The sequence below is a fragment of the Pseudomonas sp. GW458-11-26-14-LB4 genome (genome assembly GCF_059423925.1).
Genome location: NZ_JBWKYU010000002.1, coordinates 52,975 through 163,231 on the forward strand (window position 1 = coordinate 52,975; position 110,257 = coordinate 163,231).

108 protein-coding genes, 2 tRNA genes and 1 riboswitch (2 of these 111 running past the window's edge) are annotated in these 110,257 nt (G+C 60.7%); of the genes, 55 read left to right on the plus strand and 55 right to left on the minus strand.

Going from position 1 to position 110,257, the window contains the following annotated elements:
- From AC07XZ_RS02975 to AC07XZ_RS02985, 3 genes are all read right to left on the minus strand, one after another.
- On the minus strand, positions 1–374 hold the beginning of the coding sequence (locus AC07XZ_RS02975) for a hypothetical protein (RefSeq protein WP_102685943.1). The gene continues 640 nt to the left of window position 1, outside the view; the window shows 374 of its 1,014 coding nt (coding positions 1–374); it begins with the start codon at positions 372–374; its stop codon lies off the left edge, out of view.
- A gap of 85 nt (positions 375–459) precedes the next feature.
- Positions 460–1,740 carry a Y-family DNA polymerase gene (locus AC07XZ_RS02980; RefSeq protein WP_102685944.1) on the minus strand — a complete coding sequence of 427 codons (1,281 nt, stop codon included), beginning with the start codon at positions 1,738–1,740 and terminating at the stop codon, positions 460–462.
- Positions 1,727–2,158 carry a LexA family protein gene (locus AC07XZ_RS02985; protein ID WP_102685945.1) on the minus strand — a complete coding sequence of 144 codons (432 nt, stop codon included), beginning with the start codon at positions 2,156–2,158 and terminating at the stop codon, positions 1,727–1,729. The genes AC07XZ_RS02980 and AC07XZ_RS02985 overlap by 14 nt, the downstream gene beginning before the upstream one ends.
- Positions 2,159–2,257: 99 nt before the next feature.
- On the opposite strand from AC07XZ_RS02985, the gene AC07XZ_RS02990 reads away from it, so the two are divergent.
- Positions 2,258–2,953 (plus strand): SOS response-associated peptidase family protein, encoded by a 696-nt coding sequence (locus AC07XZ_RS02990; protein ID WP_102685946.1) that lies wholly within the window; start codon positions 2,258–2,260, stop codon positions 2,951–2,953.
- Between the two features lie 852 nt (positions 2,954–3,805).
- Here AC07XZ_RS02990 and AC07XZ_RS02995 read toward each other — a convergent pair.
- From AC07XZ_RS02995 to AC07XZ_RS03055, 13 genes are all read right to left on the minus strand, one after another.
- Complete coding sequence (locus AC07XZ_RS02995) at positions 3,806–4,345, minus strand: hypothetical protein (RefSeq protein ID WP_146024009.1); 540 nt, start codon at positions 4,343–4,345, stop codon at positions 3,806–3,808.
- 31 nt (positions 4,346–4,376) lie between these two features.
- Positions 4,377–4,450 (minus strand) — tRNA-Gly (locus AC07XZ_RS03000).
- A 170-nt stretch (positions 4,451–4,620) separates the two neighbouring features.
- Positions 4,621–5,505 carry an alpha/beta fold hydrolase gene (locus AC07XZ_RS03005; RefSeq protein WP_102685948.1) on the minus strand — a complete coding sequence of 295 codons (885 nt, stop codon included), beginning with the start codon at positions 5,503–5,505 and terminating at the stop codon, positions 4,621–4,623.
- Between the two features lie 316 nt (positions 5,506–5,821).
- A complete protein-coding gene (locus AC07XZ_RS03010) occupies positions 5,822–6,514 on the minus strand; it encodes a pseudouridine synthase (protein WP_102685949.1) in 693 nt (230 codons plus the stop codon).
- A 33-nt stretch (positions 6,515–6,547) separates the two neighbouring features.
- Positions 6,548–6,778 carry a cysteine-rich CWC family protein gene (locus AC07XZ_RS03015; RefSeq protein ID WP_102685950.1) on the minus strand — a complete coding sequence of 77 codons (231 nt, stop codon included), beginning with the start codon at positions 6,776–6,778 and terminating at the stop codon, positions 6,548–6,550.
- A complete protein-coding gene (locus tag AC07XZ_RS03020; protein WP_102685951.1) occupies positions 6,771–8,258 on the minus strand; it encodes a sensor domain-containing diguanylate cyclase in 1,488 nt (495 codons plus the stop codon). Before AC07XZ_RS03020 ends, AC07XZ_RS03015 begins: the two co-directional genes overlap by 8 nt.
- 168 nt (positions 8,259–8,426) lie before the next feature.
- Positions 8,427–10,199 carry an allophanate hydrolase gene (gene atzF / locus AC07XZ_RS03025; RefSeq protein ID WP_102685952.1) on the minus strand — a complete coding sequence of 591 codons (1,773 nt, stop codon included), beginning with the start codon at positions 10,197–10,199 and terminating at the stop codon, positions 8,427–8,429.
- Positions 10,200–10,223: 24 nt separating this feature from the next.
- Entirely contained in the window at positions 10,224–13,856 is a 3,633-nt protein-coding gene (gene uca / locus AC07XZ_RS03030; protein WP_102685953.1) for an urea carboxylase, read from the minus strand.
- Between the two features lie 175 nt (positions 13,857–14,031).
- Positions 14,032–14,673, minus strand: a complete 642-nt coding sequence (locus tag AC07XZ_RS03035; RefSeq protein ID WP_085729988.1) for an urea amidolyase associated protein UAAP2 — start codon at positions 14,671–14,673, stop codon at positions 14,032–14,034.
- A gap of 11 nt (positions 14,674–14,684) precedes the next feature.
- Positions 14,685–15,410 carry an urea amidolyase associated protein UAAP1 gene (locus AC07XZ_RS03040; RefSeq protein ID WP_102685954.1) on the minus strand — a complete coding sequence of 242 codons (726 nt, stop codon included), beginning with the start codon at positions 15,408–15,410 and terminating at the stop codon, positions 14,685–14,687.
- Between the two features lie 13 nt (positions 15,411–15,423).
- A complete protein-coding gene (locus tag AC07XZ_RS03045; protein ID WP_102685955.1) occupies positions 15,424–16,212 on the minus strand; it encodes an ABC transporter ATP-binding protein in 789 nt (262 codons plus the stop codon).
- Positions 16,209–17,024 (minus strand): ABC transporter permease, encoded by an 816-nt coding sequence (locus AC07XZ_RS03050; protein WP_102685956.1) that lies wholly within the window; start codon positions 17,022–17,024, stop codon positions 16,209–16,211. Before AC07XZ_RS03050 ends, AC07XZ_RS03045 begins: the two co-directional genes overlap by 4 nt.
- Before the next feature lie 18 nt (positions 17,025–17,042).
- A complete protein-coding gene (locus AC07XZ_RS03055) occupies positions 17,043–18,110 on the minus strand; it encodes a putative urea ABC transporter substrate-binding protein (protein ID WP_102685957.1) in 1,068 nt (355 codons plus the stop codon).
- Positions 18,111–18,173: 63 nt separating this feature from the next.
- Positions 18,174–18,274: riboswitch (guanidine-I (ykkC/yxkD leader) on the minus strand.
- A gap of 282 nt (positions 18,275–18,556) precedes the next feature.
- Here AC07XZ_RS03055 and AC07XZ_RS03060 point away from each other — a divergent pair.
- The gene (locus AC07XZ_RS03060; RefSeq protein ID WP_064383076.1) at positions 18,557–18,820 is read left to right on the plus strand and encodes a hypothetical protein; all 264 of its coding nucleotides are present in this window, start codon (positions 18,557–18,559) and stop codon (positions 18,818–18,820) included.
- A gap of 178 nt (positions 18,821–18,998) precedes the next feature.
- Entirely contained in the window at positions 18,999–19,400 is a 402-nt protein-coding gene (locus AC07XZ_RS03065) for a hypothetical protein (protein WP_074691080.1), read from the plus strand.
- A gap of 51 nt (positions 19,401–19,451) precedes the next feature.
- On the opposite strand, the gene dspII is transcribed toward AC07XZ_RS03065, so the two are convergent.
- Positions 19,452–20,564, minus strand: coding sequence for an enoyl-CoA hydratase/isomerase DspII (dspII, locus tag AC07XZ_RS03070; RefSeq protein WP_102685958.1), 1,113 nt, complete (start codon positions 20,562–20,564; stop codon positions 19,452–19,454).
- Between the two features lie 132 nt (positions 20,565–20,696).
- On the opposite strand from dspII, the gene ung reads away from it, so the two are divergent.
- Together ung and AC07XZ_RS03080 are read left to right on the plus strand one after the other, a co-directional pair.
- On the plus strand, positions 20,697–21,392 hold the full coding sequence (gene ung / locus AC07XZ_RS03075) for a uracil-DNA glycosylase (protein WP_102686088.1): 696 nt from the start codon (positions 20,697–20,699) through the stop codon (positions 21,390–21,392).
- Between the two features lie 159 nt (positions 21,393–21,551).
- Positions 21,552–21,989: a hypothetical protein gene (locus tag AC07XZ_RS03080; protein WP_102685959.1), complete on the plus strand. Its 438-nt coding sequence runs from the start codon at positions 21,552–21,554 to the stop codon at positions 21,987–21,989.
- Positions 21,990–22,055: 66 nt separating this feature from the next.
- On the opposite strand, the gene AC07XZ_RS03085 is transcribed toward AC07XZ_RS03080, so the two are convergent.
- Genes AC07XZ_RS03085 through AC07XZ_RS03100 form a run of 4 tightly spaced genes read right to left on the minus strand, consistent with a single transcriptional unit; the run spans position 22,056 to position 26,097 of the window.
- On the minus strand, positions 22,056–23,096 hold the full coding sequence (locus AC07XZ_RS03085) for an AbrB family transcriptional regulator (RefSeq protein WP_102685960.1): 1,041 nt from the start codon (positions 23,094–23,096) through the stop codon (positions 22,056–22,058).
- A complete protein-coding gene (locus AC07XZ_RS03090; RefSeq protein WP_039772694.1) occupies positions 23,089–24,603 on the minus strand; it encodes a tripartite tricarboxylate transporter permease in 1,515 nt (504 codons plus the stop codon). Before AC07XZ_RS03090 ends, AC07XZ_RS03085 begins: the two co-directional genes overlap by 8 nt.
- Position 24,604: 1 nt before the next feature.
- Positions 24,605–25,063, minus strand: coding sequence for a tripartite tricarboxylate transporter TctB family protein (locus AC07XZ_RS03095; protein ID WP_102685961.1), 459 nt, complete (start codon positions 25,061–25,063; stop codon positions 24,605–24,607).
- A 56-nt stretch (positions 25,064–25,119) separates the two neighbouring features.
- On the minus strand, positions 25,120–26,097 hold the full coding sequence (locus AC07XZ_RS03100; RefSeq protein WP_102685962.1) for a Bug family tripartite tricarboxylate transporter substrate binding protein: 978 nt from the start codon (positions 26,095–26,097) through the stop codon (positions 25,120–25,122).
- Positions 26,098–26,547: 450 nt separating this feature from the next.
- Here AC07XZ_RS03100 and AC07XZ_RS03105 point away from each other — a divergent pair, with 450 nt between their 5' ends.
- On the plus strand, positions 26,548–27,219 hold the full coding sequence (locus AC07XZ_RS03105) for a response regulator (RefSeq protein WP_007957980.1): 672 nt from the start codon (positions 26,548–26,550) through the stop codon (positions 27,217–27,219).
- On the plus strand, positions 27,212–28,597 hold the full coding sequence (locus AC07XZ_RS03110; RefSeq protein WP_011332897.1) for a sensor histidine kinase: 1,386 nt from the start codon (positions 27,212–27,214) through the stop codon (positions 28,595–28,597). Before AC07XZ_RS03105 ends, AC07XZ_RS03110 begins: the two co-directional genes overlap by 8 nt.
- On the opposite strand, the gene AC07XZ_RS03115 is transcribed toward AC07XZ_RS03110, so the two are convergent.
- Together AC07XZ_RS03115 and ygfZ are read right to left on the minus strand one after the other, a co-directional pair.
- The gene (locus tag AC07XZ_RS03115) at positions 28,598–29,419 is read right to left on the minus strand and encodes an HDOD domain-containing protein (protein WP_039772686.1); all 822 of its coding nucleotides are present in this window, start codon (positions 29,417–29,419) and stop codon (positions 28,598–28,600) included. It abuts the gene before it with no gap.
- 35 nt (positions 29,420–29,454) lie between these two features.
- Positions 29,455–30,396 (minus strand): CAF17-like 4Fe-4S cluster assembly/insertion protein YgfZ, encoded by a 942-nt coding sequence (gene ygfZ / locus AC07XZ_RS03120; protein WP_102685964.1) that lies wholly within the window; start codon positions 30,394–30,396, stop codon positions 29,455–29,457.
- 149 nt (positions 30,397–30,545) lie between these two features.
- On the opposite strand from ygfZ, the gene AC07XZ_RS03125 reads away from it, so the two are divergent.
- Both AC07XZ_RS03125 and AC07XZ_RS03130 read left to right on the plus strand, forming a co-directional pair.
- Positions 30,546–30,800 (plus strand): FAD assembly factor SdhE, encoded by a 255-nt coding sequence (locus tag AC07XZ_RS03125; RefSeq protein WP_007957989.1) that lies wholly within the window; start codon positions 30,546–30,548, stop codon positions 30,798–30,800.
- Complete coding sequence (locus AC07XZ_RS03130; RefSeq protein WP_102685965.1) at positions 30,784–31,236, plus strand: protein YgfX; 453 nt, start codon at positions 30,784–30,786, stop codon at positions 31,234–31,236. Before AC07XZ_RS03125 ends, AC07XZ_RS03130 begins: the two co-directional genes overlap by 17 nt.
- On the opposite strand, the gene nadB is transcribed toward AC07XZ_RS03130, so the two are convergent.
- Entirely contained in the window at positions 31,205–32,821 is a 1,617-nt protein-coding gene (nadB, locus tag AC07XZ_RS03135) for an L-aspartate oxidase (protein WP_102685966.1), read from the minus strand. The genes AC07XZ_RS03130 and nadB overlap by 32 nt on opposite strands.
- A gap of 558 nt (positions 32,822–33,379) precedes the next feature.
- Between nadB and rpoE the strand changes: the two genes are divergently transcribed.
- The 4 genes from rpoE to AC07XZ_RS03155 all read left to right on the plus strand — a co-directional run bounded on the left by rpoE (position 33,380) and on the right by AC07XZ_RS03155 (position 37,206).
- Positions 33,380–33,961 (plus strand): RNA polymerase sigma factor RpoE/AlgU, encoded by a 582-nt coding sequence (gene rpoE / locus AC07XZ_RS03140; protein ID WP_003172477.1) that lies wholly within the window; start codon positions 33,380–33,382, stop codon positions 33,959–33,961.
- A gap of 31 nt (positions 33,962–33,992) precedes the next feature.
- Positions 33,993–34,580, plus strand: coding sequence for a sigma-E factor negative regulatory protein (locus tag AC07XZ_RS03145; protein ID WP_085747223.1), 588 nt, complete (start codon positions 33,993–33,995; stop codon positions 34,578–34,580).
- An 8-nt stretch (positions 34,581–34,588) separates the two neighbouring features.
- Entirely contained in the window at positions 34,589–35,551 is a 963-nt protein-coding gene (locus tag AC07XZ_RS03150) for a MucB/RseB C-terminal domain-containing protein (RefSeq protein WP_007958001.1), read from the plus strand.
- A 206-nt stretch (positions 35,552–35,757) separates the two neighbouring features.
- On the plus strand, positions 35,758–37,206 hold the full coding sequence (locus AC07XZ_RS03155; protein ID WP_102685967.1) for a DegQ family serine endoprotease: 1,449 nt from the start codon (positions 35,758–35,760) through the stop codon (positions 37,204–37,206).
- A 77-nt stretch (positions 37,207–37,283) separates the two neighbouring features.
- Here AC07XZ_RS03155 and AC07XZ_RS03160 read toward each other — a convergent pair whose 3' ends face one another.
- A complete protein-coding gene (locus AC07XZ_RS03160) occupies positions 37,284–38,717 on the minus strand; it encodes a M48 family metalloprotease (RefSeq protein ID WP_011332906.1) in 1,434 nt (477 codons plus the stop codon).
- 97 nt (positions 38,718–38,814) lie between these two features.
- Between AC07XZ_RS03160 and AC07XZ_RS03165 the strand changes: the two genes are divergently transcribed.
- Both AC07XZ_RS03165 and AC07XZ_RS03170 read left to right on the plus strand, forming a co-directional pair.
- Positions 38,815–39,054, plus strand: a complete 240-nt coding sequence (locus AC07XZ_RS03165; RefSeq protein WP_007958011.1) for a sulfurtransferase TusA family protein — start codon at positions 38,815–38,817, stop codon at positions 39,052–39,054.
- 32 nt (positions 39,055–39,086) lie between these two features.
- Complete coding sequence (locus AC07XZ_RS03170) at positions 39,087–40,157, plus strand: AI-2E family transporter (RefSeq protein ID WP_007958012.1); 1,071 nt, start codon at positions 39,087–39,089, stop codon at positions 40,155–40,157.
- Positions 40,158–40,191: 34 nt separating this feature from the next.
- Here AC07XZ_RS03170 and AC07XZ_RS03175 read toward each other — a convergent pair whose 3' ends face one another.
- Positions 40,192–40,665, minus strand: coding sequence for a peroxiredoxin (locus tag AC07XZ_RS03175; RefSeq protein ID WP_102685968.1), 474 nt, complete (start codon positions 40,663–40,665; stop codon positions 40,192–40,194).
- A gap of 10 nt (positions 40,666–40,675) precedes the next feature.
- The gene (locus tag AC07XZ_RS03180; protein ID WP_007958014.1) at positions 40,676–41,236 is read right to left on the minus strand and encodes a glycine cleavage system transcriptional repressor; all 561 of its coding nucleotides are present in this window, start codon (positions 41,234–41,236) and stop codon (positions 40,676–40,678) included.
- Positions 41,237–41,549: 313 nt separating this feature from the next.
- Here AC07XZ_RS03180 and dapA point away from each other — a divergent pair, with 313 nt between their 5' ends.
- From dapA to AC07XZ_RS03205, 5 genes are all read left to right on the plus strand, one after another.
- Positions 41,550–42,428 (plus strand): 4-hydroxy-tetrahydrodipicolinate synthase, encoded by an 879-nt coding sequence (gene dapA / locus AC07XZ_RS03185; protein WP_085747220.1) that lies wholly within the window; start codon positions 41,550–41,552, stop codon positions 42,426–42,428.
- Between the two features lie 17 nt (positions 42,429–42,445).
- On the plus strand, positions 42,446–43,561 hold the full coding sequence (gene bamC / locus AC07XZ_RS03190) for an NlpB/DapX family lipoprotein (RefSeq protein WP_102685969.1): 1,116 nt from the start codon (positions 42,446–42,448) through the stop codon (positions 43,559–43,561).
- Positions 43,562–43,565: 4 nt separating this feature from the next.
- Positions 43,566–44,324 carry an MBL fold metallo-hydrolase gene (locus AC07XZ_RS03195; RefSeq protein ID WP_007958017.1) on the plus strand — a complete coding sequence of 253 codons (759 nt, stop codon included), beginning with the start codon at positions 43,566–43,568 and terminating at the stop codon, positions 44,322–44,324.
- Positions 44,325–44,352: 28 nt separating this feature from the next.
- On the plus strand, positions 44,353–45,066 hold the full coding sequence (gene purC, locus AC07XZ_RS03200; RefSeq protein ID WP_102685970.1) for a phosphoribosylaminoimidazolesuccinocarboxamide synthase: 714 nt from the start codon (positions 44,353–44,355) through the stop codon (positions 45,064–45,066).
- A gap of 83 nt (positions 45,067–45,149) precedes the next feature.
- Positions 45,150–45,239, plus strand: a tRNA-Ser gene (locus AC07XZ_RS03205).
- A gap of 76 nt (positions 45,240–45,315) precedes the next feature.
- Here the strand turns inward: AC07XZ_RS03205 and AC07XZ_RS03210 are convergent.
- Complete coding sequence (locus tag AC07XZ_RS03210; RefSeq protein ID WP_102685971.1) at positions 45,316–46,212, minus strand: DUF2950 domain-containing protein; 897 nt, start codon at positions 46,210–46,212, stop codon at positions 45,316–45,318.
- The gene (locus AC07XZ_RS03215; RefSeq protein WP_102685972.1) at positions 46,209–47,609 is read right to left on the minus strand and encodes a DUF3300 domain-containing protein; all 1,401 of its coding nucleotides are present in this window, start codon (positions 47,607–47,609) and stop codon (positions 46,209–46,211) included. The genes AC07XZ_RS03210 and AC07XZ_RS03215 overlap by 4 nt, the downstream gene beginning before the upstream one ends.
- Positions 47,610–47,866: 257 nt before the next feature.
- Here AC07XZ_RS03215 and ppk2 point away from each other — a divergent pair, with 257 nt between their 5' ends.
- The gene (gene ppk2, locus AC07XZ_RS03220) at positions 47,867–48,691 is read left to right on the plus strand and encodes a polyphosphate kinase 2 (protein WP_085747215.1); all 825 of its coding nucleotides are present in this window, start codon (positions 47,867–47,869) and stop codon (positions 48,689–48,691) included.
- A 59-nt stretch (positions 48,692–48,750) separates the two neighbouring features.
- On the opposite strand, the gene AC07XZ_RS03225 is transcribed toward ppk2, so the two are convergent.
- A complete protein-coding gene (locus AC07XZ_RS03225) occupies positions 48,751–48,942 on the minus strand; it encodes a YegP family protein (protein ID WP_011332915.1) in 192 nt (63 codons plus the stop codon).
- Positions 48,943–49,219: 277 nt separating this feature from the next.
- On the opposite strand from AC07XZ_RS03225, the gene AC07XZ_RS03230 reads away from it, so the two are divergent.
- The 6 genes from AC07XZ_RS03230 (at position 49,220) to AC07XZ_RS03255 (ending at position 54,800) form a co-directional block, all read left to right on the plus strand.
- On the plus strand, positions 49,220–50,188 hold the full coding sequence (locus AC07XZ_RS03230; RefSeq protein ID WP_085747214.1) for a glycosyltransferase family 2 protein: 969 nt from the start codon (positions 49,220–49,222) through the stop codon (positions 50,186–50,188).
- A 3-nt stretch (positions 50,189–50,191) separates the two neighbouring features.
- On the plus strand, positions 50,192–50,902 hold the full coding sequence (locus AC07XZ_RS03235) for a class I SAM-dependent methyltransferase (protein WP_102685973.1): 711 nt from the start codon (positions 50,192–50,194) through the stop codon (positions 50,900–50,902).
- Entirely contained in the window at positions 50,899–51,285 is a 387-nt protein-coding gene (locus AC07XZ_RS03240; RefSeq protein WP_085747212.1) for a GtrA family protein, read from the plus strand. Before AC07XZ_RS03235 ends, AC07XZ_RS03240 begins: the two co-directional genes overlap by 4 nt.
- Positions 51,282–53,378: a DUF6311 domain-containing protein gene (locus tag AC07XZ_RS03245; RefSeq protein ID WP_102685974.1), complete on the plus strand. Its 2,097-nt coding sequence runs from the start codon at positions 51,282–51,284 to the stop codon at positions 53,376–53,378. The genes AC07XZ_RS03240 and AC07XZ_RS03245 overlap by 4 nt, the downstream gene beginning before the upstream one ends.
- Before the next feature lie 72 nt (positions 53,379–53,450).
- Entirely contained in the window at positions 53,451–54,377 is a 927-nt protein-coding gene (locus AC07XZ_RS03250) for a LysR substrate-binding domain-containing protein (RefSeq protein WP_045121852.1), read from the plus strand.
- 57 nt (positions 54,378–54,434) lie between these two features.
- Positions 54,435–54,800, plus strand: a complete 366-nt coding sequence (locus AC07XZ_RS03255) for a 5-carboxymethyl-2-hydroxymuconate Delta-isomerase (RefSeq protein ID WP_085683117.1) — start codon at positions 54,435–54,437, stop codon at positions 54,798–54,800.
- A 3-nt stretch (positions 54,801–54,803) separates the two neighbouring features.
- Here the strand turns inward: AC07XZ_RS03255 and AC07XZ_RS03260 are convergent, their stop codons facing one another.
- Both AC07XZ_RS03260 and AC07XZ_RS03265 read right to left on the minus strand, forming a co-directional pair.
- Entirely contained in the window at positions 54,804–55,739 is a 936-nt protein-coding gene (locus tag AC07XZ_RS03260; RefSeq protein ID WP_085747210.1) for a LysR family transcriptional regulator, read from the minus strand.
- A gap of 209 nt (positions 55,740–55,948) precedes the next feature.
- Positions 55,949–57,133, minus strand: a complete 1,185-nt coding sequence (locus AC07XZ_RS03265; protein ID WP_102685975.1) for a cyanate transporter — start codon at positions 57,131–57,133, stop codon at positions 55,949–55,951.
- A 297-nt stretch (positions 57,134–57,430) separates the two neighbouring features.
- Between AC07XZ_RS03265 and AC07XZ_RS03270 the strand changes: the two genes are divergently transcribed.
- From AC07XZ_RS03270 to AC07XZ_RS03285, 4 genes are all read left to right on the plus strand, one after another.
- On the plus strand, positions 57,431–59,080 hold the full coding sequence (locus AC07XZ_RS03270) for a phosphoethanolamine transferase (RefSeq protein ID WP_102685976.1): 1,650 nt from the start codon (positions 57,431–57,433) through the stop codon (positions 59,078–59,080).
- A 130-nt stretch (positions 59,081–59,210) separates the two neighbouring features.
- The gene (rnd, locus tag AC07XZ_RS03275) at positions 59,211–60,344 is read left to right on the plus strand and encodes a ribonuclease D (RefSeq protein ID WP_007958043.1); all 1,134 of its coding nucleotides are present in this window, start codon (positions 59,211–59,213) and stop codon (positions 60,342–60,344) included.
- On the plus strand, positions 60,341–60,634 hold the full coding sequence (locus tag AC07XZ_RS03280; protein ID WP_039772642.1) for a YcgL domain-containing protein: 294 nt from the start codon (positions 60,341–60,343) through the stop codon (positions 60,632–60,634). The genes rnd and AC07XZ_RS03280 overlap by 4 nt, the downstream gene beginning before the upstream one ends.
- Before the next feature lie 106 nt (positions 60,635–60,740).
- Complete coding sequence (locus tag AC07XZ_RS03285; protein ID WP_102685977.1) at positions 60,741–61,673, plus strand: D-2-hydroxyacid dehydrogenase; 933 nt, start codon at positions 60,741–60,743, stop codon at positions 61,671–61,673.
- Positions 61,674–61,789: 116 nt separating this feature from the next.
- On the opposite strand, the gene AC07XZ_RS03290 is transcribed toward AC07XZ_RS03285, so the two are convergent.
- Complete coding sequence (locus tag AC07XZ_RS03290) at positions 61,790–62,383, minus strand: nitroreductase family protein (RefSeq protein WP_007958056.1); 594 nt, start codon at positions 62,381–62,383, stop codon at positions 61,790–61,792.
- Positions 62,384–62,662: 279 nt separating this feature from the next.
- Between AC07XZ_RS03290 and AC07XZ_RS03295 the strand changes: the two genes are divergently transcribed.
- A complete protein-coding gene (locus AC07XZ_RS03295) occupies positions 62,663–63,112 on the plus strand; it encodes a YcgN family cysteine cluster protein (RefSeq protein WP_064594159.1) in 450 nt (149 codons plus the stop codon).
- Between the two features lie 20 nt (positions 63,113–63,132).
- Positions 63,133–64,362 carry a hypothetical protein gene (locus AC07XZ_RS03300; protein WP_102685978.1) on the plus strand — a complete coding sequence of 410 codons (1,230 nt, stop codon included), beginning with the start codon at positions 63,133–63,135 and terminating at the stop codon, positions 64,360–64,362.
- Between the two features lie 127 nt (positions 64,363–64,489).
- On the opposite strand, the gene AC07XZ_RS03305 is transcribed toward AC07XZ_RS03300, so the two are convergent.
- The 4 genes from AC07XZ_RS03305 to AC07XZ_RS03320 all read right to left on the minus strand — a co-directional run bounded on the left by AC07XZ_RS03305 (position 64,490) and on the right by AC07XZ_RS03320 (position 66,648).
- Positions 64,490–64,867, minus strand: a complete 378-nt coding sequence (locus AC07XZ_RS03305) for a YgaP family membrane protein (protein ID WP_007958064.1) — start codon at positions 64,865–64,867, stop codon at positions 64,490–64,492.
- Positions 64,868–64,948: 81 nt separating this feature from the next.
- A complete protein-coding gene (locus tag AC07XZ_RS03310; RefSeq protein WP_007958066.1) occupies positions 64,949–65,419 on the minus strand; it encodes an RNA methyltransferase in 471 nt (156 codons plus the stop codon).
- A 121-nt stretch (positions 65,420–65,540) separates the two neighbouring features.
- Positions 65,541–65,912, minus strand: coding sequence for a YajD family HNH nuclease (locus AC07XZ_RS03315; RefSeq protein WP_007944009.1), 372 nt, complete (start codon positions 65,910–65,912; stop codon positions 65,541–65,543).
- Between the two features lie 49 nt (positions 65,913–65,961).
- On the minus strand, positions 65,962–66,648 hold the full coding sequence (locus AC07XZ_RS03320) for a spermine/spermidine synthase domain-containing protein (RefSeq protein ID WP_102685979.1): 687 nt from the start codon (positions 66,646–66,648) through the stop codon (positions 65,962–65,964).
- 79 nt (positions 66,649–66,727) lie between these two features.
- Here AC07XZ_RS03320 and AC07XZ_RS03325 point away from each other — a divergent pair, with 79 nt between their 5' ends.
- Positions 66,728–67,012, plus strand: coding sequence for a hypothetical protein (locus AC07XZ_RS03325; protein ID WP_039772629.1), 285 nt, complete (start codon positions 66,728–66,730; stop codon positions 67,010–67,012).
- On the opposite strand, the gene AC07XZ_RS03330 is transcribed toward AC07XZ_RS03325, so the two are convergent.
- Positions 67,009–67,482, minus strand: coding sequence for a cyclic nucleotide-binding domain-containing protein (locus AC07XZ_RS03330; RefSeq protein ID WP_007956482.1), 474 nt, complete (start codon positions 67,480–67,482; stop codon positions 67,009–67,011). The two genes, AC07XZ_RS03325 and AC07XZ_RS03330, sit on opposite strands and share 4 nt — an antisense overlap.
- A 108-nt stretch (positions 67,483–67,590) precedes the next feature.
- Entirely contained in the window at positions 67,591–69,645 is a 2,055-nt protein-coding gene (locus tag AC07XZ_RS03335; RefSeq protein WP_102685980.1) for a S9 family peptidase, read from the minus strand.
- A 99-nt stretch (positions 69,646–69,744) separates the two neighbouring features.
- Here AC07XZ_RS03335 and AC07XZ_RS03340 point away from each other — a divergent pair, with 99 nt between their 5' ends.
- From AC07XZ_RS03340 to AC07XZ_RS03350, 3 genes are read left to right on the plus strand one after another with little or no spacing between them, the layout of a single operon-like run.
- On the plus strand, positions 69,745–70,245 hold the full coding sequence (locus AC07XZ_RS03340) for an MFS transporter (RefSeq protein WP_102685981.1): 501 nt from the start codon (positions 69,745–69,747) through the stop codon (positions 70,243–70,245).
- Positions 70,246–70,261: 16 nt separating this feature from the next.
- Entirely contained in the window at positions 70,262–71,038 is a 777-nt protein-coding gene (locus AC07XZ_RS03345) for a class II glutamine amidotransferase (RefSeq protein WP_007956486.1), read from the plus strand.
- A 13-nt stretch (positions 71,039–71,051) separates the two neighbouring features.
- Positions 71,052–71,594 (plus strand): DUF2937 family protein, encoded by a 543-nt coding sequence (locus AC07XZ_RS03350; RefSeq protein ID WP_007956487.1) that lies wholly within the window; start codon positions 71,052–71,054, stop codon positions 71,592–71,594.
- A 34-nt stretch (positions 71,595–71,628) separates the two neighbouring features.
- Here AC07XZ_RS03350 and AC07XZ_RS03355 read toward each other — a convergent pair whose 3' ends face one another.
- A complete protein-coding gene (locus AC07XZ_RS03355) occupies positions 71,629–72,540 on the minus strand; it encodes a LysR family transcriptional regulator (protein WP_102685982.1) in 912 nt (303 codons plus the stop codon).
- Positions 72,541–72,686: 146 nt separating this feature from the next.
- Here AC07XZ_RS03355 and AC07XZ_RS03360 point away from each other — a divergent pair, with 146 nt between their 5' ends.
- From AC07XZ_RS03360 to AC07XZ_RS03375, 4 genes are read left to right on the plus strand one after another with little or no spacing between them, the layout of a single operon-like run.
- The gene (locus AC07XZ_RS03360; RefSeq protein WP_102685983.1) at positions 72,687–73,973 is read left to right on the plus strand and encodes an MFS transporter; all 1,287 of its coding nucleotides are present in this window, start codon (positions 72,687–72,689) and stop codon (positions 73,971–73,973) included.
- A gap of 60 nt (positions 73,974–74,033) precedes the next feature.
- Positions 74,034–74,786: a 5-oxoprolinase subunit PxpA gene (locus tag AC07XZ_RS03365; protein WP_085747199.1), complete on the plus strand. Its 753-nt coding sequence runs from the start codon at positions 74,034–74,036 to the stop codon at positions 74,784–74,786.
- Complete coding sequence (locus AC07XZ_RS03370) at positions 74,783–75,487, plus strand: 5-oxoprolinase subunit B family protein (RefSeq protein ID WP_102685984.1); 705 nt, start codon at positions 74,783–74,785, stop codon at positions 75,485–75,487. The genes AC07XZ_RS03365 and AC07XZ_RS03370 overlap by 4 nt, the downstream gene beginning before the upstream one ends.
- Positions 75,484–76,401 (plus strand): 5-oxoprolinase subunit C family protein, encoded by a 918-nt coding sequence (locus AC07XZ_RS03375; protein ID WP_102685985.1) that lies wholly within the window; start codon positions 75,484–75,486, stop codon positions 76,399–76,401. Before AC07XZ_RS03370 ends, AC07XZ_RS03375 begins: the two co-directional genes overlap by 4 nt.
- A gap of 78 nt (positions 76,402–76,479) precedes the next feature.
- Here AC07XZ_RS03375 and AC07XZ_RS03380 read toward each other — a convergent pair whose 3' ends face one another.
- From AC07XZ_RS03380 to AC07XZ_RS03390, 3 genes are all read right to left on the minus strand, one after another.
- Positions 76,480–77,658: a vWA domain-containing protein gene (locus tag AC07XZ_RS03380; RefSeq protein WP_102685986.1), complete on the minus strand. Its 1,179-nt coding sequence runs from the start codon at positions 77,656–77,658 to the stop codon at positions 76,480–76,482.
- Positions 77,659–77,670: 12 nt separating this feature from the next.
- Positions 77,671–78,516, minus strand: coding sequence for an AAA family ATPase (locus AC07XZ_RS03385; RefSeq protein WP_007911294.1), 846 nt, complete (start codon positions 78,514–78,516; stop codon positions 77,671–77,673).
- Positions 78,517–78,692: 176 nt separating this feature from the next.
- Positions 78,693–79,769 carry a DUF748 domain-containing protein gene (locus tag AC07XZ_RS03390; protein ID WP_102685987.1) on the minus strand — a complete coding sequence of 359 codons (1,077 nt, stop codon included), beginning with the start codon at positions 79,767–79,769 and terminating at the stop codon, positions 78,693–78,695.
- A gap of 128 nt (positions 79,770–79,897) precedes the next feature.
- Between AC07XZ_RS03390 and cysK the strand changes: the two genes are divergently transcribed.
- Together cysK and AC07XZ_RS03400 are read left to right on the plus strand one after the other, a co-directional pair.
- Entirely contained in the window at positions 79,898–80,872 is a 975-nt protein-coding gene (gene cysK / locus AC07XZ_RS03395; RefSeq protein WP_085747195.1) for a cysteine synthase A, read from the plus strand.
- Between the two features lie 186 nt (positions 80,873–81,058).
- Positions 81,059–81,997 (plus strand): aspartyl/asparaginyl beta-hydroxylase domain-containing protein, encoded by a 939-nt coding sequence (locus AC07XZ_RS03400; RefSeq protein WP_085747194.1) that lies wholly within the window; start codon positions 81,059–81,061, stop codon positions 81,995–81,997.
- 56 nt (positions 81,998–82,053) lie between these two features.
- Here AC07XZ_RS03400 and AC07XZ_RS03405 read toward each other — a convergent pair whose 3' ends face one another.
- Both AC07XZ_RS03405 and AC07XZ_RS03410 read right to left on the minus strand, forming a co-directional pair.
- Positions 82,054–82,254, minus strand: coding sequence for a hypothetical protein (locus AC07XZ_RS03405; RefSeq protein WP_102685988.1), 201 nt, complete (start codon positions 82,252–82,254; stop codon positions 82,054–82,056).
- On the minus strand, positions 82,251–82,796 hold the full coding sequence (locus AC07XZ_RS03410; protein ID WP_039772608.1) for a hypothetical protein: 546 nt from the start codon (positions 82,794–82,796) through the stop codon (positions 82,251–82,253). Before AC07XZ_RS03410 ends, AC07XZ_RS03405 begins: the two co-directional genes overlap by 4 nt.
- Positions 82,797–83,246: 450 nt before the next feature.
- On the opposite strand from AC07XZ_RS03410, the gene AC07XZ_RS03415 reads away from it, so the two are divergent.
- Complete coding sequence (locus AC07XZ_RS03415; protein WP_102685989.1) at positions 83,247–84,110, plus strand: DMT family transporter; 864 nt, start codon at positions 83,247–83,249, stop codon at positions 84,108–84,110.
- 57 nt (positions 84,111–84,167) lie between these two features.
- Here the strand turns inward: AC07XZ_RS03415 and AC07XZ_RS03420 are convergent, their stop codons facing one another.
- Both AC07XZ_RS03420 and AC07XZ_RS03425 read right to left on the minus strand, forming a co-directional pair.
- Positions 84,168–85,076: a DMT family transporter gene (locus AC07XZ_RS03420; protein WP_102685990.1), complete on the minus strand. Its 909-nt coding sequence runs from the start codon at positions 85,074–85,076 to the stop codon at positions 84,168–84,170.
- 84 nt (positions 85,077–85,160) lie between these two features.
- On the minus strand, positions 85,161–86,786 hold the full coding sequence (locus AC07XZ_RS03425) for a methyl-accepting chemotaxis protein (RefSeq protein ID WP_102685991.1): 1,626 nt from the start codon (positions 86,784–86,786) through the stop codon (positions 85,161–85,163).
- A gap of 407 nt (positions 86,787–87,193) precedes the next feature.
- Between AC07XZ_RS03425 and aceK the strand changes: the two genes are divergently transcribed.
- The 5 genes from aceK to AC07XZ_RS03450 all read left to right on the plus strand — a co-directional run bounded on the left by aceK (position 87,194) and on the right by AC07XZ_RS03450 (position 95,594).
- Entirely contained in the window at positions 87,194–88,915 is a 1,722-nt protein-coding gene (gene aceK, locus AC07XZ_RS03430) for a bifunctional isocitrate dehydrogenase kinase/phosphatase (protein WP_007956529.1), read from the plus strand.
- Positions 88,916–89,247: 332 nt separating this feature from the next.
- Positions 89,248–93,159, plus strand: a complete 3,912-nt coding sequence (gene hrpA, locus AC07XZ_RS03435; RefSeq protein WP_102685992.1) for an ATP-dependent RNA helicase HrpA — start codon at positions 89,248–89,250, stop codon at positions 93,157–93,159.
- Positions 93,160–93,495: 336 nt separating this feature from the next.
- Positions 93,496–94,617 (plus strand): beta-ketoacyl-ACP synthase III, encoded by a 1,122-nt coding sequence (locus AC07XZ_RS03440; RefSeq protein ID WP_102685993.1) that lies wholly within the window; start codon positions 93,496–93,498, stop codon positions 94,615–94,617.
- 135 nt (positions 94,618–94,752) lie between these two features.
- Positions 94,753–95,364, plus strand: a complete 612-nt coding sequence (locus tag AC07XZ_RS03445; protein ID WP_085747189.1) for an RNA polymerase sigma factor — start codon at positions 94,753–94,755, stop codon at positions 95,362–95,364.
- Complete coding sequence (locus tag AC07XZ_RS03450; protein WP_085747188.1) at positions 95,358–95,594, plus strand: anti-sigma factor family protein; 237 nt, start codon at positions 95,358–95,360, stop codon at positions 95,592–95,594. Before AC07XZ_RS03445 ends, AC07XZ_RS03450 begins: the two co-directional genes overlap by 7 nt.
- 128 nt (positions 95,595–95,722) lie before the next feature.
- On the opposite strand, the gene AC07XZ_RS03455 is transcribed toward AC07XZ_RS03450, so the two are convergent.
- Positions 95,723–97,045 carry a putative porin gene (locus tag AC07XZ_RS03455; protein WP_039772596.1) on the minus strand — a complete coding sequence of 441 codons (1,323 nt, stop codon included), beginning with the start codon at positions 97,043–97,045 and terminating at the stop codon, positions 95,723–95,725.
- 283 nt (positions 97,046–97,328) lie between these two features.
- On the opposite strand from AC07XZ_RS03455, the gene AC07XZ_RS03460 reads away from it, so the two are divergent.
- Positions 97,329–98,453, plus strand: coding sequence for a GNAT family N-acetyltransferase (locus tag AC07XZ_RS03460; RefSeq protein WP_085747187.1), 1,125 nt, complete (start codon positions 97,329–97,331; stop codon positions 98,451–98,453).
- 15 nt (positions 98,454–98,468) lie between these two features.
- On the opposite strand, the gene aqpZ is transcribed toward AC07XZ_RS03460, so the two are convergent.
- The 5 genes from aqpZ to AC07XZ_RS03485 form a co-directional block, all read right to left on the minus strand.
- Entirely contained in the window at positions 98,469–99,164 is a 696-nt protein-coding gene (gene aqpZ, locus AC07XZ_RS03465; protein WP_102685994.1) for an aquaporin Z, read from the minus strand.
- 188 nt (positions 99,165–99,352) lie between these two features.
- Positions 99,353–101,185, minus strand: a complete 1,833-nt coding sequence (locus AC07XZ_RS03470) for an ABC transporter ATP-binding protein (RefSeq protein WP_102685995.1) — start codon at positions 101,183–101,185, stop codon at positions 99,353–99,355.
- Between the two features lie 89 nt (positions 101,186–101,274).
- Positions 101,275–101,838 carry a peptidylprolyl isomerase gene (locus AC07XZ_RS03475; RefSeq protein WP_102685996.1) on the minus strand — a complete coding sequence of 188 codons (564 nt, stop codon included), beginning with the start codon at positions 101,836–101,838 and terminating at the stop codon, positions 101,275–101,277.
- A 3-nt stretch (positions 101,839–101,841) separates the two neighbouring features.
- On the minus strand, positions 101,842–102,645 hold the full coding sequence (locus AC07XZ_RS03480; protein ID WP_085747184.1) for an alpha/beta fold hydrolase: 804 nt from the start codon (positions 102,643–102,645) through the stop codon (positions 101,842–101,844).
- Positions 102,646–102,659: 14 nt separating this feature from the next.
- Complete coding sequence (locus AC07XZ_RS03485) at positions 102,660–103,583, minus strand: PA3225 family LysR-type transcriptional regulator (RefSeq protein ID WP_011332960.1); 924 nt, start codon at positions 103,581–103,583, stop codon at positions 102,660–102,662.
- 49 nt (positions 103,584–103,632) lie between these two features.
- On the opposite strand from AC07XZ_RS03485, the gene AC07XZ_RS03490 reads away from it, so the two are divergent.
- From AC07XZ_RS03490 to AC07XZ_RS03500, 3 genes are all read left to right on the plus strand, one after another.
- Entirely contained in the window at positions 103,633–103,947 is a 315-nt protein-coding gene (locus AC07XZ_RS03490) for a hypothetical protein (RefSeq protein WP_011332961.1), read from the plus strand.
- Between the two features lie 160 nt (positions 103,948–104,107).
- Positions 104,108–104,707 carry an FMN-dependent NADH-azoreductase gene (locus AC07XZ_RS03495; protein ID WP_011332962.1) on the plus strand — a complete coding sequence of 200 codons (600 nt, stop codon included), beginning with the start codon at positions 104,108–104,110 and terminating at the stop codon, positions 104,705–104,707.
- Between the two features lie 212 nt (positions 104,708–104,919).
- Complete coding sequence (locus AC07XZ_RS03500; RefSeq protein WP_102685997.1) at positions 104,920–105,801, plus strand: carboxylate/amino acid/amine transporter; 882 nt, start codon at positions 104,920–104,922, stop codon at positions 105,799–105,801.
- On the opposite strand, the gene AC07XZ_RS03505 is transcribed toward AC07XZ_RS03500, so the two are convergent.
- The gene (locus AC07XZ_RS03505) at positions 105,746–106,651 is read right to left on the minus strand and encodes a LysR family transcriptional regulator (protein WP_011332964.1); all 906 of its coding nucleotides are present in this window, start codon (positions 106,649–106,651) and stop codon (positions 105,746–105,748) included. The genes AC07XZ_RS03500 and AC07XZ_RS03505 overlap by 56 nt on opposite strands.
- Positions 106,652–106,820: 169 nt before the next feature.
- On the opposite strand from AC07XZ_RS03505, the gene AC07XZ_RS03510 reads away from it, so the two are divergent.
- Positions 106,821–107,462, plus strand: coding sequence for a hydrolase (locus AC07XZ_RS03510; RefSeq protein WP_007956548.1), 642 nt, complete (start codon positions 106,821–106,823; stop codon positions 107,460–107,462).
- A gap of 65 nt (positions 107,463–107,527) precedes the next feature.
- Here the strand turns inward: AC07XZ_RS03510 and AC07XZ_RS03515 are convergent, their stop codons facing one another.
- Positions 107,528–108,826 carry a mechanosensitive ion channel family protein gene (locus AC07XZ_RS03515; protein WP_085747182.1) on the minus strand — a complete coding sequence of 433 codons (1,299 nt, stop codon included), beginning with the start codon at positions 108,824–108,826 and terminating at the stop codon, positions 107,528–107,530.
- A gap of 191 nt (positions 108,827–109,017) precedes the next feature.
- On the opposite strand from AC07XZ_RS03515, the gene AC07XZ_RS03520 reads away from it, so the two are divergent.
- On the plus strand, positions 109,018–110,257 hold the 5' portion of the coding sequence (locus AC07XZ_RS03520; protein ID WP_102685998.1) for a DEAD/DEAH box helicase. The gene runs 101 nt beyond the window's last position; 1,240 of the gene's 1,341 nt are visible here — the first part of the coding sequence; it begins with the start codon at positions 109,018–109,020; its stop codon lies off the right edge, out of view.

Genomic DNA, 110,257 nt, shown 5'->3' on the forward strand with positions numbered 1-110,257 from the left:
TTTTGCTGCGTTATCAAAATCTGTTTGGCGGTTTGTTCTGTGGAATGGAAACTCGCCACGATTACAGAAAGGGGGATGGATGCAGAGAGTAACCCTAGCGGCAATGCGCTGATGTTGATAAATTTGATAAGTCCTTCACTAGACAAATCTATTGTATGGCCCTGCCAGGCGATGATGCCAAACGAGCAGAAGTAACATACTGGTACCGCAATGCTTAGCCAGAATGCGGGCTGCCGCCACAGACCTTCCTCGGATCTTAAACTGAATACTTTATGACCGGTATGGCCTATCCTTTTCCGGGTTAATAGTGACGCTATGCCAACGGGGATTATCGTTGGTAATAAGATGGCGCATATTAAACCCAAATATTCCATGTGGCGTAATCTCCATTATAAGCAAAGCGAATCTGATTCAAGTTTTCGTTACGTCGCTTGAACATAACAAGATTTACGAAAACTATTAATTGCATTTCACGATCCACAGATGATCAAGCCTAGTCGTGAAACTCTGACTCATCATCTCACGCCGCATGCCCCAATTGGGCGCTGCCGGAACACTTCCAGTGCGAAGTGTCCCTCGGCCCCACCGCTGATTGATCTCATCCAAAACCTCCATGACCTTTTTCGCCGCCGCTGGCTGGGACTGGGCGAAAAGGTCATCGGTAAACTCACCAGGTTGCCGCAAATCCATCAGCAGCACCTCTGCCTTGCTGTATTTGAAGCCCGGTCGAAACAGGCGGTTGACTGCCTCCACCGCCGCTTTGGTCAACAGCCGCACGTCGTTGGTGGGGTATGGCAGTTCAACCAGCGCGCCACTGGCGTATTTGGCTTCCTCGGGGTTGAACATGCCGGTGCGGATGCTGACGCGGATTTTCTTGCACAATGAATGCTGGGCGCGCAGCTTTTCTGCCGCCCTTTCCACATACGTGGCCACTGCTTCCTTGATCGGCTCGATGGTGGTCAGGCGTTTGCCGAACATACGGCTACTGCAGATCTCTTGCTTGGCGGGCTCGGCCTCGGTGAGTTCCAGGCACGAGGTGCCGGAGAGTTCACGCGCGGTTTTCTCGATCACGACGCTGAATTTCTGGCGGAGCGTCCAAGGATCAGCCTTTGCCAGGTCCATCGCCGTTTTGATGTTCATGGTTTCAAGGTGAGCTTTCATCCGGCGCCCGACGCCCCAGACTTCACCTACGTCGGTGTTACGCAACACCCAATCCTTTTTCGCGGGATCGCAGATATCCACGACGCCTCCCGTGTGGGCTTGCAGCCGCTTGGCGGTATGGTTGGCGAGTTTCGCCAGGGTTTTCGTCGGGGCGATGCCGACGCCGACCGGGATGCCAGTTCCCTTGTAGACGGTGGCGCGGATCGTTCTGCCGAACGCGGTCAGGTCACCAGGGATGCCGGTCAAATCAGCGAACGCCTCGTCGATGCTGTACACCTCCACGGCGGGCACCAGCGATTCGATGATCGTCATGACGCGTTCGCTCATGTCGCCATACAGCGCGTAGTTGCTGCTGAACACCTGGACACCGTGCTGGCGTAGCGTGTCCTTTATCTGGAAATAGGGAGCGCCCATCTTCACGAAGGGTTTGGCGTCGTAGCTGCGCGCGATGACGCAGCCATCGTTGTTGCTTAGGACGACGATTGGGGTTTTGGCAAGGTCTGGGCGAAAGACCCGCTCGCAGCTTGCGTAGAAGCTGTTGCAGTCGATGAGGGCGAAAACCTGATCACGAGCGGGCATGGTCGCGCACGCTGTAGGTGACAACGCCCCATACGACGAGTTCATCACCCTCCATGACAAAACGCGGAGGATATTTCCTATTGGCCGACATCAAAACGACGGCGCCATCGCGCATGTGCAAACGCTTGCAGATGGGCTCTGCGTTAAGCCCGACGATGACAATGTCTCCGTGCTCGGCCGTCAGGCTGCGGTCGACCACCACCAGGTCGCCGCAGAAGATGCCGGCGCCCTGCATGCTGTCGCCCTCGATCTTGGCAAGGTAGACGTGTGGTGCGCGGATCTCGAAAAGCTCGTCCAGGGAGATGTGTTTTTCAACGTGATCAGCCGCCGGTGACGGGAAGCCGGCCGGAACGCGGGACGAGAACAACGGGAGCTTTGCGCCCCCTTCTGACAGTGGGCCGAGAATGGTGACACTCATGATGCGAACCTGAAGGAGATTAACTGTATATTTAAACAGTAAACTAGCAGGCTCGTGCGCGGTCAATGCTGTATGTAGGAAATTTCGACGGGTGACATCATGTGCGGCCGCTATTCGGTTTACGAGTCAATGGATCATTACCTTCGGGAGCTCGCGCCCGAGCAGCTGGTGATCAACGGATATGACCTGTGGCCAATCGAGCGCTACAACGTGGCGCCTACCACTCGTGTACAAATCATTCGTCCCGTGGAAGAAGGGTTAAGCATCGACAAGGTGCGCTGGGGATGGTCGCCGTTCTGGGCAAAAGGGAAACGCCCAGACCCCATCAATGCCCGGGTGGAAACCGTCACCACCGGGAAATTCTTCAAGCAACTCTGGCCTAACGGGCGAGCCATCGCGCCGGCAAACGGCTGGTTTGAGTGGGTGAAAGATCCGCTCGATCCAAAGAAGAAGCAGCCCTACTACATCCGTTTGAGGTCCAAGGTGCCGATGTTTTTCGGGGCGCTTGCGCAAGTGACGCCAGGGCTCGAACCCCATGAGCAGGATGGGTACGTGATCATTACGGCGGCCAGTGACCAAGGAATGGTGGACATCCATGATCGGCGCCCGCTGGTGTTGAGTCCTGATGCGGCACGGGAGTGGTTGGAGCCGGATCTGAGCCCGCAGCGTGCAAAGGAAATTGCCCGTGAGATGTGTAGGCCTACGCAGGATTTTGAATGGTTCGAAGTTGACCGGGCTGTTGGCAACGTCCGCAACCAAGGACCGCAGCTCGTCAATCCACTTTCACGGGAATGACGCTGCCTCGCAAAAGTCGACACTGCATAAAAAATCAGGAGAAAAAGCACTTATCCCCCTCCCGCCGACGGGCTTTGTGTCCTGTTTTTGTGCAAATCCGGATGTAGTGCAAACGAACCTGCAGCCCAGGCGGGCCGTGGGGCTTTGCAGGGGATCGGCCATTTCTTTTTGTGCAAGGTTTTGAAGGGAAATGCAGCGCGGTTGCACGGCGGTACTCGGGGCAGTCAAGGGCGGGCTAGCGATGAAACCCCCGGTTTCATTGGACGAAAACTTTGAAAACGTGGGTTTCGATGGATTTTCAAAAACGCGCACGATCTTTTTTGGGCGGAGATTTGGCGGGGGACGAGGGCAGGCTAGTTCCCTGCAGGCCACGACTGACGGGGGCAGTGGAGTGTTTGATAGTTTTCACAGAACTGAACACGATCGACGATCAGTTTTTCCTTCATGCAACCGACCCAGGCTCCATGAAAAAGCTTCGTTTATTGAGATTGATTCTTAAGGGGAGGGTGGTCGTTTCAAAAAGAGCGATATCAGCTATATGGGGGTGGCAATGGGTCTGGAGGCCCCGGTTTTACTGCCCTTCGGTATTACAAGGGAAGGTAATACGAAGCGATATGAGATGTAATATTTCTGCCAAACCCCCGGATTCATTGGGTTTTAAAGAATAGAAATATAGCTTTATAGAAGGGTAATACTATCGCCTTCCTATCGCTCAAATATCGCCTTTCCCCAAAAGCTCTGGAAGCCTTTATCTATGAGGGCTGTGGCTGTTTTTCGGAGGGGATATTACTAATATTACTGTTTTTTGGCCCCCTACAAATTTTAGGATTGGCACCTATAAAGGGGTTGGAATCATGATTCCTTAGCCATCGACAATGAAATCTGCAATGCCGCTGAGAGGCTTCCGCATAAAAAGCTCAGGCAGCTACCGAGCTTTTCGTACCTGGAGGCGTCTGGGTCGTTACCTACTCTGTTCTGAACGATCGAGAGGATTGCTTGGTGGCACTCGTCGTACTTCGCGGCATTCGGTTCCAGTTCGTGGGCCATCAAATTCCGCATCTTGTTCAAGTGCTTAACCAGGGGCCACATGTAGAGGCCTGCGGTAGGGAGAACAAAAAGTGCTTGGGCAAGATGGACGGTTTGACTGAAGGAGAGCCGTGCATTGAGTAGATGTTGAGGGGAGACCACTGAACTGATACAGAAGTCCCTTAGCATCTCTTCTACAAGCAGGTGAGCCTTGAGAATCATCGTTTGCTCGTCGACCGATTCATCGAAGTGTTTCGAGAACAGATCACCGTGTTTGCTTGAAAACGGGAGGGTATTTAGCGGGGTGCTTTTATCTAACGACACGAGATACGGCCCCCAATACGGCCCCCAGTTGATTGCAGTCATGTACATGCACCGCTGGAGGCCTTGAAAACAGTGGAGCGGGTGAAGGGAATCGAACCCTCGTTATCAGCTTGGGAAGCTGGAGTAATGCCATTATACGACACCCGCTCAGAGCGGCTGACTTTGTACCAGACTCGGCCACGGATTTGAAGTTTTCTTTGCACGCGAACTACGGAAAGTCTTGAAACAGAGCCGAAATCGGTCAATCGCGGGCAAGCGCTGCGGGCTGGAGGACGGCTTAATCTCAGCCCCGCAGGCTTGCTCGCGACGACACTGTTTCAAATGGCCAATGCATGGTGATCCTGGACAAACTGGTAACGCGTTCGGCTGGCCTGTTGCGCCGGTTTCAGGAAACCGAGCAGGGCGTTCTGGCTGTCCCGGCAGGCCGATTTGTGTTCCATGTCGAGGAAGTGCCCGGTGGCCTGCAGGGTGGTGAAGGTGCTCTGCGCCACGTGGCTGCCGAACAGGCGCGCATCCTCAGCGGCGGTGTACTCGTCCCATTCGCCGTTCATGAACAGCACCGGCACGTTGATTTTCTTCGCCGCGTTCAGATAGCACTGACGGTCGCTGTGCAGCACGTCGTTGATGTGGAAATGCATCTGCCCGTATTCGTGCTCGGCCAGGCTGCTGACGTGGCGATAGTTGAAGCGCTTGAACAGCGACGGCAGGTGTTTGCCGATGGTGTCGTTGACGAGGTGGCCGACCCGATCGCCGTCGCGTTTGCCGAGGCATTCGACGCCGCGTTCGAGGTAATCGAGCATGTGCGCGTTGATTACTGGCGAGAACGAGCTGATCACGGCTTTTTCGATGCGCCGAGGCTGATGCGCGAGGGCGACCATGGTCGCAGCGCCACCCCAGGAGAACGACAGCACGTGTTCGGCCGCGAAGTGATCGATCAGCTCCAGCAGGATCAGACCTTCGACTTCTTTCGTCAGATGTTTCTCGTGGCGGTTGTGGACTTTCGACTTGCCCGCGTAGGGCTGGTCGTAGCAGACCACGTTGAATTGCGGGTGCAGATTTTTCACGGTTTGTGCAAACGACGCAGTCGTGGCCATCGAGCCGTTGACCAGGATGATGGTCTTTTCTGCGGCGTCTGCGCGATAGAACTCCGTGTAAACCCGATACTGACCCTGTATATCCAGCACAGCGATTTCTGGCCTCATGTCATAAGACTCCTGGCAAGCAAGCGGGTATGCGCGCAAATGAGATTGCACGAGCTTTGTGACAGGTAGGCATATGCCTGGAATTTTGTGGCCCATGTCGATCCGGTACGGCAGGTCGACGGGTGTTGTTATTGGCGGGCAGTCTGCCGGCTGAGGCGCAGCCCTGATGGGCTGTCTACCGACAAAAAGTTTCTTGGATGTTATGTGTGACTTATCGGTCACAATTTGGCCGACGACCTGATTCAAGCAGGGGGATCCGGATCGCGCAAGTGCCGTTGGTAAATTGTTCGACAACTTCTGCTGAGCGGTCGGCTGCTTAGAACAAATGAATCTCTTCGGTGCGCAAGGCGCGGTACTCGCCCGGTTTTAGCGCGTGATCCAGCGGCAGCGGGCCCATGGATTCGCGGTGCAGGCGCAACACTTTGTTGTTGAAGTGACCGAACATGCGCTTCACCTGATGGTAACGACCTTCGACGATGCTCAGCCGCGCCGTTCGTGGGCCGAGCACTTGCAGCTGCGCCGGTTGGGTGGTCAGGCCTTCGAAGGCGAAGTAGATCCCTTCAGCGAACTTGATCGCATATTCCGGGCCGATTTCCTGTTCGGTCTCGACGTAATAGACCTTCGGCAGTTTGGTCTGCGGCTGGGTCAGGCGCCGCGACCAGCTGCCGTCGTTGGTGATCAGCATCAATCCGGTGGTGTTGAAGTCGAGGCGTCCGGCGATGTGCAGGTCGTCCTTGTCCGGCTCGTGGATCAGGTCGAGCACGGTCGGATGTTCGGGGTCGCGGGTGGCGCTGACGCAGCCCTGCGGTTTGTGCAGCATGAAGTAGCGCGCCGCTTTGCCGCTTTGCAGCACTTCGTCGTCGACTTCGACGCGGCTGAATTCCAGGACTTCACTGTGAGGGTCGCTGACGACTTTTCCGTCAATGCGCACGCGCTTTTCCACCAGCAGCAGGCGAACCTGCTTGCGGTTGTAGCGGGGCAGGTTACTGAGGAAACGGTCGACGCGCATGATCAGGAATCGGCAGGAAGCGGGGCGCGCATCTTACGGGATCGACGGCTTGGCCGCTTGCAGTTGCGCCTCGACCTGGGCGCAGCGCGGGCACAGGCAGGATTGGTCGCGCAGTTCCGCCGGCAGGGCTTCGAGCACTGCCGGATCGATGGAAACGCCGTAGCACCAGCAGGCGCGGTCGGCGGTGCGCGGGTCGGCCAGGCTGCAGTCGTTGCGGGCGCCGCAGGCCGGGCAGAGGTCAGGTGTGTTCTTGGCGTCAGGCATAGGTCGAGTGAGGCATTTCCACGCAGGTGCGGTTACGGCCGGTCTGTTTAGCCCGGTACATCGCATGATCGGCCCGGGACAGCAGACTGTGCAAGGTGTCATCCGGTTGCAGGGTGGTGGCGCCGATGCTGACCGTCAGATTCAGGGTGTGACCGTTGTAGGCATATTCATGCTGTTCGACGTGCTGGCGGATCTTCTCGGCAATCTTCTGACCGGTCTCGCCGTCGGTGTCCTTCAGCAGCACGATAAATTCCTCACCGCCCCAACGGCAGACGATGTCGGAATGTCGCAGGCAGCTTTGTAGGTCCCGGGCGAACCCGATCAACACCTGATCGCCGGCCATGTGCCCGTAGGTGTCGTTCAAGACTTTGAAGTGATCCAGATCCAGCAGCAGCGCGGTCAGCGGTTTCGGCTCACGGTGCGCTTCGTGCAGCGCTTGCACGGCGAGCAGGTCGAAGCCGCGGCGGTTGGGCAGTTCGGTGAGGCTGTCGAGGGTGGCCTGGGCGTGGATCTTTTCCTGATAGCGGCGGATCAAGCGGTTGACCAGGGCCAGCACGATCAACGTCACCAGCAGGCAGATCAGCAGATTGAGATAGAGCGACTGGCGGATTTCACTCAGCGCGCCGTCTTCGCGTTTGTCGACGAACAAGTACCAGTTCAGCTCTGGAATAAACCGCACGTTGAGGAAATGTCCTTGGCCGTGGGTGGAATATTCATAGCTGCCGCTGTGGGGTTTGGGCAATTGGCTGACCAGGCTTTTCATGCTGTCGAGGTCGTTCAGGCTTTTCCCGACTGGCGCCCCCTCCGGCCCGCCCTCGGCGCCGGTCAAGACCAGTCGGCCGAAGGTGTCGACGAAGTAAACGCTGCGTTGATAGCGCTGCTGGTACTTGTCGATCAGCTTGATCACCGCGTCCACCGTCAGCCCTACGCCGGCGGCGCCGATGAAGCGATCGTTGTAGTCGTAGACCTTGTAGTTGATGAAGAAGGTCATGTTGTCTTTGTTGGCCAGGTCCGGGTCGACGTTGATCTCGTACGGGTCCTTCATATCGCGTACGCGGAAGTACCAGGCGTCGCGCGGTTCGTCGATTTTCACCTGCTTGAGCACGCCCTTGGCGTGGTAGTAGGTGTGGGTGCTGTTGGAGACGAAGAACGCGGTGTAGGCGCCGTAGTGGGTCATGACCTCGTCGAGGTAACGGGTCATCTGGTCGCTGTCTTTCTCGCCGTTCACCACCCAGTCGCGCATGAAGGTGTCGCGGGACATCATCGAGGAAATCAGGATCGGTCTGACGAGGTCTTTCTGGATTTCCGAGTACACCGTGTCGGACGTCAGCGGCAGTTCGGTGTTGACGATGTTGTCGCGGATCGATGCCCGCGAGGCGTAGTAGCTGAGCAGGGAGGTGGCGAGGAAACCTGCGCCGAGGAGGGCGACGAGGGTCAGTACCAGCGAACGTTGGGAGTGAAACGCAGATCTGAGCGGCATTGGCAATTCCGTTGACAGTGACCCGATGGGCAGCATTCTAGTGGCACGGCGGGGAAAAGACTGCGGGATTTGTGCCTGAAATGCGGGGGGATCAGCCGGGCAGGGGTGTCTGGAGAATGGCTCGCTCATCCAGCCCCCTCCCGGAACGAGAGGGGGGCGGTGTTCGGATCAGTTTCCGGTTTGCAGATACGCTCGCCAACCACCCAAGTGGCTGATATCGATTGCACCTTCCAGACCGTAAGGTTCGCAGATGAATCCGCTTTCCCATCGGCCATCCGCCAGTTGCACCTTGCCCAGGCCCAGCGGCGCCGGGATGCCGGTCAGGAACGAGCCCAGCTCACGGCTCGGCAATTCCCAGACTTCCACCTCGATGGCCACGCCACCTTCGGCCACGCGCAGCATCCCCGGACGCAACGGTGGGCCGCCGGCCAGGGCATAGAGTTTGTAGTCCTTCGAGCTGTAGGTGGCCTCGATCAGGCGTGCGTCGCGCTGGCGCAGTTGCCAGTTCAGGGCCAGCCCGTCCAGATGCGCGCCGCAGACCACCAGTCGTGCACGGTCATGGCGCGCCGGATTGTTCGGCGTCGGCAGCGCGCGATCCTGCTGGCGCTGCAAGGCATCGGCAACACCCAGCAAGTACTGATCGGTGAACACCCGGCCAAACAGCGTCACGCCCCACGGCAGCCCGTTGGCCATGAAACCGCTGGGCACGGCGACGGCGGCGTAATCGAGCAGGTTCATGAAGTTGGTGTAGTAGCCCAGTTCGGAATTGCGCAGCACCGGTTCGGCGTCCAGTTCCTCCAGCGTCACCGGACGACCGATGGTGGGCGTGAGCACGCAGTCGAGTTCTTCCAGTGCTTTATCGCAAACGGCTTTCAGCGCTTGCAGGCGATATTGCGCGCGGAACGTCTGCACGCCGCTGACGGCCGGTGCTTTGGCCAGCACCGCGCGGATCACCGGCAGCACCGATGCGGGATTTTCTTCCATCAATTCGCCGGCCACGCTGTAGCGCTCGGCCACCCAAGGCCCTTCATAAAGTAACCGCGCCGCTTCGAGGAACGGCGACAAGTCCAGCTCGACCGCTTCACCGCCCAGAGCTTTCAGACAGTCGATGGCGTCGCCGAACAGCTGCGGGCCTTCTTCACAGCCGAAAAATTCCAGGTCTTGCGCACGCGGTACACCGAAGCGAAACGGCCGTGGCGCACCGAACGCGGAGCCGTCGTTCCATGACGGATTGCTGCGGCTGTATTCGTCCCGTGGATCGAGGCGCGCGGTCAGCGCCAGTAGCTGACTGGCTTCCCGCGCCGTTGCGGTGAACGTGGTGACGCAATCGAGCGTGCGACAGGCCGGCAGCACGCCGGCGGTGGAGATCAGGCCTTTGCTGGCCTTCAATCCAACCAGATTGCTCAACGCCGCCGGCACCCGGCCGGAGCCGGCGGTGTCGGTGCCCAACGCGAAACTGGCCACGCCTAGCGCCACGGCCAGCGATGAGCCGGCGCTTGAACCGCCCGACGGATACTCCGGCAACACGCTGTTCGGGCACACGCCATAGGGCGAACGGCTGCCGTTGAGGCCGGTGGCGAACTGGTCGAGATTGGTCTTGCCCAGCGGAATCGCGCCCAGCGCCAGCAGCTGCTCGACGATGGTCGCCGAACGTTCCGGTACGTAGGCGAACGCCGGGCATGCAGCGGTGGTCGGGACACCGGCCAGATCAATGTTGTCCTTGATCGCGAACGGCACGCCATACAACGGCAGGCTGTCGAGATCGCGACCGTCGAGGGCGGCCAGATAAGGCTCCATTTCCTCGGCGCTGAGCAGGTGGATGAACAGGTGATAATCCGGGTTCAGCGCAGCGGCTTTTTCCCGCAACGCCAACAGCAATTGCCGGGGTGTGGTGTCGCCAGAGCGGTAGGCCTGGCGCAGGGCATCGAGTTGCAGATTCATGGGTTGATCCTTTGGCAAATGGTTTCAGTCGAGTTCCAGCACCACGACCCGTTGTCCGGCACGCACCGCCGATCCCGGCTGCACGCGAATGTCCTGCACCACCCCGGCCATGGGCGCGAGTACGGGGATTTCCATCTTCATCGACTCCAGAATCACCAGCACATCACCGGCTGCCACGCGGCTGCCGACCTCGACCTGCACCTGCCAGAGGTTGCCGGCAATGTGGCTGTCGATACTCTGCTGGCCGCTGGTCAGCGGTGTGTCTTCGCTGCTGTCCGGCACGGCTTCTTCGCTGTCGAAGTGCGCCTGGCCACTGGCGATCCAGCGTTCGCGCTCAGCCTGGAACGCACCCTGTTGCTGCGTCCGGAAAGCGTCGATGCTCTCGGCTTCGCGTTGCAGAAAGGCCTGGTAGTCGCCGAGGTTGAGCTGGCTCTGTTCGATGTTCAGGTCGAAACGCCCGAGTGGAAAATCCCGGCGGATGCGCAGCAATTCGTCAGCGCTGACCGGGTAGAAGCGGATCTGGTCGAAGAAGCGCAGCAGCCACGGTTTGCCTTCGAACGCCGCGACCTCGCGATAGCGGTTCCACATCTGCAAAGTGCGCCCGACAAACTGATAACCGCCGGGGCCTTCCATGCCGTACACGCACATGTAGGCGCCGCCGATGCCCACCGAGTTCTCGGCGGTCCAGGTGCGCGCCGGGTTGTACTTGGTGGTCACCAGCCGATGGCGCGGGTCGAGCGGGGTGGCGACCGGCGCACCGAGGTAGACGTCACCCAGGCCCATCACCAGATAGCTGGCATCGAACACCGTGCGCTGCACCTCGTCGAGATTCGGCAGGTCGTTGATGCGGCGGATGAACTCCAGATTGCTCGGGCACCACGGCGCGTCCTTGCGCACGGTGGTCATGTATTTCTCGATCGCCAACTGGCAGGCCGGATCGTCCCACGACAGGGGCAAGTGGACGATTCGCGACGGCACTTGCAAGTCCTGGGCGGCGCACACCGCATCCCATTCACCGGCGACGATGCCGAGCAGATCGGCCAGCGGCAATTGTTCGGGCTGGTAGTGGATCTGCAGCGAACGAATGCCCGGTGTCAGGTCGATTACGCCGTGCAGGTTTTTGCCTTCCAGCGCCTGCATCAGGGCATGGGCGCGAAAGCGCAGGACCAGATCCAGTTCCGGCGCACCGATTTCCAGCAGCAGATGGGTATCGCCGGACACACGCCCGACCAGCCGCTTGTCGTCCTGACCCAATTCCAGAACCACAGGCGAAATCAGGGCCTGTGGGAGCTGGCTTGCCAGCGATGAAGTTGACGCGGTGTCTGCTCGGGCCCCATCGCTGGCAAGCCAGCTCCCACAGGTGTCCCAATTGAGGGCGAGATCGCGTGCGGTCTTGAGATCGACGGGCACGAACTGCACTTTGTCCCCGGCCTTGAGTTGACCCAGTTGCCAGAGATCCGCCTCGATCACCGTCACCGGGCAGACAAACCCGCCAAGACTCGGGCCATCCGGGCCGAGGATCACCGGCATGTCGCCGGTGAAGTCCACGGCGCCAATGGCGTAGGGGTTGTCGTGAATGTTCGACGGATGCAGCCCGGCCTCGCCGCCGTCGGCGCGCACCCACTCTGGTTTCGGCCCGATCAGGCGCACGCCGGTGCGGCTGGAGTTGAAATGCACTTCCCATTGCGTGGCGAAAAAGGTGCCGATGTAGTTTTCAGTGAAATATTCAGGCGCGCCATGAGGGCCGTAGATGACGCGGATCCGGCGCACGGCAGGTAATTCGCTGACGTGATGGGGCGCCAATGTCTGCCCGGCGCTGCGGTCGCTCAGGGCCGCCAGATGCAGCACGTCACCGGCGCGCAAAGCCCGTCCGCCATGACCACCAAACTGACCGAGCGTGAAGGTGCTTTTGCTGCCCAGATAATCCGGCACTTGCACGCCGCCGCGCAGGCACAGGTAGCTGCGGGCCCCGGCGCCCGGCAGATTGCCCAGGTGCAATTGACTGCCCGCCGGGATCAGCAGGGCGGTGTTCATCGCCTGCGGCTGGCCGTCGAGCGTCAGGGCAATCGGTGCGCCGGTCACGGCCACCACCGCATCGCAATTGAAGCGCAGCAACGGCCCGCTCATGGTGATTTCCAGCGCCGCCACGCCTTCATCGTTGCCCAGTAAACGATTGCCCAGACGCAACGCGCGACTGTCCATCGGCCCCGAAGGTGGCACGCCGACCGCCCAGTAGCCGAGGCGACCGGGGTAGTCCTGGACGCTGGTCTGGGTGCCGGCGCTCAGCACTTCAAACGTGTTGGCCCGGTACACCAGGCCTTCCAGGCAACGGGTCCAGGGCTGGCCGCTGGCAAACGGCGTATCGAGCAGAATCTGCCGCAGGTAATCGCGGTTGGTTTCCACGCCGTACAGCAGGCTGTCGCCGAGGGCCTGATGCAGATCGGCACGCGCCTGTTCGCGGGTCGGCGCCCAACTGATGAGTTTGGCGATCATCGGATCGAAGTAGGGCGGGATCTCGCAACCGGCCTCGACCCAGGTGTCGATGCGCAGATGCCGGCCATCGGCGACTGGGAAATCGACCGCTGTCAGCAAGCCTGGGCTGGGCTGGAAATCGCGCCCCGGATCCTCGGCATACAGCCGCGCCTGAATCGCATGCCCCTGCGGTCGCAGACCTGCGAACAACTCGCCCAGCGGCGGCAAGTCACCGGCCGCCAACTCGATCATCCAGCGCACCAGATCGACGCCCCACACCTGTTCAGTAACGCCGTGTTCGACCTGCAATCGGGTGTTCACTTCCAGAAAATAGAAGCGCTGGGCATCGCTGTCGAAAACGAATTCGACGGTGCCGGCGCTGCGGTAATTCACCGCTTTGGCCAGTTTGATCGCCGCGGCGCACAGCTCATCCGCCATGCCTTCGGGCAGGTTCGGTGCCGGGGTTTCCTCAAGGACTTTCTGATTGCGCCGCTGCACCGAGCAGTCGCGCACGCCGAGGGCGATCACCGCGCCGTGGCCGTCGCCGAACACCTGGACTTCCAGATGCCGCGCACGCTGGATGTACTTTTCGATGAACACCCCGGCGTCGCTGAAGTTGTTTTGGCCGAGGCGCTTCACTGCCTCGAACGACTCGCTCAGTTCGCTGGCGTTACGGCACACGCGCATGCCGATGCCACCGCCACCGGCGGTGCTTTTGAGCATCACCGGATAACCGACCTGCGCGCCGGCAATCAGCGCGGCGTCGAGGCTGTCGAGCAGTTCGGTGCCTTCGAGCATCGGCACGCCGTGCTGTTTGGCCAGGGCCCGTGCGGTGTGCTTGAGGCCGAACACCCGCAGTTGCTCCGGTGTCGGGCCGATGAAGGCAATGCCATGGTTTGCGCAGGCTTCGGCGAACGCGGCGTTTTCCGAGAGGAAGCCGTAGCCGGGGTGGATCGCGGTGGCGCCAGTGGCTTTGGCGATGGCGAGAATCTTGTCCACGGCCAGATAGGTGCCGGCCGCTGCGCCTTCGCCGAGGCTGTGGGCTTCCTCGGCTTGCAGGATGTGCAGGCTGGCGGCATCGGCTTCAGAGTACACCGCAACGCCTTCGACGTGCAGTTCACGCAAGGTGCGCAGAATGCGGCAAGCAATCGCGCCACGGTTGGCAATCAGGATTTTTTCGAACATGGAGAAACCCCCGGAGCCCGCACAGGGTGCGGGCTCGACTGGGAGGCGGGCCGTCCCGCCGTTTTTGTTCAGGCGCCAGGGTCGTCCCCGACGGCGAAATCACTTCACTTTTTCAGGCACTGGCCTGAGCGCGCCTGGCACAGGGCAAACAACCAGCGGCGCAGACGGACGAATGTCAGTTCCATACCAGTAGCTCCGCAGGCGTCGGGTTGTAGGCGTTGCACGGGTTGTTCAGTTGCGGGCAGTTGGAGATCAGCACGATCACGTCCATCTCCGCGCGCAGGTCGACGTATTTGCCGGGGGCGGAAATCCCGTCTTCGAAGGTCAGGCCGCCCTCGGCAGTCACCGGCACGTTCATGAAGAAATTGATGTTCGGCCCGATGTCACCTTTGCCCAGGCGCCCGTCGTGGGCGCAGGCGCGCAGGTAATTGTCGCGGCAGCTGTGCATGTAGCGTTTTTCCAGGGCGTAGCGCACGGTGTTGCTCTCTTGCGCGCAGGCGCCGCCGAGGGTGTCGTGGCGGCCGCAGGTGTCGGCGATGATCGTCAGCATCGGTTTGCCAAGGTTGGAATACAACACGCTGCCGGTGCTCAGGTAGACGTTGTTTTGTCGGCGCAATGTGCGTTGTACGTCGTAGCGCTCACGGGGATTGGCGGCGCTGTAAAACAAGGTGTCGACCGCCTGATTGCCTTCCAGATCGAGGATGCGCAGGGTCTGGCCGGCCTTGACCTCCATCAGCCAGGGTTCGCCGGCGGGAATGGTGGCGCGGTACACCGCAGCGTCGGGTTGTTTTTGCGAAGTGGCGATAGCAACTGACATGGCGACGATCCTCAGGCGAACAAACGGTCGGTGTTGATAAAGCCGCGCTCGTTTTCCGGGCGCGAGGTACGGCAGTGCTCGGCGACGCTCGGGTCGGCGTTCATCCAGCTCAGCTTCAGCGGTTTGGGGGCGTATTGCGGCGACGGATCCAGCGGATGTTGCAGAGCGGTGAGCACAACCAGCGTGTCCATCGGTGCATACAGTTCGATGTAGTCACCGGCCTGCGAATGGCCCTCGACGAAGTGCAAACGCCCGCTGTCATCGACGTTGACCCGGCTGAACAGGTTGAGGGTCATCAGCAGGTCGGAAAGGCCCAGCCCCCACTTGCCGAGCTCCACCAGCAGGTTGTCGGTGCCGTTGCGAAAGAAGCCGTTGCGCAGTTCCTGATAGCGGCCCTGACCGTATTTTTCCGCGACTTCCTCGGCGCACAGTACACCGCCGAGGCTGTCGCTCCAGCCGCAGGTATCCGCCGTGATTGCCGCCAGCACGCGGCCCATGTCCGAGTACAGGCAATGGCCGGTGGTGAGCTTGGCGGTGTGTTGGCACTTGAGGCTGTCGGGCAGGTTCAGGCGTTCGGTTTTCTCGTTGGCGTTGAGCAGGGTCAGGCTGACGTTGGCCCCGCCGCGCAGGTCGGTCAGGCGCAGCAGTTGCCCGCGCTTCAAGACGAAGGAACGGTGGCCGCCGCCGGGCAGGGTTTCTTCGGCGAAGGGTGGAAACAGTTGGGTCGAATCAGTCATGGGAGCAGTCCTCTCAGGCAATACGAAGCGTGCCGGCCAACGCGGCGGGCAGGGCGTCGACGGCGGCGCGTTGGGCGCGGCGGTCGCTGTTCAAAGGGATGTCGTAGGTGATGCGTGCGCCATAGGCACCGGGGGCGTGCGGGTCGAGGCGGACCTTGTCGAACACCAGCAGGCGGGTGCCGAGGCTGAAACCTTCGGACAGATCATGGGTGACCATGAACACGGTCAGTTGCGTTTCGCGCCACAGCGCCAGCAGCAGCGCGTGCATGTCCTTGCGAATGCCCGGATCGAGCGCGCCGAACGGTTCGTCGAGCAGCAGCACGCGCGGTTTCATGATCAATGCCTGGGCGATCGCCAGCCGCTGTTGCATGCCGCCGGACAGTTGCGCCGGGTACTTGTCCAGCGCATGGCCGAGGCCGACTTTTTGCAGCAGCGCCGAGGCTTGTTCGCGGGCGTCTTTTTTCGCGCTTCCGAACAAGCGCCCGAGCAGCGGAGCGCGCGGCAATTCCAGGCCGATCGCAACGTTGTCCAGCACGCTCAGATGCGGGAATACCGAGTAACGCTGGAACACCACGCCACGGCTGGCATCCGGCTCTCGGGCCAGCGGCTGGCCGTCGAGCAGAATCTCGCCGCGACTGGCGGTTTCCTGCCCCAGCAGCAGGCGCAGGAAGGTCGACTTGCCGCAGCCCGAAGCACCGACCAGCGTGCAGAACTCGCCCTCGTTGACGTTGAGGTTCAGGCCTTCGAGCACCACTTGGTCGGCGTATTGCTGCCAGACGTTTTTCACCGTGATGAAGCTCATTTGGCGGCCCCCTCATACCAGGGAAATGCCCGACGGGTCAGGTATTTGAGGCCCCAATCCATCAGCCAGGCGAGCAGGGTGATCCAGACCACGTACGGCAGGATCACGTCCATCGCCAGGTAACGGCGCACGAGGAAAATCCGGTAGCCCAGACCGTCGGTGGAGGCGATGGCTTCGGCGGCGATCAGGAACAGCCACGCCGAACCGAGCATCAGCCGCAGCGAGATCAGCAGACGCGGCAACAGTTGCGGCAGCACCACACGCAGCATCAATGTCCAGGTCGAGGCGCCAAGGGTCTGCGCCTTGATCAGCAGTTCGACGGGGATGTCCCGGGCGCGCTGTTCCAGATCTCGGGCCAGGGCCGGGGTGATGCCGATCACGATCAGCATCACTTTCGACAGCTCGCCGAGGCCGAAGACGATGAACAGGATCGGCAGGATGGCCAGCGGCGGCACCATCGACAGCACCGTCAGCATCGGCGACAACGGTGCGCCGAACAGCGGCAGGGTGCCGGCCGCCATGCCCAGGCACAACCCGGCCAGCGCCGCGATGCCGAGGCCGATGGCCAGGCGTCCGAGACTCGACGCGGTATCCTGCCAGAGCAGGTATTCGCCGGTTCGACTATCGGCATTGAATGCCAGGCGTTTGACCGCATCGCTCATCTGCACCGCACTGGGCAGCAGTTTGTCGTTGGGGTTGTCCGCCAGGCGCTCGGCCGAGCCCATGAAGTAGGCGAACAGCACCAGGGCGAAGGGCAGGATCACCAGCAACAGGCGACTCGGTCGATCCGGGTGACGATTGATCAGGCGCATGGCCAAATCCTCCGTGGCTTACAGCTTGGCGTCGGCGGCCAGCTGCACGTAAGTCGGATCGAAACGCAGCTTGAGATTGCCTGTGTCACCGCTGGTCACGCCGTTGGCGAAGGACATGCCGACGGCACTGGTGTCTTTGGCGCCTTCGCCGAGCAAGCCGTGCTGGAACGAGAACTCGGCAACTTTGCGCATGGTTTCCGGCAGTTGCTTGCTGGTGGCGAACGCCAGGGCTTCTTTCGGCGTGGCGAACAGTTTGGTGGTGTCCAGTTGCGCCTGGAATCCGGCCAGATCGGTGCCCGAAGCTTTGGCCATGTGCTCAAGCGCGGCTTTGCCGGCGGCGTTTCTGGCGTTCATCAAATCGACCACTTCGAACCAGGCGCCGGTCAACGCCTTGCCCAGCGCCGGGTTGTCTTTGAGGGTGGCGCTGTTGACCACCATCATGTCCATGATTTCGCCGGGGATCTGGCTGGAGTTGAAGACTTCGGTCACGCCGGGTTTGGCCTTGATGTCCGAGAGCATCGGGTTCCAGGTGGTGACGGCGTTGACCTGCTCGGTGTTGAAGGCGGCGGAAATGTCGGCGTCGGAGGTGTTGACCACTTTCAGGTCTTTCTCGGTCAGGTCCACCGAGTCCAGCGCGCGGGCCAGCAGGTAATGCGAGACCGACAGTTCGACCAGGTTGACATCCATGCCCTTCAGGTCGGCAACTTTTTTGCCTTCGCCCTTGAGGACGATGCCGTCGTTGCCGTTGGAGAAATCGCTGACGATCAGCGCGGTGCTGTCGACGCCACCGGCGGCCGGAATGGTCAGCGCATCCATGTTGGTCATGGTGCAGCCATCGAACTGACCGGCGGTGTATTGATTGATCGATTCGACGTAATCGTTGAGTTGCACGACATCAATCTTGATCCCGTATTTCTTCGCCCATTTATCGACGATGCCCTGGCTGCCGGCGTATTCCCATGGCATCCAGCCGGCATAGATCGTCCAGCACACGCTGAAATGGTCTTTCTGCGCGGCGGGGGATTGAGTGCTGATGAGCGCGGCGAACGCGGCGGCGAGCAGGGCGGGCAAACGTAGTCGGGACATGGTGGCTTCTCCAGTTGATCGAGGGCGGACAGGAAGGCAACGCGGCACCGCGAACGGTGGCTTGTCTCCCGGGCTTTTGTCCCGCCGTGTAACCTCAACTGGAGGTCGCCAACTCTCGGACCAGCCACTCGCAGATGCGAGCCGGAACCCTAGTCAGCCATTGCAAATTGTGGTGCCGCGAACCTGTGATGACTCCTGCACGGGTTTGCTAAAGCGAGAGGCGTGCCAAGTCGGGTCGGGCGCTCTGTTACGGGCTTCGTGACGTTGCGGCGGATGGCAAACGCCTGTGGGCGCTTTGTGTTGGTGCGCGGTTGCACCGTCATGCAGCGTCCGCTGCCGCTGATCCGATGCCCCTGAGGGTTGGGCACTCGGTAGCGGTCAGCCAGTCAAATCTGATGTCAGCCGGTCTGTGCCGACTGCTGTCACAGGTCTTTCAGGAGGCCGCCATGCGTATTTCAAAATTGCTGCGTCGGGTGCTGCTGGGAGCAGTGCTCGGTCTAGGGCTGTCCGGTTGTTACTACTACGCCGGCGGCTACGATGTTTACTCCACGCCCTATTACTATCCCGGCTATTACTCGCCCTATTACTACGGTGGTTATTACGGTCCGCGCTACTACGGTGGCGCCCGCTATTACTACGGTGGTCATGGCTATCGCGGCGGCTACGGACGGGGTTATCACGGCGGCGGATACCACGGTGGGCACCACTAATCAGCGGCTGAATGACGGAGTTTCTGCATGAACAAGGTTTCATGAATCACTTGTTTCAAGTTGTTGCAGAAACGCACCGGATGCCGAAAACGCTGTCAGATATTTCGTCAGTCGCCGAATGAAAGACTGACGCCTGCCAGCGTCGCTGGTGTGGCTACCCGCGGTCCAGGAGGCCGCCATGTATCGCCGAATTCTTCTGTTTACCGTGATGCTTTTTTCCCTTGGCGGATGCGTCCCTTATTCCTACGGAGATGGCTACTACAGCTCAGAGGTCTACACATCGCAGGCACCTTCGTATTACAGCGGTGGCACCTATTACAGCGGCGGCAGCACGTATTATTCGGCGCCGCGCTACTACCAGCCAGCACCACGCTATTACCAACCGGCTCCACGCTATTACTCGGCGCCTCGTTACTACCAACCGGCTCCGCGTTACTACGAGAACCGTCGCTGGCACGGTCATGATCGCGGACGCTGGGACGACCACCGTCGCGGCGGCTGGGATGATCGCCGGGGTCGTGGCAACTACGACCGTCACAGTGGACGCGGCGATTACAACCGGCACGGCAACCGCTGGTAACCCCCCGCAAAAAAGCGGCGCATTGAGCGCCGCTTTTTTTGTGCCCGGATTTCAGTAGCTGGAGAGATCCGCCAACGGATGCCGCCCCTCCCACACCTTGTGAAAGTGCGCCTCGACCACCGCGTCCGGCACCCGGGCGATGTCCGGCCAGTGCCAGTGCGGTTTGTGATCCTTGTCGATCAGCCGCGCCCGGACCCCTTCGCTGAATTCCGGATGCCGGCAGCAATTGAGGCTCAGGGTGTATTCCATCTGAAAGACTTCGGCCAGCGACAAGTGGCGGGCACGAATGATCTGTTCCCAGACCAGATGCGCCGTCAATGGCGAGCCTTCACTCATGGTCTTCGCCGCACGGGCAATCAACAGGTCGCTGCTGTCCCGATGCAGGCTGATGGCTTTGCAGGCGCAGGTCACGTCGCTGACATCCAACAGCTCATCAATCTGCCGACGGCGCGGTAACCATTGCGCTTCCGGCATCTGCGCCACTGCTTCCTGCTGCAATGCCTTGAGCAGGCTGTTGAGCTGCATGGCGGTCTGTTCCTGCCAGTTCAACTGCAACAAGCCGTCGATCAGTTCCTGCTGCTGTTCGTCGAGCAGGAAGCGGTCGGCCAGGTCCAGATCGATCGCATCGCGGCCGTTCATGTGCGCGCCGGTCAAACCAAGGAACAGACCGAGCTTGCCCGGCAGACGCGAAAGGAACCAACTGGCGCCGACGTCCGGGTACAGGCCGATGCTGATTTCCGGCATCGCCAGACGACTGCTCGGCGTGACGATCCGGATGCTCGCGCCTTGCAGCAGGCCCATGCCTCCGCCGAGCACATATCCATGGCCCCAGCAGATCAACGGTTTCGGGTAAGTGTGCAGGCTGTAATCCAGCCGATATTCAGCGTTGAAGAACTGTGCGGCCAGCGGTGGCACTTCGCCGGGATGGGCTCGGCAGGCTTCCACCAGGCTGCGCACTTCGCCGCCGGCGCAGAAGGCCTTGGCGCCGTTGCCGCGCAGCAGCACGCAGACGATTTGCGGATCCTTGGCCCAGGCGTTCAATTTGTCACTCAGGGCGTGGATCATCGGCAGGGACAGCGCATTGAGCGACTTTTCGGCATCCAGCGTGGCCACGCCGATGCGCGCGCCGTCGGTGCCGGTGAGTTCTTCGAAGTGCAGATTCATCGTGACCTCGATCGGGAATTTGAACGATCAGTATGATCGCTGTGTGGGAAAGTGCCGGATCTGCGTCAGATCAATTGACAAGCGTGGTCGGCTTTCCTAGGGTTCGCCCCATTGTTTTTGCCGGGTATGACCATGACTGCTGACGACCGTATCAAACTCGAACCGAGCTGGAAGGAGGCACTGCGTGCCGAATTCGACCAGCCCTACATGGCAGAGTTGCGCACTTTTCTGCAGCAGGAGCGGGCGGCCGGCAAGGAAATCTATCCGCCGGGCCCGATGATCTTCAATGCGCTGAATTCGACGCCGCTGGGCAAGGTGAAAGTGGTCATCCTCGGCCAGGATCCGTACCACGGCCCGGGCCAGGCCCACGGCTTGTGCTTCTCGGTGCAACCGGGCGTGCCGGCGCCGCCGTCGCTGGTCAACATCTATAAAGAGTTGAAACGCGACCTGAACATCGACATTCCCAACCACGGCTATTTGCAGAGCTGGGCCGATCAGGGCGTGCTGATGCTCAACACCACCATGACCGTCGAGCGCGCCAACGCCAATGCGCACAAGGACAAGGGCTGGCAGTTCTTCACGGACCGGATCATCGAAGTGGTCAGCCAGCAGCAACCGCATCTGGTGTTCATGCTCTGGGGCGCACATGCCCAGAGCAAACAGAAGCTGATCGACGCCACCAAGCATCTGGTGCTGACGTCGGTACATCCGTCGCCGCTGTCGGCCTATCGTGGCTTTCTCGGTTGCGGGCACTTCAGCCGCACCAACAAATTCCTGGAGCAGAACGGCGAAGCGCCGATCGAGTGGCGCCTGCCGTCGGTTGTTTAATTAATCTTCTGAAGTCTCTCGGGTGGTGAGAGCCGCCCGTCGGATTGCTTCATCGACCTGTTATTTCTGACAGTAGATATAAAAGCGAAACCCGCGTTTAGTTATGCAGTCGGCGTCCACAGTCGAGTGCGCTGGTAAACATTGGAGCGGGAGATCGTCATGACAGATTTGAGAATCAAGAATGTAAAGTCCTTTCCGAAGGCGTCGGGAAGTCTTTTTGCAAGAACTACGCGGTTTGATCAAGATGACCCACGAAACGTTATCGACACTCAAGTTGTTTTTCTCCACGATGACGACAACTATTTCGCTGCAGGTGGTCGTATCGATATCGATAGATATTTTACGTCGCTTATTTTTAAGCTCCCAAAAGGCCTCGCGAGTGGCAAGCACGCTCTCGGGCCCGGCAGTATTGACGTAGATTTCTTCGTTGATGTGGGTGATGGCGAAGAGCACTACCGAGCGATTGGTGGAGAGATCACGCTCACTGAAGTCGTCGAAGGTACCCGTTATAAAGCCTCGGAGTTTCGATTGACAGGCCGCATCGGCGCGTCTGGTAAAACGGTAGAAGTGATGATGGGGAAATTCGATATTTCCTGATTGGGCTAAGAATACGCTTCAAGTCATGCTTCTCCGGTCTTGAAGCGTATTGGGCGTCTACATGACTTACGGACATTCCCCGTTTCTATTCCAATACTTGAACAACGGTTCCGCCAGAAACAACACGAACAACAACCGCATCACCTGCATCGCCGTCACCAGCGGCACCGACAGTTGCAGGGTTTCCGCCGTCAGGCTCATCTCGGCGATCCCGCCGGGCATCATGCCCAGGGTCAGCGATCGCAGATCCAGATGGGTCAGTGCACTCAGCCCCAATGCCGCAAGTGTCGCGATCAACATGGTCAGCGCCGTGCCGATCAACGTGCGTCCCATGAACGATGGTGCGCGGCGGAAGAACTGCCGGTTGAAGTGGCAACCCAGGCCGCTACCGATCAACCACTGGCCAATCTGACTGCCGCCATTGGGCAGACCGATGTGCAGATCCCAGCCGATGCTCACCGCCGCGCTGACCAGCAGCGGGCCGAACAGCCATGGGTTGGGTTGACGCAGGCGTTGCCAGAGCCAGGCGAGCAGGCCACCCGCCGGAAAAAGAATCGCCAGCCAGCGCCAATCGACGCTGCCGGCGTGTGAAATCGGTGTGCCGTCACCCAGCAGATACTTGAACGCCGCCGGAACACACAACACCACCACCAGCACCCGTAGACTCTGCCCGGCCGCGACATGGCTGAGCAGCGCGCCGTTGCGGGCGCCGAGGTTGACCATCTCGCCGGAGCCGCCGGGCATGCTGGAGAAAAATGCCGTGGCGCGATCCTCGCCGGTGCGGCGCATCAGCCACACGCCGACCACCGCCGAGAGGCTGGTGACCAGTGCGCCGAAGAAGATCAGGCCGAAGTGGCCGAGTACCTGCTCCATCACCAGCGGGGTGAAGTGCAGGCCGATACCGATGCCGACGATCCACTGGCCGCACTTGCGGCCGCCAGGGATTTCTGTCAATTGCCACGGGGTCAGGCAGCGCACCAGGATGATCGCCAGCAACGAGCCGACCATCCACGGCAGCGGCCAGCCGATCTGGCTGGCGATGAAACCGCCAAGCAGACCGACCAGCGGGGTTCCCCACCAGGTTTTGAGGGAGAGCCGATCAGACATCGGCAACGGCGCGTTGCGCGGCCGAGCGTTTGCGCCAGATGCGCAGCAGCGGCATCAGCAACATGATCGCGGTCAGCACCCAGACGCCGAAGGTGATCGGGCTCGACCAGAGAATCTCCAGTGCACCGTTGGAAATCGACAGCGCCCGGCGCAGGTTCTGCTCCATCAGGCCGCCGAGGATGAACCCCAGCAGGACTGGCGACAGCGGGAAGTCCAGTTTGCGCAGGATGTAGCCGAAGATGCCGATGCCGACCATCAGGAACAGATCGAACGTGGTCGCGTGCACGGCGTAGACGCCGATCCCGGTAATGATCGCGATCACCGGCACCAGGGCCCAGTTCGGCACGGCGAGGATGCGGGTGAAGATGCGGATCATCGGGATGTTCAGGATCACCAGCATGATGTTGGCGATGAACAGCGAGGCGATCAGGCCCCAGACGATATCCGGCTGTTGCTGGAACAGCAGCGGGCCGGGGGTGATGTTGTACAGCGACAGAGCGCCGATCATCACTGCCGTGGTGCCCGAGCCCGGAACGCCAAGGGTCAGCATCGGCACCAGCGCGCCGCAAGCGGAGGCGCCGATGGCGGTTTCCGGTGCAGCGAGGCCGCGGGCGTCGCCCTGACCAAACTTGCCGCTGGCACCGGCGATGCGTTTCTCGGTCATGTAGGCCACGGCGCTGGCGAGGGTCGCACCGGCACCCGGCAACACGCCCATGATGAAGCCGAGCAGGCCGCAACGGATGTTCACCACGAACACCGACGCCGCTTCCTTGAAGTTGAACATCATCCGCCCGGTGGCTTTCACCGCTTCCTGGCCGCGATGGGTTTTTTCCAGCAGCAGGAGGATTTCGCTGACCGAGAACAGGCCCAGTACCAGCACCACGAACTGAATGCCGTCAGTCAGGTGAATGTTGTCGCCGGTGAAACGGTAAACGCCGCTGTTGGCGTCGATGCCGACGCTGGACAGGAACAGGCCGATCAACGCCGCAATGAAAGTTTTCAGCGGTCGGTCACCGGCCATGCCGCCGAGACAGACAATCGCGAACACCATCAACACGAAGTATTCCGCCGGACCGAAGGCAATCGCCCATTTCGCCAGCAGCGGGGCGAACAGCACCATGCCGCAGGTGGCGATGAAGGCGCCGATGAACGAGCTCCACGCCGACAACGACAGCGCCACGCCGGCCAGGCCTTTGCGGGCCATCGGGTAACCGTCGAGGGTGGTCATCACGGTGGAGGCTTCGCCCGGAATGTTCAGCAGGATCGAGCTGATCCGGCCGCCGTATTCGCAGCCCAGATAGACCGCCGCCAGCAGGATCAGTGCCGATTCCGGCGGCAGCCCGAGGGCGAACGCGATCGGGATCAGCAACGCCACACCATTGATCGGGCCCAGGCCCGGCAACAAGCCGACCACGGTGCCGATCAACGTGCCGGTCAGGGCCGTGACCAGGTTGTACGGACTCAGCGCGACGCCGAAGCCCTGACCCAAATAACCGAGAGTATCCATATCAGTTCTCCAGAACGTCGAGCAGGCCGAGGGGCAGCGGAACGTCCATCACGCGGTCGAACAACACGTACAAACCAATCGCCATCAGCGTCGTGACAATGACGCTGGGCACCCAGCGCCCGCCATACAGGCGCGCCATCGGAATGCCGATCAGAATGCTGCTGAGGATGAAGCCCAGCGGCTCGAACAAACCGGCAAACACCAGCAGCAGGGCGACGCAGATCGCGATCTTGGTCAGGGTTTCGCGATCCAGCGGCGGCTCGTCATCGCTGTGTTTGATCGGCGCCGGGCGAAACACCATGTACAGCAGCGCCAGGCTCATCAGGCCCAACATCAACAGAGGGAATGCCCGAGGACCGACCGGTTCGTAGGAAAAAGCCGCCTGATACGGCCACGCCATCAGCGCCAGGCCGGCGCAGGCCAGCAACAGCACTGAGGCAAAAATGCGTTGAATAAGCATGAGGGAACTCCTGCCATGGCCCCGGCGAGAGGGCCATGGACGCTAGACAGAGACGATCACTGAATCAGGCCGAACTCTTTGGCCAGCACCTTGTAGTCCGCCACCTGTTTCTTGACGTAGGTGTCCAGCTCGGGACCGGTCATGGCGAACGGGAAGAGTTCACGCTGATCACGCAGCTTGGCGAAGTCTTCCGAGGCCAGCAGTTTGTCGAAGGAGTCTTTCCACCAGGCGTAGTCTTCATCGCTGACTTTCGGCCCGAGGTAGAAACCGCGCACCACCGGCCAGACGATGTCGTAGCCTTGCTCGCGCGCGGTAGGAATGTCCTTCATTTCCGGCTCGTCCAGGCGTTTCTCGGCAAACACGGCCAGCAGGCGCATGTCACCGCTCTGAATGTGCGGCATAGAGTCGGAGATGTCGGTACTGCCGACCTGAATGTGGCCGCCAAGCAGGGCGGTGGCGATCTCGCCGCCCCCTTCGAGGGCGACGTAGCGCAGGTCGCGTGGGTTGATCCCGGCGGCTTTGGCGATCAGCGCAGTCTGCATCCAGTCCTGGCTGCCGACGGTACCGCCGGAGCCGATGACCACGGAGCTCGGATCTTTCTTCAGCGCCTGCACAAGATCGTCGAGAGTTTTGTAGGGCGAATCGTTTTTCACCGCGATGGCGCCATAGCTGGTGCCGACCGCCGCCAGCCAGCGCACGTTGGTTTCATCGAACCGACCGAACTTGCCTTGGGCCAGGTTCAGCAGCGAACCGCTGGACCACGCCACCAGAGTGCCCGCATCGGCGGGACGCTGCGCCACAACGGCGTTGTACGCCACCGCGCCGACGCCGCCGGGCATGTAGGTCACGCGCATCGGTTTGGTCAGCAGTTTTTCGTTGACCAGCGCGCTTTGCGCCAGTTTGCAGGTCAGGTCGAAACCGCCGCCGGGGGAGGCGGGGGCGATGCATTCCGGACGTTTCGGTTCGGCCATCAGTTGGCCGGCGAACAGCACGCAACCGGCGGCGAGGGCGAAACGGCGCAGGGATCGGTTCATGAGTGTCTCCACGGGAGTTGTTGTTTTTGGGGATGTTTCAGGTGCGGCAGTTGCGCGCGCGCAGGCTATCAGGCTCAGACCCGGACGGGTTGAACGCCGCGCAGCCGAGGATGGCGCTGACAAGCGAAAACGGGGAAATTCGAGAGGAAGAATGAAACGGGTCAACCTGAAGCTGTGTCGACAGCATGGTGCAGTACCTCGTTATTGTTCTTATTGGCGAAAACGCATCGTGGCGTTTTTCGAGAGCTACGTTTTGAAGCTACGGTGCAAGTACAGGCAAAACGGCGAAGGTCGGCAGTCGGGACCTTCGGTGAAACGACTCTAACGGCCCAACCTTTCGCTAACCTTTCAGTATTCTTTCGCGTGTTTTCGGGCTTCACAGTGGCGGTTGCGGCTGTAAACTCCGCCGCAAAGAATGGCGCCGACCATCCCTGAATGAGGTAGAGATCCATGCGTGTCCTGCTCGTCGAAGACCATTTGCCGCTGGCTGAAAGCGTCGCCCAGGCGCTCAAGAGCACCGGTCTGACTGTGGATGTCTTGCACGATGGCGTGGCTGCCGACCTGGCCTTGGGCAGCGAGGAATACGCGGTGGCGATTCTCGATGTCGGCCTGCCGCGCATGGACGGATTTGAAGTGCTGGCGCGTCTGCGGGCCCGGGGCAAGAACCTGCCGGTGCTGATGTTGACGGCCCGCAGCGACGTCAAGGATCGGGTCCATGGGCTCAATCTCGGCGCCGATGATTACCTGGCCAAGCCGTTCGAACTCACTGAGCTCGAAGCGCGGGTCAAGGCGTTGCTGCGCCGCAGCGTGCTCGGCGGCGAACGCCAGCAGCGTTGTGGTGTGCTGGCCTATGACCTCGACACCCGGCGCTTCACCCTCGGCGATGAATTGCTGACGCTGACCTCCCGCGAACAGGCGGTGCTCGAAGCGCTGATCGCCCGTCCGGGGCGGGTGATGAGCAAGGAACAACTGGCTGCGCAGGTGTTCGGTCTCGACGAAGAGGCCAGCCCCGACGCCATCGAAATCTACGTGCATCGCCTGCGCAAGAAGCTCGACGGCCATTCGGTGGCCATCGTGACCTTCCGCGGTCTGGGTTATCTGCTGGAAAGCCGCGATGCATAAGCCCAGCAGCCTGCGCTGGCGGTTGCTGTGGAACCTCGCGTTGCTGCTGGTGGTGTTGATGCTCGCCAGCGGATTGAGCGCGTACTGGAACGGTCGCGAGGCCGCCGACACCGCCTATGACCGCACGCTGCTGGCCTCGGCGCGGACCATCGCCGCCGGTCTGTCGCAGCGCGATGGCAGTCTCAGTGCCGACGTGCCGTATGTGGCGCTCGATACGTTTGCTTACGACAGCGCGGGTCGTATCTATTACCAGGTCAACGACATCAACCAGAAGTTGATTTCCGGCTATGAAAATCTGCCGGGCCCGCCGCCAGGCACCCCGAGAACCGACAGCTATCCCGCCCTCGCGCGCTTTTACGACGCGAAGTATCAGGGGCAGAACGTACGTGTGGTGAGTCTGCTCAAGGCAGTGAGCGAGCCGAACATGAACGGCATGGCGGAAATCCGCGTCGCCGAAACCGACGAGGCGCGCGTCAGCATGGCCCGCAGCCTGGCCGCCGATACCTTGCTGCGGCTCGGGATGCTGGCGATTGGCGCGTTGTTGCTGGTGTGGTTTGCGGTGAGTGCGGCGCTGCGGCCGATCGAGCGTTTGCGCACGGCAGTGGAAGAGCGTCAGCCCGATGACCTGCGGCCGTTGCCGCTGGTCGAGGTGCAACACGAGTTGTGGCCGCTGGTGCGGGCGCTCAATCACTTTACCGAACGCCTGCGCGGGCAATTCGAGCGGCAGGCGCAATTCATCGCCGATGCGGCCCATGAACTGCGCACGCCACTGGCGGCACTCAAGGCTCGACTTGAACTGGGCTTGCGCTCAAACGAGCCGCAGACCTGGCGCGACACACTGGAATCCTCGGCGCAAAGCACGGATCGCCTGACCCATCTGGCCAACCAGTTGTTGTCGCTGGCCCGGGTGGAAAACGGCGCCCGGGCGATCGCCGAGGGCGGGGCGCAGTTGCTCGATCTGAGTCAGTTGGCGCGGGAACTGGGCATGGCCATGGCACCGCTGGCTCATGCTCGCGGCGTTGCCTTGGCGCTGGAAGCGGACGAGCCGGTCTGGCTGCGTGGCGAACCGACATTGCTCAACGAGTTGCTGAGCAATCTGGTGGACAACGCGCTGGCGCACACGCCGCCGGGCGGCAACGTGATTCTGCGGGTTACGGCGCCGGCGGTGCTGGAGGTTGAAGACGATGGGCCGGGCATTCCGCTGGAAGAGCGGGATCGGGTGTTCGAACGTTTTTACCGGCGCAACCAGCAGGTGGCCGGTTCCGGGCTGGGGTTGGCGATTGTCGGGGAAATCTGCCGCGCGCATCTGGCGCAGATCAGTCTGCACGATGGCGAGCAGGCAGGTTTGAAAGTGCGGGTGAGTTTTGTCGCCGGTTGATCAGTAGAACATCGACCGCGATTCTTCCAGATCGGCGCACAGCGCCTTGTTTTCCGGATCGATGCCAAGCTTGCGGAATGCCGGCACGCTGAACGGATCGATGCGGGCCAGCGGATGGTCGGTGTCCTTGTGGCAATACAGGCTGGCCACTTGCACGATGTCGACGTAATCGATCTGCTGCGATTCGCGCTTGAGGTCCTGATACAGCCCCGGCAGCTCCACCAGACGCTCCGGAAACTCCCAGACCCGCAGCAGCTTGTCGCCGAGCAACGGATGAATGTGGTCGATCACATGGTTGAGGCTGACCGGATCGGACAGCAATTCGTAGTGGTCTTCGGCATAGGTCAGGATCGGCAGCACGCCGATCTGATGAACCAGTCCACCGAGCGCGGCCTGATCGGGTTTGAGCTGGGTATAGCGACGGCACAGGGCGTAGCTGACCCCCGCGATCTCCAGACTCTTGCGCCAGACTTCGCGCATCTTCTGTTCGACCACATCCGAGCGGGCGTGGAAGATCTGTTCCATCACCAGACCGATCGCCAGGTTGCTGCTGTAGTTGACGCCGAGCCGGGTGATGGCGGTGTGCAGGTCGGTGACTTCCTGGGTGGCGCGCAGCAGCGGGCTGTTGACCACTTTGATCAGGCGCGCCGACAGCGCCGTGTCGCGGCCGATCACTTTGCTCAGGTCGCTGACGCTGATGTCCGGATCTTCAGCGGCCTTGCGAATCTGCAGGGCCACTTCCGGTAACGTTGGCAGAACCAGGTCATCGTTATCGATGGCCTCAACCAAATCCTGTTGGACCTTATCCGCCAGCTCACTCATGTCGTTTCTCTAGGGTGTTGCAACAAATGCTGCGATCAACGCTGGATTTCGCGGTCGCGATCCAGTTCGTAAGGCAGGTCGAGCAAGTGCAGCGCCGGACCTTCGGCCGTGCCCAGATGCAAATCGCCTGCGTCGGCAGCTTCGGCCTGCAACACCGCCAGCAGTTCAATATTCTTTTCGGCACGGGCGGCCAGCACCACTTCGCCGATGGAACTGCCGTGGCTCGGGGCGAACAGCGGGGTACCCGGCTCCGGCAATTCACTGGCGTCCAGTTGCACGCGGTACAGGCGACGCTTGAGCTTGCCCAGATACTGCATGCGCGCGACGATTTCCTGACCGGTGTAGCAGCCTTTCTTGAAGCTCACGCCGCCGACGGCTTGCAGGTTGAGCATCTGCGGGATGAACAGCTCGCGGGTGCTCGGCATGACCTGACCGATGCCGGCGCGGATCTGGCCCAGCAGCCACTGATTGAGTTCGCCTTCGCTCAACTGCGCGGACAGCTTGCCTTTGATGCCGTCGGCCTGATCGGCAGGCACCCAGAGTTCGGCACGGTTCGGGGAGACGCGAATCGCGATCAGCCCTTCGTGGCGAGCCACGCTGTCGGTATTCGCCGGCAGTTCCAGACCCAGGCTGCTCAGGGCAGCATCGCCATGATCCAGACCGAAGCGCACCCAGGAGGCGCTTTCGTCGGTCAGTTTCGATTTGGAGAACACCGCGTACTTTTTCAGATCCGCCAGTTGCGGCTCCAGCAGCTCGCCGGCCATCGCCAGCAGTACGCCGTCGCCTTCCAGCACGATGCGGAAACTCGACTGCATTCGGCCTTTCTGCGTGCAGCGGGCACCGAGGCTGGCCTGGGTATCACTCAGGTAATTGATGTTGCAGGTCAGCTGGCCTTGCAGGAATTTGCCGGCATCCGCGCCGCGAACCGCGAGAACGCCTTCATGAGAGAGGGTGCAGAAAAAAGCAGAATCGGCCATGGGTCATCGCAGGGTAAATAGACTGGGGCACATCATAAGGGGGTGGTGTTGAAATGGGTAGTTGATAAAGGATCGGTGGTGCCCGACCAAAGCCGACTGTTCGGCCCGCTTCGGGCCTGTATACTTGCGGCCTATTTGAGGAGGGCTCCATGGTCGAACAAGTTGAACTGAATCGCCTCTTTTGGCACAGCCGTCGCGGCATGCTTGAGCTTGACGTGTTGCTGGTGCCGTTCGTGAAAGAGGTCTACGCCAATCTGAACGAGGTGGATCGCGCGCTGTATGTCCGCCTGCTCGAGTGCGAGGATCAGGACATGTTCGGCTGGTTCATGGAGCGCAGCGAATCGGAAGATCCTGAACTGCAACGCATGGTTCGCATGATTCTGGATCGTGTCCAGCCCAAGTAACACGTTTGAATGCCGCTGGCATGCCTCACGGCAGTTGCTGGCGGCGTATCTTCTGGCCCAGGCATTCGCGCTGGGTTCTCTGTTTCTGTTATCGATTCCATTCTGGGTCGGGTTGCTCGGGGTTTTCGCGTGTCTCGCCCATGCTGCCTGGGTGTTGCCGCGGCAGATCCTGCTGAGTCATCCCAAGGCATTCTGCGGATTGCGCCGGGACGCCGATGGCTGGCAACTGTGGAATCGGGCCGATGGCTGGCAGGCGGTGCAATTGCGCCCGGACAGTCTGGCGCTGCCACTGATCGTGGTGCTGCGCTTTCGATTGCGCGGTGAGTGGCGGGTCAGGTTGATCTGCGTGCCCCGGGATGCGCAGGCGGCGGATCTGCACCGACGCCTGCGGGTACGCCTCAAGTTCAGCCGACGTAGGTGGGCGGCACCAGAATAGTGTCGAGTGCTTCGGGCAGCAGGTCCGGGTAGTCGAGGGTGTAATGCAGGCCACGGCTTTCCTTGCGCTCCATGGCCGAGCGGATCATCAGTTCCGCTACCTGCGCCAGGTTGCGCAACTCGATCAGGTCACGGCTGACTTTATAGTTGCTGTAGAACTCGTCGATTTCGTCCAGCAGCAAACGCACGCGATGCTGGGCCCGTTGCAGGCGCTTGTTGGTGCGCACGATGCCCACGTAGTCCCACATGAAGCGCCGCAATTCGTCCCAGTTGTGGGCGATTATCACGTCTTCATCGGAGTCGGTCACCTGGCTGGCGTCCCAGGCGGGCAGGGCGCGCGGGATCGCGACGTCGGGCAGTTGCTCGAGAATGTCCGCCGCCGCCGATCGGGCGTAGACGAAGCATTCGAGCAGCGAGTTGCTGGCCATGCGGTTGGCGCCGTGCAGGCCGGTGAAGCTGGTTTCGCCGATGGCGTACAAACCGGGCACGTCGGTGCGGCCCTGTTGATCGACCATCACGCCGCCGCAGGTGTAATGCGCCGCCGGCACGACCGGGATCGGTTGCTTGGTGATGTCGATGCCGAATCCGAGGCAGCGCTCGTAGACGGTCGGGAAGTGCGATTTGATGAAGGCTTCGGGTTTGTGGCTGATATCGAGGTAGACGCAGTCGACACCCAGACGCTTCATTTCGTGGTCGATGGCGCGGGCGACGATGTCCCGTGGCGCCAGTTCTGCACGTGAGTCGAAGCGCTGCATGAAGCGTTCGCCGTTCGGCAGCTTCAAATGAGCGCCTTCACCACGCAGGGCTTCGGTCACCAGGAAACTCTTGGCTTGCGGGTGATAGAGGCAGGTGGGGTGGAACTGGTTGAACTCCAGGTTCGCAACCCGGCAGCCCGAACGCCAGGCCATGGCGATGCCATCACCGCAGGCACCGTCCGGGTTGCTTGTATAGAGATAGACTTTGGCAGCGCCGCCGGACGCCAGGATCACGAAGCGTGCCCCGAAGGTATAGACTTCCCCGGTTTTGCGGTTGAGCACGTAGGCGCCCAGGCAGCGTTCGCCTTCCAGCCCCAGCCGACGCTCGGTGATCAGATCGACCGCTACCCGCTGTTCGAGCAACTCGATGTTCGGGCGTTCTTTGGCCTGGGCCAGCAGGGTTGTGAAGATCGCAGCGCCAGTGGCATCGGCGGCGTGGATGATCCGTCGATGGCTGTGGCCGCCTTCGCGGGTGAGGTGGAATTCAAAGCCGCCATCTTCTGTGCCGGACTGTTCGTCACGAGTGAAGGGCACGCCCTGGTCGATCAGCCACTGGATCGCTTCCTTGCTGTGCTCGACGGTGAAACGCACGGCGTCTTCATGGCACAGGCCGCCGCCGGCATTCAGGGTGTCATCGACGTGGGATTCGACGGTGTCGGTATCATCCAGCACGGCCGCGACGCCACCCTGGGCCCAATAGGTCGAGCCGTTGGCGAGGTCGCCTTTGCTCAGTACGGCGATGCGCAAGTGACCGGGCAGGGTCAGCGCGAGACTCAAACCGGCAGCGCCGCTGCCAATCACCAGAACATCGTGTTGAAACTGTTGGCTCATTTCAGGATTCCGCTCAAAGCGACCCGGGTCGGGGTTGGCGCAGGACAGGCGGATGGGCGAGTCGAGACAGCCACACAGCCCACTAGTATATAGAGGGGTGGGGCGGCACAATAGCCGGGCCGATATGGCATTGTGAAACTACCGTGACGGAGAAATACCGACGCTTTGTCGGATGTTTTTTTCAGCGGTTTTGGGAAAAAGCGACTGTATCGCAGATGAAACACGCTTTTTCCGCTCACGGTTGCACAATGTCGGCGCGGCACGTCTATAAATATTTGGAACTTTTGCCAAAGGCCCAAGATCAATAGACAGTTGCCCGAAACAAGGGACAGTGTCGGCTTCAATGCGGAACCTGCGGTTGGGTTCTTGCCGGCGAGCCGATGACAAGATTATTCGCGCAGCCGGTTCATCCCGCGCTGCGTTTTTCGTGCGTGCCAAATCAGAGCCCGCAGGAAACTTGCTTGGAGGGGGAGAACTTTTGCGAAAAGCCCGAGTCTATGTTTGCAAGTCCGGTCGTTTGGTCATGCAAGCCTCCTCTGAGTTTATCGAGGAGTGTTCATGCTAACCCAGGAAGAGGATCAGCAGCTGGTCGAACGCGTTCAGCGTGGCGACAAGCGAGCTTTCGATCTGTTGGTGCTGAAGTATCAGCACAAAATTCTCGGGTTGATCGTGCGTTTTGTGCACGACACCCATGAAGCCCAGGACGTCGCACAAGAAGCCTTTATCAAGGCGTATCGAGCGCTTGGAAATTTCCGCGGCGACAGTGCGTTTTATACGTGGCTGTACCGCATCGCCATTAACACGGCGAAGAACTATCTGGTTTCACGCGGCCGTCGGCCGCCGGATAGCGATGTAAGTTCCGAGGATGCAGAGTTCTACGATGGCGATCACGGCCTGAAAGATCTCGAGTCTCCTGAACGTGCATTGCTGCGGGATGAGATCGAAGGCACCGTCCATCGAACCATTCAGCAGCTGCCAGAGGATTTGCGCACGGCGTTAACTTTGCGCGAATTCGATGGTCTGAGTTACGAGGACATCGCGAGCGTCATGCAATGTCCGGTTGGTACCGTGCGCTCCCGGATTTTCCGCGCCCGGGAGGCCATCGATAAAGCCCTGCAACCGTTGTTGCAGGAAAACTAAAGACAGCGGCGACAGCCAAGAGAGGAACGCCATGAGTCGTGAAGCCCTGCAGGAATCGCTGTCCGCAGTGATGGATAACGAAGCGGACGAACTGGAATTGCGTCGAGTGCTCAATGCACTGGACGACGTTGAAACCCGTGAAACCTGGGCTCGTTACCAGATCGCTCGGGCAGCCATGCACAAGGATCTGTTGCTTCCACGTCTGGATCTCGCTGCGGCGGTTTCAGCTGCGCTGGAAGACGAAGCGACCCCTGCCAAAGTGACACGCGGCCCATGGCGCAGCCTCGGTCGTCTGGCTGTAGCCGCTTCGGTGACCGTTGCTGTACTGGCAGGTGTTCGTCTGTACAACCAGGACGAAATCGCCGGCGTCGAACTCGCTCAGCAATCCAATCAGCCAGTGCTGGCTACCCCTCAGGTCAAAGGCCCGGCGGTATTGGCAGGCTATAATGAGAGTTCGGAAGCTACTGGCCCAATGGCCAATGGCGTACTGCAAGGTCAGCCAGGCTGGCACGATCAGCGTCTGCCAGGTTACCTGCGTCAACATGCTCAACAGGCTGCCTTGAAAGGCACCGAGAGCGCGCTGCCATATGCACGTGCAGCAAGCCTGGAAAACCGTTAAGGGGGATCATGCGCGCCATACCTCTACTTTCGCTTCTGCTCAGCGGCTGGTTCATTGTTCCAGCCCACGCCGACGAGGCTCAGGACTGGTTGACCCGCCTGGGCCAGGCCGAGCAGCAGCAAAGCTTTCACGGCACATTCGTTTACGAGCGTAACGGTAGCTTTTCTACCCACAACATCTGGCATCGCGTCCAGAATGGCCAGGTCCGAGAGCGTTTGCTTCAGCTCGACGGTTCGGCTCAGGAAGTCGTGCGCATTGATGGACATACTCAATGCGTCAGCGGCACCCTGATTGCGGGTCTGGGGGATTCTCCCAATTCCGCCGCTCGCCCTCTCGATCCCCAAAAGCTGAAGAACTGGTATGAGCTTGCCGTCATTGGCAAGTCGCGCGTGGCCGGGCGTGAAGCGGTGATCGTATCGCTGACGCCGCGTGATCAGCACCGCTACGGTTTCGAACTGCATCTGGACAAGGAAACGGGCCTGCCGCTCAAGTCGCTGCTGTTGAACGACAAGGGGCAGTTGCTTGAGAGATTCCAGTTTACGCGGCTGGATACCTCTGAAGTACCATCCGATAAAGACCTGCAAGCCAACTCCGATTGCAAGACAGTCACGCTCGACAGCGACAAGGCTTCTGCGGTCAAAACCGCACAGGTCTGGCGTTCCGACTGGCTGCCTCCTGGCTTCGAACTCACCAGCAGTTCCTCGCACAAGGATCCGGAAACCAAGACCCAGGTCAACAGCCTGATGTATGACGATGGTCTTGCCCGCTTCTCCGTGTTTCTCGAGCCGCTGAACGGCGCAACTGTCACCGATACCCGGACTCAACTGGGCCCGACCGTTGCCGTATCCCGCCGTCTGACAACGCCTCAAGGCGAAATGATGGTGACGGTGGTTGGCGAGATTCCAATCGGGACCGCCGAACGGATTGCCCTGTCGATGCGCAATGATGGCGCTGCAACCAGCAAGCAGTGAGCTGATTCCAGCTATCTCCACTTCGTCGTCGAGACGTGAAATGTTTGCTGAGCATTTTCATTTGCAAAACACCCGAAAATTTTTTATAGGTCAGAGCCTCTCGGCTCTGGCCTTGTTTGTTGTTCCCGGAACAAAAATGCCGGCCTGTGGTTTCCGGTGTTCCTTGCTCCATATCGCTTAACCCTGCTCGTCGTAACGGGAGCTGTATGTCGATACCAAGCTTGAAGTCTTATCTCTCCATTTTCGCCACCGTGCTGGTGCTCGGTCAGGCTGTTCCTGCAGTCCAGGCGGCTGACGCGGCCAGCCCGGCAAACCTGCCTGATTTCACCCAACTGGTCGAACAGGCCTCGCCTGCGGTGGTGAACATCAGTACCACGCAAAAGCTGCCGGATCGCAAAGTGAACCAGCAGATGCCTGACCTGGAAGGCTTGCCACCGATGCTGCGCGAGTTCTTCGAGCGGGGCATGCCGCCGCAACAGCGTTCTCCGCGTGGTGATCGTCAGCGCGAAGCGCAATCGTTGGGTTCGGGCTTCATCATTTCGCCGGATGGCTACATCCTGACCAACAACCACGTAATCGCCGATGCCGATGAAATTCTCGTCCGTCTGGCTGATCGCAGTGAAATGAAAGCCAAGCTGATCGGCACCGACCCACGCTCTGACGTGGCGCTGCTGAAAATCGAAGGCAAGGATCTGCCAGTGCTGAAACTCGGCAAATCCCAGGACCTGAAAGCCGGTCAATGGGTGGTCGCAATCGGTTCGCCATTCGGCTTTGACCACACCGTGACCCAAGGCATCGTCAGTGCCGTCGGCCGCAGTCTGCCGAACGAAAACTACGTGCCATTCATCCAGACCGACGTGCCGATCAACCCGGGTAACTCCGGTGGCCCACTGTTCAACCTGAACGGTGAAGTGGTTGGGATCAACTCGCAGATCTATACCCGTTCCGGTGGCTTCATGGGCGTGTCGTTCGCCATTCCGATCGACGTGGCCATGGACGTTTCAAATCAGCTGAAAAGTGGCGGCAAAGTCAGCCGTGGCTGGTTGGGCGTCGTCATCCAGGAAGTGAACAAGGATCTGGCCGAGTCGTTCGGTCTGGATAAACCGGCCGGTGCGCTGGTTGCACAGATTCAGGATGACGGCCCGGCTGCCAAGGGCGGTCTGCAAGTGGGTGACGTGATTCTGAGCATGAACGGTCAACCGATCGTCATGTCCGCTGACTTGCCACATCTGGTGGGTGCTTTGAAGGCTGGCGCCAAAGCCAATCTCGAAGTGATTCGCGACGGCAAGCGCAAGAATGTCGAGCTGACTGTCGGCGCCATTCCAGATGAAGACAAGGAACTGGATGCTCTGCCAAAATCTGGTGCTGAAACCAGCAGCAATCGTCTGGGTGTATCGGTTGCCGAGCTGAGCGCCGAGCAGAAGAAAACCTACGATCTGAAGGGCGGTGTGGTGATCAAGGAAGTGCAGGACGGTCCTGCAGCCCTGATCGGTCTGCAACCGGGCGACATCATCACGCACCTGAACAATCAGGCCATTGGTTCTTCCAAGGAGTTCGCCGAGATCGCCAAGGCGCTGCCGAAAAACCGTTCGGTGTCGATGCGCGTTCTGCGTCAGGGCCGTGCCAGCTTCATCACCTTCAAACTGGCTGAATGATCCAGTTATCGAAGAAGTAAAAAAACCGCCTCGAAAGAGGCGGTTTTTTTGTGTCCGGAATTTGTCGCAGCGCGGGCTTAACCCATCATGTCCTTGACCATGCGCTCCTGCTCCATCAGTTCGCGCTGGCGGGCATCGATGCGTGAGGACAGCGGGAAGTTGCTGCCTGCCTTGCGCTTGGCGAAGTCCAGTTGCTGGATGGCCTGGCGGTAATCGCCGACCAGCGCGAAATATTCGGCACGGGCCTGATGCAGGCCAATGATGTTGCCGGACAGTCCGCGTGTTTCTGCAACCTGATACCAGACGTCCGGATCGTCCGGACGCGATTTCAACAAACCTTCCAGCGCCTTCTCCGCATCGGCGGTACGATTTTGTTTCAGCAGCAGATCGACGCGTACCTGGTTCAGCGGGTAGTTGCCTGGATACTGACTGAGCATCCGGTCAACGCGTGACTGGGCATCGGCCAACTTATTGTTGGTGATGTCCAGATCGACCTGCGCCAGGTTGTAGATGATCTCGTTCGGCGATTTCTCCAGCAGTTGCTTGAGATTCTCCCGTGCTTCGTTCAACTGACCGCCCTTGATCTGGGCGATCGCCAGACCATAGCGAGCCACGTCGTTTTTAGGGTTCTCATCCAGTTGCGCGCGGAAGCGCTTGGCACCAAGGCCCGGTGTTTCTTCGTAGGTCAACTGCACCCGCGCGCGGATCAGTTGGTAGCGCTTGCTGTCTTCGATGCCGCCGGGTTTAGCCTGTTCGGCGCGGTTGCGGGTGTCGGCGATACGCGATTCGGTGACCGGGTGAGTCAGCAGGAATTCCGGCGGCTTGGCGTCGAAACGATACTGGCGCATCAAACGCTCGAACATGGTCGGCATCGAGCGCGGATCGTAGCCTGCCTTCTCCAGATTGAGGATGCCGATGCGGTCGGCTTCCTGCTCGTTCTGGCGCGAGAAGCGCCGTTGTTCCTGAATCGCCGCCGCCTGGGTGCCGGCAATCGCTGCAATCCCGGCATCGCCTGCGCCGGCAGCAGCGATCACGATACCGGCCAGCAGCGCCGCCATCATCGGCACCTGCATCCGCTGCGAAGCCTCGACGCCTCGGGCGAAGTGGCGTTGGGACAAGTGAGCCAGTTCGTGAGCCAGTACCGAGGCATATTCGCCCTCGGTCTGGGCATTGAGGAACAGACCGCCGTTGACCCCGACAATCCCGCCCGGCGCCGCAAAGGCGTTGAGCTGCGGGCTGTTGATCAGGATGAATTCCAGGCGTCGGTCATTGACCTGGCTGGTTTCCACCAGCTTATAGACGCTGGACTCGACGTAGTCCTTGAGCTGTGGATCGTTGAGCTGCGAAACCTGGCTGCGCAGCAAGGCCAGCCAGGCGCGACCCAGTTGATATTCCTGTTGTGGCGAGACGATGGCAGAGCTGGCGTCACCGAGTGACGGCAGGTCGTCGGCGAAGCCCGGTGAGGCGAGCAGGCAAGCGAGCGTCAGCAGGGTAGGGCGCAGAAATGTCATGCACAAAGCCTTAGTCGACAAAGACCTTACTGTAGCCGGACACCGGGCCTGCGACCAGATATTCTAGGCAGCCTGACCACCTGATCCGGAGTGACGCATGACCGACGCTGTAGCCCATGACTGTGAACTGGACGCCAGTGGCCTGAATTGTCCGTTGCCGTTGCTCAAGGCCAAGATGGAGCTGAACAAGCTGCCTAGTGGCGCGGTACTCAAGGTAATTGCCACGGATGCAGGCTCGCAGCGCGACTTTCGCACCTTTGCCAAGTTGGCCGGTCATACGCTGCTGCGTGAAGAAGACGAGGCGGGTGTCTACCGTTACTGGCTGAAAAAAGCCTGAAACCGACCGCGTAAATGACCTAAGGAAAATTGATGTTCAAAGTGTTGCGCGACTGGATTCAGCGCTACTTCTCCGATGAGGAAGCGGTGGTGCTGGCGGTTTTGCTGTTTCTCGCCTTCACCGCGGTGCTGACGCTGGGCGGAATGCTCGCGCCGGTGCTGGCCGGGATGGTGCTGGCGTACCTGATGCAGGGGCTGGTGGTCACGCTCGAACGCCTGCGCGTACCCGGCGGCGCGGCGGTCGGTCTGGTGTTTGCGCTGTTCATGGGCGTGCTGATGGTGTTCATCGTCGTGGTGCTGCCGTTGCTCTGGCATCAGTTGATCACCCTGTTCAACGAATTGCCTGGGATGCTCGCCAAGTGGCAATCGCTGCTGTTGTTGCTGCCCGAGCGCTATCCGCATCTGGTCTCCGACGAGCAGGTACTGCAAGCCATCGAAGCAGCGCGAGGCGAGATCGGCAAGTTCGGCCAGTGGGCGCTGACATTCTCGTTGTCGAGCCTGCCGCTGCTGGTGAACATCATGATCTATCTGGTGCTGGTGCCGATCCTGGTGTTCTTCTTCCTCAAGGATCGGGCAATGATCGGCGAGTGGGTGCGCGGCTATTTGCCGCGTGAGCGGGCGCTGATCACCCGGGTCGCCGAGGAAATGAACCGGCAGATCGCCAACTACATTCGCGGCAAGGTCATCGAAATCGTGATCTGTGGCGGCGTGACCTATATCGCTTTCGTCGCACTGGGTCTCAACTACGCGGCGCTGCTGGCCCTGTTGGTCGGCGTATCGGTGGTGGTGCCGTATGTCGGCGCCGTGGTGGTGACCGTGCCGGTGCTGCTAATTGCGCTGTTCCAGTGGGGCTGGAGTGATCAGTTCATCTATCTGATGGCGGTTTACGGGATCATCCAGACGCTGGATGGCAACGTGCTGGTGCCGTTGCTGTTTTCCGAAGCGGTCAACCTGCACCCGGTGGCAATCATCTGCGCGGTGCTGTTGTTCGGCGGGTTGTGGGGATTCTGGGGCGTGTTCTTCGCGATTCCGCTGGCAACGCTGTTCAAGGCTGTGCTTGATGCCTGGCCGCGCAAGGAGCCGGTGGTGGCGCCGCTGCTTTGAGAATGAATCGGCGCCCGCAAGGGCGCCGACAACATCAGGCCTTGTTCAGCGCCTGAGCAGCAGCCAGCACTGCATCGACATGTCCTGGTACCTTCACACCGCGCCATTCCTGACGCAGTACACCGTTCTTGTCGATCAGGAAGGTGCTGCGATCAACGCCCAGGTATTCCTTGCCGTAGAGTTTTTTCAGCTTGATCACGTCGAACAGCTGGCAGACGGCTTCGTCCTTGTCGCTGATCAGCTCGAACGGAAACTCCTGCTTGCACTTGAAGTTCTCGTGGGACTTCAGGCTGTCGCGGGAAATCCCGAAGATTTCCGTGTTGGCAGCCTTGAATGCTGCGTATTGATCGCGAAATCCCTGGCCTTCGGTCGTGCAGCCCGGGGTGCTGTCCTTCGGATAGAAGTAGATCACCACTTGCTTGTCCTTGAGGGCCGACAGGCTGACAGTCTGCCCGCTGGTGGCAGGTGCTTCGAAATCCGTAACCGGTTGGTCGATGACAACGGCCATGAAAGCTTCCTTACATTGGGTTCTGTGGGCGCCACGGTTCGATCAGTGCATCCAGGTTCATGGCGTCGGCGAAATCCAGGAACTGGTCGCGCAGCCAGCTGATCTGGGTGCCGGCGGGCAGGGTCACGGTGAACGTGGCGTTGAGCATGGTGCCGCCGGTCTGCGGTGCCTGATAGGTATCGCACGTCAGGTTTTCCAGCTCGACGTTGTGATCCATGAAGAACTGGCACAGCTCGTTGATGATGTCCGGACGGTACGCCGAAGACACGTAAGCCACGTACGGCAGGGCTTGCGGACGGTTTTCCAGGGCGGCGCTGCGCACCACGTTGACGGTGAACGCATGACGCTTGGCCAGCACCGGCAGGCTGCCTTCAAGGCGAGCCAGGGCGTCCCAGCTGCCGGAGACTTCGAGCACCAGCGCGCTGCACTCGCCGTGGCGGGTCAGGCGCGAGGTGACCACCGCGCAGCGGTTTTCATGGCTGGCGCGGCACAGGACGTTGGTCAGCTCCATGGGATTGGCGCCGAGGGCACTGATGACAAGGAATTGTTCGCGAACTGTGGGGGTGGACATGCAGCATTCCTAAAGCGATGAGCGGTCGGTAGGGAGAGGGCGTTGATTGCCGGGGCAATGACTGTCCGGAAGGCCCGATTCGTGTGGCGTTACGGCTCCATCAACAAGGAAGCGTACGGCAACGACACTGGAACGGGGCCCGGGAGGCCGAAACGGGAGACTGGAACCCGGCGTACAAGCTGATCAGTACCGATCAAAGTCTGAAGGGTAGCGAAAAGCGGCGCCAAGGGGAATGGCGGCACAGTACTTCGCTTGTGCAAGCATCTTGGCGCCAGTACCATTACCGCTCTCTTTTTCCGGCAGGAGCGGTTTCATGATTGCGGGCAGTATGGTGGCACTGGTCACACCCATGGATGCACAAGGGCGTCTTGACTGGGACAGCCTCAGCAAACTCGTGGACTTCCATCTCAAGAACGGCACTCATGCCATTGTCGCGGTCGGCACCACCGGCGAGTCGGCAACCCTTGATGTAGAAGAACACATCGCCGTCATCAAAGCCGTGGTCAAACAGGTTGCCGGTCGCATTCCGGTGATCGCCGGTACCGGCGCCAACTCGACCCGCGAAGCTGTCGAGCTGACCCGCAATGCCAAAGAAGCCGGCGCCGATGCCTGCCTGCTGGTCGTCCCGTACTACAACAAGCCGACCCAGGAAGGCCTGTACCAGCACTTCAAGCACATCGCCGAAGCGGTCGACATCCCGCAGATTCTCTACAACGTTCCCGGCCGCACCTCCTGCGACATGCAGGCCGAGACCGTGATCCGCCTGTCCACCGTGCCGAACATCATCGGCATCAAGGAAGCGACCGGCGACCTGAAACGCGCCAAGGCGATCATCGACGGCGTGAGCAAGGACTTCATCGTGCTGTCCGGCGATGATCCGACCGCAGTCGAGCTGATTCTGCTGGGCGGCAAGGGCAACATCTCCGTCACCGCCAACGTCGCCCCGCGCGAAATGGCCGACCTGTGCGAGGCCGCGCTCAAGGGCGACGCCGAGACCGCACGGGCCATCAACGAAAAACTGATGCCGCTGCACAAGGACCTGTTCATCGAAGCCAACCCGATTCCTGTGAAGTGGGCTTTGGTCGAAATGGGCCTGATGCACGAAGGCATCCGCCTGCCGCTGACCTGGCTGAGCACACCTTGTCATGAAACGTTGCGCTCGGCCCTGCGCCAGTGCAGCGTCCTGGTTTAATTGAGGAAGTACAACGCATGAAGCGAATGGCCGGACTTTCCGCACTTGCCTTGATTATCTCCAGCACCAGTGGCTGCGGATGGGTCTGGGGCCCGGAAGGTTATTTCCGTGACCGTGGTAGCGATTACCTGGAAGCGCAACAGACTGCACCGATGCAACTGCCACCGGATGTCAGCACCTCCAAGCGCCTGGATCCGCTGCTGCCGATCCCGCGCAACGTGGCCGACGACACCGCCAAGGGTGAATACATCGTTCCGCGCCCTCAACCCCTGTCGACCGTTGCCGACGCCAGCGACTACTCGCTGCAGAAGAGCGGTGATTCGCGTTGGGTCATGGCCCAGCACCCACCGGCCGAAGTCTGGCCAGTGGCGGTGCAGTACTTCCAGGACAACGGTTTCCGTCTGGATGAACAGCGCCCGCAAACCGGTGAATTCACCACTACCTGGCAGCATTCCGACGAACTGTCCGCCGCCATGGCCAAGCGCCTGAGCGCCGCCGGCGTCAGCAACGACAGCGAAACCCGCGTGCGGGTGCGCATCGAGCCAGGCGTGCAGCGCAACACCAGTGAAGTCTATGTGGTCAGCGCCGAGCGTCCTGCCGGCAGCACCGCCAATGTCGATTTCACCAACCGTTCGGTCAACACTGGCCTGGACGCTGCGCTGGTCGACGACATGCTCGCAAGCATGAGCCGTACCTCCGAGAAGGGTGGTTCGGTGTCGATGCTGGCTTCGCGTGATTTCGATACCCCGAGCCGTGTCAGCCTGAGTGAAGACGGCAGCGGCAACCCGGTACTGAACGTCGGTACGGACCTGGATCGTGCCTGGTCGAGCGTCGGTCGTGCGCTGGAGCAGGGCGAATGGCGCGTTGAAGACATCAACCGCAGCTTGGGTCTCTACTACATCAACTTGTCCGAAAAGGCCGAGAAGAAAGACGAGAAGCCTGGTTTCTTCAGCAGCCTGTTCGGCAGCGCGCCGACCAAGGAAGAAGTTGAAGCCCGCGCCGAGCGCTATCAGGTTCGCCTGAGCAAGGTCGGCGAGAACGTTCAGGTGACCGTCGAGAAAAACATCAACACCGTTGCGCCGGCCGATGTGGCTCGCAAAGTGTTGAGCGTGATTCAGGACAACCTGGGCTGATCCAATGCGTTTTGCCGTTCTCGGCAGCGGTAGCCAAGGGAACGGCACGCTGATCGCCAGTGCTGATACGTATGTGCTGGTGGATTGTGGTTTTTCCCTGCGGGAAACCGAAAAACGCCTGTTGCGCCTGGGTGTGAACCCGGCGCAACTGAGCGCGATACTCGTAACCCACGAACATGCCGACCACGTGCATGGCGTGGGTTTGCTGTCTCGGCGCTACAATCTGCCTGTCTACCTCAGTCGCGGCACACTGCGCGGGATGCGCAAACCGATTGAACCTGCCGGTTTCGTGACTGGTGGCGAGCAACTGCAGATCGGTGCTCTGAACATCGGGGTCATTGCCGTGGCCCATGATGCGCAGGAACCGACCCAGTACGTGTTCAGTGACGGTGAGCGGCGCTTCGGCCTGCTGACTGACCTGGGCTCTTACTGCGAGCGGGTGCTGGACGGTTATCGGGACCTTGATGCGTTGATGATCGAGTCCAATCACTGTCGCGACATGCTGGCCCGTGGTCATTACCCGTACTTTCTCAAGCAGCGGGTGGGCGGCGAGCTGGGACATTTGAACAACCATCAGGCGGCATTCCTGGTGGCCGAGTTGGGCTGGCAAGGCCTGCAACACCTGGTCCTGGCCCATCTGAGCAGCAAGAACAACCTGCCGCAGCTGGCCCGGCAATGTTTTGTCGACACCCTCGGGTGCGACCCGGACTGGCTGCAACTGGCCGATCAAGATTCAGGGCTCGACTGGCGCCACATCGCCTAGCCCATCTACTTAGCAAGCGGAGCCCATCATGGAAAAACGTGAAGAACTCTACCGCGGCAAAGCCAAATCGGTTTACAAGACCGACGACGCTGACCGCTTGATCCTGCTGTTTCGCAACGACACTTCGGCGTTCGACGGCAAGCGCATCGAGCAGCTCGACCGCAAAGGCATGGTGAACAACAAGTTCAACGCCTTCATCATGCAGAAACTCGAAGCGGCTGGCATTCCGACCCAGTTCGACAAGCTGCTGGCCGACAACGAAGTGCTGGTGAAAAAACTCAACATGATCCCGGTCGAGTGCGTCGTGCGTAACTACGCCGCCGGCAGCCTGGTCAAGCGTCTGGGCGTCGAGGAGGGCATGAAGCTCAACCCGTACACCTTCGAACTGTTCCTGAAGGACGACGCCAAGGGCGACCCGTTCATCAACGAATCCCACGTCGTGGCGTTCGGCTGGGGCACCGCCGAGCAACTGGCGCGCATGAAAGAACTGTCGCTCAAGGTCAACGAAGTCCTGAGCAAACTGTTCGACGACGCAGGCCTGCTGCTGGTGGACTTCAAGCTTGAATTCGGCGTGTTCAGCGACGGCTCCATCGTCCTGGGCGACGAGTTCAGCCCGGACGGCTGCCGTCTGTGGGACAAGGACACCAAGAAGAAGATGGACAAGGACCGCTTCCGCCAGGGCCTCGGTGACGTCATCGAAGCCTACGAAGAAGTCGCCAACCGTCTGGGCGTACCGCTTTAATCGACGCAAGCATCTGATAGCACGGAGAAATTTTCGAAAGAGGGTTTGCTTTCGCTAAAAGTGTTGTTATGATGCGCGCCGTTGGAGAGATGCCAGAGTGGCCGAATGGGACGGATTCGAAATCCGTTGTACCTTCACCGGTACCTAGGGTTCGAATCCCTATCTCTCCGCCATACATAGAAAAAGCCCCGTAGCTGAGAAGCTACGGGGCTTTTTCGTTTCTGATCCAACGCAATTCGATACCCCCAACTACTTCTGCCCCAAATCCACCACCTCCCAACTATCATCCGGATCAAACCGCTTCATTGCCTTCGCCACTTTCTCCCCATCCGGCCCGAGGTCCTTCTGAAACACCTGGCCCTCATGGCTGATCATGAAGCTCATCACCCCGGTGTCGGCATACTTCGCAGGCCAGGCGATCAAGGCGAATCCGCGGCTCATCTTGTCTCCAATCAGATAGCTATAGGCGCCGCCCGGGGCTGACGGGCCTTGGGCGTCGAGGATGCGGAAGTGGTAGCCGTGCCAGTCTTCGTCGTTGATGGCCTGGCCAAAGGCAGGGCCGAGGGGGCTGATCTGGTTGGTGTCGTCTTCTGGCCAATAGAGGCCGTCGTGTTTGCCGGGGGAGCTGAAGATTTTCTGTGCGTATTCGAGGGCGCCGTCGCCGTCGCGGTCTTCCGAGGCGTAGTCCATTTGCGCATCGTGGTAGGCCAGCGCCGATTGCACTGCCGCCAGTTCGTTGCGGCCGATGCGGCGGGCACGGATTTCGGCCTTTGCGGCGTTCATGTCGAAGCGCCAGCCGGTTTTGTCTTTGATGAGCGGGATGGGCAGCGTCCAGTGATCGGGCCCGACGGAGAGCACGGCCTTGCTGTCGCCGGTCTTTTCCAGCGTGTGCTGTTCGAGGTATTGCTGCAGGAAGGCATCGACATCGCTGCGCTGCACGCCTTCACGGGGAATGAAGCTGTGCCATTCCTCGCCCAGCAGTTCGGTCAGGCGTTTTTGGTCGGCGTGTTGCGTACCGAGGGCTTCGACGAAGGCGTCAGCGGCTTTTTCCGGGGTTGGAAATACTTGCTGGGCCGAGACGAAGGTCGAGAATGCGAGGCCGGCAGCGAGGGTCAGGCAGCTCCTGACCAGAGAATGAATGTTCATCGGCGGCCACCTCCTCTCTGGCGCATGCCTCCGCCGGACGGCCGGCTGATCTGATGTCCGGCGGCGCGGGAGGTGTTGGGACGTTGCGCAGAAATCTGGCTGGCCCGGCCGCGATCAGCCTGCACTCGGGTCTGTGACGGAGCGCGCGCACCGGCAAAGGCGTTGTTTCGCGCACTGCCCGCGGCGGGTCGGGCCTGAGACGCACGGTTGTCACGTTGATTAACGCCCGGCTGGCGCGCCTCCCGCGTGTTGGCTTGAGCGCGGTCGGCGGCTCTGGGTCTGTCCGCACCACCTTGCAGGCGGTTGCCGACATTGGCGGATTGCGCTTCGCGGACTTGATTGCGGGCTTCCCGATTGCTGGTGGCGGGGCGTTCAAAACCGGCTCTGTCCATCGAACTGCGCGCCCGTTCCCGAGCCTGCGCCCGCTGCGCGTTGTCGCCGCGATAGGCGTCACGCTGAGCCGCACCGTCCAGCTGCCGGCCATACTGGGCGCGGCTGCGGTTGTCACGATAGGGCACGCCATCGCGATGCACGGTGTTGTGCTGCCACTTGTTCTGGTTGTTGGTGATGCGGTTGTTGGCGTTGATGTTGTTGTAACGGTTCACATCGATGTCGATGTCGTTATTGCCCCAGTCGCAGTCGCCCCACAACGACGCGACGACCGCCACGCCCGTACCGAAAGCCAATCCTGCCACCAGTGCCTGACCCGGGTAGTAAGCGGGCGGCGGCGGGTAATACACCGGCGGCGAGGCCGGATAAGGCCAGGTGCCGTAAGTGGTCGTCGGGTTATAGGTCGGGACGTAGACCACCTGCGGATCGGCGGGCTGAATGATGATGGTCGTGTTGTCGGCAGGCTTGGTTGTCCCGGCAGAGATGGGCGGCGTTACGTTTTGCACTGTCACATTCTGATATTGATTGCTCTGCAGATTGCCCGCCGCCTGGGCCTGACGCCGCAAGCGCTGAACGCCCGCCATGAGTTCGTCAGGCTGGGCCAGAAAGGCATCCCCCAGACGTTGCACCCAGACCGGATCCTGCCCCAGTGTCGCCAAAACCTGCGGAAACGCCACCAACGCCTGCACGCTCGGATCCCACGTCTGGCTGGCTACTCGCTTGACTGCGTCATCGCCCTTGGCGTCCGGATGGGCCTTGGACCAGGCTGCGGCTTCGGCGACTTCTCCCGGATAGGTGGTGGCCATCAGCACTTGAGCGAGCAGTGGATCGGGATACAGGGCAATCGACGCGAGCATCTGATCGAGCTGTTCCGTGGTAAACACGGCATCTTTGGTCGCAGCGCTGGCAGCTGCCGGGGCCGCAGGCGCATCGGCGGCCTGCAACAAGAGCGGTGCAACGCTCAAGGCGAGCAGGAGCGACGCGGCACGCAAGAGCGAACTGTGCATGACCTCTTCCCCACATCCAAATGGCAGGTTTGCATCCAGCGAGACATCCACGGCCAACATCGGACGCTGCGCCGTGAAGGAGGATGGTTGGCGATTGGCGTTCCGTCAAAAACTGCACAGGCTTTTTCGAAATAAGCACGTTGTCTGTGACTTACTGCACGTTTGCTTGCGTTTTGCGATAAATGACTAAACTTTCCGGTTCCAGGTCATGCATTGCCAACGAGCCTGGCTGTCGTTCCAACCCGAGAGGTCTGGTCATGGCAAAGGGAAAGAAGAAAGACTCGCCCCGAGAAAAAACTGACGAACATACAAAACTGTCGAATAAGGACTACCTTGCGGAACTGCGCCGCCTGCATGTCGAACTGGTAAAAATGCAGGAATGGGTGAAGGCCGAAGGCATCAAGATCTGCATCATCTTCGAAGGCCGTGACGGTGCGGGAAAGGGCGGCACCATCAAGGCGCTGACCGAGCGGGTCAGCCCGCGAGTCTTTCGCGTCATCGCGTTACCGGCGCCGACCGATCGCGAGAAGAGCCAGATGTACATGCAGCGCTACCTGCCACATTTGCCGGCGGCCGGCGAAGTGGTGATCTTCGACCGCAGTTGGTACAACCGCGCCGGCGTCGAACGGGTTATGGGCTTTTGCACGGACAAACAGGTCGACAAGTTTCTCAAGACCGTGCCGCTGGTGGAGCGCGCAGTTGTCGGTTCGGGGGTGATCCTGCTCAAGTACTGGCTGAATGTCAGCCAGGAAGAACAGACCCGGCGCCTGGAGGCGCGCATTGTCGACGGACGCAAGATCTGGAAACTGTCGCCGATGGACCTCAAGTCCTACAGCCGCTGGTATGACTACTCCCGGGCACGGGACGACATGATCGAAGCGACCGACACCGATTACGCACCGTGGCTGGTGGCCAACTCGAACGACAAGCGTCGGGCGCGGCTCAATATCATCTCCGACCTGCTCAGTCGCATCCCCTACAAAGAGGTGCCGCGAGAGAAGGTGACATTGCCCAAGCGGCAGAAACCGGGGGGATACAAGGAGTCGGATTATCCGTTCCGGAACATTCCTGAGAGATTCTGAAGCAACTTCAGAAGTCGCCGGAGCTGCCAACTCAGGCAGCCCGGCGTCCTGGACAGTCCTCAGATCTCCTTGACCGGAGTCTCTCCCTGCACACTCTTGATCAACTCGATCACATGCAGACAATCCGCCTTGTTCACATACGATTCGCCACTGGCGACCGTCTCGTGGTTGCCCGCGCGTAGCCGCCAGCGCCATTGGCCCTTGCCGGTGCTCGGGGTGCCTTTGGATTGCCTGTAAATCTCGAAATACATTCAGTTCGCTCCATGCGATTTATGTGCGACAGCCTGTGTGACGCCTCGACGCAAGCCTAGCGGAGCGCGGTTTTTTGGCTATCGGGGATTTGTTTCCAATCGTTCGTGAATGTTTCTGGAAGGCGCGGGCCAGAGCGCAGGGATCGCCCTCCGGATTGGCCGGAACGCCGTCGTTTCACCCTTGCATGACATTTCGGGCTGCTGCTTAATACGGTGCGGCTCATGGCGTCGAACAGCGTTCGGCGACCGACAATCACTATAAAAAAAGAGCAGTCCATTGACCCACTCGAATGGAACGCAGCACGCGGGCCCGGTGAAGTTGTCGCTGGTGGTTCCCGTGTTCAACGAAGAGGACAGCCTCGACGGCTTCCTCCTGCGCATTCGTCACGTATTCGAGCAAGAGGCGCTAATCAACCTGGAACTGGTGTTCGTCAACGACGGCAGTTCCGATACGACGCTGGAGCGTCTCCTGAACTGCCAGCAGAGCGATTCACGCATCCGCATCGTTGATCTGAGCCGCAATTTCGGCAAGGAAGCGGCGCTGTCCGCCGGTTTGCAGATCGTCACCGGGCAGATCGTGGTGCCGATCGATGTCGATCTTCAAGACCCTCCCGAGGTGATCTTGCAGATGATCGAGCGTTGGCGAGAAGGCTTCGAAGTGGTACTGGGGCATCGTCTCAGCCGGCGCAACGACACCTGGGCCAAGCAGACCTCCGCCAACTGGTTCTATCGCCTGCACAACCGGATTGCCGATCAGCCGTTGCCGGAGAATGTCGGCGATTTTCGCTTGATGGATCGCTGTGTGGTCGATGCATTGCTGACCTTGCCGGAATCGCGGCGTTTCATGAAGGGCCTGTTCGCCTGGGTCGGTTTCCGCACCACGCAAGTCGAATACGAGCGCCCGGAGCGGGCGGCGGGGCAGACCAAGTTCAATGGCTGGCGACTGTGGAATTTTGCGCTGGAAGGCATCACCAGTTTCAGCACCGAACCGCTGCGGATCTGGACATATCTGGGAGCGATGGTGTCGCTGGTGTCGTTCGCCTTTGCCATGTTCATCGTGGTGCGCACGCTACTGTACGGTGTCGATCTGCCGGGTTATGCGTCGCTGATGGTGGCCGTGACATTCCTCGGTGGCCTGCAACTGATCGGCATTGGCGTACTCGGTGAATACCTGGGGCGCACTTACATTGAAGCCAAGCGCCGACCGGTCTTTCTGGTGCGCCGCGTTTACGATCCCAAGGACTGACCGATGGACCTCAAGGAAACCGACATCCTCGGCGACAGCATCGGCCAGCATTGGTATTACTGCTCCAAAGCGGCTGCGACCCGGCGCTTGCTGGGTGAAGCGCCGATCAAGCGAATCCTCGATGTCGGTGCCGGTTCAGGCTTCTTTTCCCACCATTTATTGACCCACACGGCGGCGCGCGAAGCGTGGTGCGTGGACATCAGTTACCCGGCCGACTCGAGCGCCACCACTGCCAGCAAACCCGTGCATTACCGTCGCTCGATCGACAGCGTGGACGCTGATCTGGTGTTACTGATGGATGTGCTGGAACACGTCGATGACGACCTCGGCCTGCTCAAGTCCTACGTCGACAAAGTGCCGTCCGGCAGCCGTTTTTTGATGACCGTGCCGGCGTTCCAGTTCATGTGGAGCGGGCATGATGATTTTCTCGAACACAAACGTCGCTATACCCTGGGGCAATTCGAGGCTCTGGCGGGTAAGGCCGGGTTGGCGGTAGAGCGGGGCGCTTATTACTTCGGAGCGGTGTTACCGATTGCGCTGGCGTCGCGCCTGATACCCGGTGGCGCTCGGGGTTCGGCACCGCGTTCGCAGCTGAAAAAACATCATCCGCTGGTCAATACGCTGCTGAAAACCCTGTGCAGTCTCGAGCTGCCGTTGATGGGCATGAATCGCCTCGCCGGTTTGAGCGTGTTCGTGCTGGCGCGCAAACCGTGACGGCCGCCGAAAAGTCCCCGTTGATCCAGCGAGGTCTGCGTTTCGCCGTGACCGGTCTGTTCGTCACCGCGCTGCATGCGCTGGTGGCGGTGCTGTTCATCAATTTCGTCAGCCACCAGCCGCCTCTGGCGAACGGCGTGGCCTTTATCGTGGCGACGGTGGTGTCCTATGTGATCAACACCACCTGGAGTTTTTCTGCCCGACTGCACGGCAAAACCCTGCTGCGTTTCATGCTGGTTTCGGCGGGCGGCTTTCTGTTGGCGATGTTCGTGGCCTGGGCGGCGCAGATGGCCGGGCTGCACTATCTCGCCGGAATCGTTGCCGTGGCGCTGACGATTCCGGCATTCACCTTTGTACTGCACAACTTCTGGACATATCGATGACGGATTCACGGGAGCACCCGGCACTTTCCCTGCTGCCATTGTTCTTGGGTGTTCTGGTGTTTTTTCTGGTGGTCGGACCGCAAGCGCTGAACCCGCAAAACATTGGCTGGCTGGAGCAGGGCGATCCGGCCACGCATTATCTGGGCTGGGCGTTTTTCCGGCATGCGCCCTGGACATTTCCGCTCGGGCTCAATCCGTCTTACGGCCTGGAACTGGGCAGCGCAATCATTTTTTCCGACTCCAACCCACTGCTGGCGCTGTTGTTCAAGCCGTTCAGTGGCTGGTTGCCGGAGACCTTCCAGTATTTTGGTTTGTGGCTGCTGACCTGTTGTGTCCTGCAAGCCTGGTTTGGCTGGAAACTGCTGGGGCTGATGACGCCCCATCCCGTGATTCGCCTCCTGGGCGCAGGGTTGCTGGCGTTCTCGCCGGTGATGTTTTTTCGCCTGGTGGGGCACCTTTCCCTGGCGGGGCATTTCCTGATTCTGGCGGCGCTGTACCTGGCGTTGCTGACGGATCTGCAACGTCGTCGCCTGGCGTGGGGCACGTTGCTGGCGGTGACGGCCTGGGTGCACGCCTACCTGCTGGCCATGGTTGCGCTGATCTGGCTGGCGGACCTGCTGGGCAAGACATTCAGTCGGTCATTGACCCGGGGGCAAGGGCTGATCGAGGGCGGTGTGCTTTTCGCCTTGGTGAGTGTGTGCTGCTGGCAGGCCGGTTACTTCAGCATTGCCGATGGCGCGGCAGCCAGTGGTTTTGGTTTGTACCGGATGAATCTGCTGTCGCCCGCCGATCCGGCAGGCTGGTCACGTCTCCTTCCCGGTCTGCCGAAAGAGGAGGGGGATTACGAAGGTTTCAACTACTTCGGCCTGGGTGTTCTGTTGCTGGTGCCGCCGGCTTTTTTTGCCGGGCTGCGAAACCGGCGACTCTTGAAGGATGAATTGCGAGCTCGTCCATGGCTGCTGGTGGCCATGCTCGGTTTATGGCTGTTTGCGCTGTCGAACCGAATAGGTATAGGCTCGTTGACGTTCGAGTATCCGCTACCCGATCGAATCATCGCCTTGGCCAGTATTTTTCGCGCCTCGGGTCGGATGTTCTGGCCGGTGTTGTATGCCTGCGTCCTGACCATGATTTTTCTAGTGGTACGCGGTTACCGGCCACGCATCGCCATCGGTTTGCTTGCGGTCGCGCTGTTGATCCAGGTGGCCGACACCCACGGCGGCTGGATGGGCATCAGGCAGGGGAAAATGCTGACCCCGTCATCGTACTGGACCAGTCCGATGACTGATCCCTTCTGGGCCAGTGCTGCTGAGCGTTACGCCAATGTGCGCAGCCTGATGCCGCAGAATCAGAGCGATCGCTGGCAGATGATCGCCGGTTTCGCAGCGACCCACGGGATGAAAACCGATGCAGTGTATCTAGGACGCATGAGCACTTCGGCGCTGGCGCAAGCACAGCAGAAAGCACGCGCGATGCTCGATTCGGGGCAATACGACGCTGACTCTTTGTACCTGCTGGACGACGATGCTCTGGTCGATGCCGCACGGAGCATCAACAGTGAAACCGATCTGCTGACGCGCGTGGACGGGGTGGCGGTGCTGGCGCCGGGCTGGAAGCGCTGCAGTGAGTGCCTGCAGGTGCCCGATGAAGGGCGGCAGATTTTGCTCACGCCCCTCACTCGTCCAGGGCAAACACTGACCTTCAATTATCGCAATCGACAACTGGCCAGCGGCTGGTCGAAGCCGGAAAACTGGGGGACGTGGACAGAAGGGCGACAGGCGAAAATCCAATTGCGGGTGCAGCCGCCGGCGCGTTCGATCGTGATCGACGCGCTGGCGTTCATCTCGCCTGGGCACCCCGGCCAGCGGGTGATCGTCAGCCTGAATGACCAACAGGTACTGGAGACCCGTTTGACGCAGTTTCAAGGCAATCGCCTGGAAATCCCGATCAGCGCCCAGCTCAGCCAGCGCCTCGGGAACGATGGCCGGGTCGATATCGAATTGCACTTGCCGGATGCCGTCAGCCCCCGACAGCTGGGTATCAACGACGATTCGCGGATCATGGGCCTGGGGCTGAAGACGTTGACGGTGCAATGACACGCCGTTTCGATGGACGCCGCCCCCGCGGCCTTTCTACACTGCCGCAATCTGGGGATCGGGGGGCAATGGATGAACCGCAATGAATTACGCAAGGCCGACATCAACCTGATGGTGGTGTTCGAGACCTTGATGCTCGAACGCAACGTGACCCGGGCCGCCGAGAAGCTGTTTCTCGGCCAGCCGACCATCAGTTCGGCGCTCAACCGTCTGCGCACCATGCTTAACGATCCGTTGTTCATTCGCGTCGGCCATCGCATGGAGCCGACCGCCCGCGCCGAAGACATTTATCGCCACCTGAAACCCGCGCTCGACTCGCTGTCGGTGGCGCTCAGCCTGACCCGGGATTTCGATCCCGCCGTCAGCACCATGACCTTTCGCATCGGTCTGTCGGATGACGTCGAATTCGGTCTTTTACCGCCGCTGTTGCGCGCCTTGCGCCAGGAAGCACCGAGCGTGGTATTCGTGGTGCAACACGTCGATTACTGGCGGATTCCCGATCTTCTGGCGGCGGGCGACATCACCGTCGGCATCAGCCAGACCCGCGGCTTGCCGGCCAATGCCAAACGCAAGCTATTGCGACACATCCAACCGAGCATCCTGCGTGCCGACAAGTCCGACACGCCGCTGACCCTCGACGAATATTGCGCACGACCCCATGTGCTGGTTTCCCACACTGCCAATGTCAGTGGCTACGCCGATGAATGGCTGGCGGACATCGGTCGTACCCGTCAGGTGGTGTTGTCGGTGCCGCAGTACAGTTCGTTGCCAGCGCTGCTGGCCGGCACTGACCTGATTGCCAGCCTGCCGGATTACACCGCCGACGCCATGGCCGCTTCCGGGTTCTTGTTCAAGGAGCCGTTTCCGTTCAAGACCCCGACCCTCGACCTGTCGATGGTCTGGCTCAGCCACGTCGACAGCGACCCGGCCGAGCGCTGGTTGCGTTCGCGGCTGGAGCAGTTCATGAGCGAGCGTCCGGTGATGTCGTCGCTGGCGTGAGTCAGGCGTTGCTGTGTTATATGTACGACCTTTCCGCCGAACCACTGGAGCACCGAGATGCCACACCTGCACCTGGAATACACCGCCAACCTGCCGCAACTGAACGCCGACGTGGCGTTGATCCGGCTCAATAACACGCTGGTGGGTTCCGGTCAGTTCGCGGCGGAGTTCGATATCAAGAGCCGTGCGCTCAAGGTTGAAACCTTCAAGGTCGGCACTGCCATGAACGAGCGCGCCTTTGTCGCGGTGAGGCTGGCGCTGCTCAGCGGTCGTTCCCCGGAGATCAAGAAACAACTCTCGCAAAACCTGTTGGCGGTGCTGCAGGACCTGTGCGAATGGCCGGTCGGTGTCGAAGTGCAGTTGAGCGTGGAACTGCTCGATATCGACCGCGAGTCCTACAGCAAAGTCGCCATCGGCGTGTAGGACTCAGGCTGCCTCCAGCTCCGCGCAGGTCTTGATGACCTGCTCGCGCAGCCAGAGGTTGGCGCTGTCCTGATCGACGTTGTGGCACCACTGCATGTCAAGGGTGAAACCCGGCAAGCCGTTCGGCGCCTCGCAGTGATTGAACACGGCGTCGTTGGTCAGCAAACGCTGGATCCGCCGGGGCAGGGTCAGGATGAAATCGGTGCCGGTGATCATCTTCAACGCTGCGCTGTAACTGTTGGAGCGGGCGACGATCTGGCGTTTCTGCGCCTGCCGCGCCAGCCAGCCATCGACCATGTTGGTGGTCGACGTCCACGGCGTCGGGAACACATGCCGGCGTTCGGTGAAGGCTTGCAGGCTCAGGCGCGGCTCCAGCGGCGTGGCGCGTTTGTCGAAGACGCAGACCAGGTCATCTTCCAGCAACATCCTTGATTTCAGGTCGGCGTGGCTGCGATGGAAGTGCGGGCCGAAGCAGATCACCAGATCGAGACTGCCATCGCGCAATTCTTCGACCGGCACGTCGGTTTCGAACTTGTGCATGTTGACCATCACCGGCAAGTCATCGAAGTCAAAGCGCTTCAACATCCGTGGCAGGATCAGTTGCTCGAAGTATTCCGGGGCGCAGATGTTGAAGGTCACCGGTTGCGCCATCGGGTCGAAGGTCGGAGCGCCGGCGTGGCAGAGGTTGATGCTTTCGAGGATTTTCTGCACATGGCCGTACATGCTGCTGGCCTTGTAGGTCGGGCGCATGCCCGTGCGGGTGTTGACGAACAATTCGTCTTCGAAGCTGGTGCGCAGTTTTTTCAGGCAGTAACTGACGGTGGACTGGCTGACGAACAGCGCCTCCGACACGTCGGTGACGCTGCTTTGCTCATACACGGCGACAAACACCATGAGATCCTGCATGTCGAGCTTTCTAAGCAAGTTACTGTTCAGCATCCGTTCTGTCTCGCTGTGCTCCTTGCGCCGAATCCGCGCAAACGTGTGCGCATGATCGTAACGGAACGATGGTGCCAGGACAAAGCCCTGTAGGACTTTTCACGGTCAGTTGTGGGACAGAAAGTTTTAGTAACACGACGTACACCATCAAACCCGGAAAAGGTGGCCAGAAGCCTTTATCCAGACGGGTCGGCCTGCCATTCGCTTGATCAGCCCATGTGCCGGGCGTAATGCCGTGGGTTGAAGCGCAGCACCATCAGCAGCATGAGCGCCATCACTGCTGTCAGGGACCACCAGGCCCACTCGAAGCTGCCCAGTCGATCTCGAACGATGCCGGCCATGAGTGGCGAGAACCCGGCAATCAGGTAGCCGATCCCTTGTACGAATGCGGTCAATCCGCCGGCACGTTGTGGTTCGTCGAGGTGATCGAGGGACACGATCAGGCTCATCGGGAACAGCCCGCCGATGCCGAGTCCGAGCAGGCAGGGCCACAACAGGCTCAGATGCTGCGGGCTGAGAATCAGGCCAAGGAATCCGGCGATGATCAGGCCGAGCAGGGCGCCAAGCACCAGACGTCGGTCACGGCTGCGATTGGCAATGGCCGGCACCACCAGCCCGGAAATCACCTCCATGGCCGTCAGAAAACCCAGCATCAGGCCGGCGTTTTGTTCGCTCCAGCCCTTTTCCACGTAGTACGGCGCCAGCCAGGCGAGCACGCAGGTGTAGGACGCGGTGCCGAGACCGAAGAAGATCGCGAGCAGCCAGGCGCGGGAATTCGTGAAGAAGGATTCTTTTCTGACGACGGTCCGGATGGTGTCCGGTGAGGTGGCGCGGGTTGTCCACCACACAGGAATGGCGAGCAGTGCCAAAACCGCCCAGACCGCCAGCCCCACCCGCCAGTTGCCGGTCTGTGTCAGCACCCACGGTGCGAACGAAGCGGCCAGCGCCGCGCCGCCCATGATCGAGGTGACGTAAAGGCCCATGCACAGCGCCACATTGTCGGGAAACCGCGATTTGATCAGCGCTGGCATCAAGGCCTGGATCAGTGCAATGCCGATCCCGGCCAGCACGGCGCTGGCGATCAATCCGCCCGCCGAGTCGAGAAACAACCGCGACAGCGTTGCCACGCCAATGATCAGCAACGACAGCAGCACCGTGCGTTGTTCACCAAGGCGCTGGCTGACCGCCATGCCGAAAAACATCGCCAGCCCCATCGCCATCACCGGCAGCAGGGTCAGCAACGCTGCGAGACTGAAACTGAGCGCCATATCGCCGCGAATGGCCGAGAGCAAGGGCCCGACCGCCGCCATCGACGGGCGCAGGTTGAGGGCGACCAGGATGATGCCGAGCATCAGCCAGACAGCGGGGCGGGCAGTGGCGCGAACGTTTTCCATCTTCAGACCTTTGAACCAGAGACGGTCGATTAGGCGGGCAGGCGAGCGGGGCGGCAAATCAGAAAGTCAGGGTCGCTATCGAGAAAATCGATACGGCACCTCGTCGACTGCGACTGAACCACAGCTGAACCATTCTCAAATACACCGAAAGTTTCATGGTTATTTCATGGGCCAACTAATCGTTGGCTTCTTTTTCACAAAAAATTGATGGTTGCCTGCTTAAAGTTTGTGTTGTCTGAGTCAATGAAATTTTCACAATTGACGACGGCACTTCTTTCAAGGAAATAGCCCCTCGCCATGTTCAAGTTAAAAGCCGTGCGCCCGGAATGGGTGACGTTGTTTGCCAGCGCCTTTCTTTTGACCGGATTCAATTTCGTTCTCTGGCAGCACCTGTTCGATATCACCGCTGCGGACGGCAAAGGCATTGCCATGCGCATTGCGTTCTGGGTGATGATCTTCGCGGCGTATAACATCGTTCTGACGTTGCTGGCGTTTCGACCCGTGTTGAAACCCGTGTTGACGTTGTTGTTTATGGTCAGCGCTGGCGTGGCTTATTTCATGAGCCAATACGGTGTAATGATCGATGCCGGCATGTTTCGCAACTTTGCCGAAACCAATGCCACTGAAGTGCGCGATCTGCTGTCTTTGAAGTTGCTGGCTTATATCGTTTTTCTGGGTGTCTTGCCGTCCTGGTTGTTGTGGAAAGTTCCAGTCAACTATCGTCGCTGGCATCGCGAGTTATTAAGCAAAGTTGTGGTGAGTGTCGCGTCGGCCGCGGTCATTGGCGGCGTCGCGCTGGCCAATTATCAAGGGCTGTCGTCGCTTTTTCGCAATCACCACGAAATTCGCTTGATGCTGGTACCGAGCAACTACATCGGCGCCTCGGCCGGTTATCTGCGTGAGCAGGTGGCTTCGGCGCAGCAACCGTTCGTCACAATCGGCGAAGACGCCCAGCGCAACGCCGCCGTGCAGAACCATCCGCGCAAATCCCTGACGGTGCTGGTGGTGGGGGAGAGTGCCCGGGCGGAAAACTTCGGCATCCTCGGTTATGGCCGCGACACCACGCCGAAACTGGACAAGGAAGCCGGCCTGATCGCCTTCACCGACGTGCATTCCTGCGGCACGGAAACCGCCGTGTCGGTGCCGTGCATGTTCTCCAACATGGGCCGCAAGGATTACGACGCCAGCAAGGCGAAGAATGAGGAAGGGCTGCTGGACGTGCTCAAGCGTGCCGGGATCGACGTGGTCTGGCGCGACAACCAGTCCGGCTGCAAGGGCACCTGCGATCGCGTTACCCTCCAGGACGTCAGCAATCTGAAAGACCCGGCGCTGTGCGCCAACAGCGAATGCCGCGATGAAATCCTGTTACAGGGCCTGCAAAGCTTCATCGATCACCTGGACAAGGACACCGTGCTGGTCCTGCACCAGATGGGCAGCCACGGCCCTGAGTATTTCAAGCGTTATCCGAAGGAATACGAACACTTCACCCCGGTGTGTGAAAGCAACGCGCTGAACAATTGCAGCCGCGAGAGCATCGTCAACGGTTACGACAATACGCTGGTGTACACCGACCATGTGCTGTCGAGCCTGATCGATGTGCTGCGCAGCAATCAGGACAAGGTCGATACAGCCATGCTGTACCTGTCCGACCACGGCGAATCCCTGGGCGAGTACAACCTGTTCCTCCACGGCACGCCGTACATGCTGGCACCGGAGCAGCAAAAACACGTGGCCATGCTGGCGTGGTTCTCCGACAGCTATCAGAAGTCCTACTCGGTCGACACTCATTGCCTGCAAATGAGCCGCGACAAGCCGCTGAGCCAGGACAACCTGTTCCACTCGATGCTCGGTCTGCTGGAAGTGCAGAGCAAGGTCTACCAGCCGGATCTGGACATGTTTGCCGGCTGCCGGGGGGCGGTGATCGACGGGGTGCTGGCCAAGGACTGAGCCGGCAGACTCACTCTGTAAGACTATTCTTTCCCTCAGGCAGGAGATTTCATCAAGCTCTTGCCCTGTAAAGGCGCGGAAAGCGCCGGTGGCGATATATACTGCGCGCCATTCTTGAAGGGAGAGCCGTGTGGCCATCGATATTCACTGGATTCGCGACAACGATAGCCTCGCGCAGTTTTGCGCCGAGTGGCAGCAGCTGCCGTTCGTTGCCCTCGACACCGAATTCATGCGGGTCGACACCTTCTACCCGATTGCCGGTCTGTTGCAGGTCGGCGACGGCAAACGCGCCTACCTGATCGACCCGCTGACCATCAACGCCTGGCAACCCTTGGCCGCGCTGCTGGAAAACCCTGCGGTGCTCAAAGTCCTGCACGCCTGCAGCGAAGACCTCGAAGTCCTGCTGCGCCTGACCGGCAGCCTGCCGGCGCCGCTGTTCGACACGCAACTGGCCGCTGCCTATCTGAACCTCGGGTTCTCGATGGGTTATTCGCGTCTGGTGCAGGAAGTGCTCGGCATCGAACTGCCGAAGGGCGAAACCCGTTCCGACTGGTTGCAGCGTCCGTTATCCGACACGCAAATCAGCTATGCCGCTGAAGACGCCGTGCATCTGGCGGAGGTTTTCGTACAACTGCGTCCGAAACTGTCTGACGACAAATTCGCCTGGGTGCTGGAGGACGGCGCCGAACTGGTCGCCAACCTGCGCCGCGAGACCGATCCGTACGAGGTGTATCGTGAGGCCAAACTGGCGTGGAAACTGTCCCGCGCCCAACTGGCTGTTCTTCGCGAGCTGTGCGCCTGGCGTGAACGCGAGGCCCGCGCCCGCGACCTGCCGCGCAATCGCATCGTCCGTGAACACTCGCTGTGGCCGCTGGCCCGGACCCAACCGGACAACCTCAGCGCGCTGGGCAAGATCGAAGACATGCACCCGCGTACCGTGCGTCAGGACGGCGAGTTTCTGCTTGATCTGATCAAGCGCTCTGGCAGTGTGGGGCCTGATCAATGGCCGCCAGCCGTGCCGGAGCCATTGCCGATCGAAGCCGCCGCGCTGATCAAACAGCTGCGGGCGCTCGGTCAGGCCGAAGCTGAACGTCTGGGCATCGCGCCGGAACTGATGCTGCGCAAGAAAACCCTCGAAGCGCTGGTCAAAAGCGGCTTCCCCGAGGGCCCATACCAATTGCCTGATTCGCTGCGTGGCTGGCGCCGCGAATTGATGGGCCAGAAGCTGCTCGACAGCCTGGCCACCGCCGGAGAACAGCCTTGAAACGTATTTGTTCCATTTATCAAAGTTCGAAGAAAAGCGGCATGTACCTGTACGTGCTCAAGAGCGATGCGCTGGAGCGTGTGCCGGAAGGCCTGATGGCGGCGTTCGGCAAGGCCAGGCATTCCTTCGATCTGGTGCTGACCCCCGAGCGCAAGCTGGCCAGCGAAGACATTGCCGTGGTCCTGGAAAACCTCGAAAAGCAGGGCTATCACCTGCAAATGCCACCGGCCGAGGAAGAGTACATCGAGCACTTGCCCGAAGAGTTGCTGCGACGCAACGACCCGGTCTGATCCGCGAGGCCCTGTCCTGGGCCTCTTGTAACCCCTGGAACGGTTTTTACGGCGACGGCTGCCACGAAGTTGGCGGCCGCCTGCACGGTTTGCGAAAGGTTTGAAGATGCGCGTTCTGATTGCTGAACACGACCACGCGATATACGCCCGACTGCTGCGTCAGGCGGCTCCGGAGCTTGAAGTGCTGACCAGCGGCGACTCCGCCGAACTGGCCCGCCAGGCCGTCGATTGCCCGGTGTGGCTGGGCCAGCCGGATCTGCTGGCGACCCTGTTGCGTCAGGGCCACCAGCCACAATGGCTGCAATCGACCTGGGCCGGCATCACGCCGCTGCTGGCCGACGGCCTGCGCCGGGATTACCGCCTGACCCGGGCGGTCGGCATTTTCGGTCAGGTGATGGCTGAATACGTGCTGACTTACATGCTTGGTCACGAGCGCGAAGTGCTGGCGCGGCTGGTCAGCCAGGTCGAGCGCAAGTGGGACAACCGCACCGGCCAGAGTCTGGTCGGACGCAAGGTGTTGATCGTCGGCACCGGTGACATCGGCCAGAGCGTGGCGCAGTTCCTGCTGCCGTTCGGCGTCGAGTTGTACGGCGTCGCCAGCAGCGCCCGCGAGCAGGCGCCGTTTGTCGAAGTCGGTTCGATGGCGGACTTGCCGCGGCTGGTGGGCGAAGCGGATTACGTGGTCAACCTGCTGCCCAACACCGAGCACACCCACGATATCTACGACGCGGCGCTGTTCAAGCAATTCAAGCCGACCGGGTTGTTCATCAACGCCGGGCGCGGTGTCGCGGTGGTCGATGCGGATCTGGTCGAAGCGTTGAAGGAAGGCCATCTGGCCGGCGCGGTGATCGACGTTTGCCGTCAGGAACCGCTGCCACAACGGCATCCTTTCTGGACCGCATGGGGCTTGCTGCTGACCGGGCACAGCTCGGCGCCGACATCGCCACCGATGATGGTGCAGTTGTTTCTGGATAACTTGCGGGCGTATCAGGCGGGAGAGGCGTTGCGCGGGGAAGTGGATTTCGCACGCGGTTACTGACTAGAGATCGTTCCCACGCTCCGCGTGGGAATGCAGCCCGTGACGCTCCGCGTCACTGGACGCGGAGCGTCCCTTGAGGCATTCCCACGCAGAGCGTGGGAACGATCAAACGAGGTTTAGAGGGTGAAATCGCCTTCAGCCGCCAGTTCGCTCAGCGGGCGACGCGGGCTCGGCGTTTCCCGTGCTTGCAGGTAATCCGCCAGGGTTGCCTTGTCACCCAGCTTGCCCACCGCAACGGCGGCATGCAGCGCATAACCTTGCGGGATGTTCAGCTCCTTGCGGGTCAGCTCCTGATCGAAACCGGCCATGCCGTGGGTGTGCCAGCCGCTCAGGCTCGCTTGCAGCGCCAGATGACCCCACGCGGAACCGGTGTCGAAGGTGTGCCACAGCGCAGGCGTTTCTTCGGTCGCGCCCGGTGCGGTGAAGGTGGTTTTCGAAATCACGATCACCAGCGCCGACGCGTGCTGGGCCCAGCTGCGGTTGAACTCATTGAGCAGGCCCAGGTAACGCTCCCAGTTCGGCGTATCGCGACGGGCGTAGAGAAAACGCCACGGCTGCGAGTTGTACGCCGATGGCGCCCAGCGCGCGGCTTCGAAGAAGCTCAGCAGGGTTTCCTCGGAAATCGCTTCGCCGGTGAAGGCGCGGGGCGACCAGCGATCGGTGAACTGCGGGTGAATGGCGTATTCGGCAACGCGAGGGTTGGCACTCATCGAAAGATTCCTTGCTACGTTTGAGGACAGGTTGGAAGCGAAACCCGGCGGGATCAGTTGGGCTGAACGATGGGGTTGTGGCGCAAGCCTGCAGTTCACCGGATGCGACGCGGTCGAGCGTTAATGGCATCCGGCAAAGGCCTGGTGTGACCGGCAAAGCTACTTGGCCGTGCAAAAACTGACAAGCCCCGCACAACCGGCAGTCGCCAGCGCTTGGCCCACGGGGCCTTGGGCACTAGACTGGCGGCCTTTTCACCACCTGATGTTGATGCTTGAGCCATGGCCGCCAAAGTTGAACCGTTCTGGATACGCAAAACCCTCGATCAACTCGATCACGAGGAATGGGAATCGCTGTGCGACGGTTGTGGCCTGTGCTGCCTGCAGAAGCTCGAGGATGAAGAAGACAACAGCGTCTATTACACGCGCATCGCCTGCAAACTGCTGGACCTGAAAACCTGCCAGTGCAGCGATTACCCGAACCGCATGCAGTTTGTCCCGGACTGCATCCAGCTCACCCCGGGCCAGGCTGAAGAATTCAAATGGCTGCCGCCGACCTGCGGTTATCGGTTGGTCAGCGAAGGCAAGGATCTGCCGTTGTGGCATCACTTGGTCTGCGGTGATCGTGACGCGGTGCACCACGAACGGATTTCCCAGTCCGGGCGCATGCTCGCCGAAGGCAGCGTGCCGGAAGACGACTGGGAAGATCACCTGATTTTCCGCGCAGGTTAACGATTGACCAAGGAGCAGGTATGGCGACGGGATTGCGCCGGGCGCTGATCGTCACGTTGCTGGCGCTGAGTGCGCCGGTGTGGGCGGCCAAGAAAGTCGATCTGGATTATCAGGTACGCCTGCTGCCGCAGAGCGATCAGGCCGAAGTGCGCCTGACCCTCGCCAAAGGCGAAGCGGTGCGCAGTCTGGATTTCGATCTGGGCGATGGCAGCTATTACAGCGACTTCAAGGCCGACGGCCAATGGCAACTGACGCCGGGCCAACACGCACGCGGCGTATGGCGCCCGACGGCGGACAAGGCCAGCCTGACCTACCGCGTGCGCATCAGCCACGGCCGCAAGAACGGCAGCTTCGACACGCGCATGACCCCGACCTGGGCGCTGATGCGCGGTGATGAACTGGTACCGCCGGCCAAGCTCGACCAACAGGACGGCATCGAGCTTGTCGCGCGCCTGCACTTCGAATTGCCCGACGGCTGGAAAAGCGTCGAAACCGCCTGGCCGCGCATCGGCAAGAACAAATTCCGCATCGACAATCCGTCCCGCCTGTTCGACCGCCCGACCGGCTGGATGCTCGCCGGCCACCTTGGCAGCCGCCGCACCCGACTGGGGGAAACCGAAGTCACCGTGGCCTCGCCGCAAGGGCAGGGCATGCGCCGGATGGACGTGCTGACGCTGCTGACGTTCGTCTGGCCGCAGGTGCAAGCGGTGTTTCCGCGCCACCCGAGCAAACTGCTGATCGTCGGCGCCAATGACCCGATGTGGCGCGGCAGCCTGGCGGCGCGGGAGTCGATCTACCTCAACACGCGCTTGCCGCTGGTCAGCGAAAGCGGCAGCAGTGTTTTGGTGCGCGAGTTGGCGCAGGTGTTCGGACGGATCAACGACGAACAGCGCAGTGACTGGATCAGCGAGGGTTTTGCCGAGTATTACGCCATCGAACTGGTACGCCGTGCCGGGGGCATGAGCGACGAGCGTTATCAGGCGTTGCAGGCGAAACTGGTCAAGGACAGCCAGAAAGTCACGACCCTGCGCGGCGAGCAGATCAGCCCGGCGCAGCTGTCGAAAGCGGTGCTGTTGTTACAGGAGCTGGACGGCGAGATTCGCCTGAAGACCCGCAACAAGCGCTCGCTGGATGACGTGCTGCGCGGGGCGATGCACCTGGGGACGGTGGATACCAAAGAGTTCGTCCAACTCGCCGAAAGCATTCTCGGCGAGTCGTCCAAAGTCCTTGATACCGGGTTACTGCAGTAATACCGCCATCGCTGGCAAGCCAGCTCCCACAGGTTTGTGCGGTGACCACCGATTGGTCTCCAGCTCAAAACATTGTGGGATCTGGCTTGCCAGCGATGAGGCCATCAGCCTCAAGGCAAATCCAGAATCAAACCCCGGCTTTCGGCGATTTCACCGAGTCGTTGCCGGTCACGGTGGCAGTTTTGGTCGCCGCCTCGGCATTGGCTTTGAGCTTGCTCAGTTCTTCACCGGCCCGCTCGATCTTCGCCCGCACGTTGTTCATGTCCTGGCGGCTTTTCTCCAGCAGGCTTTTCACCGAACTGTGGCCGGTGATGCCGCGGGCCATGGCCACGCCGCCAATCGCCACCTGAATCAGCCCGAATACACCGCCACGGCGCAGGCCCTTGCCGACCATGATCACGCCGCCGGCCAGCGAGCCGATGCGCTCCCAGCCTTCGACGTTCTGCTCGGAACGGCTCTGGAACGGGGTGGATTCGATACGCTCGACGCGTTTGAGCTCGGTCATGATCTTTCTCCAGGCAATGAGTAATGGATAAACAAGCTGACTGCGCAGGCGGTCAGCTCGTTCCATTGGATGTGTGGCGTTTCAGCGGAATTTCGGCCCGGAGCGGGTGTTCAGGCCTTTGGCCATGCGGTCGTAGAGCACGACGTTGACCGTGGCGGCGAGGTTCATGCAGCCAGTGGTCGGGATGTACACGACGTCTTCGCACCAGTCGCGGATCTCTTGATCCAGCGAACCGTCTTCGGGGCCGAAGATGTACAGGGCGCGATCCGGGTGGGTGTATTCCGGCAGCGGGCGGGCGCCGTCGACCAGTTCCACGGCGACCGGGACGCAGTTGAGCGGCAGGATCTTTTTCAGGTCGTCGATGCCGATCAGCGGGATGTCGTAGTGCACGCGCTTGGTATCAGTGACGAAATCGGCGGCGCGCTCATAGCGCTTGCCGGTGTAGAACACGGTCGACACGCCGTAGCAGCCTGCGGCGCGCATCACCGAACCGACGTTTTCCGGTGATTTGGGGTTATACAAACCAATGCAGCTGTACCGTTTGTCTGCCACGAGCGGGGTGCCTTCGGGAAAAAGAGGGCGATTATACGGGGATTGGGGGAGGTCGGGCAGATTCAGGATCTGCGGTGCTGATCGTTCCCACGCTCTGCGTGGGAACGATCGGAGTGGTGGCTCAGTCTTCTTTTTTCATCAGCCCGGCCAGGGCAGCAAACGGGTTGTGCGTAGCCTTGGCGATTTTCGGCGTGCTCAGCGAGCCTTCGCCGAAGTACTGCTGGTCGGTGTAGCGCGAGTGTTCATTGTCGTGGCAGTACAGGCACAGCAGTTCCCAGTTGGAACCGTCCTGCGGGTTGTTGTCGTGGTTGTGGTCGCGGTGATGCACGGTCAGCTCGCTCAGGCGCTTGCCGGAAAACTCACGGGCACAGCGGCCGCACACGTGCGGGTACATCTTCAGGGCCTTGTCGCGGTAGCCCATTTCCTTGTCGCGCTGGTTGTCGGCGAGGATGCGATCCAGCTTCGAAGTGTTGGTCGGGGTGGACGAACTCATGGGTTCACCTTTGTAGAAAGACTAATGACGGTTATGAGGCAAGTTTAGCTCAGCCCTTGAGCTTCTCGGCAATCCAGATCGTGTGGCGCGTGCCCTTGTTGCCGTGGGCGAAGACCTGGACTTCCTCGGCCTTGAAACCGGCCTTCTTCAATTTGTCGGAAAACTGCCGGTCGGCGCTGGCCGACCACACCGCCAGCACGCCTTTGGGGCGCATCGCCTTGGCGCACGCGGCAAGGCCTGCGGCGGAATACAGCCAGCTGTTGGCTTTCTGGGTCAGGCCTTCGGGGCCGTTGTCGACGTCGAGCATGATCGCGTCGAAGCCGTCGGGCTCGCTTTGCAGCACCTTGGCCACGTCTTCCTGGCGAATCACCGTGCGCGGATCGAGCAGCGGGCGTCCGGACTTTTCACCGAGCGGGCCGCGGTTCCACTCGATCACGCCGGGCACCAGTTCGGCGACCACCACTTCGGCGCTCTTGCCCAGATGCTTGAGCGCGGAGGCGAGGGTGAAGCCCATGCCCAGGCCGCCGATCAACACCCGCGAGTTCGGCCGGCCGGCGACCTTGCGGCACGGAATCTCGGCCAGCGCGTCTTCGGAACCGTGCATGCGGGTGTTCATCAATTGGCCGCCGTCGCCGCCCTGGATCTTGATGACGAAGTCCTCGCCATACTCGAACAGGCACAGGGCGCCACCGTTGTCAGGGATCGGCGTGGTGTCGAGCAGAACGAAACGTTTCATGGAAATCTCTACAGGGGGGAAGGCAAGCCGGCGCGTTGGGAGTAGCCTGAAGGCAGACTTCAGGCCAACGGAGCCCTTGATGAAGCGCACCATTCTAACGGTCATTACCCTGGCCGCGCTCTCGATAACTGCCGTACAGGCGCAACAGACGATTCCCGTCAGCCCGACACCGCAACCGGGCTCGCCCGGTACGGCGACGCCGACCCCGTATCCGCAGATCAGCCCGGTGCCGATTCCCAAGGCCGGCCCCGGCAGTGGCGGCCCGCCGCTGGTGCCGATCGAAATGCCCAGCCCGCCGACCAAGGATCAGCCATTGCCGGGCCTGGAACAGAACGACAGCAAACCCAAATCCCCGGGAGGCTAGATCTGCTGGGCGGCGAGCTGGCCGTCGGCCATGCGCAGACGTTTGGACAGCGAGACAGCGAGGGCGCGGATGATCTTGGCGGCGATCTTCGGTGCGTCGTTGAGCATTTTTTCCAGTGAATCCTTGCCGAGGTTGAGCAACTGACAGTTGCTCGCTGCGACGCAAGTCGCCGAGCGGCGTTCGCCGTCGAGCACGGCCATTTCACCGAACGCGCGGCCGCTGCGCAGGGTGGCCATGGTCACGACCTGGCCGTCGCCGCCGGTTTTCTGCACGGCCACCTGGCCGGTATGGATGATGCACATGAAACTGCCGGCATCGCCTTCGCGAAAGATCGCTTCGCCTTCAGCTACGGTGCTGATGCTGAAGTAGCCCGAAGCTGCGGCAAAATCCGCCAGCTGCAATTGATCGAACAGGCCGCAGTCCATCAGCCAGTCGCGGATTTCGTTGTTCAGTAGAGTGGGTTCTGACATGTCGTGCGGTCTTTTTGTTGTGTCGGGTGGCAGGCTCGCCACCGGGGGCCGATCTGCTTATCGGCTCCCGGTGCCCGGAATTAAGACCTGACTGACCGGTGGAGTTCCTCAGGCAATGCCCAGAACCTTGAAAACAAATGCATATTCGAGCGCTACGTCACGTAATCCCTGATAACGCCCGCTCATGCCGCCGTGGCCGGCGCCCAGTTCGGTCTTGAGCAGCAATGGATTGTCATCGGTCTTGGTCGCGCGCAATTTCGCCACCCACTTGGCCGCTTCCCAATATTGCACGCGACTGTCGTTGTAGCCGGCGATCACCAGTGTTGCGGGATACGCCTGTGCAGTGACGTTTTCGTACGGCGCATAGGCCTTGATCCGCTCGTAGACCTCCGGCTCTTCGGGATTGCCCCACTCGTCGTATTCAGTGACGGTCAGCGGCAGATCCGGGTCGAGCATGGTGTTGAGCACGTCGACGAACGGCACTTCGGCAATCGCCACACCAAACAGATCCGGACGCTGGTTGAGCACCGCGCCGATCAGCAGGCCACCGGCGCTGCCACCACTGATCGCCAGCTGTGGCGCGGTAGTGATGCCGTTGAGGATCAGGAATTCGGCGCAGGCAATGAAGTCGCTGAAGGTGTTGTGCTTGTGCTCTTGCTTGCCAGCGCGGTACCACGCTTCGCCCAGCTCGCCGCCGCCACGCACGTGGGCGATGGCGAACGCCATGCCGCGATCCAGCAGGCTCAGGCGGGCGTGGGAGAACCACGGGTCGAGGCTTGAGCCGTAGGCACCGTAACCGTACAGGTACAGCGGCACCGCTTTGCCGACCATTTCGCGTTTCATCACCAGACTGATCGGCACCTGGGTGCCGTCCGGTGCGGTCGCCCACAGGCGCTGACTGACGTAGGCGTCGGCGTCGAACGGGCCGAGCACCGGGGTTTCCTTGAGGACGGTCTGTTCGCCGGTGGCGAGGATCAGTTGCCGAACCTGAGCCGGACGATTCAGCGCTTCATAGCGCAGGCGAATGCGGTCGCTTTCGAATTCAAGGCTGTTTTGCACGTAGAGGCTGTAGGCCGCGTCCGGTAGTTGCACGCGATAAGGCGCCAGACCGTGTGGGCGAACTTCGATGATCGGCAGCCCACCTTCGCGCAGGCTCAGGGTCAGGGCTTCGGCGTTGAGGGTCACGCCATCGAGCATCACCGAATCGCTGTGCGGAATCAGGTTCTGCCAGTCGGCTTCGCTCGGTGCGATGCCGGTGTCCGGCGCCTGATACAGGGCGAAGTTGATGCCGTCGCGGTTGGTGCGGATGAACCAGGTCCATTCGCCGTCGAGTTTGCCGTGATCGACGTCGTATTCGTGATCCTCGACCCGTGGCGCCAGGCACGTGAACGGCTGCTGCGGCTGATTGGCGTCCAGCGCCCAGACTTCACTGGTGGTCTTGCTGCCCAGGGACAGCAGCAATTGCTGCTCCGAGCTGGCGCGGTAGCAATGCAGGAAGAAACGCCCGTCCGGCTCGTGGAAGACCTCTTCGGCGGCGGTGCCGTCCAGACGATAGCGGAACAGTTTGTGCGGACGATGGGTGTCGTCGAGTACGCCGAAGAACAGCGTGAGGCTGTCATTGGCCCAGGTCATGCTGCCGTCGCAGTCCTGGAATTCCAGTTCGCTGACGCGCTCGCTGGATAATTCCTTCACGAACAGCGTGTAAATCTCGTCGCCCGAGGCATCGACGCTGTAGGCCAGACGCTGGTGATCCGGGCTGATGCTGAAGGCGCCGAGGGAGAAAAATCCGCCGTTGGCCAGTGCGTTCGGATCGAGCAGCAGTTGTTCGCGGCTTTCATCGAGGGTCAGGCTGTCGTCGGCCGGGCGCGGGCAGCGGTAGTGACGGGCGTATTCGTCACCCGCTGTGGTGCGGGTGTAATACAGGTATGGGCCCCATGGCGAGGGGAGGGACAGGTCGGTTTCGAGAATCCGGCCCTTGATCTCTTCGAACAGGGTTTCGCGCAGTTCGGCCTGATCGGCGGTCTGCGCCTGCTGATAGTCGTTTTCAGCCTTGAGGTAGTCGAGCACCGCGTCGGTGTCGCGTTCCTGCAGCCAGGCGTACGGGTCGTGACCGGCGGCCTTGTGGGCAATCGGGGCGCTGCTGACGTTGGCGGATACGGGCATGGAAAGCTCTCGGACATGACAAATAAGGGCCGCACGGACGGCGGGGAAGCCTGACGTGCGAAAAGTCGTTACTATAAGCGCCTCTTTGCCTGCCTTGCCATGGACACCATGACCGAGAACGACTATCTGATCGCCTGGGGCCTCTACGCCTTTGCCGCCGTGGGCTGCCTGCTGGTGTGGATGCGCATGACCCGCTGGATGTGGCGCTGGCTGCGCGAGCCGCTGCGTGTATTGATGGCGGTGTTGCTGTTCAGCCCGACCATCATTGACCCGGTGAAGGAAAAATTCGCCCCGGCCATTGCCATCACCGCGCTGGATCTGGCGTTCAAGGTCGGCAATAACGCCTGGCGCGCTATTTCCGAACTGCTCATGTACGCCATGATCGCGTTCGGCCTGTACCTGATTTTCGTGCTGATCCGCCTGCCGATCGAACGCGCTTCCAAGGCCCGCCGAGAGCAAGCTGAAGCCGCCCGCGCAGCGGCCCGGGCCGATGATGAACGGGACGCCGATCAACCGTTCGGCGGTGCCGGCGATGACCGTTACGGTCGCCCGCCAATGCCGAGCAACCCGCAGCGCATGCGGGTCGAGCCGCGTCTGTAATCACGAGAGTCCGCACATGTGTGAATTACTGGGCATGAGTGCCAACGTGCCGACCGACATCGTGTTCAGCTTCACCGGGCTGATGCAGCGCGGTGGTCGCACCGGTCCGCACCGCGACGGCTGGGGCATCGGTTTTTATGAAGGGCGCGGCTTGCGCCTGTTCCAGGACCCGGCGGCCAGCAGCGAGTCGGAAGTGGCCAATCTGGTGCAGCGCTATCCGATCAAGAGCGAAGTGGTCATCGGTCATATCCGTCAGGCCAACGTCGGCAAGGTCTGCCTGTCCAACACCCACCCGTTCGTCCGCGAACTGTGGGGCCGCAACTGGTGCTTCGCGCACAACGGCCAGCTCGCCGACTTCTCGCCGATCAAAAGTTTCTACCGCCCGGTCGGCGATACCGACAGCGAAGCGGCGTTCTGCGATTTGCTCAATCGCGTACGTGCAGCGTTCCCGGAACCGGTCGATATAGAAGTGCTGCTGCCGGATCTGGTCGCGGCCTGCGCCGAATATCGCAGCAAAGGCGTGTTCAACTGCCTGCTCAGCGACGGCGACTGGCTGTTCTGCTATTGCTCAACCAAACTGGCGCAGATCACCCGACGCGCACCGTTTGGTCCGGCACGGCTCAAGGACGTCGATGTGATCGTCGATTTCCAGGCCGAAACCACGCCCAATGACGTGGTCACGGTGATTGCCACCGAACCCTTGACCGAAAACGAAACCTGGACCCGCTACGAACCGGGCCAATGGAGCCTGTGGCGACGCGGCGAATGCGTCAGCCAAGGCACGACCGAATAAGGATTGCACCCCCATGTTGCTCAGTTATCTACGGCTGGTGTTGTTTGCGGCGGGCCTGTTGATCGGTGTCCAGGTGCCGGGCTTCATCAACGATTACGCCAAGCGGGTCGAAGCGCACCTGATCGAGGCGCAGACCGGTCTGCGCGGCTTCCAGGGTACCGCCGAGCAGTTTTTCAAGGGTGATATCCAGGCGCTGGTCGCCCATTACCGTGCCAGCGAAGATCCGGTGTTTCGCAGCGATGCCGACAGCCTGAGCACCTTGCTCAACCGTCAGCTGGCGCTGGACAAGCAATTCCAGGCGATGCAGGGGCCGTGGTACATCCGCTTCCTGCAAGTGGTGCTGGCCGCCGACCCGGACATCCGCAAGGAAACCTGGAACGGCTACAGCTACCAGATCCTGCTGACGCCGGAAGCGATGATCTGGGGGATGAGCGGCGCGCTGCTGTTGTCGTTCGGTCTTGAATGTCTGTTCCGTCTGATCGACTGGGTGGTGCTGGGCGGCAAGCGCCTGCGCCAGAGCCGGCCGATCGAAGACCGGGATGTGCGCGGGTTGTAAGCTCCGATGCATCGTTCCCACGCAGTGGGAACGATCAACTCAGAACGATGTAATCCTTGCCCACCTTGCGCGCATACCCCTCAAGCACCTGCTGACACAGCATCACAATCTCCTCGACCCATTCCACACCGACCCGCCATGACACCACGACTTGCAGGTTCGGTGGACGCTGTTCGATGTCGAGCAAAGTCAATTCCCCCCGCGCCAGTTCCTCGGCCACCAGCACCGGCGGCAACGCGCCAATGCCGAAGCCGTCGCGCAACAGCCGGGTGATCGCCGACACCGAATTCACACAGTTCAACCGTGGCGCCAGCACGCCCTGGGCCTGCATCAACGCCAGGATGTCCTGATGCGGCCGGGAGTTTTTCGAGTAGGTGATTATGCGTTCCTGCGCCAGGTCGGCGAGGCTTTGGTAGTCGCGGTTGTAGATCGAATGGGTGGCGACGATCCAGCCGATGGGGTGGCTGGCCAGTTCGAGGCTGCGCACGCTTTCCTGGCGCACCAGATCGGTTTGCAGGATCAGGTCGAGAAAGCCTTTTTGCAGCTGATCACAGAGGTTCAGCGAGGTATCCGCCACCAGCTCGATTTCCACCCGTGGATAAAGATCGGTCATCTGCGCCACCAACGGGCTTAGCCAGGTGTGAATCACCGTGTCCATCACTCCGATGCGCACTCGGCCGACCTTGCTCGATCGGGTCTCGATCGACTGCTTCAGCGCCTGCATCGTGTCGAGCATCTGCTCGGCATAGTCCAGCACTTTCAAACCTTCGGGCGTCAGGCTGACGCCGCGTGAATCACGCAGGAACAGCTTCACCCCGAGCTCGCCTTCGAGCACCGCGATCCGGCTGGAGATCGAGGCCTGGGTGGTGAACAGCTTGTCGGCGGTCAGGCGAAAACTTTTCAGCCGGGCGACCCAGACGAAGGTTTCGAGAAACTTCAGGTTCATGGCAACAAATTTTTCTTATGTCTTGGGCGGGTTTTTATTCGTTGGACGCGACCGGGTGACGCACCCAAGAATCGACGCATCCGGTTCCCACGATAGGCGTCGTCGGAGCTTCGAACAAGACCAATAAAAGCCTGCGGAGACATGCCATGAGTGCGCCCGACACCCTCGACCTCCCCAAGACTGCGGCCCGTCCCGGCCCGTTCGACTGGTATCGCAACATCAATCAGCAGGAGCGCCGGACCTTCTGGAGCTGCAAGATCGGCTACGGTCTGGACGGCATGGACACCCAGATGCTCAGCTTCGTGGTGCCAACCCTGATCGCGATGTGGGGCATCACCACCGGCGAAGCCGGCCTGATTCATACCAGCACCCTGATCGCGTCGGCCATCGGCGGTTGGGTGGCGGGAATTCTCTCCGACCGCATCGGCCGCGTGCGCACCCTGCAACTGACGGTGCTGTGGTTTGCATTCTTCACTTTCCTTTGCGGCTTCGCCCAGAACTACGAACAGCTGTTGATCGCCCGCACCTTGATGGGCTTCGGTTTCGGCGGTGAATGGACCGCCGGTGCGGTGCTGATCGGTGAAGTGATCCGGGCCAAGGACCGCGGCAAGGCGGTGGGCATGGTGCAATCCGGCTGGGCCTTGGGTTGGGGCCTGACAGCGATTCTGTATGCGCTGCTGTTCTCGGTGCTGCCACCGGAAGACGCCTGGCGCGCACTGTTCATCCTTGGCATCGTGCCGGCGGTGTTCGTGATTTTCGTCCGCCGTCTGGTGAAAGATCCGGAGATTTACCGCGAAGCCAAGGCCAGACAAACCCCGGAAAGCCCTTCGAAGTTCTACGAGATCTTCGCCCCCGGCATGCTCTTCACCACGATCCGCGCCTCGTTGCTGACCACCGGCGCCCTCGGCGGTTACTACGCGATCACCTCTTGGCTGCCGACGTTTCTGAAGAACGAACGCGGCTTGAGCGTACTCGGCACCGGCGGTTATCTGGCAATGGTGATCATCGGTTCCTACGCCGGTTATGTGATCAGCGCCTATTTGACCGACCTGTTGGGCCGCAAGAAGAACTTCATCCTGTTCGCGGTCGGCTCGTTCACCATCGTTCTGCTCTACACCCAATTGCCGGTCAGCAATGGCGTGATGCTGTGGCTGGGCTTCCCGCTGGGCTTCTTCGCCTCGGGGATTTTCAGTGGCATGGGCGCGTTTCTCACCGAACTGTTTCCAACGCGGATTCGCGGTTCGGGGCAGGGCTTCTGCTACAACATTGGCCGGGCGCTGGCGGCATTGTTCCCGCTGCTGATCGGGCTGCTCAGCCAGAAAGTGCCGCTGAGCGTAGGTATCGGTGCCTTTGCGGCGGTGTCCTACGGGGTGGTGATCCTCGCGGCGTTGAGCCTGCCGGAAACCCGTGGCAAACAACTGGACGCGCAGTAACTGATAACCTGCGACAACGCCCTACGATAAAAAAAGACAAAAGCTACAGGAGTGTTCACCGTGAGCCGCCTGCTATTGAACTGTGACATCGGCGAGAGCTTCGGCAGCTGGACCATGGGTCTGGACGCGGAAGTCATGCCCTTCATCGATTGCGCCAACATTGCCTGCGGTTTTCACGCCGGCGACCCGAGCATCATGCGCAAGACCGTCAGCCTGGCCCTGAGCCACGGTGTGCAGATCGGCGCGCATCCGGCCTATCAGGATCTTGTGGGGTTCGGCCGACGTTCCATGGCTTACACCGCCCAGGAACTGCAAGACATCCTGCATTACCAGATCGGCGCCCTCGACGGCATTTGCCGTGCCCAGGGTGGCAAAGTCAGTTACGTCAAACCCCACGGCGCGATGTACAACGACATGATGGCCAACCCGGCGCAGTTGCGGGCGGTGATTCAGGCCGTCGCGGCTTACGATCGCAGCTTGCCACTGATGCTGATGGCCACCCGCGACAATACGGCCGCGCAACAGCTTGGCGACGAATACGGCGTGACCCTGTGGTTCGAAGCCTTCGCCGACCGCGCCTATGACAGCGCTGGCAGACTGGTTTCGCGACAACTGCCGGGCGCGGTGCATCACGATTCCGAAACCATCATCGCGCAAGCGCTGACCATCGCTCGTGGCGACAACCTCACCGCCAGCGACGGCAGCGCGCTGCACCTGCAAGCCAACACGCTGTGCGTGCACGGTGACAACGCCAGTTCAGTGGCCGCCGTGCAACGCATTCGTCAGGCCCTGAACGAGCAGAGCGCGCCATGAATCCGCGGGTGGAAGTGGTAGCGCTGGATTGCCTGATGCTGCGCCTGTTCGATGAAATCGCCGAAGCCAACATGCCGTGGATGCTCGCCGCCAGTGAGCGGTTGCGCACGGTGTTCGGCGCACATCTGATCGATCTGGTGCCGTCGTACACCACGTTGATGGTGCATTACGACCTGACCGAATTGAATCCGGGTCAGGCCCGGGAACTGATCGCCGAAGCGCTGATCGACCTGTCGCCAAATGCGCGAACCGGTGGCCAGTGTCATGTGTTGCCGGTGTGGTACGACCTTAGCGTCGGACCGGAATTGAGCCTGCTGTCACAACGCAGCGGTTTGGCGGTGGAAGAGGTGATCCGCCGCCACAGCGCCCGTGAATATCAGGTGTTCGCGCTTGGCTTCGCACCCGGGTTTGCCTTCATGGGTTTGGTGGAAGAAGTCCTGGCAGCACCGCGTCTGAATACCCCACGCAAGAAAGTCGCCGCCGGCAGCGTCGGCATCGCCGAGCGGCAGACAGCGGCGTATCCGGTGGTGTCTCCCGGTGGCTGGAACCTGATCGGTCGCACACCGGCAAAACTGTTCGACCGTGAACGCGATGGCTACAGCCTCATGCAGCCCGGGGACACCGTGCGTTTCGAAGCGGTGAGCCATGCCGAATTCATCCGCCTCGGCGGTGACGACACGCCTCTGGAGGCCTTCGCATGAGCCGACTGACGATTGAAGCAAGCACGCCGCTGTGCTTGTTGCAGGACGCCGGGCGGTTTGGCGTACGCCATCTGGGCGTGACCCAGGGCGGCGCGGCAGATTGGCGGTCGATGGCCTGGGCCAACTGGCTGCTGGGCAATGGCCTGGACTTGCCGGTGATCGAAATCACCCTCGGCGGGTTCACGGTGGTGGCTGAAGAAGATTGCTTGCTGGCATTGGCTGGCGCCGACCTTGGCGCGCAGATCGACGGCGAGGCGTTGGCGCCGTGGCGCAGTTTCAAGCTGCGCAAAGGGCAGACCTTGAAGATCACCCAGCCGTTGCAGGGGGCGCGGGCCTATCTGGCGGCGCCCGGCGGTTTCAGTGCGCCAAAAGTGCTGGGCAGCAGTGCCACGGTGGTACGTGAGGAACTCGGCGGTCTCGATGGTTTTGGCTTGCCATTGGCCAAGGGCGCTTCGCTGAGTTATCAGGGCGAAACCTTATTGGTGCGTGAGGTCCCGGCGGAGCATCGACCGGACCTGCGTCTCGACGCGCCGCTCGATCTGGTGCTCGGCGCGCAGATCGGTCAGTTCAGCGGGCAGAGCCTGTTCGATGCATTCAACAGCGCCTGGACGCTGGACAGTCGCGCCGACCGCATGGGTATTCGTCTGTTGGGCACGGCGTTGCAGTATCAGGGCAAGCCGATGATTTCCGAGGGCATCCCGCTGGGCGCGGTGCAGGTGCCGCCGGACGGGCAGCCGATCGTTTTGCTCAATGATCGGCAGACCATTGGCGGTTATCCGCGATTGGGAGCGTTGACGCCGTTGGCGCTGGCCCGGTTGGCACAGTGTCTGCCGGGGGCGAAGGTCAGATTGCGCCCGGTGGTGCAGGATGTGGCACACCGGGAACACGTCGAATATCTAAAGCGCTTTACTTGATCGTTCCCACGTCGAATGCGTTTGCGTTTGATCGTTCCCACGCAGACGGTTCGACGCCTCGACATGGGAACGATCCGCTTACTTGGACAGAAACCGCATCCCTTCTTCCAGCCCGCGCAATGTCAACGGATACATCTGATCCTCGATCAAATCCCGCACGATATTGGTCGAAGAGGTATAGCCCCAGGTGTCCTTCGGGTACGGATTGATCCAGATAAGCTTCTTGTACTTCTCCATGAAACGCTGCATCCACACGTAACCCGGCTCTTCGTTCCAGTGCTCGACGCTGCCGCCGGCCTGGGTGATTTCATAGGGCGCCATCGCGGCGTCACCGATGAAGATCACTTTGTAGTCGGCGCCATACTTGTGCAGCAGGTCCTGGGTCGACGTGCGCTCGGAGGTGCGGCGCATGTTGTTCTTCCACACCGATTCATAAATGAAGTTGTGGAAGTAGAAGTACTCCAGATGCTTGAACTCGGTCTTGCAGGCCGAGAACAGTTCCTCGCAGATCTTCACGTGGGCGTCCATCGAGCCGCCGATGTCGAACAGCAGCAACAGTTTCACCGTGTTGTGCCGTTCCGGGCGCATCTGGATGTTCAGCAGCCCGGCATCCTTGGCGGTGTGGTCGATGGTGCCGTCGATGTCCAGCTCTTCAGCCGCGCCCTGACGAGCGAATTTACGCAGGCGGCGCAGGGCGACCTTGATGTTGCGGGTGCCCAGTTCCACCGAGTCGTCGAGGTTCTTGTACTCGCGCTGATCCCAGACTTTCACCGCTTTGCCCTGGCGCTTGCCAGCATCGCCGACCCGGATGCCTTCCGGGTTGAAACCTCCGGAGCCGAACGGGCTGGTGCCGCCGGTGCCGATCCATTTGTTGCCGCCGGCGTGGCGTTCCTTCTGTTCTTCCAGGCGTTTCTTGAACTCTTCGATCAGCTTGTCCAGGCCACCGAGGGACTGGATCTGCGCGCGTTCCTCGTCGCTCAGCGAACGCTCGAATTCCTTGCGCAGCCAGTCTTCGGGGATCAGCGCCTGCAAGTGATCGTCGAGCTTTTCCAGGCCATTGAAGTAGGCGCCGAACGCACGGTCGAACTTGTCGAAATGCCGTTCGTCCTTCACCAGAATCGCCCGCGACAGGTAGTAAAACTCGTCCATGTCGGCGAAGGTCACGCGCTGTTTCAGCGCGTTGATCAGGTCGAGCAGCTCGCGCACCGACACCGGCACCTTGGCTGCACGCATTTCATTGAACAGGTTGAGCAACATGGCATCAGCCTCTTAGCGGGTGCCGCGACGGCTCATGAACGCCAGGCGCTCAAGCAGTTGCACGTCCTGTTCGTTCTTCACCAGCGCACCGGCCAGCGGCGGGATGGCTTTGGTCGGATCGCGTTCGCGCAGTACCGCTTCGCCGATGTTGTCGGCCATCAGCAGTTTCAGCCAGTCGACCAGTTCCGAGGTTGAAGGCTTCTTCTTCAGGCCCGGTACCTTGCGCACGTCGAAGAACACGTCCAGCGCTTCGCTGACCAGATCCTTCTTGATGTCCGGGTAGTGCACATCGACGATTTTCTGCAGGGTGGTGCGGTCGGGGAAGGCGATGTAGTGGAAGAAGCAGCGGCGCAGGAACGCGTCCGGCAGCTCTTTCTCGTTGTTGGAGGTAATGATGATGATCGGACGCTTCTTGGCCTTGATGGTCTCGTCGATCTCGTAAACGTAGAACTCCATCTTGTCGAGTTCTTGCAGCAGGTCGTTGGGGAACTCGATGTCGGCCTTGTCGATTTCGTCGATCAGCAGGATGACGCGTTCTTCGGACTCGAACGCCTCCCAAAGCTTGCCCTTCTTCAGGTAGTTGCGCACGTCGTGGACTTTTTCATTGCCCAGTTGCGAGTCGCGCAGACGGCTGACCGCATCGTACTCGTACAGGCCCTGATGGGCCTTGGTGGTGGACTTGATGTGCCAGGTGATCAGCTTGGCGCCGAACGATTCGGCCAGTTGCTCGGCGAGCATGGTCTTGCCGGTGCCCGGTTCGCCCTTGACCAGCAGCGGCCGCTCCAGGGTGATGGCGGCGTTGACCGCCAGCTTCAGGTCATCGGTGGCGACGTAGGCCTGGGTGCCTTCGAATTTCATCTGCTAATCCTCGAACGGTAACGCCGACCTGAACGGCCAGGGCGGGGGCGAAATAATCGGATGCCCGACTATAACGCGCGGCCCGGTCGACTGTGAACGCAGACGGCTTATTCAGTCTCTGAATGGGGCGTCACATGTTGACTCAGTTTCGGCCGAGAGCGAGTTGAGCAAGCGCGCTATCCGGCATCCGGCTTCGGCCGTTCATACCGGGCATTGAAGGCCTGGATAAATCCGTTGCGCAAAATCTGCAAAAACGCTTCGAACGCGTTGATATCTTGCTGGTGCACGCTGCCGCTGAGTTCGACCCGGGTGGCAAACTGGTTCTTGCCCTGGTTTTTCAGCACGGTTTCGGTGCCGCCGACCAGTGCTTCCCAGATCGAGCGGAAGATCCCCTTGTTCTTGTTCTCGACATCCTGCTGCCAGTTGAAGACGTCGACGTCGCGCAGCAGCGGTTTGATATAGCCCTTGAGCTGGCCCTTGTTGGCGGCGGCTTCGATGACCACGTCGCCGTGGCCGGCGTTGAAGTCGAATTTGCCGTAGGCCGAGGCGAAGTCGTTCATGCGCTTGAGTTCGATGTCGCGGGCCCGCAGGCGAAATTCGAAATCTTCGAAATTGCTCAACGGGTCGAAGGTGGCTGTGGTTTCCAGCGGCGCATGGCCCAGCAGCAGGGCTTTACCCTCGAAGCGGGCGTCGCGTTTGCCCTTGGTGTCGACCACGTTGGTCAGGTTGAAGATGCTGGCGTCGACATTGGTCGCATTCATGTTCACCGGTGGTTTTGAGTTGAAGTTGCGAAAGCTGATGCGGCCATCGTTGATCTGCACTTCGTCGAGAGTGATCGGCAGCAGTTTGCCCAGTTGGGCGCGCCAGTCGGTGCCTTGACCGGTCTGGGAGTTCTGCTTGTTGGCTCCCCCATCGACAAAGTTCACTTGGGGTTTGAAGAACTTCACCTGCGCCACCACCGCGTGGTCGTACCAAAGCGAGTGCCAACTGACAGACAGGTCGATAACCGGCGCATCGACGAACGGCACCGGCACCTTGCCGTCGGCCTTGACGATTTTCAGGCCATTGATCTTGTAGGCCCCGCGCCAGAGCGCCAGGTCCACGTCGGTGATCTGGCCGCGGTAGTCGCCCATATTGGCAAGCTTGTCATTCAGATAGTCGCGCACGAGGTAGGGCAGGGCGATATGCAGGGTGACCAGCAATACCACGATGGTGGCGAAAATCCACAACGGCCAGCGGTAGCGACGCTTCATGGCAACAAATCCCGAACGGTGTAAAGCGATTGACTGCCGCCTGCCGCAGACGTTCGGCCCGACTGGACTGACACGGGCAACAGGCTTACCTTGGAAGGCTGAATTCAACGCTGCACAAGGACCCAGCCATGAGCCGTATTTTTGCTGACAACGCCCATTCCATCGGCAACACGCCGTTGGTGCAGATCAACCGCATCGCGCCCCGTGGCGTGACCATTCTGGCCAAGATCGAAGGTCGCAACCCGGGCTACTCGGTCAAGTGCCGGATTGGCGCCAACATGATCTGGGACGCCGAAAGCAGCGGCAAACTCAAGCCGGGCATGACCATCGTCGAGCCGACCTCCGGCAACACCGGCATCGGTCTGGCCTTCGTGGCGGCCGCTCGCGGTTACAAATTGCTGCTGACCATGCCGGCCTCGATGAGCATCGAGCGGCGCAAGGTGCTCAAGGCGCTGGGCGCCGAACTGGTGCTGACCGAGCCGGCGAAAGGCATGAAGGGCGCTATTGAAAAGGCCAACGAAATCGTAGCCAGTGACACGGGCAAATACTTCATGCCCGCTCAGTTCGATAACCCAGCCAACCCGGCTATCCACGAAAAAACCACCGGCCCGGAAATCTGGAATGACACCGATGGCGCCATCGATGTGCTGGTGGCGGGCGTCGGCACCGGCGGAACCATTACCGGCGTGTCGCGGTATATCAAGAATACGGCGGGCAAACCGATTCTGTCGGTGGCGGTGGAGCCGGTGTCTTCGCCGGTGATTACCCAAGCGCTGGCAGGTCAAGAAATCAAGCCGAGCCCGCACAAGATTCAGGGGATTGGCGCCGGTTTCGTGCCGAAGAACCTTGATCTGTCGATGGTTGACCGGGTCGAGCTGGTGACGGATGACGAATCCAAGGCCATGGCCCTGCGCCTGATGCAGGAGGAAGGGATCCTGTGCGGTATTTCCTGCGGTGCGGCCATGTCGGTGGCGGTGCGTCTGGCGGAGACGCCGGAAATGCAGGGCAAGACCATTGTGGTGGTGCTGCCCGACTCTGGTGAGCGTTATCTGTCGAGCATGCTGTTCAGTGATCTGTTCACCGATCAGGAGAACCAGCAGTAAGGGCGCGTTGATTCAGGTCAGCCAAGGTTCAGGATCGTTATGTTAAGAAGTGCTTTGTTGCGCAATTCTTAACACTGAATCTTGAGTCGGGCGGGTTTTTCCCGGAGCCGGTAGTGTTTATCATGGCCGGCCGCCATCTCGGGTAAATGGCATGGCGTGGCGTTGTCTTATTTCAAGGAGTTGTTGATGACCTTTTCGTTAGCCGCCAAGGTGTCGGTGTTGCTGCTGTTTGTGGGCAGCATCCTCTACGTGCATTTGCGCGGCAAGGCGCGTTTGCCGGTGCTGCGTCAGTTCGTCAACCACTCGGCGCTGTTCGCTCCATATAACGCCTTGATGTACCTGTTCTCGGGTGTGCCGTCCAAGCCGTATCTGGACCGCAGCAAGTTTCCGGAACTGGACGTGTTGCGCGATAACTGGGAAACCATTCGCGACGAGGCGATGCACCTGTTCGACGAGGGTTATATTCGCGCCGCCGAGAAGAACAACGACGCCGGTTTCGGCTCGTTCTTCAAGAAGGGCTGGAAGCGTTTCTACCTCAAGTGGTACGACAAACCGCTGCCTTCGGCCGAAACCCTGTGCCCGAAAACCGTGGCGCTGGTCAGTGCCATCCCCAACGTCAAAGGCGCGATGTTCGCGTTGTTGCCGGGCGGCAGCCATTTGAACCCGCACCGCGATCCGTTCGCCGGTTCCCTGCGTTATCACCTCGGCCTGTCGACGCCGAACTCCGACGACTGCAGGATCTTCGTCGACGGTCAGGTCTACGCCTGGCGCGACGGTGAAGACGTGATGTTCGACGAAACCTACGTTCACTGGGTCAAGAACGAAACCGACAAGACCCGCGTCATCCTGTTCTGCGACATCGAGCGTCCCCTGAGCAATCGCCTCATGACCCGCATCAACCGCTTCATCAGCGCCTGGCTGGGCCGTGCCACGGCACCGCAGAACCTCGACGACGAGCGCGTCGGCGGGATCAACCAGGCTTACGCGTGGAGCAAGAACTTCAGCGACAAGTTCAGCGGTGGGGTCAAACAGTGGAAACGCCGCAATCCGAAGGCCTACCGCGTAATGCGGCCGGTGCTGGCGGTGGTGGTGTTGACGTTGCTGGGGTATTGGCTGTTTGGTTGAGGCTGGAATTAAAAGCATAAAAAACCGCTCGTTTGAGCGGTTTTTTGTTTTCGGAATCAGGGACGGCCAGCAAGTAAGCTTGGTTCATCGATAGCGGTGCCGGTTGCAATGATCTGTAAGAGCCGTCGTTGACTGGCTGTCAGAACCGCCGGATCAGATTCACCCCTTATTGCATGCGCTTTTTTCTTCCTGGGGGATTTTTTTATTTCTTTGCGCATATTCCCACCTTGGTTGATCAATATTTGAGCTTTTTTCACAATACTAGGCTCCCTACTGTTTTGACAAGGCGACCCTCGTTATCCAAACCGAAGCCGAGTTGTTCGTAAATTGGTATTGCTCCCTGGAATGGTTCTTGAGCCTCGATCAAGCTACTGCCAATGATGCGGGCGTATTGCTCAATTGCCAGAACGGATAGCGGTGCAACACGGTTTTTCAATGGATGTGTTTCTCTTGGCCGCCCCTCCAGTCGTACGATTCGGATGCGTTGTCGACTTTTATTCGGGTTGGCGAAGCAAAGTCCGCACAGTTCAGATTCAAACCAGATTGCGATGTCGAGAGCGAGAGGTTCGCGCGCTTTCCATCCAATGACTTCTTCCCATGAAAAATGTGGGCTCTCCCAACACTCAAAAGCACTCAGTGCCAACGAGTCGATGGGTTCGAAACGTACTTTCGAAAGGTCAAGCGTTGTGGGGCCAGCCATCTCCAGGTCAATCTGGAGTTGAGTCGTGGCAAGGCGGGCAAGCTTCCTGGCTTGCGATTTGTACAACTGATACCGCAGATGATTCCGTTCCCTTGGCATTTGATCTCGCGCATTCCATGTCCCCCATCAATGGTCGTTGCAATTGCAAACGAGCCTATGCGCCTGCCTCCTGCCTGTCGCTACTGGCCCTTTGTCCAAGTCGTTGCAATCCATGTCCCGCGCTGGTTATAGTCGGCGCTCGTGAGTCCCACGACTCACCTTTCAACCCTTCAAAAAAGATCAGCCCAGATGCCTGCATCCTTCATCAACGCGGTACTCGATTCAGCGGTCAACGCTGGCGTCGTGCCGTGCGGGAATCAGCAGCCTGTGCAGATCAGTCATTACCCTCCACCTGTCAGTAGCACGCCGGTGTGCGCAGTCGTATCACCGCCGGGCGTTGGTGTTTCGGGCTGATCAGCGTTATCTGCTGACCCCTGTGCCCGCCTGAAAAAACCTACTGAATTTCAGCTTCGGCTGAGTTGGCTATTTGCCTGACTACAGGTGGTATTCATGTTTGTCCTTTCGAAAAAGTCCGCGCTCGCGGCGGCGTCCACGAGCCTGTTCGTTCTGCTGTGGAGCAGCGGGGCGATCTTCTCCAAGTGGGGGCTGGCCCACGCTTCGCCCTTTGCCTTTCTGCTGATCCGTTTTGTGATTGCCCTGTGCGGGCTGGTGCTGCTGGTGCCGTTGCTCAAGCTGAAACTGCCCAAGGGCGGCAAGCCGATGCTGTACGCGATGGCCACCGGCGTGGTGCTGTTGGGGGCTTATCAGATCTTCTATCTGCTGGCGCTGGATCTGAAAGTCACGCCCGGAGTGATGGCGACCATCATGGGCGTGCAGCCAATTCTCACGGTGGTGATCATGGAGCGGCAGCGCTCGGCGAGCCGGATGTTTGGGCTGGCGTTGGGATTGGCCGGGTTGATCATGGTGGTTTACCAGGGCATCGGTCTGGCCGGGATGTCGCTGGCGGGAATGTTGTTCGGGCTGCTGGCGCTGGCGAGCATGACCTTCGGTTCGATCATGCAGAAGCGCATCACCGACAACCCTCTCGGCACGCTACCGATGCAGTATCTGGCGGGGCTGTTGCTGTGCGGGATCTTCGTGCCGTTTCAGCCGTTCCACTTCGAGCACAGCGCCGGTTTCATCGTGCCGGTGTTGTGGATGGGGCTGGTGGTTTCCGTGCTGGCGACGTTGCTGCTGTATCGACTGATCGCCCGGGGCAATCTGGTGAATGTCACCAGCCTGTTTTATCTGGTGCCGGCCGTGACGGCGGTGATGGACTATCTGATCTTCGGCAATCGCCTGGCCGCGTTGAGCGTGCTGGGGATGCTGTTGATCATCGTCGGTCTGGTGTTCGTGTTCCGTAAATCGGCGTAACCGCCGCGCATGAAAAAGGCCCGGTAGGAAACTCCCGGGCCTTTGTGCATCTGCGAATCAGCGGGCGGTGATTTCTGCCGGTTTCACCACGGCGGGTTTCAGCACCAGCCACAGCGCAATCGCGATCAAGACCCCGCCATACACGTGCGCCATCGACAGCGGCTCATCGAGAAAAAGCGCCCCCCACAGCACGCCGAACGGCGGAATCATGAAGGTCACGGTCATCGACTTCACCGGCCCGATGGAACTCAGCAGGCGGAAGTAAATGATGTAGGCAAACGCGGTGCAGCCCAGACCCAGGCCCAGCAGCGACAGCCAGACATTCCAGCCACCCCAGCTCACCGGCGGTTGAGTGATGACGCTGTATCCGAACAGCGGCAACAGGAACAGGGTCGCACCGAGCATGCTGCCCAGCGCCGACAGACGACTGTCGAGCCCGCCGGCCTGATCCAGCCAGCGTCGGGCGAGGAACCCGGCGAAGCCATAGCAGGTGGTCGCGAGCAGGCAGGCAACGGCGCCCATCAACAGTGGCAGATCGAACGCGACCGGGCCGGCGCGGGTCAGCACACCCACCCCGAGCAGGCCGAGGAACACCCCGGCGAGTTTGGCCAGCGTCAGTTTTTCACTGAAGAACAACCCGCCGATCAACACGCCCATCAACGGCGTGGTGGCGTTGAAGATCGCCGAATAACCGGCCGGCAGCACCTGGGCGGCGACTGAATACAAGGTGGCCGGCACGCCGGAGTTGATCACGCCGAGCATCATCACGGTCTTGAGTTTGCCTTTGAAATCCCAGTTGATGCGCATCAGCCCGAGGATCACCAGCAGGCCGACGGCGGCAATTGAAACGCGGAAGAAACCGGTCGGGACCGTACCGATCGCGGGAGCGATGATGCGCATGAACAGGAAGCTCGCGCCCCAGATGGCAGCCAGCGACAACATGCGGAAAATATCGACAGGGCTCACGGGCCACTCCTTCCTTGATCGGGACGAGAGTGTTGCCGAGGGCCCCGGCGATGGCAACCGCTAATCGGGCATTTAATTGTCTGATCAGATCACGAAGCGCGTCACCAAACCGTTCAGGTCGACGGCCAGTCGCGACAGTTCCTGGCTGGCGGCAGACGTCTGGGTGGCGCCGGCAGCGGTCTGGGTCGACAGATCGCGGATGGTCACCAGGTTTTCGTCGACTTCCCGGGCCACCAACGCCTGTTGCTCGGCGGCGCTGGCGATCACCAGGTTGCGCTGGTTGATCTGCGAGATCGACGCGGTGATTTTCTCCAGAGCCTGGCCGGCGCTGTTGGCCCGGCGCAGGGTGTGGCTGGCCTGCACGGCGCTGGTTTGCAAAGCGCCGACGGTGGCGCTGGTGCCTTGCTGAATGCTGCTGATCATCAGCTCAATTTCTTCGGTGGAGTTCTGCGTGCGCTGGGCCAGCGAGCGGACTTCGTCGGCAACCACTGCAAACCCACGCCCGGCCTCGCCGGCCCGCGCGGCTTCAATCGCCGCGTTAAGCGCCAGCAGATTGGTCTGTCCGGCGATGCCGCGAATCACTTCCAGCACCTTGCTGATGTCCTGGGCCTGGGTCGCAAGGCCCTCGGCCTGTTCGGACGCACCGAGCACCGCGCTGACCAGTTCCTGAATCGAACTGATGGTTTCGCTGACCTGCACATGCCCATGCTTGCTGTCCTCGTTCGAGGCTTCGGAGGCTTCGGCACTGGACACCGCATTGGCGGCCACTTCATCGACCGCCGTACTCATCTCGGTAACCGCCGTGGCAGCCAGTTCGATCTGGTCATTCTGTTGTTGCAGGCCGCGGGTGCTCTGCTCCATCACCGAACTCATTTCCTCGGCGGCGGAGGCCAGTTGTTGTGCCGACTCGCTGATTCCGCGAATGGTCGAACGCAGATTGTCCTGCATTTCCGCCAGCGCCGTGAGCAACTGCGCCGCTTCATCACGACCCTCGCTTTCGATGCGACCACTGAGGTCTCCCGAAGCAATCCGCCGCGCCACGTTCAGCGCCTGATTGATCGGCGCAGTGATGCTGCGGGTCAGCAACCAGGCCAGCAGCAACGTGGCAATCAGGGCGATGACGATGATTGTGGCGACGATCCAAAGCGCCTGCTGATACATCGCCGCTGCAGACTTGGCGGCGGTATCCGCACCTTGCTGATTGAGGCTGATCATTTGCTCCAGCGTTTTGTCGAGTACCCTGCCTTGGGGCGCCAGTTCATTGTTGAGGCGCGTGTAGGCCTGTTCGTTTTGTCCGGCGTCGAGCTGTTTGATGATCTGGTCGAGGATGCTCAGGTACTTGGCCGTATCGGCGCTCAGGCTATCCAGCATTGCCCGTTCCTGATCGTTGGCGATCAGGGCTTTGTGGTCGTCGAGGCGTTTGAGCAATTCCTGGCGTTGCGCGGTGAGAAGGCCCTTGCTGCGTTCGCGAACGGCAGCCTGGGTGCTGGTGATCAGGCGCAGGGATTCGAGGCGGATGCTGGCGATGTTCGCCGCCGCGTCATGGATGCTTTCTATGCTGGGCATCCACGATTCTTCGATCACCGCCGCGCTCTCGCGCAGGGTTTTCATCTGGCCCAGGCCGAACAGGCCGACCACCACCAGCAGACTGGCCAGAACGGCAAAACACAAACTGGCGCGCAAACCGATGCGCAGATTCCGGATAGTCATCAATGTGCTCCTTGGGCGTTTGGGGAGAGGTCGTCCTCGTGAGCCGAGGATCTTGTTGTGAGGCGGGTGATGGCGGGCTGTATATCAAAGTGCCACTATCTTGGTAAGACCAATTGCTGTAGGGAATGGACAGGCATGAACAACTCGGGCAAAAGCGCGGGCTAGAGATGTCGCCGCTGAATTGGATCCGAAACCCAGAGAAGACGCGGGCTGGCGCCCAGTGGTGGGGGGAACCGAAGTGGGTGTTTATTGACCGAACGGTCGATTAAAAAAACTTTGATAAAAACTGTGTCGTTGTACAAGCCGCAAGAGGATTTGGCAGAGATTGCGCTTCTCCTGCGCCCGCTTCCGTGGCTAAGCTCAGGCCTTCGAGCACAGATTCTCCAATTCCCGCAGAGGTCTCATCTATGCCGCAGCAATGGCCAGCCACCGACATCGCCCGTCTGATCCTCGATGGCTTTGACGATTATCGCGAGCATTTCCGGCGGATCACCGACGGCGCCCGGGAGCGTTTCGAGCAGGCCCGCTGGCAGGACACGCAAACGGCGTCGGCAGCACGGATCAACCTCTATGAAGAAAAGGTCGGTGAAACCGTCGCCCGCCTGCGCGAGTATTTCGAGCCGGACACCTTGATGGACGTCACCTGCTGGCCGCTGGTGAAAAGCGCCTACATCAGCATCATCGACCTGCGCTTCGACGATGAGCTGTCCGAGACCTGGTACAACTCGATTTTCTGCGGCCTGTTCAGCCACGACCTGATCAGCGACGGCTGCATGTTCATCCACACCACCCGGCCAAGCCTGCGTCGGGCACGGGCCGCGCAAACCCGCACCTATAAACCCCAAGGGCAGATATCGGGCATGCTCGCGAGCATCTTTGCCGATTACCGGTTCAACGAGGCCTACGCCGATCTGCCCGGTGACTTGCATCGCCTGGAAGCGCAACTGCGCGAGAATCTGCCGGACTGGGTGTGCAAGGATCCGGAACTGAGCGTCGAGCTGTTTTCCTCGGTGCTGTACCGCAACAAGGGCGCGTACCTGGTCGGGCGCATCTACACCAACGACGATCAATGGCCGCTGGTGATTCCGCTGCTGCACCGCGAAGGGCGGGGGATTCAGATCGATGCGTTGATCACCGACGAAGCCGATGTGTCGATCATCTTCTCGTTCACCCGCTCGTATTTCATGGTGGATGTGCCGGTGCCCGCGGAGTTTATCGGTTTCCTCAAACGCATCCTGCCGGGCAAGCACATCGCCGAGTTGTACACCTCGATCGGTTTCTACAAGCACGGTAAATCCGAGTTCTACCGGGCCCTGATCAATCACCTGGCCAACACCGACGACCAGTTCATCATGGCGCCGGGCGTGCGCGGCATGGTCATGAGCGTGTTCACGCTGCCGGGCTTCAATACCGTGTTCAAGATCATCAAGGACCGGTTCTCGCCGTCGAAAAACGTCGACCGCGCCACAGTGATCGAGAAGTACCGACTGGTGAAAAGTGTCGACCGCGTTGGGCGCATGGCCGATACCCAGGAATTCGCCGACTTCCGGTTTCCCCTGAGCAAGTTCGAGCCGGCGTGCCTGGCGGAACTGCTGGAAGTCGCGCCGTCCACGGTGTCGCTGGAAGGCGAAACGGTGTTGATCCGCCACTGCTGGACCGAACGCCGGATGACCCCGCTCAACCTGTATCTGGACAACGCCAACGAAGCCCAGGTACGCGAGGCGCTAGAGGACTACGGGCTGGCGATCAAGCAACTGGCGGCGGCCAACATCTTCCCCGGCGACATGCTGCTGAAGAACTTCGGCGTCACCCGCCATGGTCGGGTGGTGTTCTACGACTACGACGAGATCTGTTTCCTCACCGAAGCGAACTTCCGCCACATCCCGGCGCCGCGCACGCCGGAGGATGAAATGGCCTCCGAGCCTTGGTATTCGATCGGGCCGCTGGATGTGTTCCCCGAGGAGTTTCCGCCGTTTCTGTTTGCCGATTCGGCGCAGCGCAAACTGTTCGATCAGTTGCATGGCGAGTTGTACAACGCTGATTACTGGAAGGGATTGCAGGAGGCGATTCGGGCGGGGAAAGTGATTGATGTTTTCCCGTATCGGCGCAAGGGTCTTGATAACGAGTAACCCCCCAAAAGCAAGCCCTCACCCCAGCCCTCTCCCGGAGGGAGAGGGGGCCGACCGAGGTGTCTCGGATCAAACATCGACCTGAAAGACCTTGGCGATTATGGATTCGGTAGAGTTCTCTCAGGTCAAACATCGACCTGAAAGATCTTGGCGATTATGGATTCGGTGAGGCTCGTTCAGGTCGGCGTAGCTCTAAAGCACCCCCCGATCAGTCCCCTCTCCCTCCGGGAGAGGGCTAGGGTGAGGGCAGCAATCCCCCAGACACGCCACAAATCCCGCAAATCTGCGACAATCGCGTCCTTGCGCCACTAGACGACCGAATTGCGTACCCGATGACCGACGAATCGCCCTCCATCGACAAACTGCTGAAAAACCTCGATCACGCCATGCTCGCCGACCGCCACCGGCTGCGGCGGCAGTTGCTTGAGCTGCGCAAGAAACCCGACGAGGCCAAGCTGGCCCGGTGGGTGGCGCGCATGCAGGCGTCCTGCGATCAGGTGCTGGCGCGCAAGGCCAGCCTGCCGGTGATCCGTTACGACGACAGCCTGCCGATCGCGGCCAAGCGTGACGAAATCAAGAAGGCCCTGGAAAAGCACCAGGTGCTGATCATCGCCGGCGAAACCGGCTCGGGTAAAACCACCCAGTTGCCGAAAATCTGTCTGGAAATCGGTCGCGGCCAGCATGGTCTGATCGGCCACACCCAACCTCGGCGGATCGCAGCACGCAGCGTGGCCAGCCGGGTGGCCGAAGAACTCGGCACGCCGCTGGGCGCACTGGTCGGCTATCAGGTGCGCTTCGAAGACCAAAGCGATTCGAACACCCTGATCAAACTGATGACCGACGGCATCCTGCTGGCCGAAACCCAGAACGATCGCTACCTCGAACGCTACGACACGATCATCGTCGACGAAGCCCACGAACGCAGCCTCAACATCGACTTCCTGCTCGGTTACCTGAAAACCCTGCTGCCGCGTCGTCCGGACCTGAAAGTCATCATCACCTCGGCGACCATCGATCTGGAGCGTTTCTCCAGGCATTTCGACGATGCGCCGATTGTCGAAGTGTCCGGCCGCACCTTCCCGGTTGAAACCTGGTATCGCCCGCTGACGCTTGAGCAGGACGAAGAGGGCAACCGTGTCGAGGACGACCTGACCGTCGATCAGGCGATCCTCGCCACCCTCGACGAAATCGCCGCTTACGAGCGTAGCGAGCGCCGCAGTCCCGGTGACGTGCTGGTGTTCCTGCCCGGCGAGCGCGAGATCCGCGACGCCGCCGACATGCTGCGCAAGGCCCAGCTCAAACACACGGAAATCCTGCCGTTGTACGCGCGCCTGTCGCCGGCCGAGCAGCAGCGGATTTTCCAGTCGCACCCGGGTCGTCGTGTGGTGCTGGCGACCAACGTCGCCGAAACTTCGCTGACCGTGCCGGGCATCCGTTACGTGATCGACAGCGGCACCGCGCGCATCAGCCGCTACAGCTACCGCGCCAAGGTTCAGCGGCTGCCGATCGAAGCGATTTCCCAGGCCAGCGCCAACCAGCGTAAAGGTCGCTGCGGCCGGGTCGAGCCGGGCATCTGCGTGCGCTTGTACAGCGAAGAGGATTTCCTCGGTCGCCCGGAATTCACCGATCCGGAAATCCTGCGCACTAACCTCGCGGCGGTGATTCTGCAGATGCTCCATCTGCGCCTTGGCGAGATCACCGATTTCCCGTTTATCGAGCCGCCAGACGGCAAGGCGATCAGCGACGGTTTCAACCTGCTGCAAGAACTCTCGGCGGTGGACCGCAACAGTCAGCTGACCCCGCTCGGCCGCCAATTGGCGCGCCTGCCGGTGGACCCGCGCATGGGCCGTATGCTGCTGGAAGCGGCAAAGCTCGGCAGCCTGCAGGAAGTGCTGATCGTCGCCAGCGCCATGTCGATTCAGGACCCGCGCGAGCGTCCGCCGGAGCGTCAGCAAGCTGCCGACCAGGCTCACGCCCAGTGGAAAGACGCCGACTCCGACTTCGCCGGGCTGGTCAATCTGTGGCGCGGTTTTGAAGAGCAGCGCCAGGCGCTGACGGCGAGCCCGCTGCGCAACTGGTGCCGCAAGAATTTCCTCAACTACCTGCGTCTGCGCGAGTGGCGTGATTCCCATCGGCAGTTGAGCCTGATCTGCCGCGATTTGCAGCTGAGCCTCAATAAAGAGCCGGCGGATTATCCGAAGCTGCACAAGGCGGTGCTGGTCGGCCTGCTCAGCCAGATCGGCCAGAAAACCGAGGACGGCGACTATCTTGGCGCCCGTCAACGGCGGTTCTGGATTCACCCGTCGTCGGGCATCGGCAAGAAGCGCCCGCAGTGGGTGATGACTGCCGAACTGGTGGAAACCACCAAGCTCTACGCGCGGATGGTGGCGAAGATCGACGCCGACTGGATCGAGCCGCTGGCCGGACATCTGATCAAGAAGAACCACTTCGAACCGCACTGGGAGAAGAAGCGCGGCCAGGTCGTCGCGTTCGAACAGATCACCCTGTTCGGCCTGATCGTGGTCGGCCGTCGACCGGTGCATTACGGCCCGGTGGACCCGGTGGTTTCGCGCGAGCTGTTTATTCGTGAAGGTCTGGTGCGGGGCGAGATTCAGTCCCGGGCCAAGTGCCTGACCGCCAACAAGCAATTGCTCGAACAGCTCGACGAACTGGAGGCCAAGGCCCGTCGCCGGGACATTCTCGCCGACGAGGAAACCCTTTACGCGTTCTATGACGCGCGGCTGCCGGCGGAGATTCACCAGACGGCGACGTTCGATAGTTGGTATAGGGTCAACAGCCAGAAAGATCCGCAACTGCTGATCATGCGCGAGGAAGACGTGCTGGCCCGCGAAGCCAGCGAAGTCACCGCGCAGCATTACCCGGACACGCTGCACATCGGCGATCTGGAACTGGCCCTGAGTTATCACTTCGAACCGAATCACCCACGCGACGGCGTGACTTTGCGTGTGCCGGCGCCGCTGTTGCCGATGCTGCCGCCGGAACGCCTGGAATGGCTGGTGCCGGGGCTGATCGAGGCCAAGTGCATTGCGCTGGTGCGCAACCTGCCCAAGGCCTTGCGCAAAAACTTCGTGCCGGTGCCGGACTTCATCAAGGCCGCGCTGCAACGCATGACGTTTACCGAAGGTTCGTTGCCGCAAGCGCTGGGCCGCGAACTGCTGCGCATGACCGGCGCGCGAGTCAGCGATGAAGCCTGGGCCGAAGCGGCGCAGCAAGTCGAAAGTCACCTGCGGATGAACCTGGAAATCGTCGACGGCCAAGGCAAGTTCCTTGGCGAAGGCCGGGATCTGGCCGAGCTGACCGCACGTTTCGCCGAAGCCAGCCAGGCTGCTTTGGCCGTGCCGCAGAGCGCGAAAAGCCAGCAACCGGTGGAGGCCAAGGTCTTCGCGCCGGTGGCGGAAAAGACTCAGCAGAAGATCGCCGGGCTGTCGATGACGGTCTATCCGGCGCTGGTGGAAGAGGGCGGCACGGTCAAGGAAGGGCGTTTCTCGACCCCGGCCGAAGCCGAGTTCCAGCACCGCCGCGCCTTGCAACGTCTGTTGATGCAGCAGCTGGCGGAACCGGCCAAGTTCCTGCGCGGCAAGTTGCCGGGCCTGACCGAACTGGGCCTGCTCTACCGCGAACTGGGTCGGGTCGATGCACTGGTCGAAGACATTCTGCTGGCCAGCCTCGACAGCTGCATTCTCGACGGCGAAGACCCGTTGCCGCGTGATGGCGCGGGTCTGGCCGCGTTGGCCGAGCGCAAGCGCGGCAGCTGGACCGAGCACGCCGAGCGCGTGGCACGCCTGACGCTGGAAATCCTCAAGCTTTGGCACGGCCTGCAAAAACGCTTCAAGGGCAAGATCGACCTGGCTCAGGCGGTGGCGCTCAACGACATCAAACAGCAGCTCAGTCATCTGGTGTATCCGGGGTTCGTGCGGGAAACGCCGATGCTCTGGCTCAAGGAGTTGCCGCGCTACCTGAAAGCGGTCGAGCAGCGTTTCGAGAAACTGGGCGCGCAGGTGCAGAAGGATCGGGTGTGGAGCGGCGAGCTCGCCGGGCTCTGGACGCAATACCAGACCCGCGCCGCCAAACATGCGCAGGAAGGCAAACGCGATCCGCAGCTCGAGCTGTATCGCTGGTGGCTGGAGGAGTATCGGGTTTCGCTGTTCGCCCAACAGTTGGGGACGAAAGTGCCGATCTCCGACAAACGGCTGAACAAGCAGTGGAGCCAGGTCGAACAGTGACACTGATCGTTCCCACGTCGAGGCGTCGAACCGTCTGCGTGGGAATGCCTTCGGGGACGCTCCGCGTCCAGTGACGCGGAGCGTCACGGGCTGCATTCCCACGCAGGAGCGTGGGAACGATCATTGCGCGTCGATCTTGAGAAAGACGCCAAATGGCCACGGTTATGGCAAACTTCGCCACCATAAATGCCGTTTTCGCGTCCCAGAGCCTTCGCCGGGCCGCGCAACGGAATAAAGCGATGCCAGGTTTTTGCGTCCCTTATACGGGAATGGACCCTTTGCGTGTTGGCACGTCGGTGCCAGCACTTTCTGCCTGAACAGATTAGAGAAACGACCATGCATAACGTCGTCATCAGCGGCACCGGCCTGTATACCCCGGCCAACAGCATCTCCAACGAAGAGCTGGTGCAGTCTTTCAATACCTACGTCGCCCAGTTCAACGCGGACAACGCCGACGCCATCGCCAGCGGCGAAGTCCAGGCCCTGACCGAGTCCAGCGCCGCGTTCATCGAAAAAGCTTCCGGCATCAAGAGCCGCTTTGTCATGGACAAGGATGGCATCCTCGACCCTGCGCGCATGGCGCCACGTCTGCCGGAACGTTCCAACGACGAATGGTCGGTGCTCTGCCAGATGGCCATCGGCGCTGCCGAGCAAGCCCTGCAGCGTGCCGGCAAGACCGCCGCTGACATCGACGGTGTAATCGTCGCCTGCTCCAACCTGCAGCGCGCCTACCCGGCCATCGCCATCGAAGTCCAGGAAGCGCTGGGCATCCAGGGTTTCGGTTTCGACATGAACGTTGCCTGCTCGTCGGCGACTTTCGGCATCCAGCAAGCCGCCAATACCGTGCAACTTGGCCAGGCTCGGGCGATCCTGATGGTCAACCCGGAAGTCTGCACCGGTCACCTGAATTTCCGTGACCGCGACAGCCATTTCATCTTCGGTGACGCCGCCACTGCCGTGATCATCGAGCGCGCCGATCTGGCAACGTCGAAACACCAGTTCGACGTGGTCAGCACCAAACAGCTGACCAAGTTCTCCAACAACATCCGCAACAACTTCGGCTTCCTCAACCGCGCAGCGGAAGAGGGCATCGGCGCCCGCGACAAACTGTTCGTGCAGGAAGGCCGCAAGGTGTTCAAGGACGTGTGCCCGATGGTCGCCGAGCTGATCGGCGAACATCTGGAAGAGAACAAGCTCAACGTCGGTGACGTGAAGCGCTTCTGGCTGCACCAGGCCAACCTGAGCATGAACCACCTGATCGTGCGCAAGTTGCTGGGTCGCGAAGCCACCGAAGAAGAAGCCCCGGTGATTCTCGACACCTACGCCAACACCAGCTCCGCCGGTTCCGTGATTGCGTTCCACAAATATCAGGACGATCTGGCGGCCGGCTCGCTGGCGGTGCTGAGTTCGTTCGGTGCCGGTTACTCGATTGGTAGTGTGATTCTGCGTAAACGCTAAAATCGGGTTCATTTCCTCTTAATCGCGCTGACGTTTCCTACATCCGAATCGGCGCGAACGCTGTAATTTTCGAAAGTGGCGGCAGGCGAAGTCCTGCCGCTATCATTTTCGAAGTCAGGAACAGGGGATTGATGGATGGCAGTTGACGACACCCGATTGCTTGAGCGGCTGCTCGCCGGTGAGCAGAAGGCTTTCAAGGAGCTGGTCAGCACCTATCAAAGCCCCATGCGCGCGGTGGCCTACGCGATTGTCGGCCAGCGCCATGTCGAAGAAGTGGTACAGGACGCCTGGCTGTCGGTGGTGCGTAATATCGGCCGTTTCGAGGGGCGCTCCAGTCTCAAGACCTGGCTGCTGACCATCACCGCCAACTCGGCCAAGAGCCGCTACAAACTCAATCGTCGCGAAGTGTTGCTGGATGATCTGCCGTCACCCCACGGCACCATCGACGATGATCGTTTTTCTCCCGGCGACGGCCACTGGCTGGTTGCACCGTTTGCCTGGCACCAGGACACGCCTGAAGCGTTGCTGACGGAAGGCGAGCTGCGTGAATGCCTCGAGCACACGTTGTTGAGCCTGTCGGAACTGCAAAGCAGCGTGCTGTTGCTGCGCGAACGCCAGGGCCTGGAGCTGGAGGAGATCTGTAATCTTCTGGAGATCTCGCTCTCCAATGTCCGCGTGCTGCTGCATCGGGCACGTTTGAAGGTCTTTGCGACCGTGGAGCATTTTGAGGAGACGGGAGAATGTTGACCTGCAAGGAGCAAGTGGCGCGATCCAGCGATTATCTCGATGGCCAGTTGAGCTTTCGCGAGAAACTGATGGTGCGTCATCACCTGATGTTCTGCCGCAATTGCCGGCGTTTCATTCGCCAGATGCGTTTGATGCAGGCGACGTTGCGGGCAATGCCGCAAAAGCCTGAAGAGGGCGTGGACGCGTTGGCCGAACAGTTGGCACAACTGCGGCGCGAGGATAGTCCCTGAAACACAGACTGGCGCGGCCGCAGCGAACGGATGATGGGGATCGCTGAGGTCGCGCCAGTCTGTTGAAGCCTCTTCAAACGATGGAACCGGATGTCCAACCCATCGTTTGAAGTCTGTTGCCGGGTTGCTTAGAACTTCGCTTCCGCATCCAGCTGCAGGGTGTTGGTGTCTGCATCACGCTGGGTACGGCTGGAGAAGTCGGCCTTGGTCAGGAAGTAAGTCGCACCGATGGCGAAGTTCTTGTCGATGTCGTAACCGACCTTGAACTTGTGGCCACGGGAACCGGTGGTGCCGTTGGCGAAGTCCGAATCGGTGAAGGCGCCGACCACAGCGTTGCGCTGCACGTCACGATAGTTGTAGTCGAGGTTCAGGCCGAAGACTTTCGACTTGGCACCTACCAGCCACGCGGTGTCCTGATCGGTCACGGCATCGTTGTTCTTCACGTACTGCCCGTAGAACGACAGCGGCATTGGCAGGCCGCCGATGTCGACCTGGCTGAAGCCTTCGTACAGACGGAATTCGTTGTCGGCCGAGTTGCCGTTGACGGCCAGGGCGCACGGCGTGGAGGTGCCGGTGCAACGGCTGTCTTCGTCGTTCTGGTAGGCGTAGACGCTGCCGCCCAGGGTCAGTTTCAGGTTGTCGGTGATGGCAAAGCGGCTGCCCAATTGGCCGGCGGTCAGGCGCAGGTCGTGACGGAACTGCACGCCGTCGCCGTCGACGTTGTCCTTGAGGTTGTAGTTACCCAGGCTGCCGAACAGTTCGACGCTGCTGCCCAATGGATACTTGTAGGTAACGGCCAGACCTTCCGGGTTGATGTCGCTGTCCCAGATCACGTCGCCCATGCTCACCCAGGGTTGCAGCATCTTGCCGCCGATGATGTGCAGGTTCTTGATCTGATCCGGGTGGTAGTCGATGTAGCCCAGGTCGAGCCAGATCTGCTTCTTGTCGAAGTAGTTGTCCTGGTCCTGGTTGGTCGAACGGGCGTCGTCGCCGCCGCCGGTGGCGATACGGATGCCGGTGTCGACTTGCGGGTTGATCTCGGTGTAGGCACCCAGACGGGCACGGATGCGCTGACGATCCTTGTCGCGGCCGCCGTTGTTCGGCTCGCCATCGATCTTGATGGTTTCCTGACGGATACGCACGTCGCCCTTGAACTGGGTCTTGGCGGCCCAGGCCAGTTTCTGGTCGAAACTGCTGAGCTCGTTGGTTTTCTTCGCGGTCGCCGCGATTTGCTCGTTGGTCTCTTGCTGCGCCTGCTGCGCGATTTGCTGGGCCTTCTGATCCTTGGCCAGTTCAGTTTGCAGTTCAACGTACTGCGCCTGGGAAATCGAACCGTTAGCCTTGAGCATGTCGAGCAGTTTGGCGTCGACTGCGGCACTGGCCGGTACACTCATGGCCAGCAACAGGCCACCGCACAGGGCCGCCGCAGTTTTCGTGGAAGCAAGACGCATAGCAATCTCCGAAGATGAAAAGGGGATGGCTGAACCATCCTGGGCACAACCGACGGTTTGACGGTCGGAAAACAGTGTCCGGGGTAGAACCCGGCGCTCTAAAAACAGGCGCCAGTATCGCGATGGTTTATGACAGAGCAGTGGCACGATGATGGCAGGTTGATGACGATACAAAACTGCCGTGAACTATTGATCTAGAGCGCTGTCGTGCAATCGAACGTGGGCAACGCCCGGCCAATCAGCGATACTCGCCGGGCGTTCACGCCCGAAAGTGGAGAGGAAAATGCCGCTGCAACGTCTGCACAAACTGTCGGAAATTCCAGCGTCCGACTGGGATGTTCTGGTCCCGCAAAACCAGCCGTTTCTGCGCCATGCCTTTCTGGCTTCGCTGGAGGACAGCGGCAGCGTCGGCCCGCATACGGGATGGCAAGCGGAGCATTTGCTGCACGTCGAAGCGGGGCGTGTAATTGCCGCATTGCCCGGTTATCGCAAGTGGCATTCCTACGGCGAATACGTGTTCGATCACGGCTGGGCCGATGCCTGCGCCCGGGCCGGCATCGATTACTACCCCAAGTTTCTGAGCGCGGTGCCGTTCAGCCCGGTCAGCGGCCCACGGTTGCTGGCAGCGAATGTCGAAGACGGATTCGAACTGCTCAAGAGCCTGCCGGGGTATCTGGAAATCGAAGAGCTCTCCAGCGCCCACATCAACTTCACCGACGCGTTCACCGATGCCGCCATGGCCGAGCAGCCGGGCTGGCTGCAACGCATCGGCTGTCAGTACCACTGGCAGAATCGCGGCTACCGCGACTTTCAGGATTTCCTCGACGTACTTGCCTCGCGCAAGCGCAAACAGATGCGCAAAGAGCGCGAACAAGTGGCGGGGCAGGGCTTCGAGTTCGAATGGCTGGAAGGCCGCGAGCTGGACGAGGCGCAGTGGGATTTTGTCTACGCCTGTTACGCCAACACCTACGCGGTACGCCGGCAGGCACCGTACCTGACCCGGGAATTCTTCAGCCTGCTGGCCGAGCGCATGCCGGAATCGATCCGCGTGGTCCTGGCCCGGCAGGGCTCACGGCCGGTGGCGATGGCGTTCAGTCTGGTGGGCGGCGACAGTTTTTACGGGCGCTACTGGGGATGCCTGGCCGAGTTCGACCGGCTGCACTTCGAGACCTGTTTCTATCAGGGCATGGACTATGCGATTGCCAATGGATTTCAACGTTTCGATGCCGGTGCCCAAGGCGAGCACAAACTGATTCGCGGCTTCGAACCGGTGATCACCCATTCCTGGCATTACCTGCGCCATCCCGGTCTAAAAGCCGCGGTCAAAGACTTCCTGCACCAGGAGCGCGCCGGTGTACTGGCCTATGCCGAAGAGGCGAGGAGCGCCTTGCCGTATCGGCAAGCCTGATCCTCGCCGACACCTTCAGCTGTCTTCCTTGCCCAGCCAGCGATAGAGCACGCCGCCAACCACCGCACCGAGTAGTGGCGCGACCCAGAACATCCACAACTGGGCGATGGCCCAGCCGCCGACCATCAGCGCCGGACCCGTGCTGCGGGCCGGGTTGACTGAGGTGTTGGTCACCGGAATCGAGATCAGGTGGATCAGCGTCAGGGCCAGGCCGATGGCGATCGGTGCCAGTCCTGCCGGGGCGCGTTTGTCGGTGGCGCCGAGGATGATCACCACAAACATGGCGGTCATTACCAGCTCGGTGACGAAGCCGGACGTCATCGAGTATTTGCCCGGCGAGTGCTCGCCATAACCGTTGGAGGCCAGGCCGGCGGCGATGTCGAAACCTTCCTTGCCGCTGGCGATGTGGTAGAGCAGTGCCGCTGCCAGAATCCCGCCGATCACCTGGGCGATGACGTAGGCGGGCAGCTCCTTGGCCGGGAACCGACCGCCGACGACCAGGCCGACCGACACGGCCGGGTTGAGGTGACAGCCGCTGATGTGGCCGATGGCAAACGCCATGGTCAGCACCGTCAGACCAAACGCCAGGGCCACCCCCAGCACGCCGATTCCCAAAGGTGAAGACGCGGCGATGACCGCACTGCCGCACCCGCCCAACACCAACCAGAACGTACCCAACAACTCAGTGACTGAACGTTTGAACAGAGACATGACAGAGTCCTTGATAGGCGTGCTATCGAGACTGCATCGAGTGGTGCTCCCTGCAGATTTACGACAGGTTCCGTTCCGGAGCCTTGGCTCAGTACAGCAGGGTTTGTGCGGATTTCCAGCAGTCGATAAAAAACCGCCAGAGCACGTGGTTAAAGGGCTCTGGCGGTTTTTTGCGTTTTGACGCAGGATCAGTCGATGCCGACAAACCCTCCGGTCTGGTGCGCCCACAGCCGCGCATACAATCCGCCATGGGCCAGCAGTTCGGCATGGTTGCCGCTTTCGGCGATCTTGCCGTTCTCCAGCACCACCAGTCGGTCCATGCGGGCAATGGTCGAAAGGCGGTGGGCGATGGCGATCACGGTCTTGCCCTGCATCAGGGTTTCCAGGCTTTCCTGAATCGCCGCTTCGACTTCCGAGTCCAGGGCCGAAGTCGCTTCGTCCATGATCAGGATCGGCGCGTCCTTGAGCAGCACCCGCGCAATCGCGATCCGCTGACGCTGGCCACCGGACAGCTTCACCCCGCGTTCGCCGACATGCGCGTCGAATCCGGTGCGTCCTTCGGCGTCCGACAACAACGGGATGAACTCATCGGCGCGGGCCTTGCGCACCGCTTCCCAGAGTTCGGCGTCGGTGGCGTCGGGCTTGCCGTACAGCAAGTTGTCGCGGATCGAGCGGTGCAGCAACGAGGTGTCCTGAGTGATCATGCCGATCCGCGCGCGCAGACTTTCCTGGCCGACTTCGGCGATGTTCTGGCCGTCGATCAGGATCCGCCCGCCCTCGACATCGTAGAGGCGCAGCAGCAGGTTGACCAGGGTCGACTTGCCGGCGCCGGACGGCCCGATCAGACCGATTTTTTCGCCCGGTTTGATGGTCAGGTTGAGGTCGCCGATGATGCCTTTCTTCTTGCCGTAGTGAAAATCCACGTGCTCGAAACGCACTTCGCCACGGGCCACGGCCAACGGTTTGGCCTGCTCCCGGTCGGTGACGCTGACCGGTTGCGAGATGGTCTGCAGACCGTCCTGGACCATGCCGATGTTTTCGAAAATGCCGGTGACCACCCACATGATCCAGCCGGACATGTTGACGATGCGGATCACCAGGCCGGTGGCCAGGGCGATCGCGCCGACGCTGATCAGCGACTGCGTCCACAGCCACAGGGCCAGCGCCGTGGTGCCGACGATCAGCAGACCGTTCATGGTGGTGATGGCCACGTCCATGCTGGTGACCACGCGACCGGCCAGCTGGGCTTTTTCGGTCTGTTCCTGGATCGCCTCGCGGGCGTAGTGCTGTTCGAAGTTGGTGTGGGCGAACAGCTTCAGGGTGGCGATGTTGGTGTAGCCGTCGACGATCCGGCCCATCAGTTTCGAGCGCGCGTCTGAGGCTTCCACCGAGCGGTCCTTGACCCGTGGTACGAAGTAATAGAGTGCGCCGACGTAGGCCGCGATCCATGTCAGCAGCGGGATCATCAGGCGCCAGTCAGCCTCGGCGAACAGCACCAGCGAACTGATCGCGTAGATCAGCACATGCCACAACGCATCCACCGCCTGCACGGCGGAATCGCGCAGCGAGTTGCCGGTCTGCATGATGCGCTGGGCAATGCGCCCGGCGAAGTCGTTCTGGAAGAAATTCAGGCTCTGCTTGAGCACGTAACTGTGGTTCTGCCAGCGAATCATGCTGGTCATGCTCGGGCTCAGGGTCTGGTGCACCAGCATGTCGTGCAGGGCCAGGAAGAGGGGGCGCAGCAGCAATGCCACGACGGCCATCCACGCCAGTTCGGCGCCGTGCACCTTGAAAAAATCGGCGTTCGGCGTGCCCTGGGCGAGGTCGATGATGCGGCTCAGGTAACTGAACAGCGCCACTTCGATCAAGGCACCGAACAGGCCGACGATCAGCAGGGCGGCGAAACTCGGCCAGACCTGCTTCAGGTAATAGGTATAGAAGGGCAGAACGCGGTCCGGCGGGGATGCCGTCGGGGCATCGCGGAATATGTCGATCAGTTGTTCGAAACGGCGATAGAGCATCAGATAACCGCCCGGAGCACGGGCTCTCCTTTTATCAGTGTGAGCGGCGCGATGGGTAATCGGCGCCGCTCGATAATGCCCTGTAAAGCTTAGTCGATGCGCTTGGCCGACTTGATGATCACAGGGTCGACCGGCACGTTTTGCATGCCCTGTTTGGTGGTGGTCTGGGAGTTGACGATGATGTCGACCACGTCCATGCCCTTGACCACTTTGGCGAACACCGCGTAACCGGCGTCACGGCCCGGATCGAGGAAGGCGTTGTCGGCCACGTTGATGAAGAACTGGCTGGTGGCCGAATCCGGGTTGGAAGTACGGGCCATCGACAGGGTGCCACGAACGTTATGCAGGCCGTTGCTGGCTTCGTTCTTGATCGGCGCCTTGGTTTCTTTCTGTTGCATCTGCTGGGTGAAGCCGCCGCCCTGGGCCATGAAGCCCGGGATCACGCGGTGGAAAATGGTGTTGTTGTAGAAACCGCTGTCGACATACTCGAGGAAGTTCTTGGTACTGATCGGCGCCTTGACCGGGTCCAGCTCGATTTCGATCTGGCCGTTGGTGGTGTCCAGCAGCACGTGCGGCGCTTTTGCCGGTGTGGCAGCCATCAGGTTGGCAGCGAACAGCACGGTGCCGGCGGCGAGGGCGAGTTTTTTCAGCATGGGTCAGTGATCCTGAGGGTGATTATCGGCTGTGGCGAGGAACTCCAGCAGCGTTTGATTGAAGCGTTCGGGCTGATCGAGCGGGGTGGCGTGGCGCGAATCGGCGATCACCACCAGCCGCGCATGGGGCAGCAGTCTGACATAGGTTTCTTTCAGCGAAACCGGGGTGTAGTCCCGGTCGGCGCTGACGACGAGGGTTGGACAGGTGACCCGGGAAAGTCGTTCCTGAACCCCCCAGCCAACAATCGCATCGAAGCTGGCGAGATAAGCACGTTTGTCGTTTTTTGCCCAGCGCTCTGCCATCTTCTGACGCAAACCGGCCTGCTCCGGTTTGGGGAACAGCTTGGCGCCAAGGGCTTTGCCGATGGTGGCGAGGCTGAGCACACGCATCAGACTCCAGCGCTTGAACCACTGCCAGTAATCGTCGCGGGTACGCACCTTGACCTCGGGCGCGCTGTTGACGATGGTCAGGCTCTTGAGCATCCACGGCTGATCGACCGCAAACTGAAAGCCGATCATGCCGCCCATGGACAGCCCGGCGTAGTGCACCGGGCCGAGCTTCAGGTGCTCGATCAGGGCGACGATGTCGGCGCTGAAGCCGGCGATGCTGTAGCGCTCGTGGGGCTTGTCGGAGCGGCCGTGACCGCGCACGTCCGGGACGATCACCCGGTAATGTGCGGCCAGTGCGGGAATCTGCATTTCCCAGTCCAGGGTGCTGGAGCCCAGACCGTGAACCAGCAGCAACGGATCGCCGTGGCCATATTCCTCGTAGTGCAGGTTGCAACCTTCATGCTCGAAATACGCCATCGGTGAACTCCGTGTCAGGCTTGTTCGGGGGCGGCGAACGGTGCGTCCAGCGGCAGGGTGTCGAAGGTGCGCAGCAGTTCGATGAGGATTTGCGTCGCTGGGCCCAAGGGTTTGTCCTTGTTCGAATACAGATAGAAACTGGAGTTGCGATTGCCGCCTCTGTCCAACGGTAGCAGCTTGAGCGAGCCGTCTTTCAGTTCCCGCTCGATCATGTGGCGTGGCAGCCAGGCGAATCCCAGGCCACTGCTGACGAACGTCGCAGCCGTGGCGAGACTGCCGACGGTCCAGCGCTGTTCGGCGCCGAGCCAGCCAACGTCCCGGGGTTGCTGGCGGCCGGAGTCGCGGATCACCACTTGCATCTGGGTTTCCAGGTCCTGAAAGCTCAGTTCGCGGTTGAGCCGGTGCAGCGCATGATCAGGATGGGCGACGGCGACAAATTCGACATCGCTCAATTCCGCGCCAAGGTAACCGGGAATGCTCAGCCCGGTGATGGCCAGGTCGGCCACGCCTTCGAGCAGCACTTCTTCGACGCCCGACAACACTTCCTCACGCAGCCGCACCCGGCAGCCGCGACTCTGCGGCATGAAAGCGGTCAACGCGCGCACGATACGGGCGCTCGGGTAGGCGGCGTCGACCACCAGCCGCACTTCGGCTTCCCAACCCTGCTCCATGTGATGGGCGAGGTCTTCCAGCTGGCTGGCCTGTTTCACCAGTTGGCGCGAGCGGCGCAGCAACACGCCGCCGGCTTCGGTCAGCACAGCCTTGCGTCCATCGATGCGCAACAGCGGCACGCCGAGCTGATCCTGCATGCGGGCGACGGTGTAACTCACCGACGATTGCGAGCGATGCAGGGCCTCGGCGGCCTGGGCGAATCCGCCGTGGTCGACCACGGCCTGCAACGTTCGCCATTGATCAAGGGTCACGCGGGGCGCTTTCATCAATAGCTCCTCTTGTCCTAAGCTGGCGGTCCCTCATGGAGACTGCCGAATGAAAAAATTCTGTTGTGTGTTGCTGGCGCTGCTTCCGCTGACTGCGTTTGCGTACCCGATCGATGTGGAAAAGGACCTCAACGGCCTGAAGATCGACTACAACGCGTTCGACACCGATAACGACATCGGCTCCATTCAGGTCAACAACTACGGCGACGTCGACGCGACCTGCAAGGTGGTGTTCACCAACGGCCCGGAAGCGCCGCGCACCCGCAACATCGAAGTGGCCGCGGGCAAGCATAAAAACGCCACGGCCAAGTTCACCCGGACCATCATCAAGCTGCGCATCAAACTGAGCTGCACCCCGAAATAGCGTCACGGCCCTGTGGGGGGCGGGCTCCCACAGGGTATGGCTTGCATCTAAACGAATTTTTCGATGCTTTGCAGCAATTATTTGCGCTTTTTCATCGATACGACACTGTTTAACCTTCACTCCATCGACTTACAACATTCTCGGATGGAGGCTACACAACATGTCCCGCGTTCTGATCATCGAAAGCAGCGCCCGCCAGCAAGACTCGGTTTCCCGTCAACTGACCCAGACCTTCATCAGCCAGTGGAAAGCGGCGCATCCGGCCGATCAGATCACCGTACGTGACCTCGCCGTGAACCCGGTGCCGCACCTGGACATCAACCTGCTGGGCGGCTGGATGAAATCCGCCGAGCAGCGCAACGACAGCGAACAGGCCTCGCTGGACCGTTCCAACGAATTGACCGATGAATTGCTGGCAGCCGACGTGCTGGTGATGGCGGCGCCGATGTACAACTTCGCGATCCCGAGCACCCTGAAAGCCTGGCTCGACCACGTACTGCGTGCCGGCGTGACCTTCAAGTACACCGAAACCGGCCCGCAAGGTCTGCTCAGCGGCAAGCGTGCCTACGTGCTGACCGCTCGCGGCGGGATCTACGCCGGCGGCCCGGCGGATCATCAGGAACCGTACCTGCGTCAGGTGATGGGCTTCATCGGCATTAATGACGTGACCTTCATCCACGCCGAAGGCATGAACCTGGGCGGCGACTTCCAAGAGAAAGGCCTCAACCAGGCCAACGCCAAACTGTCCCAGGTCGCTTGATATGTTAATCGCCAGATAATCGCCGATTGTTCTAGTGACCTGGCGCAACCCCTTCAAGGCTCTACGCGCATCGAACCTCCCTTTGCACTTATTGCTCCTGAGTGCTGTAGCCCGATTGAACGCTTTAGCGAGATCGGGCTTTTTTTTGCCCGGGATTTAGCGATGGCCGGCAAAAAACGCTATCGTCGCCGCCATTCGAAATCGAGGCGAGCATGGGCTATCTACTTTTTGTCACGCTGATCCAGGCGTTTTCCTTCAGTCTGATCGGCGAATACCTGGCCGGTCATGTCGACAGCTACTTCGCGGTGCTGGTGCGGGTGGTGCTGGCCGGGCTGGTGTTTATCCCGCTGACGCGCTGGCGCTCGGTCGAACCGGCGTTCATGCGCGGCATGCTGCTGATCGGCGCGTTGCAGTTCGGCGTGACTTACGTCTGCCTGTATCTGAGCTTCCGCGTGCTGACGGTGCCGGAAGTGCTGCTGTTCACCATCCTCACGCCACTGCACGTGACGCTGATCGAAGATGCGCTCAACCGACGCTTCAACCCGTGGGCGCTGATCGCCGCACTGGTGGCGGTCGCCGGCGCGGCGGTGATTCGCTACGACCGGATCAACCCGGACTTCTTCATGGGCTTTCTGCTGCTGCAACTGGCCAACTTCACCTACGCCGCCGGACAAGTGCTGTACAAGCATCTGGTGGCGAAGCACCCGAGCGATCTGCCGCACTACCGGCGCTTCGGTTTCTTCTACCTGGGTGCACTGGCGGTGGCGTTGCCGGCGTTCCTGCTGTTCGGCAAATCCAACTTCCTGCCGGAAGCGCCGCTGCAATGGGGTGTGCTGGTGTTCCTTGGTCTGGTCTCGACCGCACTCGGTCTGTACTGGTGGAACAAGGGTGCGTGCCTGGTCAACGGTGGCACCCTGGCGGTGATGAACAACCTGCACGTGCCGGTGGGGCTGCTGCTGAACCTGCTGATCTGGAATCAGCATGAAGAACTCGGGCGGTTGTTCCTCGGTGGCAGCGTGATTCTGGCGGCGGTGTGGATCAGCCGGTTGGGGATTCGCCAGTCGGCGCCAATTGCTCCACCAGAAACGCGATAAACGCCCGAGTCTTCTGCGGCACTCGCCGGGCTGACGAATACACCGCGTTGATGGTGATCGCCGGGGCTTGCCATTCGCACAGCACCGGCACCAGTCGCCCGGCCGCCAGTGCTTCTTCGACGATGAAGTCCGGCAGCAGCGCAATGCCCATGCCGGCCTCCGCTGCTTGCGCCAGCAGGTCGCCGTTGTTGGCGTGCAACGGCCCGGTGACGTTGACTCGCTGGGTTTCCTTGCCGTTGCACAGTTGCAGGCTGACCCCGCTCTGCAGATAGCCGTAGTTCAAGCATTGATGTGAGCGCAGATCCTGCGGGGTCTGCGGCGTGCCTGCGCGTTCGAGGTAAGCGGGGGAGGCGACCATGATCCGTGGGGCCGGCGCCAGTTGCCGGGCGATCATCGTCGAGTCGGGCAGGCTGGCGATGCGGATGGTCACGTCGAACCCGCCGCGCACCGGATCGACCTGCTGGTCGCTGAGCACCAGTTGCAGTTCGATGTTCGGGTGCTGCTCGTGGAACAGCGGAATCAGCTTGCCCAGCCGCCGCAAGCCGAACGACATCGGTGCGTTGACCCGCAACACCCCGCGCAATTCGCCAACCCCGTCCCGAGCTCGCTGCTCGGCCTCGTCCAGCGCCGCAATCACTTCCCGCGCCGCTTCGAAATACTCGGCGCCGGCTTCGGTGAGGTGCAGGCTGCGGGTGGTGCGTTGCAGCAGCTGCACACCGATGGCTTCTTCCAGTGCCTGAATCTGTTTGCTGACTTTCGAGCGGGGCACGTCCATGGCCCGGGCGGCGGCTGCGAAGCCGTTTTCGCCGACCGTCACCACGAAGGCGCGCATGCATTCGATGCGATCCATGATTGTCCCTTTTTTAGAATCAATGATTCTCGATTTTAGGGAATTGTCCCTTTATCAGCTAGCCCCTAAAGTGACATCCAAGCCGAGACAACAACGCCGCAGACGGCAAAACGCCTCGACTCACCCAATACCCAATCGAACTTTGAATCGACATCAAAAGGAACGCGCCATGTCTATCCGTGAACTGCTGAACCCAACCAACTCCGCCCTGATCCTGATCGACCACCAGCCGCAAATGGCTTTCGGCGTGCAGTCGATCGACCGTCAGACCCTGAAGAACAACACCGTCGGCCTGGCCAAGGCTGCCAAGATCTTCAACGTGCCGACCATCTACACCTCGGTCGAAACCGAAAGCTTCAGCGGCTACATCTGGCCGGAGCTGCTGGCGGTACACCCTGAGCAGAAGCCGATCGAGCGCACCTCGATGAACTCCTGGGAAGACAAGGCGCTGGTTGACGCGGTGAAGGCCACCGGGCGCAAGAAACTGATCATCGCCGCGCTGTGGACCGAGGTCTGCCTGACCTTTCCGGCCCTGGAAGCCCTGGCTGAAGGCTACGAGGTGTACATCGTCACCGACGCGTCCGGCGGCACCACCAAAGAAGCCCACGACATGTCGGTACAGCGGATGATTCAGGCGGGCGCAGTACCGGTGACCTGGCAGCAAGTGCTGCTCGAATACCAGCGTGACTGGGCGCACAAAGACACTTATCAGGCGGTAATGGACCTGGTGCTGGAACACAGCGGCGCGTACGGCATGGGCGTCGATTACGCCTACACCATGGTGCACAAGGCACCGCAGCGGCAGGCCTGATAAATCGGCCGGACAAAAAAAGACGCAACCGGGGTTGCGTCTTTTTTTTGCGTTTGAAGAAAGCGTTACATCAGATGTTTTTCGGCTTCCGGAATATGGCTCGCACCAAGAACTGCCGGCAATATTCCGGAACGCAAATCCCCACCGCTCGGTTGCTGATACAGGCTCAGCCCGAACTCCGGCAGCACCGCCAGCAGGTAATCGAAAATATCCCCCTGGATCCGCTCGTAATCGGCCCACACCGTGGTGGTGGTAAAGCAGTAGATTTCCAGCGGAATGCCCTGGGCCGTGGTCTGCATCTGGCGGACCATGCAGGTCATGTTCGGCTGGATCTCCGGGTGGCTCTTCAGATAGGCCAGCGCGTAAGCGCGGAAGGTGCCGATGTTGGTCATGCGCCGGCGGTTGGCCGACATCGCCGCGACGTTGCCCTGCGCCTCATTCCAGGCTTTGAGCTCGGCTTTCTTGCGGCCCATGTACGCCGTCAGCAGGTGCACCTGGGAGAGTTTTTCTTCTTCATCGTCGCGGATGAACCGCACACCGCTGGCGTCGATGAACAGACTGCGCTTGATCCGCCGTCCGCCGGACTGCTGCATGCCGCGCCAGTTTCTGAACGACTCGGACATCAGGCGCCAGGTCGGGATCGAGACGATGGTCTTGTCGAAGTTCTGCACCTTGACCGTGTGCAGGGTGATGTCGACCACATCGCCATCGGCGCCGACCTGCGGCATTTCGATCCAGTCGCCGACCCGCAGCATGTCGTTGCTGGTCAGTTGCACGCTGGCAACGAACGACAGCAGGGTGTCCTTATAGACCAACAGGATCACCGCCGACATCGCACCCAGACCGGACAGCAGCAACAGCGGCGATCGGTCGATCAGGGTGGCGACGATGATGATCGCGCCGAACACGTACAGAACCATTTTCGCCAGTTGCACGTAACCCTTGATCGAGCGGGTGCGGGCGTGTTCGGTGCGGGCGTAGATGTCCAGCAGTGCATTGAGCAGGGCGCTGACCGACAGCAGCAGGAAAAGAATGGTGAACGCCAGCGCGACGTTGCCGAGGAACACCATGGCGGTCTTGCTCAGTTCCGGCACCAGATGCAGGCCGAACTGGATCACCAGCGACGGCGTCATCTGCGCCAGGCGCTGAAACACCTTGTTATGCCGAAAGTCATTGATCCAGTGCAGCGCGGGCTGGCGACCGAGCATGCGACTGGCATGCAGGATCAGGTAGCGCGCCACTCGTCCGAGGACCAGCGCGATCACCAGCAGCAGGAGCAAAGCCAGGCCGGCGTGCAGGAGCGGGTGCTGTTCGAGGGTACCCCAGAGGTCTTGGGCGTTGAGCCAGAGCTGTTTGAAATCCATGAGAGAGACGATTCTTCTGTAAGACGCGACGGGCGATTAGAGCATTTAAGACGCTGTGTATTACCGTTGGAGACAAATCGAGCAACAAAAAAGCCACTGATTACGGCGTATTTCATAAAGAAACTCGGCCTGAGCGCTCGAAACCGGTAACCTATGCAGCTGATTTTTTGCATATCTTCGAGGTAGCACCCGTGTTTTCCCAATTCGCCCTGCACGAACGCCTGCTCAAAGCCGTGGCCGAGCTGAAATTTGTCGAGCCAACGCCTGTGCAAGCCGCGGCCATTCCGCTGGCGCTTCAGGGGCGTGACCTGCGGGTGACGGCGCAAACCGGTAGCGGCAAGACCGCCGCTTTCGTCCTGCCGATCCTCAACCGCCTGATCGGCCCGGCCAAGATCCGCGTCAGCATCAAGACCCTGATCCTGCTGCCGACCCGCGAGCTGGCCCAGCAGACCCTGAAGGAAGTCGAGCGCTTTTCGCAGTTCACTTTCATCAAGTCCGGCCTGATCACCGGCGGTGAAGACTTCAAGGTCCAGGCCGCCATGCTGCGCAAGGTGCCGGACATCCTGATCGGCACCCCGGGCCGGATGATCGAGCAACTGAACGCCGGCAACCTCGACCTCAAAGAAGTCGAAGTGCTGGTGCTCGACGAAGCCGACCGCATGCTCGACATGGGTTTTGCCGAAGACGTGCAGCGTCTGGTCGACGAATGCCCGAACCGTCAGCAGACCATGCTGTTCTCCGCCACCACCGGCGGTTCCGGCCTGCGCGAGATGATCGCCAAGGTGCTGAACAACCCTGAGCACCTGCAGCTCAACGCGGTCAGCCAGCTGAACGACACCACCCGTCAGCAGATCATCACCGCCGACCACAACCAGCACAAAGAACAGATTGTGAACTGGCTGCTGGCCAACGAGACCTACCAGAAGGCCATCGTCTTCACCAACACCCGGGCCATGGCCGACCGCATCTACGGTCGCCTCGTCGCCCAGGAATACAAGGCGTTCGTGCTGCACGGCGAGAAAGACCAGAAGGATCGCAAGCTGGCGATCGACCGTCTGAAGCAGGGCGGCGTGAAGATCCTGGTGGCTACCGACGTGGCGGCCCGTGGTCTGGACGTTGACGGCCTGGATCTGGTGATCAACTTCGACATGCCACGCAGCGGCGACGAATACGTGCACCGCATCGGTCGTACCGGCCGTGCAGGCAACGACGGTCTGGCGATCTCGCTGATCTGCCACGGCGACTGGAACCTGATGTCGAGCATCGAGCGCTATCTGAAGCAGAGCTTCGAGCGCCGTACCATCAAGGAAGTCAAGGGCACCTACGGCGGACCGAAAAAGGTCAAGGCCTCGGGCAAGGCCGTCGGCGTGAAGAAGAAAAAGACCGACGCCAAGGGCGACAAGAAGAAAACCGCCGCCAAGACCCCGACCA

Coding starts and splice junctions, on each gene's coding strand:
- AC07XZ_RS02980 (WP_102685944.1), bottom strand. CDS start 1,740: ATGCCCGCTCGTGATCAGGTTTTCGCCCTCATCGACTGCAACAGCTTC.
- AC07XZ_RS02985 (WP_102685945.1), bottom strand. CDS start 2,158: ATGAGTGTCACCATTCTCGGCCCACTGTCAGAAGGGGGCGCAAAGCTC.
- AC07XZ_RS02990 (WP_102685946.1), top strand. CDS start 2,258: ATGTGCGGCCGCTATTCGGTTTACGAGTCAATGGATCATTACCTTCGG.
- AC07XZ_RS02995 (WP_146024009.1), bottom strand. CDS start 4,345: ATGACTGCAATCAACTGGGGGCCGTATTGGGGGCCGTATCTCGTGTCG.
- AC07XZ_RS03005 (WP_102685948.1), bottom strand. CDS start 5,505: ATGAGGCCAGAAATCGCTGTGCTGGATATACAGGGTCAGTATCGGGTT.
- AC07XZ_RS03010 (WP_102685949.1), bottom strand. CDS start 6,514: ATGCGCGTCGACCGTTTCCTCAGTAACCTGCCCCGCTACAACCGCAAG.
- AC07XZ_RS03015 (WP_102685950.1), bottom strand. CDS start 6,778: ATGCCTGACGCCAAGAACACACCTGACCTCTGCCCGGCCTGCGGCGCC.
- AC07XZ_RS03020 (WP_102685951.1), bottom strand. CDS start 8,258: ATGCCGCTCAGATCTGCGTTTCACTCCCAACGTTCGCTGGTACTGACC.
- atzF (WP_102685952.1), bottom strand. CDS start 10,199: ATGAATCTGCAACTCGATGCCCTGCGCCAGGCCTACCGCTCTGGCGAC.
- uca (WP_102685953.1), bottom strand. CDS start 13,856: ATGTTCGAAAAAATCCTGATTGCCAACCGTGGCGCGATTGCTTGCCGC.
- AC07XZ_RS03035 (WP_085729988.1), bottom strand. CDS start 14,673: ATGTCAGTTGCTATCGCCACTTCGCAAAAACAACCCGACGCTGCGGTG.
- AC07XZ_RS03040 (WP_102685954.1), bottom strand. CDS start 15,410: ATGACTGATTCGACCCAACTGTTTCCACCCTTCGCCGAAGAAACCCTG.
- AC07XZ_RS03045 (WP_102685955.1), bottom strand. CDS start 16,212: ATGAGCTTCATCACGGTGAAAAACGTCTGGCAGCAATACGCCGACCAA.
- AC07XZ_RS03050 (WP_102685956.1), bottom strand. CDS start 17,024: ATGCGCCTGATCAATCGTCACCCGGATCGACCGAGTCGCCTGTTGCTG.
- AC07XZ_RS03055 (WP_102685957.1), bottom strand. CDS start 18,110: ATGTCCCGACTACGTTTGCCCGCCCTGCTCGCCGCCGCGTTCGCCGCG.
- AC07XZ_RS03060 (WP_064383076.1), top strand. CDS start 18,557: ATGCGTATTTCAAAATTGCTGCGTCGGGTGCTGCTGGGAGCAGTGCTC.
- AC07XZ_RS03065 (WP_074691080.1), top strand. CDS start 18,999: ATGTATCGCCGAATTCTTCTGTTTACCGTGATGCTTTTTTCCCTTGGC.
- dspII (WP_102685958.1), bottom strand. CDS start 20,564: ATGAATCTGCACTTCGAAGAACTCACCGGCACCGACGGCGCGCGCATC.
- ung (WP_102686088.1), top strand. CDS start 20,697: ATGACTGCTGACGACCGTATCAAACTCGAACCGAGCTGGAAGGAGGCA.
- AC07XZ_RS03080 (WP_102685959.1), top strand. CDS start 21,552: ATGACAGATTTGAGAATCAAGAATGTAAAGTCCTTTCCGAAGGCGTCG.
- AC07XZ_RS03085 (WP_102685960.1), bottom strand. CDS start 23,096: ATGTCTGATCGGCTCTCCCTCAAAACCTGGTGGGGAACCCCGCTGGTC.
- AC07XZ_RS03090 (WP_039772694.1), bottom strand. CDS start 24,603: ATGGATACTCTCGGTTATTTGGGTCAGGGCTTCGGCGTCGCGCTGAGT.
- AC07XZ_RS03095 (WP_102685961.1), bottom strand. CDS start 25,063: ATGCTTATTCAACGCATTTTTGCCTCAGTGCTGTTGCTGGCCTGCGCC.
- AC07XZ_RS03100 (WP_102685962.1), bottom strand. CDS start 26,097: ATGAACCGATCCCTGCGCCGTTTCGCCCTCGCCGCCGGTTGCGTGCTG.
- AC07XZ_RS03105 (WP_007957980.1), top strand. CDS start 26,548: ATGCGTGTCCTGCTCGTCGAAGACCATTTGCCGCTGGCTGAAAGCGTC.
- AC07XZ_RS03110 (WP_011332897.1), top strand. CDS start 27,212: ATGCATAAGCCCAGCAGCCTGCGCTGGCGGTTGCTGTGGAACCTCGCG.
- AC07XZ_RS03115 (WP_039772686.1), bottom strand. CDS start 29,419: ATGAGTGAGCTGGCGGATAAGGTCCAACAGGATTTGGTTGAGGCCATC.
- ygfZ (WP_102685964.1), bottom strand. CDS start 30,396: ATGGCCGATTCTGCTTTTTTCTGCACCCTCTCTCATGAAGGCGTTCTC.
- AC07XZ_RS03125 (WP_007957989.1), top strand. CDS start 30,546: ATGGTCGAACAAGTTGAACTGAATCGCCTCTTTTGGCACAGCCGTCGC.
- nadB (WP_102685966.1), bottom strand. CDS start 32,821: ATGAGCCAACAGTTTCAACACGATGTTCTGGTGATTGGCAGCGGCGCT.
- rpoE (WP_003172477.1), top strand. CDS start 33,380: ATGCTAACCCAGGAAGAGGATCAGCAGCTGGTCGAACGCGTTCAGCGT.
- AC07XZ_RS03145 (WP_085747223.1), top strand. CDS start 33,993: ATGAGTCGTGAAGCCCTGCAGGAATCGCTGTCCGCAGTGATGGATAAC.
- AC07XZ_RS03150 (WP_007958001.1), top strand. CDS start 34,589: ATGCGCGCCATACCTCTACTTTCGCTTCTGCTCAGCGGCTGGTTCATT.
- AC07XZ_RS03155 (WP_102685967.1), top strand. CDS start 35,758: ATGTCGATACCAAGCTTGAAGTCTTATCTCTCCATTTTCGCCACCGTG.
- AC07XZ_RS03160 (WP_011332906.1), bottom strand. CDS start 38,717: ATGACATTTCTGCGCCCTACCCTGCTGACGCTCGCTTGCCTGCTCGCC.
- AC07XZ_RS03165 (WP_007958011.1), top strand. CDS start 38,815: ATGACCGACGCTGTAGCCCATGACTGTGAACTGGACGCCAGTGGCCTG.
- AC07XZ_RS03170 (WP_007958012.1), top strand. CDS start 39,087: ATGTTCAAAGTGTTGCGCGACTGGATTCAGCGCTACTTCTCCGATGAG.
- AC07XZ_RS03175 (WP_102685968.1), bottom strand. CDS start 40,665: ATGGCCGTTGTCATCGACCAACCGGTTACGGATTTCGAAGCACCTGCC.
- AC07XZ_RS03180 (WP_007958014.1), bottom strand. CDS start 41,236: ATGTCCACCCCCACAGTTCGCGAACAATTCCTTGTCATCAGTGCCCTC.
- dapA (WP_085747220.1), top strand. CDS start 41,550: ATGATTGCGGGCAGTATGGTGGCACTGGTCACACCCATGGATGCACAA.
- bamC (WP_102685969.1), top strand. CDS start 42,446: ATGAAGCGAATGGCCGGACTTTCCGCACTTGCCTTGATTATCTCCAGC.
- AC07XZ_RS03195 (WP_007958017.1), top strand. CDS start 43,566: ATGCGTTTTGCCGTTCTCGGCAGCGGTAGCCAAGGGAACGGCACGCTG.
- purC (WP_102685970.1), top strand. CDS start 44,353: ATGGAAAAACGTGAAGAACTCTACCGCGGCAAAGCCAAATCGGTTTAC.
- AC07XZ_RS03210 (WP_102685971.1), bottom strand. CDS start 46,212: ATGAACATTCATTCTCTGGTCAGGAGCTGCCTGACCCTCGCTGCCGGC.
- AC07XZ_RS03215 (WP_102685972.1), bottom strand. CDS start 47,609: ATGCACAGTTCGCTCTTGCGTGCCGCGTCGCTCCTGCTCGCCTTGAGC.
- ppk2 (WP_085747215.1), top strand. CDS start 47,867: ATGGCAAAGGGAAAGAAGAAAGACTCGCCCCGAGAAAAAACTGACGAA.
- AC07XZ_RS03225 (WP_011332915.1), bottom strand. CDS start 48,942: ATGTATTTCGAGATTTACAGGCAATCCAAAGGCACCCCGAGCACCGGC.
- AC07XZ_RS03235 (WP_102685973.1), top strand. CDS start 50,192: ATGGACCTCAAGGAAACCGACATCCTCGGCGACAGCATCGGCCAGCAT.
- AC07XZ_RS03245 (WP_102685974.1), top strand. CDS start 51,282: ATGACGGATTCACGGGAGCACCCGGCACTTTCCCTGCTGCCATTGTTC.
- AC07XZ_RS03250 (WP_045121852.1), top strand. CDS start 53,451: ATGAACCGCAATGAATTACGCAAGGCCGACATCAACCTGATGGTGGTG.
- AC07XZ_RS03255 (WP_085683117.1), top strand. CDS start 54,435: ATGCCACACCTGCACCTGGAATACACCGCCAACCTGCCGCAACTGAAC.
- AC07XZ_RS03260 (WP_085747210.1), bottom strand. CDS start 55,739: ATGCTGAACAGTAACTTGCTTAGAAAGCTCGACATGCAGGATCTCATG.
- AC07XZ_RS03265 (WP_102685975.1), bottom strand. CDS start 57,133: ATGGAAAACGTTCGCGCCACTGCCCGCCCCGCTGTCTGGCTGATGCTC.
- AC07XZ_RS03270 (WP_102685976.1), top strand. CDS start 57,431: ATGTTCAAGTTAAAAGCCGTGCGCCCGGAATGGGTGACGTTGTTTGCC.
- AC07XZ_RS03285 (WP_102685977.1), top strand. CDS start 60,741: ATGCGCGTTCTGATTGCTGAACACGACCACGCGATATACGCCCGACTG.
- AC07XZ_RS03290 (WP_007958056.1), bottom strand. CDS start 62,383: ATGAGTGCCAACCCTCGCGTTGCCGAATACGCCATTCACCCGCAGTTC.
- AC07XZ_RS03295 (WP_064594159.1), top strand. CDS start 62,663: ATGGCCGCCAAAGTTGAACCGTTCTGGATACGCAAAACCCTCGATCAA.
- AC07XZ_RS03300 (WP_102685978.1), top strand. CDS start 63,133: ATGGCGACGGGATTGCGCCGGGCGCTGATCGTCACGTTGCTGGCGCTG.
- AC07XZ_RS03305 (WP_007958064.1), bottom strand. CDS start 64,867: ATGACCGAGCTCAAACGCGTCGAGCGTATCGAATCCACCCCGTTCCAG.
- AC07XZ_RS03315 (WP_007944009.1), bottom strand. CDS start 65,912: ATGAGTTCGTCCACCCCGACCAACACTTCGAAGCTGGATCGCATCCTC.
- AC07XZ_RS03320 (WP_102685979.1), bottom strand. CDS start 66,648: ATGAAACGTTTCGTTCTGCTCGACACCACGCCGATCCCTGACAACGGT.
- AC07XZ_RS03325 (WP_039772629.1), top strand. CDS start 66,728: ATGAAGCGCACCATTCTAACGGTCATTACCCTGGCCGCGCTCTCGATA.
- AC07XZ_RS03330 (WP_007956482.1), bottom strand. CDS start 67,482: ATGTCAGAACCCACTCTACTGAACAACGAAATCCGCGACTGGCTGATG.
- AC07XZ_RS03335 (WP_102685980.1), bottom strand. CDS start 69,645: ATGCCCGTATCCGCCAACGTCAGCAGCGCCCCGATTGCCCACAAGGCC.
- AC07XZ_RS03340 (WP_102685981.1), top strand. CDS start 69,745: ATGGACACCATGACCGAGAACGACTATCTGATCGCCTGGGGCCTCTAC.
- AC07XZ_RS03345 (WP_007956486.1), top strand. CDS start 70,262: ATGTGTGAATTACTGGGCATGAGTGCCAACGTGCCGACCGACATCGTG.
- AC07XZ_RS03350 (WP_007956487.1), top strand. CDS start 71,052: ATGTTGCTCAGTTATCTACGGCTGGTGTTGTTTGCGGCGGGCCTGTTG.
- AC07XZ_RS03355 (WP_102685982.1), bottom strand. CDS start 72,540: ATGAACCTGAAGTTTCTCGAAACCTTCGTCTGGGTCGCCCGGCTGAAA.
- AC07XZ_RS03360 (WP_102685983.1), top strand. CDS start 72,687: ATGAGTGCGCCCGACACCCTCGACCTCCCCAAGACTGCGGCCCGTCCC.
- AC07XZ_RS03370 (WP_102685984.1), top strand. CDS start 74,783: ATGAATCCGCGGGTGGAAGTGGTAGCGCTGGATTGCCTGATGCTGCGC.
- AC07XZ_RS03375 (WP_102685985.1), top strand. CDS start 75,484: ATGAGCCGACTGACGATTGAAGCAAGCACGCCGCTGTGCTTGTTGCAG.
- AC07XZ_RS03380 (WP_102685986.1), bottom strand. CDS start 77,658: ATGTTGCTCAACCTGTTCAATGAAATGCGTGCAGCCAAGGTGCCGGTG.
- AC07XZ_RS03385 (WP_007911294.1), bottom strand. CDS start 78,516: ATGAAATTCGAAGGCACCCAGGCCTACGTCGCCACCGATGACCTGAAG.
- AC07XZ_RS03390 (WP_102685987.1), bottom strand. CDS start 79,769: ATGAAGCGTCGCTACCGCTGGCCGTTGTGGATTTTCGCCACCATCGTG.
- cysK (WP_085747195.1), top strand. CDS start 79,898: ATGAGCCGTATTTTTGCTGACAACGCCCATTCCATCGGCAACACGCCG.
- AC07XZ_RS03400 (WP_085747194.1), top strand. CDS start 81,059: ATGACCTTTTCGTTAGCCGCCAAGGTGTCGGTGTTGCTGCTGTTTGTG.
- AC07XZ_RS03410 (WP_039772608.1), bottom strand. CDS start 82,796: ATGCCAAGGGAACGGAATCATCTGCGGTATCAGTTGTACAAATCGCAA.
- AC07XZ_RS03415 (WP_102685989.1), top strand. CDS start 83,247: ATGTTTGTCCTTTCGAAAAAGTCCGCGCTCGCGGCGGCGTCCACGAGC.
- AC07XZ_RS03425 (WP_102685991.1), bottom strand. CDS start 86,786: ATGACTATCCGGAATCTGCGCATCGGTTTGCGCGCCAGTTTGTGTTTT.
- aceK (WP_007956529.1), top strand. CDS start 87,194: ATGCCGCAGCAATGGCCAGCCACCGACATCGCCCGTCTGATCCTCGAT.
- hrpA (WP_102685992.1), top strand. CDS start 89,248: ATGACCGACGAATCGCCCTCCATCGACAAACTGCTGAAAAACCTCGAT.
- AC07XZ_RS03440 (WP_102685993.1), top strand. CDS start 93,496: ATGCATAACGTCGTCATCAGCGGCACCGGCCTGTATACCCCGGCCAAC.
- AC07XZ_RS03445 (WP_085747189.1), top strand. CDS start 94,753: ATGGCAGTTGACGACACCCGATTGCTTGAGCGGCTGCTCGCCGGTGAG.
- AC07XZ_RS03450 (WP_085747188.1), top strand. CDS start 95,358: ATGTTGACCTGCAAGGAGCAAGTGGCGCGATCCAGCGATTATCTCGAT.
- AC07XZ_RS03455 (WP_039772596.1), bottom strand. CDS start 97,045: ATGCGTCTTGCTTCCACGAAAACTGCGGCGGCCCTGTGCGGTGGCCTG.
- AC07XZ_RS03460 (WP_085747187.1), top strand. CDS start 97,329: ATGCCGCTGCAACGTCTGCACAAACTGTCGGAAATTCCAGCGTCCGAC.
- aqpZ (WP_102685994.1), bottom strand. CDS start 99,164: ATGTCTCTGTTCAAACGTTCAGTCACTGAGTTGTTGGGTACGTTCTGG.
- AC07XZ_RS03470 (WP_102685995.1), bottom strand. CDS start 101,185: ATGCTCTATCGCCGTTTCGAACAACTGATCGACATATTCCGCGATGCC.
- AC07XZ_RS03475 (WP_102685996.1), bottom strand. CDS start 101,838: ATGCTGAAAAAACTCGCCCTCGCCGCCGGCACCGTGCTGTTCGCTGCC.
- AC07XZ_RS03480 (WP_085747184.1), bottom strand. CDS start 102,645: ATGGCGTATTTCGAGCATGAAGGTTGCAACCTGCACTACGAGGAATAT.
- AC07XZ_RS03485 (WP_011332960.1), bottom strand. CDS start 103,583: ATGAAAGCGCCCCGCGTGACCCTTGATCAATGGCGAACGTTGCAGGCC.
- AC07XZ_RS03490 (WP_011332961.1), top strand. CDS start 103,633: ATGAAAAAATTCTGTTGTGTGTTGCTGGCGCTGCTTCCGCTGACTGCG.
- AC07XZ_RS03495 (WP_011332962.1), top strand. CDS start 104,108: ATGTCCCGCGTTCTGATCATCGAAAGCAGCGCCCGCCAGCAAGACTCG.
- AC07XZ_RS03500 (WP_102685997.1), top strand. CDS start 104,920: ATGGGCTATCTACTTTTTGTCACGCTGATCCAGGCGTTTTCCTTCAGT.
- AC07XZ_RS03505 (WP_011332964.1), bottom strand. CDS start 106,651: ATGGATCGCATCGAATGCATGCGCGCCTTCGTGGTGACGGTCGGCGAA.
- AC07XZ_RS03510 (WP_007956548.1), top strand. CDS start 106,821: ATGTCTATCCGTGAACTGCTGAACCCAACCAACTCCGCCCTGATCCTG.
- AC07XZ_RS03515 (WP_085747182.1), bottom strand. CDS start 108,826: ATGGATTTCAAACAGCTCTGGCTCAACGCCCAAGACCTCTGGGGTACC.